The sequence below is a fragment of the Gilvimarinus gilvus genome (assembly GCF_030518155.1).
Classification (GTDB): domain Bacteria; phylum Pseudomonadota; class Gammaproteobacteria; order Pseudomonadales; family Cellvibrionaceae; genus Gilvimarinus; species Gilvimarinus gilvus.
The window spans coordinates 57,672-142,866 of the sequence record NZ_JAULRU010000514.1 but is presented as its reverse complement, the minus strand read 5'-3'; the positions used below and the strand labels follow the sequence as shown (position 1 = coordinate 142,866).

The 85,195-nt window shown below is 51.8% G+C and carries 76 protein-coding genes and 3 tRNA genes (1 of these 79 running past the window's edge); 43 read left to right on the top strand and 36 right to left on the bottom strand.

Going from position 1 to position 85,195, the window contains the following annotated elements; genetic code table 11:
* Positions 1-158 precede the first annotated feature (158 nt).
* Positions 159-2,621 carry a glycoside hydrolase family 3 protein gene (locus QWI17_RS09815; protein ID WP_302722326.1) on the bottom strand — a complete coding sequence of 821 codons (2,463 nt, stop codon included), beginning with the start codon at positions 2,619-2,621 and terminating at the stop codon, positions 159-161.
* 151 nt (positions 2,622-2,772) lie between these two features.
* Between QWI17_RS09815 and glk the strand changes: the two genes are divergently transcribed.
* The 5 genes from glk (at position 2,773) to QWI17_RS09790 (ending at position 6,402) form a co-directional block, all read left to right on the top strand.
* Positions 2,773-3,831, top strand: a complete 1,059-nt coding sequence (glk, locus tag QWI17_RS09810; protein ID WP_302722325.1) for a glucokinase — start codon at positions 2,773-2,775, stop codon at positions 3,829-3,831.
* 394 nt (positions 3,832-4,225) lie between these two features.
* Positions 4,226-5,035 carry a BLUF domain-containing protein gene (locus QWI17_RS09805; protein WP_302722324.1) on the top strand — a complete coding sequence of 270 codons (810 nt, stop codon included), beginning with the start codon at positions 4,226-4,228 and terminating at the stop codon, positions 5,033-5,035.
* Positions 5,032-5,607 (top strand): GTP-binding protein, encoded by a 576-nt coding sequence (locus QWI17_RS09800; protein ID WP_302722323.1) that lies wholly within the window; start codon positions 5,032-5,034, stop codon positions 5,605-5,607. Before QWI17_RS09805 ends, QWI17_RS09800 begins: the two co-directional genes overlap by 4 nt.
* Positions 5,597-6,010 (top strand): roadblock/LC7 domain-containing protein, encoded by a 414-nt coding sequence (locus tag QWI17_RS09795; RefSeq protein ID WP_302722322.1) that lies wholly within the window; start codon positions 5,597-5,599, stop codon positions 6,008-6,010. Before QWI17_RS09800 ends, QWI17_RS09795 begins: the two co-directional genes overlap by 11 nt.
* A 29-nt stretch (positions 6,011-6,039) precedes the next feature.
* A complete protein-coding gene (locus QWI17_RS09790) occupies positions 6,040-6,402 on the top strand; it encodes a hypothetical protein (RefSeq protein WP_302722321.1) in 363 nt (120 codons plus the stop codon).
* 188 nt (positions 6,403-6,590) lie between these two features.
* Here QWI17_RS09790 and QWI17_RS09785 read toward each other — a convergent pair whose 3' ends face one another.
* From QWI17_RS09785 to QWI17_RS09775, 3 genes are all read right to left on the bottom strand, one after another.
* Complete coding sequence (locus tag QWI17_RS09785) at positions 6,591-6,971, bottom strand: TonB-dependent receptor (RefSeq protein ID WP_302722320.1); 381 nt, start codon at positions 6,969-6,971, stop codon at positions 6,591-6,593.
* A gap of 46 nt (positions 6,972-7,017) precedes the next feature.
* Complete coding sequence (locus QWI17_RS09780) at positions 7,018-7,743, bottom strand: DNA/RNA non-specific endonuclease (RefSeq protein WP_302722319.1); 726 nt, start codon at positions 7,741-7,743, stop codon at positions 7,018-7,020.
* A gap of 126 nt (positions 7,744-7,869) precedes the next feature.
* Entirely contained in the window at positions 7,870-10,449 is a 2,580-nt protein-coding gene (locus tag QWI17_RS09775; RefSeq protein WP_368045338.1) for an efflux RND transporter permease subunit, read from the bottom strand.
* 665 nt (positions 10,450-11,114) lie between these two features.
* On the opposite strand from QWI17_RS09775, the gene QWI17_RS09770 reads away from it, so the two are divergent.
* A complete protein-coding gene (locus QWI17_RS09770) occupies positions 11,115-11,945 on the top strand; it encodes an FHA domain-containing protein (RefSeq protein ID WP_302722318.1) in 831 nt (276 codons plus the stop codon).
* Between the two features lie 81 nt (positions 11,946-12,026).
* Positions 12,027-12,557, top strand: coding sequence for an inorganic diphosphatase (gene ppa, locus QWI17_RS09765; RefSeq protein ID WP_302722317.1), 531 nt, complete (start codon positions 12,027-12,029; stop codon positions 12,555-12,557).
* A 41-nt stretch (positions 12,558-12,598) separates the two neighbouring features.
* Here ppa and QWI17_RS09760 read toward each other — a convergent pair whose 3' ends face one another.
* On the bottom strand, positions 12,599-13,324 hold the full coding sequence (locus tag QWI17_RS09760) for a hypothetical protein (protein ID WP_302722316.1): 726 nt from the start codon (positions 13,322-13,324) through the stop codon (positions 12,599-12,601).
* Between the two features lie 227 nt (positions 13,325-13,551).
* Between QWI17_RS09760 and QWI17_RS09755 the strand changes: the two genes are divergently transcribed.
* Positions 13,552-13,779 (top strand): hypothetical protein, encoded by a 228-nt coding sequence (locus QWI17_RS09755; protein WP_302722315.1) that lies wholly within the window; start codon positions 13,552-13,554, stop codon positions 13,777-13,779.
* Between the two features lie 37 nt (positions 13,780-13,816).
* On the opposite strand, the gene cysE is transcribed toward QWI17_RS09755, so the two are convergent.
* The 4 genes from cysE to QWI17_RS09735 are packed head-to-tail and all read right to left on the bottom strand — an operon-like array spanning position 13,817 to position 17,395.
* Positions 13,817-14,611 carry a serine O-acetyltransferase gene (gene cysE, locus QWI17_RS09750; RefSeq protein WP_370659596.1) on the bottom strand — a complete coding sequence of 265 codons (795 nt, stop codon included), beginning with the start codon at positions 14,609-14,611 and terminating at the stop codon, positions 13,817-13,819.
* Positions 14,612-14,660: 49 nt separating this feature from the next.
* Positions 14,661-15,344: an HAD family hydrolase gene (locus QWI17_RS09745; protein WP_302722314.1), complete on the bottom strand. Its 684-nt coding sequence runs from the start codon at positions 15,342-15,344 to the stop codon at positions 14,661-14,663.
* Positions 15,344-16,714 carry an MFS transporter gene (locus QWI17_RS09740; protein ID WP_302722313.1) on the bottom strand — a complete coding sequence of 457 codons (1,371 nt, stop codon included), beginning with the start codon at positions 16,712-16,714 and terminating at the stop codon, positions 15,344-15,346. Before QWI17_RS09740 ends, QWI17_RS09745 begins: the two co-directional genes overlap by 1 nt.
* The gene (locus QWI17_RS09735; RefSeq protein ID WP_302722312.1) at positions 16,715-17,395 is read right to left on the bottom strand and encodes a M15 family metallopeptidase; all 681 of its coding nucleotides are present in this window, start codon (positions 17,393-17,395) and stop codon (positions 16,715-16,717) included.
* Between the two features lie 165 nt (positions 17,396-17,560).
* Here QWI17_RS09735 and QWI17_RS09730 point away from each other — a divergent pair, with 165 nt between their 5' ends.
* The 5 genes from QWI17_RS09730 (at position 17,561) to QWI17_RS09710 (ending at position 21,385) form a co-directional block, all read left to right on the top strand.
* Positions 17,561-17,839: a TfoX/Sxy family protein gene (locus QWI17_RS09730; protein WP_302722311.1), complete on the top strand. Its 279-nt coding sequence runs from the start codon at positions 17,561-17,563 to the stop codon at positions 17,837-17,839.
* 75 nt (positions 17,840-17,914) lie between these two features.
* The gene (locus QWI17_RS09725; RefSeq protein WP_302722310.1) at positions 17,915-18,703 is read left to right on the top strand and encodes a Crp/Fnr family transcriptional regulator; all 789 of its coding nucleotides are present in this window, start codon (positions 17,915-17,917) and stop codon (positions 18,701-18,703) included.
* Between the two features lie 364 nt (positions 18,704-19,067).
* A complete protein-coding gene (htpX, locus tag QWI17_RS09720) occupies positions 19,068-19,961 on the top strand; it encodes a protease HtpX (protein ID WP_302722309.1) in 894 nt (297 codons plus the stop codon).
* A gap of 2 nt (positions 19,962-19,963) precedes the next feature.
* A complete protein-coding gene (locus tag QWI17_RS09715) occupies positions 19,964-21,034 on the top strand; it encodes a S1C family serine protease (RefSeq protein WP_370659597.1) in 1,071 nt (356 codons plus the stop codon).
* A 3-nt stretch (positions 21,035-21,037) separates the two neighbouring features.
* Positions 21,038-21,385: a Rieske (2Fe-2S) protein gene (locus tag QWI17_RS09710; protein WP_302722308.1), complete on the top strand. Its 348-nt coding sequence runs from the start codon at positions 21,038-21,040 to the stop codon at positions 21,383-21,385.
* A gap of 12 nt (positions 21,386-21,397) precedes the next feature.
* Here the strand turns inward: QWI17_RS09710 and sfsA are convergent, their stop codons facing one another.
* Positions 21,398-22,108 (bottom strand): DNA/RNA nuclease SfsA, encoded by a 711-nt coding sequence (gene sfsA / locus QWI17_RS09705; protein WP_302722307.1) that lies wholly within the window; start codon positions 22,106-22,108, stop codon positions 21,398-21,400.
* A 259-nt stretch (positions 22,109-22,367) separates the two neighbouring features.
* Here sfsA and dksA point away from each other — a divergent pair, with 259 nt between their 5' ends.
* From dksA to panB, 9 genes are all read left to right on the top strand, one after another.
* Positions 22,368-22,811 (top strand): RNA polymerase-binding protein DksA, encoded by a 444-nt coding sequence (gene dksA, locus QWI17_RS09700; RefSeq protein WP_215976458.1) that lies wholly within the window; start codon positions 22,368-22,370, stop codon positions 22,809-22,811.
* A 44-nt stretch (positions 22,812-22,855) separates the two neighbouring features.
* Positions 22,856-23,773, top strand: a complete 918-nt coding sequence (gene gluQRS, locus QWI17_RS09695; RefSeq protein WP_302722306.1) for a tRNA glutamyl-Q(34) synthetase GluQRS — start codon at positions 22,856-22,858, stop codon at positions 23,771-23,773.
* The gene (locus QWI17_RS09690) at positions 23,770-23,940 is read left to right on the top strand and encodes a hypothetical protein (RefSeq protein WP_302722305.1); all 171 of its coding nucleotides are present in this window, start codon (positions 23,770-23,772) and stop codon (positions 23,938-23,940) included. The genes gluQRS and QWI17_RS09690 overlap by 4 nt, the downstream gene beginning before the upstream one ends.
* Positions 23,937-26,978, top strand: a complete 3,042-nt coding sequence (locus tag QWI17_RS09685) for an ATP-binding protein (RefSeq protein WP_302722304.1) — start codon at positions 23,937-23,939, stop codon at positions 26,976-26,978. Before QWI17_RS09690 ends, QWI17_RS09685 begins: the two co-directional genes overlap by 4 nt.
* A 15-nt stretch (positions 26,979-26,993) precedes the next feature.
* The gene (locus tag QWI17_RS09680) at positions 26,994-28,397 is read left to right on the top strand and encodes a sigma-54-dependent transcriptional regulator (protein WP_302722303.1); all 1,404 of its coding nucleotides are present in this window, start codon (positions 26,994-26,996) and stop codon (positions 28,395-28,397) included.
* A 955-nt stretch (positions 28,398-29,352) separates the two neighbouring features.
* Positions 29,353-30,669: a polynucleotide adenylyltransferase PcnB gene (gene pcnB, locus QWI17_RS09675; protein WP_302722302.1), complete on the top strand. Its 1,317-nt coding sequence runs from the start codon at positions 29,353-29,355 to the stop codon at positions 30,667-30,669.
* Entirely contained in the window at positions 30,666-31,172 is a 507-nt protein-coding gene (folK, locus tag QWI17_RS09670; protein WP_302722301.1) for a 2-amino-4-hydroxy-6-hydroxymethyldihydropteridine diphosphokinase, read from the top strand. Before pcnB ends, folK begins: the two co-directional genes overlap by 4 nt.
* A 53-nt stretch (positions 31,173-31,225) precedes the next feature.
* Positions 31,226-31,909, top strand: a complete 684-nt coding sequence (locus QWI17_RS09665; RefSeq protein WP_302722300.1) for a deoxynucleoside kinase — start codon at positions 31,226-31,228, stop codon at positions 31,907-31,909.
* Between the two features lie 17 nt (positions 31,910-31,926).
* Positions 31,927-32,751, top strand: coding sequence for a 3-methyl-2-oxobutanoate hydroxymethyltransferase (panB, locus tag QWI17_RS09660; RefSeq protein ID WP_302722299.1), 825 nt, complete (start codon positions 31,927-31,929; stop codon positions 32,749-32,751).
* A 10-nt stretch (positions 32,752-32,761) separates the two neighbouring features.
* Here panB and QWI17_RS09655 read toward each other — a convergent pair whose 3' ends face one another.
* Positions 32,762-34,171: a tol-pal system YbgF family protein gene (locus QWI17_RS09655; RefSeq protein ID WP_302722298.1), complete on the bottom strand. Its 1,410-nt coding sequence runs from the start codon at positions 34,169-34,171 to the stop codon at positions 32,762-32,764.
* Between the two features lie 68 nt (positions 34,172-34,239).
* Positions 34,240-34,316: transfer RNA gene (locus QWI17_RS09650), tRNA-Pro, on the bottom strand.
* Positions 34,317-35,117: 801 nt separating this feature from the next.
* On the opposite strand from QWI17_RS09650, the gene QWI17_RS09645 reads away from it, so the two are divergent.
* Positions 35,118-39,206, top strand: coding sequence for a pectate lyase family protein (locus QWI17_RS09645; RefSeq protein WP_302722297.1), 4,089 nt, complete (start codon positions 35,118-35,120; stop codon positions 39,204-39,206).
* Between the two features lie 70 nt (positions 39,207-39,276).
* Here the strand turns inward: QWI17_RS09645 and QWI17_RS09640 are convergent, their stop codons facing one another.
* The gene (locus QWI17_RS09640; RefSeq protein WP_302722296.1) at positions 39,277-40,362 is read right to left on the bottom strand and encodes an endonuclease/exonuclease/phosphatase family protein; all 1,086 of its coding nucleotides are present in this window, start codon (positions 40,360-40,362) and stop codon (positions 39,277-39,279) included.
* 397 nt (positions 40,363-40,759) lie between these two features.
* Here QWI17_RS09640 and QWI17_RS09635 point away from each other — a divergent pair, with 397 nt between their 5' ends.
* Positions 40,760-43,903: a TonB-dependent receptor gene (locus tag QWI17_RS09635; protein WP_302722295.1), complete on the top strand. Its 3,144-nt coding sequence runs from the start codon at positions 40,760-40,762 to the stop codon at positions 43,901-43,903.
* 157 nt (positions 43,904-44,060) lie between these two features.
* Here the strand turns inward: QWI17_RS09635 and QWI17_RS09630 are convergent, their stop codons facing one another.
* The 14 genes from QWI17_RS09630 to mrcB all read right to left on the bottom strand — a co-directional run bounded on the left by QWI17_RS09630 (position 44,061) and on the right by mrcB (position 59,568).
* Complete coding sequence (locus QWI17_RS09630; RefSeq protein ID WP_302722294.1) at positions 44,061-44,348, bottom strand: hypothetical protein; 288 nt, start codon at positions 44,346-44,348, stop codon at positions 44,061-44,063.
* A gap of 138 nt (positions 44,349-44,486) precedes the next feature.
* A complete protein-coding gene (locus tag QWI17_RS09625) occupies positions 44,487-44,846 on the bottom strand; it encodes a hypothetical protein (protein ID WP_302722293.1) in 360 nt (119 codons plus the stop codon).
* Between the two features lie 442 nt (positions 44,847-45,288).
* A complete protein-coding gene (locus QWI17_RS09620) occupies positions 45,289-45,756 on the bottom strand; it encodes a GNAT family N-acetyltransferase (RefSeq protein WP_302722292.1) in 468 nt (155 codons plus the stop codon).
* Positions 45,757-45,890: 134 nt separating this feature from the next.
* Positions 45,891-46,262, bottom strand: a complete 372-nt coding sequence (locus tag QWI17_RS09615; protein WP_302722291.1) for a hypothetical protein — start codon at positions 46,260-46,262, stop codon at positions 45,891-45,893.
* A 449-nt stretch (positions 46,263-46,711) separates the two neighbouring features.
* Positions 46,712-47,737, bottom strand: a complete 1,026-nt coding sequence (locus tag QWI17_RS09610; RefSeq protein WP_302722290.1) for a S41 family peptidase — start codon at positions 47,735-47,737, stop codon at positions 46,712-46,714.
* 86 nt (positions 47,738-47,823) lie between these two features.
* Positions 47,824-48,294 (bottom strand): hypothetical protein, encoded by a 471-nt coding sequence (locus QWI17_RS09605; protein WP_302722289.1) that lies wholly within the window; start codon positions 48,292-48,294, stop codon positions 47,824-47,826.
* A 1,228-nt stretch (positions 48,295-49,522) separates the two neighbouring features.
* Entirely contained in the window at positions 49,523-49,963 is a 441-nt protein-coding gene (locus QWI17_RS09600) for a HEPN domain-containing protein (RefSeq protein WP_302722329.1), read from the bottom strand.
* 125 nt (positions 49,964-50,088) lie between these two features.
* Positions 50,089-50,403 carry a HigA family addiction module antitoxin gene (locus tag QWI17_RS09595; protein WP_302722288.1) on the bottom strand — a complete coding sequence of 105 codons (315 nt, stop codon included), beginning with the start codon at positions 50,401-50,403 and terminating at the stop codon, positions 50,089-50,091.
* Positions 50,404-50,418: 15 nt separating this feature from the next.
* Positions 50,419-50,559, bottom strand: a complete 141-nt coding sequence (locus tag QWI17_RS23645) for a type II toxin-antitoxin system RelE/ParE family toxin (RefSeq protein ID WP_368045337.1) — start codon at positions 50,557-50,559, stop codon at positions 50,419-50,421.
* A gap of 961 nt (positions 50,560-51,520) precedes the next feature.
* Positions 51,521-54,640 carry an efflux RND transporter permease subunit gene (locus tag QWI17_RS09590; RefSeq protein WP_302722287.1) on the bottom strand — a complete coding sequence of 1,040 codons (3,120 nt, stop codon included), beginning with the start codon at positions 54,638-54,640 and terminating at the stop codon, positions 51,521-51,523.
* Complete coding sequence (locus QWI17_RS09585; RefSeq protein WP_302722286.1) at positions 54,637-55,965, bottom strand: efflux RND transporter periplasmic adaptor subunit; 1,329 nt, start codon at positions 55,963-55,965, stop codon at positions 54,637-54,639. The genes QWI17_RS09590 and QWI17_RS09585 overlap by 4 nt, the downstream gene beginning before the upstream one ends.
* A gap of 88 nt (positions 55,966-56,053) precedes the next feature.
* Positions 56,054-56,431 (bottom strand): hypothetical protein, encoded by a 378-nt coding sequence (locus QWI17_RS09580; RefSeq protein WP_302722285.1) that lies wholly within the window; start codon positions 56,429-56,431, stop codon positions 56,054-56,056.
* Positions 56,432-56,618: 187 nt separating this feature from the next.
* Positions 56,619-57,155: a tetratricopeptide repeat protein gene (locus QWI17_RS09575; protein ID WP_302722284.1), complete on the bottom strand. Its 537-nt coding sequence runs from the start codon at positions 57,153-57,155 to the stop codon at positions 56,619-56,621.
* Positions 57,156-57,180: 25 nt separating this feature from the next.
* Positions 57,181-59,568 carry a penicillin-binding protein 1B gene (gene mrcB / locus QWI17_RS09570; protein WP_302722283.1) on the bottom strand — a complete coding sequence of 796 codons (2,388 nt, stop codon included), beginning with the start codon at positions 59,566-59,568 and terminating at the stop codon, positions 57,181-57,183.
* Between the two features lie 75 nt (positions 59,569-59,643).
* On the opposite strand from mrcB, the gene QWI17_RS09565 reads away from it, so the two are divergent.
* A complete protein-coding gene (locus QWI17_RS09565; RefSeq protein ID WP_302722282.1) occupies positions 59,644-60,648 on the top strand; it encodes an adenosine kinase in 1,005 nt (334 codons plus the stop codon).
* A gap of 115 nt (positions 60,649-60,763) precedes the next feature.
* Here QWI17_RS09565 and QWI17_RS09560 read toward each other — a convergent pair whose 3' ends face one another.
* The 6 genes from QWI17_RS09560 to hemA are packed head-to-tail and all read right to left on the bottom strand — an operon-like array spanning position 60,764 to position 67,211.
* Entirely contained in the window at positions 60,764-61,888 is a 1,125-nt protein-coding gene (locus QWI17_RS09560) for a M48 family metallopeptidase (protein ID WP_302722281.1), read from the bottom strand.
* An 11-nt stretch (positions 61,889-61,899) separates the two neighbouring features.
* Complete coding sequence (locus tag QWI17_RS09555) at positions 61,900-63,204, bottom strand: YjgN family protein (protein WP_302722280.1); 1,305 nt, start codon at positions 63,202-63,204, stop codon at positions 61,900-61,902.
* A gap of 55 nt (positions 63,205-63,259) precedes the next feature.
* On the bottom strand, positions 63,260-64,021 hold the full coding sequence (locus tag QWI17_RS09550) for a HesA/MoeB/ThiF family protein (RefSeq protein WP_302722279.1): 762 nt from the start codon (positions 64,019-64,021) through the stop codon (positions 63,260-63,262).
* Positions 64,018-64,851, bottom strand: coding sequence for a peptide chain release factor N(5)-glutamine methyltransferase (prmC, locus tag QWI17_RS09545; protein ID WP_302722278.1), 834 nt, complete (start codon positions 64,849-64,851; stop codon positions 64,018-64,020). Before prmC ends, QWI17_RS09550 begins: the two co-directional genes overlap by 4 nt.
* Before the next feature lie 3 nt (positions 64,852-64,854).
* The gene (prfA, locus tag QWI17_RS09540; protein WP_302722277.1) at positions 64,855-65,937 is read right to left on the bottom strand and encodes a peptide chain release factor 1; all 1,083 of its coding nucleotides are present in this window, start codon (positions 65,935-65,937) and stop codon (positions 64,855-64,857) included.
* Positions 65,934-67,211, bottom strand: coding sequence for a glutamyl-tRNA reductase (gene hemA / locus QWI17_RS09535; protein WP_302722276.1), 1,278 nt, complete (start codon positions 67,209-67,211; stop codon positions 65,934-65,936). The genes prfA and hemA overlap by 4 nt, the downstream gene beginning before the upstream one ends.
* Before the next feature lie 120 nt (positions 67,212-67,331).
* On the opposite strand from hemA, the gene QWI17_RS09530 reads away from it, so the two are divergent.
* From QWI17_RS09530 to ychF, 9 genes are all read left to right on the top strand, one after another.
* On the top strand, positions 67,332-69,086 hold the full coding sequence (locus QWI17_RS09530) for a tetratricopeptide repeat protein (protein WP_302722275.1): 1,755 nt from the start codon (positions 67,332-67,334) through the stop codon (positions 69,084-69,086).
* 3 nt (positions 69,087-69,089) lie between these two features.
* A complete protein-coding gene (gene lolB / locus QWI17_RS09525; RefSeq protein ID WP_302722274.1) occupies positions 69,090-69,740 on the top strand; it encodes a lipoprotein insertase outer membrane protein LolB in 651 nt (216 codons plus the stop codon).
* Positions 69,685-70,593: a 4-(cytidine 5'-diphospho)-2-C-methyl-D-erythritol kinase gene (ispE, locus tag QWI17_RS09520; RefSeq protein ID WP_302722273.1), complete on the top strand. Its 909-nt coding sequence runs from the start codon at positions 69,685-69,687 to the stop codon at positions 70,591-70,593. The genes lolB and ispE overlap by 56 nt, the downstream gene beginning before the upstream one ends.
* A 6-nt stretch (positions 70,594-70,599) precedes the next feature.
* Positions 70,600-70,674 (top strand) — tRNA-Gln (locus QWI17_RS09515).
* Between the two features lie 236 nt (positions 70,675-70,910).
* Positions 70,911-71,840 (top strand): ribose-phosphate pyrophosphokinase, encoded by a 930-nt coding sequence (locus QWI17_RS09510; protein WP_441294588.1) that lies wholly within the window; start codon positions 70,911-70,913, stop codon positions 71,838-71,840.
* 102 nt (positions 71,841-71,942) lie between these two features.
* Complete coding sequence (locus tag QWI17_RS09505) at positions 71,943-72,581, top strand: 50S ribosomal protein L25/general stress protein Ctc (protein WP_302722272.1); 639 nt, start codon at positions 71,943-71,945, stop codon at positions 72,579-72,581.
* Between the two features lie 33 nt (positions 72,582-72,614).
* Complete coding sequence (pth, locus tag QWI17_RS09500) at positions 72,615-73,196, top strand: aminoacyl-tRNA hydrolase (protein ID WP_302722271.1); 582 nt, start codon at positions 72,615-72,617, stop codon at positions 73,194-73,196.
* 254 nt (positions 73,197-73,450) lie between these two features.
* On the top strand, positions 73,451-74,416 hold the full coding sequence (locus tag QWI17_RS09495; protein ID WP_302722270.1) for a 2OG-Fe(II) oxygenase: 966 nt from the start codon (positions 73,451-73,453) through the stop codon (positions 74,414-74,416).
* 150 nt (positions 74,417-74,566) lie between these two features.
* On the top strand, positions 74,567-75,658 hold the full coding sequence (gene ychF / locus QWI17_RS09490; protein ID WP_302722269.1) for a redox-regulated ATPase YchF: 1,092 nt from the start codon (positions 74,567-74,569) through the stop codon (positions 75,656-75,658).
* Positions 75,659-75,760: 102 nt separating this feature from the next.
* Here ychF and QWI17_RS09485 read toward each other — a convergent pair whose 3' ends face one another.
* From QWI17_RS09485 to QWI17_RS09475, 3 genes are all read right to left on the bottom strand, one after another.
* Positions 75,761-76,036 carry a HigA family addiction module antitoxin gene (locus QWI17_RS09485; RefSeq protein ID WP_302722268.1) on the bottom strand — a complete coding sequence of 92 codons (276 nt, stop codon included), beginning with the start codon at positions 76,034-76,036 and terminating at the stop codon, positions 75,761-75,763.
* A 14-nt stretch (positions 76,037-76,050) separates the two neighbouring features.
* Positions 76,051-76,329, bottom strand: a complete 279-nt coding sequence (locus tag QWI17_RS09480; RefSeq protein ID WP_302722267.1) for a type II toxin-antitoxin system RelE/ParE family toxin — start codon at positions 76,327-76,329, stop codon at positions 76,051-76,053.
* Positions 76,330-76,732: 403 nt separating this feature from the next.
* Positions 76,733-78,883, bottom strand: a complete 2,151-nt coding sequence (locus tag QWI17_RS09475; RefSeq protein ID WP_302722266.1) for a transporter substrate-binding domain-containing protein — start codon at positions 78,881-78,883, stop codon at positions 76,733-76,735.
* 115 nt (positions 78,884-78,998) lie between these two features.
* Between QWI17_RS09475 and QWI17_RS09470 the strand changes: the two genes are divergently transcribed.
* The 9 genes from QWI17_RS09470 to QWI17_RS09430 form a co-directional block, all read left to right on the top strand.
* Positions 78,999-79,075, top strand: a tRNA-Met gene (locus tag QWI17_RS09470).
* Between the two features lie 79 nt (positions 79,076-79,154).
* The gene (locus tag QWI17_RS09465) at positions 79,155-80,018 is read left to right on the top strand and encodes a ParA family protein (protein ID WP_302722265.1); all 864 of its coding nucleotides are present in this window, start codon (positions 79,155-79,157) and stop codon (positions 80,016-80,018) included.
* Between the two features lie 2 nt (positions 80,019-80,020).
* Positions 80,021-80,419 carry a hypothetical protein gene (locus tag QWI17_RS09460; protein WP_302722264.1) on the top strand — a complete coding sequence of 133 codons (399 nt, stop codon included), beginning with the start codon at positions 80,021-80,023 and terminating at the stop codon, positions 80,417-80,419.
* A gap of 3 nt (positions 80,420-80,422) precedes the next feature.
* Positions 80,423-82,078 carry a ParB family protein gene (locus tag QWI17_RS09455; RefSeq protein ID WP_302722263.1) on the top strand — a complete coding sequence of 552 codons (1,656 nt, stop codon included), beginning with the start codon at positions 80,423-80,425 and terminating at the stop codon, positions 82,076-82,078.
* Between the two features lie 36 nt (positions 82,079-82,114).
* Positions 82,115-82,675, top strand: coding sequence for an STY4526/YPO1902 family pathogenicity island replication protein (locus QWI17_RS09450; protein ID WP_302722262.1), 561 nt, complete (start codon positions 82,115-82,117; stop codon positions 82,673-82,675).
* A complete protein-coding gene (locus tag QWI17_RS09445; RefSeq protein WP_302722261.1) occupies positions 82,675-84,021 on the top strand; it encodes an STY4528 family pathogenicity island replication protein in 1,347 nt (448 codons plus the stop codon). The genes QWI17_RS09450 and QWI17_RS09445 overlap by 1 nt, the downstream gene beginning before the upstream one ends.
* 108 nt (positions 84,022-84,129) lie before the next feature.
* Positions 84,130-84,429: a hypothetical protein gene (locus QWI17_RS09440; RefSeq protein ID WP_302722260.1), complete on the top strand. Its 300-nt coding sequence runs from the start codon at positions 84,130-84,132 to the stop codon at positions 84,427-84,429.
* 72 nt (positions 84,430-84,501) lie between these two features.
* A complete protein-coding gene (locus QWI17_RS09435; protein WP_302722259.1) occupies positions 84,502-84,738 on the top strand; it encodes a hypothetical protein in 237 nt (78 codons plus the stop codon).
* 36 nt (positions 84,739-84,774) lie between these two features.
* Positions 84,775-85,195, top strand: partial view of a PFL_4669 family integrating conjugative element protein gene (locus tag QWI17_RS09430; RefSeq protein ID WP_302722258.1) — the 5' end (the start) only. Its footprint extends 431 nt past the window's final position; the window shows 421 of its 852 coding nt (coding positions 1-421); its start codon is at positions 84,775-84,777; its stop codon lies beyond the right edge, outside the window.

The window sequence follows — 85,195 nt, the reverse complement described above, 5'->3', positions numbered from 1 at the left end:
GCCACTTTGACGGTGTGTGCCCACCCATCGAAAAGTGGCAACGACGAGTACGGGCCAGCCTGGAAGTGGTAAGCGAGGCTATGGTAGCCATTTCGGAAGGTTAATCAAGCCCACGGCGACTGCCGCAGGCTGATTAAAAGCACAATGTGAACAAAATGTTAAGACTTACTTACCTCAATGCCTTTACCCGCCAAGTACTTTTGCACTTGAACAAAAGAAAACCGCAAATCCAGGGTGCCTTCAGTTACCAGTGTAAAGGGCTCTAGAATTCGATAGAAAAACTCTTCTGGCGGCAGCACCAAACCAAAATCAGAACCTACGTCCGGAAACAAGTTTAAGGGTACAGTTACCCGCATCCAGTCTTTGCCCACCAGATCCTTGATCGTGTCGGTAATATTGAGATCCGAATTACTGTTGGGCCCGCAGCCCAAGCGTAGAACAACCTCTGCCGACGGCGCACTATCGACTTTGAGATCGAAAATCAACGCACCGTCGTTTTCCAGGTAGTCCAACATTACCTGCCGATCCCGGGTACTCAAGGCCACAAAACCCTCACCCAGGCCGTTCCACACGGCGCGACGAGCGTCCTCCTGCACTTCGCGATCCACCGCCGAAACCGTGATGCTGGTGGTCTCAACGACATTTCCAACCATGGTAGCGCGGTCGTTTTTGCAGCCCTCAACAATAATTTCGAATGGGTCGATGGGGCGGCGATTAAACACCGGCATTTCATCCATGGCCTCGAAGCTGGCGTCGAACTCTTCCGGCAAGTTATCATCCAGCGTATCCGGTTCGCCATAGGACAGGCCAAAGCCATAAGCAAACAGAGGGGCGTATTCTGCATCACCGCGGTTTAAAGGCCCCTGATCAGGACTACCTGGCCAAGAGAAGGTCAATTTACCTTTCATTGGGTGAGCCACCTCACCGCTCGCGCTGGTAAAAATCACATCGCCTACACCGGCACCTTCGGTACCTGGCGTCCAGATGACCACGAACGCGTCAGATGCATTCAATTCGCGGTTGACCCACAGTGGGCGACCGGTGAGGAACAGGGAGACCACTGGAATACCCTGCGCCTTGAGTTTTTTCAAAAGCTCCCAGTCACGCCCGGCGGACTCTTTGTACAGTAGATTTTGCACATCGCCCTGCATCTCGGCGTAGGGCGCCTCGCCCCACACTACAATGGCCACATCGGGCTTTTCCGTATACTCGCCGTCAGCGCTGTACTCAACCTGACCACCGCCGCTACCAACCACGTTTTGAATACCTTCGAGAATTGACGTAGAACCTGGAAAGTCTTTGCGCGTGGTACCTGTACCTTGCCAGGTTACCGACCAACCACCGGCCTGTTTTGACAGGTTATCCGCGCCCTCGCCTGCCACCAGTACGCGTTGATTGGGTTTAAGAGGTAATAGGTTATTTTTATTTTTAAGCATAACCAGTGATTCGCGCACCGCTTGACGCGCGACAGCGCGATGCTCAGGTGCGCCGATCAATTCGTCGCGGCCTGCCAGTGGGCGCTGGGAAGGTTTCTCCCGTTCAAATAAGCCCGCCCGCAATTTGACGCGCAATATCCGGCGCACGGCATCATTCGCCCGCTGCAGGGGAATAACACCTGAATTGATTTGCGCCACGGTATTATCGAACAATACCTTCCAGTCTGGATCTGGCACCATAAAAATGTCGAGGCCGGCATTAATTGCCTGCGGACAATCCAGTACGCTGGCTCCCTCAATAAAGCCATGGCCATTCCAGTCACCTACCACCAGGCCATCGAAGCCCATGGACTCTTTCAACACTGTGGTTAATAAGTGTTTGTGACCGTGTAATTTTTCGCCGTGCCAGCTGTTAAACGAAGCCATAACACTTTGCACACCGGCCTCAATCGCGCTGATGTAACCGGCACCGTGAATACGACACAAGTCTTCTTCGTTGTCCATGCAGTCGCCACGGTCAATACCATTAATGGTGCCGCCATCGCCAATAAAATGTTTAGCGGTGGCAATGACATGCTGCTCGTTTAAAAATTCGTCAGTATTACCGGCGCCTTGCAGGCCTTCAACCATTTTTCCGGCGTAAGCACGAACGATTTCAGGGTCTTCGGAATAAGATTCATAGGTACGCCCCCAACGGTCGTCGCGGGCGACTGCAACCGTGGGTGAGAAATCCCAATCAATCCCAATAGCCGCGATTTCGCGGGCAGTGACTTCGCCAATCTGACGGATAAGGTCCGGGTTGCCAGTAGCACCAAGTGCAATGTTATGGGGAAATAAGGTGGCGCCGACCACGTTACCAACACCGTGCACGGCATCAGTGCCCCACATCATGGGTACGTATACCTTGCCGTCAGAGCAGTCGGCAGCGGCCTCAAAAAATGTGTCCGCTAAAGCCACCCACTCGGCCGCCTTAGCGTAGCGGTCATTGTTGGGTACCGAGCCACCACCGTTCAGCACAGAGCCAATGTGGTATTGCTTGATATCTTGCGCCGTCACCTGTTTGATTTCAGGTTGTATCATCTGGCCCACTTTTTCTTCGACGCTCATTTGCGCCAGAATCTCATCTATGCGAGTTTCAATCTCGGCATCGGTACTTACCACACTTGTGACTTTAGGCCAGGCCACGCTTTCCTCCGGGGTCATTCGTCGTAGGGGTTTTCTGTTTACAAAGCTTGCATCTCGTACTCACAAGCATAGCGAATTGCAGGGCAAACTACACCATTATTGACAGCGCTGTCAATTCAAACTAGACTCCTCCGCGTTTTGTATCGATAACATGGTGGTTGCTGTGCACCGCTTGCAGGAAAGCGCTAAGCTACCGTCATCATCAGCCTATTTAGGAGAAGAGCCAAACATGAGCATTATTTTGGTTGCGGACATCGGCGGCACCAACGGTCGCTTTGGCCTGGTTAACGCGTGTACCCACGGCAAGGGCTACAACGCCGAGAAACAAATCAGTCTGGCCAGCGGTGACTACCCTACCCTGGCCGACATGATTCGTGATTACGTCAAACAAGCCGATGTGCCCATGCCCAAATTTGCATGTCTGGCCATTGCCGGCCCAATTCAAGACGGCCACGTCAAAGTGACCAATCTTAATTGGGAGTTCTCAATATCGAAACTGCGCGATGAACTCAACATGCAAGCTCTGGATGTCATCAACGATTATTCTGCACTTGCCTATGCGGCCCCTCATCTCCAGGCAAACGACAAAAAAACGCTCTACAGTAAAGATGCCAACCCCTACGCCCCAATTGGCGTGATGGGCCCGGGCACAGGTTTTGGCGCAGCCTTGCTCGCTCCAGTCAGTAACGGTTGGAAAATTATCCCAACCGAAGGCGGACACTGTAGCTTTGCTCCGACAACGGATACCGAAATTGCTATTTTGCAAGAAATGCGCAAACAGCATGACCACGTTTCCATCGAACATTTGCTGTCTGGCCAAGGTTTGGTGTCCATCTATCGCTCAATTGCGGTTATTGAAGGTGCGGAAGCTGAGGATTTATCTCCTGCGGATGTCAGCGCACGTGGCATGAAACACCAAGATCCTTTGTGTGAGCAGGCGCTGCAATCATTTTGCAACATTTTAGGCAGCGTAGCGGGTGATAAAGCATTGAGCTGGGGCGCCATGGGTGGGATTTATTTAGGCGGCGGCATCGTCCCCAAGATTGCCGACTATCTCCCCCAAACTGACTTTATCAAACGCTACCTAAACAAAGGTATTATGCGCGGCTATGTTGAAGACATACCGGTGCACATGGTTACTAACGACAAAGCGGCCTTAATTGGTTCCGCCGCCTGGCTTGTAGACACGACGCAAGCGCTGCAATCGTAAGACCCTAAAAAATGCGCCACAACACTTTTGTTGCTGGCGCCTTTTTTTTGCAATAATTTTTTTCTGCTCGTACGTTCCGGTCAATTTTCTGAAATAATAAATCTGACAATTAAGTCGTCAAACTACTCTTACTAAATTTTAGCGACAAAAATTAACCCCAACACCCCGCCAATTTATTTTCTTTGCTTTTCACTTCTTTAACTATTCTCCATAAAGCGCCAACAACCCGGCAATAAATTGCATTCGGTTTTCGATATCGAATTTTTAAGAATACATTAAACTAAAAATCACTTTGCATAAAAACCAAGTGCTTCCTAATCTCTAACTTAGTTCGTCTCGGCAGGCCTTCACAGAGCCGCAAGTGACGAGGTTTGACATTAGGGAGACGGTATTCTTGGACAAGCGAATTGCCTGCCTTTGCACGATAAAACCTTCGGACACAAACACAAGTCATTCCGAACAGGTATTCAGTATATTTGATTCGGCACGAATTCATAATAAGGAAAACGGAATTGTTGGCGCATTTTTGGTAGCTGACGATACCTTAATGCAGATCCTGGAAGGTGAATCGTCAGCCCTTGCCAATGTCCTATACCGTGTCAATCGCGACCCAAGAATTGCCGATGTCAGCGTCATCGTCAATATCAATATTGAAAAGCGCGCGTTCTCTCGATGGAGCCTAAAGTTACTCAGTGAACAGTGCGCGCCCCACGTAGAATATTTGCAGAAAGTTCATCAATTAATTCACGAAGACGCATCTTTTACTTCTAATCTAGACACCATTCGCTACCACAAAATATTCTTTCATACTGATAACACGCGCTCAACCGCCCCTCTGGAAAATACTGAGAAGTCAGGATTCGAAGGAACCCTACTGAGCATGACCAGTTGGCCTCGACCGACCCAGCTTAGGCTAACAGCCGAGCTGATGAAGGTGTGCCAACTGCTCATTGGCCATACAGTGGAATACCAACGACTGGTAACCCTGGCAATATTCAACTCCAGAGGTGAACTCGACTCATGTCTTGAAAAGCTGCAAGAAGTAAACGCAGTAAGTGTCATTAAGGCAAAAGAGCCCAACAACCTTCACTCAATTGAAACTCACCAAAAAAGAAAACAAACCAGTACAGGGGGCAGCCGTTTTAGCCAGGCACTAAAGCAATTCATCAGTGGCCAGGGAATAAAGGGGGGGCATCGTCAATGACTAAGATCTATCAAAAGCTTGCCATCGTCGGCGAAGTGGGCGCCGGCAAGACCCAATTTATTCGAACCATCAGTGAAATATCTCCCTTTGCAACAGAAGCGAAGTCCAGTGTAGACATAGGAAAGGAGTTTACAACGGTGGGCATCGATTACGGTCGCCTTACACTGAGCGAAGACATTGCCTTAGGTCTATATGGATTGCCGGGACAAAAACGCTTTCAGCTGCTATGGGATATGGTAAAAAAAGGGCTATGGGGGCTGTTGGTATTGGTTAAGTTCAATGATGAGCTCAATGTGAAGGCGCTGGATGATGTACTTGATCACTTCGACCCCACAAAAAACCAGATTCCATTGGTGATTGGTCTTACTCACAGCGATTTGGCGGACACGGCCGGCGATGTTGACTTATTTATTGACGTGGTTAACTACGCACTCGATCAAAACAATATACATGCTCCAATAGTTTCACTTGACCCGCGAGAGGTTGAGTCATCTCTGATGATCCTTCAGCTATTTGATGCGCTCGACCATTCAATGGGTATAGCAATGGAGGAACACCGAAGTGTCGTTTAACCAAGCGCTGTCCGTCCCCTTACAGAGTTTGTTTTCCAAATATGCACAGAACGATGCACTTGAGGTCATTTCTCTGGCTACGACAGATGGCTTTCCCGTGCAAACACTTACGACAATGACTCGTTCACTGGAGGAGGATAGCCTCAGCGCCGCCGCCAGCACATTACATTCAGTAAGCAATGCAGTGGCGCAGCAGATTCTGGGAAAAAACTTCAAAGTCGCCTTTATTGAAGCCGAACAGGGAAATGTTGCCTTTGTTGACCTGGATATAGATGAAAGCAACTACGTTTTGGTTATGTCCGCTAACGAATCTCTCAACATTGCCAGCCTGCGGCTATTAATTACACGTCTCGCCACAGAAATTGAACAGCTTTCACCGCAAACCGTTGTTGCCTCGGCATAGGCAACTTATAAAACACTCAGGAGATAACCATGAGCAATCTCAATGAAGTAAAAGTAGGCTTGATGGAAGTAGAAGGAGCACTCGGCTGCGCTATTGTCGATTACACCACCGGAATGTTATTGGCTTCTGAAGGTGCCGGTGTCGACCTTGAATTGGCCGCCGCCGGCAATAGCGAAGTGGTCAAGGCCAAAATGAAGACCATGAAAAGTTTAGGCATTGACGGTGGCATTGAGGATATATTGATCACCCTCGATACCCAGCTTCATATCATACGCCCCAGCACCTCCAACGAAGGCTTGTTTATTTATTTAGTATTGGACAAAGCTAAAGCGAATCTGGCCCTGGCGCGGCGCAAGACCGCAGACCTGGAAAAAAGCATGTTGCGCGTATAGTACCCTTCACTCGTTAGTTGAGACGGCCTCAACTAACGAGTGAACGTTTTACCACACGGCGAATAATCCATAAGAGCCAAATCAATCCAAATGTATACAGTATGATCTTCGACCGAGGGCCCAACCACAAAGCTAGCCTTATCATCCCCACGTGCTGTTTTATACCGCTTACTCAAATTAAGTGTGCCTTACTTATTCGCTTTAAACTCCTGAATTAATTGTATTTTCATCAAAACCATAGCGATAAAAACAACTATGGATGATACCCCGAGCACTGGCCCTAGCACTTTCTCTGCCGCCCACTGCTGGTACATTAAAAACAACCCCACTAAAAGTATCAGCGACCCCACGGCATGGCAATAATACTGTACTTTGGCTAATCTTAGCTGAATGTCTACGACCCACATTTTATAGCACCCGGCATAGATAAAGGAGACCACAAACCCGAGCAGCATAATATGAGCGTGGGTCACCAACTGAGTATGATTCTTCGAAGCAGCCATATATATCCCCAACACTAATCCTAACAAGCCATAACCAAAACTCATTATCAGATACTTTTTATCCATCGCCTTATCCTCTGAATATAGGGTTTAAGAAGCTCACGAATACGCCTCACCACAAAGATCTAACTCTGGCCTTTTCCCTGTCGATTTCAGACCCCTGCAAACTTCCCCAAAGCAAAATCCCTGCGCGCCTTTCAATATAGTCTGCGGGCACAAGGTAATCTTCTAACTCACCGTCAAGCTCGGTATTGGGCAGCTCAAACGCCCATAATTTTAGACTTCCGTTCATTTCTTCAGTCAAAATACACTTGTAGAAATGGCTTGGCACCGGAATGCTAACTCCGTTGCTATCGGACTCTCCAATCAACACAATGGGTTCGAAAAAATCAAAGATTGGGCCGGTAATAACGTAGGTTTCCAAAACACTGTCGCGAGCGTTTAAATCCCGTACCTTTGCCTCAAGCTTGCGCCAAATTTGCCGATTAAACGTAGGAGCCTGAGGGGACATATTGGAAAGGAGAAAGGTTTCACTATTTTGCAGATTTTCGTCAATTTGATTGGCGCTTGCCACCAGATGGCCACGATCGTAGCCCTGCCCTCGGTAATCGGACAGATCCGCTCTAAATCGCTCAGGAATCCGATAATCTGGTCTGAAATTGTTCAACCGCTCAACGGGCTCCAGATCTTTCTTGTCCGGGTCAACAATCTCGAGAGCCCACTTCGCCTGGCGAAAGTAGTAAGAGTAACCGACAACAAAATACCGGTTAAACAACACCTGATCGGCAGCCGGACAACCGTATCGAACTTCCCGGCGCATGGTATACACATCCAACATGGTCATCTCTCCCTATCAATCACGACGCTTAAAGCAAGAAAACCCTCCCAACACCAACGCGTTTCCCGTAACGACCAAACCGTACCTAAGACAAAGCAAACGGGGCGAGAACCTCGCCCGCTTTATTCAGTCAAATCGACCAAACGGCTTGGTCATAAGCACCAATTTAGGTAACAACGTCAATGAACCTAGAATGGCGGCGAACATAGCCAGCGCTGTCAACACACCAAAATAGATGGAAGGTATAAATTCTGACAAGGTTAAAATAAGAAAGCCGACGATAATAATAACGGCCGTGTAATACATAGCCCTGCCAATTGACGCATGCGAGTTATGCATTGCCTCCACATAGTTGTGTGTCTCTGCCAATTCCAGACGGAATCGGTACAAATAATGAATCGCATGATCCACACCCACGCCGACTGTTATTGCGGCTATGGTTATCGTCATCATATCCAACGGAATGCCGTATAGGCCCATCCCCCCCAACACAACGGATGCCGCTAACAGATTCGGCAATAGGGAAATAATAGCAATGGTGAGTGAGCGAAATAACACCAAAAACATCAACATGATACCGAGAAAAACTGCGCCTAAAGTAACAATCTGCGAGGTAAATAAACTTTGCAGCATATTGTTATACAGCACTAGCATACCGGTAAACTGCACCTGCTCTGACGCCAGCCCAACGTCATCGATAGCAAAGTTACGTATTTTCTCAACCAGTTCAGAGCGCTTAAGATCTGGACTGGTTTCTTTTACCCGCAACGTAATTCTCGTTTGACCATCGGAGTCGGACAAGTACGGAGCAACCAAAAAGTCACGAATATCATCGGACAACATATTGCGTACAACAGTGAGCTCAAAATTATTGAGAGCCCCACCATTAATGTCTTCCGTCACTTGGTATAAGGTGTACAGCGACTGAACCTTACCCACTTCGGGCAGAGATTCTAAATATTGGTGAATTTCTCCAATTGTTTGCAACCCCACAGGGTTAAACCAGGGGCTGTCCGACTGAGCGCCAGCGGGTTCCGAGCCCTCTGCGCCAAAAGGGTCTCCACCAAAAGGATCGTCGAAGGAATCACTTGCACTATTCGAGGCAGAGTTGTCCGCTGAGAAAGGTTCATCAAAGCCAAATTCGTCCTCTTCAGCTGGCACAGCCTCAGCAGCAGACGACGCCTGAGGTTGATTCTCCGGTGCATTAAGAACAATGTCGAGACTCACTGTGCCGCCGAGCTGACGATCGATCAAGCTCATACCCTGATAGATTTCAGTGTCTTTGTGGAAGTAATCAATAAACCGGTTTTCTACTTTGAGCTGAGTAATGCCGTAGCCACTTACCCCAGCCGCGACTAACGCGGCAATGACAACGGCAGTGCCGTGTTTTTCAGCAATCCTCGAAAAGCGCAGAGTGGTCGCTGCAGATTTGTCTCCTTTATCTTTTGGCTCACCTTTAGGTAAAACCATAAGTGAAGCAGGCAACAGTAGAAAAGCCAAAATCAGTGCGTACGACAACCCTATTGTCATCATCCAGCCAAAATCTATAACAGGGCGAATATCACTGACCACCAGCGAGACAAAAGCCACAATCGTGGTCAGCGCGGTATACAGGCAGGGTTTAATCATCTGGGAAGCCGTTGCCATCACCAACTGCTCTTGGCTCCATTCACTGTGGCGCGCATGTAACTCGCGGTAGCGCACCACCAAATGAATTGTAATCGCTAAGGTCATAATTAATAACAGTGCGACAAAGTTGGATGAAATAACCGTAAGGCGCCAATCTACCCAGCTTAGCAACCCCAGCACGGAAACAACCGACATAATGCAAACAGCCAAGGGCAGAATCACGAACCGCCACTGCCGGAAAATCAACGCTAACATCAGAATGATAAACACCACGATAGCGCCGCCAAACACCACCAAATCACTGCGAATAAAATCAATCATATCGGCAGTAATCATGCTGACACCACCGAGAAACACCTGCGCTTGCGACTGGTACCGGGTTAGTATCTGGCGAATGGTTTCTACGCGCTGATGATCCTGTGCCTGTACTTTGGTGCGATAGGCGAGAAACTCAGCGCTGATGGTTGCAAGTCGCTCAGTCTCTTCGCTACTAAGCCCTTCTTGCTGACGCTTCATGCGCAGGGCATCGCGCGCCCTAACCATTTCGATATATTGGTTATTTACAGCCAGGCTAAGCTGCAACGCTGTGGTTTGACCGTCACTGGATAGCAATGTGTCTCGATAAATCGGGCTATTGAGAAACTCGTCTCTGGCCTGTTCTTTATTCACACCAGGAGTCAACAAGGTGCGCGTCGATTTTTGTTGCTCCGCCAAAGATCGCATCGGGCTGTACAAAAGCGGGACCGACAATATGGAGTTGATACCACTTACCCCATCGACAGCCGCCAACTCATTTTGTAGCTTCTGTAAGGTTTCCAGTGAGGCATCAGAAAACATCGGTGCTTCGGGTGTGTAAGTCACCACCAGAAAATCGCCAGATTGGTAGCGCTGATTCACTTGCCGGAAGAAGTCCAGAGAATTGTCACTCTCAAGCGTCAACGAATCCGCCGAGGCGTCCAATTTAAAATTAGGCAGGCCAAGTGCGGCAACAGCGGTAAGGGCAACCAAACCCGCCAAGACCCATTTGGCGTGATTAGTAATAAGACGACGATAAATCGATTTAAGATGTTCGGACATAAGCTGAAACTGACTCCTTGAAGTTGCGCCTATTATGTAAGAAAGTACTGAAATTAGCGATCACTATGGCCAAGATCTCACTCTGGATTGTTTAAACCACGCGAGCGCTGCTAGCTTCTCAGGCTTTGCAAATTCGCCACTACTCTGGCGCCCCCAGCCCGCTTCTTCGCAGAACCATACCGCATCGGCACCGTTCTCAGCCGGCAGCAAGCAGATCTCGCCGACATCACCGGCACAGCCTCACAAGCACCCTGAGCTTTAATTGATTCCGTCTAGCGGAAATCGGCGCGGTTTCGTATCAGGCGCCGAGAGCATATTATGGGCTTATGGCAAACAAGCGAGCGACAACGACCTCGTCAGCCTTTGCGCCTCAATTGGCGAATTTTTAACCACACCAGAGCGAACGCAATGAGCGCGAACGCGCCTCCCTGTTCGGGTTAGGCGGCGCTTAACGCTCAGCGGCATACCTCACCGCAATGAAAGACCCGGCCGTTTCTCTGCGCCGGCATAGGCCGCAAGAACGGTAAATGGCACGAATCGCCTCTTTTTTAATCGAAGTAGAGACAGGCGACCAGCTTATTAATTCCATCGCTCAAACTGTGCGCAACTAAGAGTAAAAGTGTTACTATTGGTAAATATGCTTCACTCGGGACTGCTAGCGAATCATGCTGAAAATAAAACGTCAGGACAAGCCTCACCCCCCCGTTCTGATCGTTGAAAAGCTTTATAGTATCGGCACGGCGGCTGACAACAATCTTGTATTGAAAGAGCCGGACATTGATTCTGTGCACGCCCGTCTGGTCAACACGAACGGCCAAATCACCCTAAAAGACAATACGAGCAGCAGTGGCTGTTTTGTCAACGGTCAGCGTATTACGCAGAAGCTCCTGCAGCCGGGCGATTTTATTAAGATCGGCTGTGCAGAATTCGAAGTATTGCCTCTTACTCAAACCGACAGGCAGGCGCAAGCAGATGATTGCTGGCACCTGGTTGCCGACAGCAGCTGGCTAGCCGGGCAGTCGTTTATTATCGCCAAAGACAGTCGCTGTATTATTGGACGCTCGAGCGAATGCGATATCACCATTGCCGGCACACACCTCTCACGCCGTCATACTGAGGTATCCGTGGTGGGCAGTTCTCTGCGGGTGCGCGATCTCGGCTCGGCCAATGGCACCTTTGTCAACGAAAGGCCGGTAAAGGATGACCTTGCCCACAATGGTGACCAATTGCGGGTGGACGTTTACAGTTTTCGTATTGTGGGGCCAGATGACGGCGCCGACAAAACCCAAATACGCAACTCGCCCCTGCCCGAATTTACCAAAACGGTTGAACGCAAAACCACCAGCGCTGAGCCCAAGCGCTGGAAGACGCGCCCCACCTCGCCCGGCAATCGTATGGAGCCCACCTACCGGGAATCCCGTGGTATCCGCCTGTGGCCCTGGGTTGCCCTGTGCGCCGCTGCCCTATCTATACTTCTGTTTCTGCTGTTACGCTGAGCTGAGCCTTCGGCAAGGTTGTGATAGAATCGCGCCGGTTTAAACCTTTAACACTGTGTAAATCACCTTCGGAAGGCAATTATGAGCTTTGACAAAGTTCCCGCAGGCAAGAGTCTGCCAGACGACATGAACGTCATTATTGAAATCCCAATGAATGGCGAACCCATTAAATATGAAGTAGACAAGGACAGCGATGCCGTATTTGTGGATCGCATTCTGGGCACTTCTATGCACTACCCCTGCAACTACGGTTACGTGCCAAGCACCTTGTGCGGCGACGGCGATCCGGTAGACGTTTTGGTACTGTTACCACACGCGCTAATGCCCGGCTCAGTTATCCGCTGCCGCCCTGTAGGCGTATTGAAGATGACTGACGAATCCGGTGAAGATGCCAAGGTGCTGGCCGTACCCGTCGACAAAATCACCCCGCTCTACAGCAAGGTTAAGTCTGTCGATGATGTGCCGGAAATCACCCTCAAGTCTATCGAGCACTTTTTTGAGCACTACAAAGACCTCGAAGCGGGCAAGTGGGTTAAAATTGACGGCTGGGAAGGCGTTGAAGCGGCCCGTGAAGAAATTCAAGACTCGGTCGAACGCTACAACAAAGGCTAAGGGTATATCCCGTTTACAGTTGTGAGGAGGGTCGCCCGCATTCAGCGATCCTCCAGCTTTAGCTGACTCGTATCCGGGTTCACCGCAGGCTTATCCTCTTTAAGCTCCCCCATATCGCTGCCTACAGGCGCGAGTTCAACGGCCAACTCTTTCACCACTACAACATCGGGTTGCTCGGTCTCTTCTGGCCGGAGTAAGTCCTCCCCCACCTCAGACAAGCCCCATGATTCAGGCTCTATAGTGGGCAACGGTATAGTCTGGCGCTCATTTTCGCTCACCAAATCGGCGCCAACCTCTGCCAGGTCAAATTCTGGCGTCACCACAGCGGCTACCGGTTCGGGCGCCACCTCAGTTTGATCCAGCAAGTTACCCTCAACAGCGCGCAAAGTTAACGTCGATGTGTCGATCTCGACAGCATCCGCTTTTTGGCGCTCACTGCGCCTGAGTAAGTTTTCGCCCGCCGGCGCCAGACTCAATTGTCTTTTGCGCGGCACTGGCTCGGGCCTTGAGGCGGGGCTTTGGGTAGCCCCCGCGACTTTAACACTGACCTCGGCCCCGGCTTTTTGTAAAACGGCCTGATACTTGCGGGCTGTAGCCTCGTCGAGGTTGCGTTTGAGCGGCACAGGACGACCGGTAAATAAGGCCTCTATTTTGGCTGCATCGGCCTTAAAGAGTTGCTGCAAGCGCTGTTTGACGTCATTCAGCGAATGCCCGAGAACAATGTCGCCACGAAATATGATGTCGTACGTTGTTTTTTCTTGTTCCATTTCACATCCTCAGTGCCACACACAGCCCAATTACGACCGACACCTCCTATCGTAGCACGATCCCTGCCGCGGAAAACCCTGTGTCAGAGTGCGCAGGCTCTGGCTCATGCAAAAACAAACGGCGTGGCTTTACTTTATGTGAAAAATTGTTCTGGAAGGCGACTGGAGCCTACCAGATAAAGCGACCATAATTCACTAACCGCCAAAATGGACGTCGTGGGGTGAATATGAACAAAGCCGTAAGTCAGTTCGATAACATTACCGCTAAAGACTCTGTCAAACACAGGGTAGAGAGGGATATTGCGTCAATCAACCAGAAAATTATATCTCTGGAAAGTGAGCCCAGAAGTAACGACCAACTGTTAGCGGCCTATCGGCTTATGCTGAAAACCCGTACCGAGGTACTCAGGTGTCTCACCGACACCTACAACAAGGGCGGCTCTTACCGGCACTAATGTTAGAAATCGCCCACAGACGCGCCGTGCCGGGTCATCACTGGTCAAATTCGTGATTCATATCTTGCGCAGGGTTGTCGGAAGCCGGGCGGCCAACAATTTTGGCAGGCACCCCCACTGCCGTCGAGTGCGGAGGAACTGAGTTTAAAACAACACTGCCTGCGCCTATTTTCGCCCCTTCACCGATACTGATATCCCCGAGAATCTTGGCTCCCGCCGCTATTAACACGCCCTTACCAATTTTCGGATGGCGATTGCCCTTGGCATTACCGCTGCCGCCTAAGGTTACAGCGTGTAGCATAGAGACGTCGTCACCTACGACCGTCGTTTCTCCAATGACCACCCCCGTAGCATGGTCAATCATAATGCCACTGCCGATTACAGCGGCCGGATGTATGTCGACACCAAAAGCCTGAGAGATGCGATTTTGCAAATAAAGGGCTAAGCATTTACGCCCCTGCCCCCACAGCCAGTGTGCAACACGATAGGCGACTAACGACTGAAAGCCTTTAAAATACAACAAAGGCATCAGGTACTGATTACAGGCCGGATCACGTGCGCAATATGCTTCTATATCGCGACACAGCGAGACTTCAATCTGTTGGTCGCCGGCCATGGCTTCAAAAAATACTTCACGCAAAGAAATTGCGGGCAGCGCCTGGCTGTCGAGAAGGTTCGCAATGTGGTAACTCACCGTATCAACCAGTGTGGCATGATTGAGAATACTGGCGTGATAAAAACTGGCGAGGCTTGGCTCCACCTGAGCCAACTCTTGCGCTTCAGATCGGATTTGTTGCCAGATATCGGTCGGATTTAAGACAGGCCGCAGCACATTCATCTCCCTGGTGAAAGGCCACATTGTCAGGCCGGGTAACATGCTCTCATATTTGGTCGATGACTTCATCCATAGAGGTTATCATCGTCGCTCCCAGCTGCCGCATACTGCATGCTGTAGCACTGTGGGGATCGTGTGAATTATAACCCAACACACGTATGCCAGCCCGAACAGCAGCTTCCACCCCGGAGGGCGAGTCTTCCACCACCACACACTCCCGAACATCAACGCCCTTGGTGCGGGCGGCCAGCAAAAATAGATCTGGGGCTGGCTTGCCAACGGCAACATCGGTTGCGCTAAAACGGTTTTCCCGGGGGAAAAACTCTATCAGCTCTGCTTGTGTCAACGATAACTGCATTTTTTCGTGACGCCCGTTCGAGGCCACACAAAACGGAATCTGCTTTAACTTCAATGCGTCGAGCAACGGCTTTATTCCTGCAATTGGTTTCACCCCTGAGTCAAAAGCCAGCAACGTTTCTTGCTGAACACGGCACCAAAAATCTGCGGTGAAGGACTCCAGCCTGGCCTTTGACCAGCTCTTATAAGGTTCCATTTCCCGCAACAAATTTGACACTTGTTCAGCACAAACCGAGATTGATTTTCCGCAAAATAAAGCCAGCACGTCGGCGACGGACATTTCCACCCCCAACGGGGTGAGACAACCGCGCAGAACATTTGCACTCAAGGTTTCGGTGTCGACCAGCACACCGTCACAATCGAAAATTACCATCAGGAAGTAGGCCGTATTATTAATTCATTCACACGCAATTTTACCCGCTGAAAAAATACCGGTTCACGCCACAACAGCAACAACAGCACAGTCAAATGCAGAGCGACCGTGAGCATAAAAAAGTGAGGAATTGTAAAGTCTAGCTGCCCCAAAAATACAACCGCCGAGATAGATGAGGCAATCATAAACAACGCATTAAACACATTATTTGCCGCGATAATTTGGCCGCGACGCTCATTTCTGGCGTGGTGTTGCATAAGAGCCTGCAAAGGCACTGAATAAAGCCCCCCCGCTATCCCGAGCAGAAGAACATCCATAGCGACCCGCCAGAATTCCAACTTAGTGAGCAACTGCCCAAGAGTAAACAGTTGCTCAGTGGTATCGAGCTGATAGCGTGCGTAAAAGCTCTGCCCAGCCAGCGCGATGTCGAAACCCAACACGGCAATTAATATGCCCCCCAAAGGAACCAAGGCAGGCTCTAATTGCTTACGACTCAGTTTTTCACACAAGAGAGCGCCACCACAAACCCCGAACAGAAACGCTACCAGTAAAAAAGTGACACTGGATGCCTGCCCCATTAATACCGTACGGGCGAAGTTAGGCAGCTGAGTTAAATACACCGACCCCAAAAACCAATACCAGGAGAAACCCACAATACTCCAAAACACCGTTTTATTTTCACTGGCATACCCAACAGTTCGCTGCATCAAGCGCAGTGGATTGCGAACCACCGGGGATGCATCCGAGCTTGCTGGCGCTGCGGGAATATGCCGACTGAAGCGCCAGCCCGCCCAAGCCACCAACACTCCCCCAACCGCGACAACCAGTTGCCCGCCGGAAACTTGTAGAATCAGTGTGCCGCATATCAAACCCGCAAATACGGCCAGCGACGTGCCTGAATGCAATACACCGTTGGCTCCGGTCAGCTGCTTAGCCTCCACGTGCTGCGGCAAAATTGCATACTTTACCGGACTAAAACACGCTGACTGCACGCCCGTTGCAAAAATAACCAACAACAGCAATGCCGAGCTCCCCAGCCACATCGCGACCGCCCCCAAAAGCATCACCGCCACTTCGCCCAGTTTAATAACCCGCGCGACGCGCGCTTTATCAAGACTATCTACATACTGACCGGCTATGGGTGCAAACAACAAAAATGGAATAATCAATGCCGCTGCCACTAAATTATTCAGCACATCAACACTTAACCCCCAGCGCTCAATCGCACCGTAGGTAAACAGCATCATCAATGCACTTTTGTAGAAGTTGTCGTTAAAAGCGCCCCCAAATTGCGTCCAGAATAGCGGGTAAAATTTACGCTGTTTTAGCAACGCAAACTGGTTGGCATGCAGGGCCGGATCGGACGGCATTTACGAAGCTCCCACGGCGACAAAACGCCGATATATTTCATCGATATTATTTAATATTTCACTTTTGAGCAGTATGTCAGTTTGCGCCAACTGCTCACTCAAAAGCTCCTTCGTTAATGCTTTTGCAAACGGTTCGGCCAGTTCGCTACAACTTAAATGCCAAGGCTCTGGTGCTACACCATTTTTATCCTGCGTATAGGGCCGATAAAACCCACAGTTTTCCAGACATGCGGGCAATGCCCGTCCCAACACCCGAAAAACACCATGGCAGTCGTACTCGGAAGCGACCAACTGCAATCGGTACCCCTCGCTCACTGCCGCTTTGTCGTAGACATCAATGTCTGTCCCCCAGTGGTGCCGGGAGGCGCCAGGCAGTGCGCTAAAGCGCAAAATCGCCCACAGAGTTTCACGCTTAGATAACAGTCTAATGTCTATCACATTGCCCAGATCATCGAGTATTGCACGCTCACCGCTTGCTTTGGCATTAAATATTGCCAATTGACGCTCAAAGCTTCGAAAGCCACTGGCTACCGCCAATTTGCAACCAAATGGGCGTAAGCCTTCGTATAGGTCAGACAGGGGCTGCACGAGGTCGCGATGTACCTTTGCCGTAGCGCAAAACTCCACAAGGTGAGTGTCATCCAAGCCCAGCGCTTGGCGTTCGATTAGGGAATAGCACATGACAAAGGACCAGAAATTTATAAATTGCGCCAACTTTAACGCGAATGCAAATCGATAGCGAGCGGGCCACTTGCAGTTGAAACATAAGTATGTAATATAACCTGTAGCTATATATGCGAACAGCTGGCTATTGGAATTATAATGAAAAAAGGGAGCGCTGTAGTTATGGCAAATGAACAATGTGAGCTACTCAAATTAAAAAATCTGGGTATGGCTTCGGTCAACATTCTCCGGGCCGTTGGCATTTCCAGTTACCAAGACCTACAAGCAATGGGCGCCGTGAACGCCTACCTAAAAATTAAAGAACGCGATATCAGTGTCTCCAAAGTCATGCTCTATGCGTTGCAAGGGGCTTTAATGGATGTTCACTGGAATGACTTGTCCCCGGAATTGAAGCAGCAGCTCGTGACAGAATCAGAGAACCAAAGCACAGAAAACGCTTAATTTTAGTTGTCAGGCCAGGTGCATGACCTGCTATAGTAAAGTCGGCAAACAAGACAGAGGCATACAGTACAGGCTATGCAATTACCGGCGCATGAACTCGACGAATTGACCAACCTCGGTCAAAAAATTCACAGTATCACCCGTAGTCTAATGGATGATCTGCGCCCGGCCTCGACTTCGGTCTCCATACCCGCAGCAGACCGGCTTTTTGCCGACGCCAGCCCGGCGACGGTTTACTTGATCGAACAAGGCCAGGTCAATTGCGAGCTCAATGGCAAACGTGTGGTCATTTTTGAGCCGGGAGATCTTATTGGCCTGCAGCGCATGCTGAACCTCCCCGCCGGTCAGCTCTCATCGGCAGAAGCAATCACGGTTTTGCCCATTGAACGTGACGAGCTTATTCACCACGTCAACTCCACAGACAGCTTACAAAAACTCTGGAGCTATTATCTGGTCGCCCTCAGCGGTTGGTACCAACTCGCCTTAAGTCAGGAAATTCGCAAAGAGTTCCAGCCCAGTGCCGGATTTTTGCACTTCAGCGCCGGAGAAACCATTATTCGTCAGGGCGACGAGGCAGACTTGGTTTACACTCTGCTCGAAGGTAATGCCGAGGCCTACTGCGACGAGGTCAGAGTTGGACAAATTCATAACGACGAAATATTTGGCGCTCTGGCCGTATTTACCGGACAAAAACGTATCGCCAGCGTAGTCGCTACCAGCGACTGCACGGTACTTACCGTGCGCAAGGAAGAGTTTATTGAACTGGTTGAACACCAGCCCCACATCTGCATAGGCTTAATTGAAGAAATGGCGGATAAAATCAAGCAGTTGAACCACCAAATATCCAATCTTCAAGACGCTTAGATCGCCATCACTCTAAGCTTTATCGCCGGCAACCAATTTATTGCCCTAATAAGCAATCCAGCCTATTAGGGTTGACAACCTTAATGATAATGATTATCGTTACATAACTGTCAGCTTAGCACTGACAGTGATCGGCCAATATTCCTGCAAGTCTATTGTCTGATCTTCTCCTCTGATTTGCCGTTTTAGGTGGCAAATCAACGGGTACTGCTACAGTACCCAGGCTAATCACGGTTGCTTGGGCCGCCTGCGGGCGGCCACTTTTCTCCACCCCCAACGTCCCAGTCTAATTCTCACACTATTGAAAACCTCCAAATCGACGTCATATACCCCTTTGACTAACGGTTTTCGAGGAGTAATCACCGTGTTGCGAATTGGTTTGTTTTTGTTAACCAACATTGGCGTCTTGGTTGTCGCCAGTATCACCCTAAACCTACTTGGGGTTAACCATATTCTGGATGAGTCCGGAAGCGGGCTTAACCTTAAATCGTTGCTGATATTTTGCGCGGTATTTGGCTTTAGCGGCTCATTTATATCCCTATTCTTGTCTAAATTTATCGCTAAAAAAACCACAGGTACTCAGATCATTGATACCCCCAGAACAGCCGAGCAAAAGTGGCTACTGGACACTGTCGCCGAGCTGTCGCAAAAAGCCGGCATCGGTATGCCCGAAGTGGGTATTTTCCCCGCCCCGGAAGCCAATGCCTTTGCCACCGGCTGGAACCGTAACAAGTCACTGGTGGCGGTCAGCGCCGGCTTGTTACAGCGCTTCGATCGCGAAGAGGCCCGGGCTGTGCTGGCTCACGAAATTGGCCATGTGGCGAATGGCGATATGGTTACCTTGACACTGATACAGGGCGTCGTGAACACGTTCGTTATGTTCTTTGCCCGGATTATCGGACATACGGTTGACCGCGTCGTGTTTAAGACCGAGCGTGGGCTAGGTATTGGCTACTATGTCGTGACCTTTGTCGCTGAAATTGTTCTGGCGTTTTTGGCCTCCATGATCGTTATGGCCTTCTCGCGCTATCGCGAATACCGCGCCGACCAAGCCGGTGCCAACCTTGCCAGCCGGGCCGGTATGATTCGGGCGCTACAGCGCCTGCAGGCGGAAACGCAAGCCGGGGCACAAAGTTCTATGCCCTCAAGCATGAAGGCCTTTGGCATTTCCAGCGGCTTTTCGCAAAACATGGCGAAACTGTTCGCCAGCCACCCACCGCTGGAAGAGCGCATTCGAGCGCTGCAGCAGGGAGGGTAATCATGTCAGCTCTCATTCAAAGCCGTAGGCTCGGGTATGTACTGGCTTGGCTGATAGCGGTTTTCATTGCCAGCGCCGCCATGGCGGCGCCAGAATTTGCCACGGATGACGAGCGCAACACCATTGAAATTTTCGAATTTGCCAGCCCTTCTGTGGTGTACGTTAACCGCCTACAAGTAGTGCGAGATCGCCGTTCCTACGATTTGCTGTCCATCCCCCGCGGAGCGGGTACAGGCTTTGTCTGGAGTGAGGAAGGTTACATAGTTACCAACTACCATGTGGTGGAGGGAGCCCTGCAAGTTTCTATTACGTTACCCGATCAATCCAGCTGGCCGGCAAAGGTAGTGGGCCTGGCGGCCGATAAAGATCTCGCCGTGCTTAAAATTGACGCGCCCAAAGACAAATTGCGGGCACTGCCCGTGGGTGATTCCAACGAGTTGGTCGTAGGCCGCAAGGTACTTGCCATTGGCAACCCCTTTGGCCTCGACGCCACCTTAACCACCGGTATAGTCAGCGCCCTGGGGCGCGAGATTGAAGCCCCCAATCAACGCAAAATACGCAACGTTATTCAAACGGACGCCGCCATTAACCCCGGCAACTCAGGTGGCCCTCTGCTCAACTCTGAGGGTGAGCTGATTGGCGTTAACACCATGATCTACAGCCCCAGTGGCGCGTCTGCGGGTATTGGCTTTGCAATACCTGTCAATATCGTCAAAGAGATTGTGCCGCAGCTCATTGAATTTGGGCGCCTGGTGCGGCCAGTGTTTGGCGTTGAGTTTGCCCCGGCTTACTGGTCCCGCAAGGCGGGCGTCGAGGGTGTCGCCTTACTCCATGTAGCTCCGGGCTATCCTGCGGCGCTGGCCGGTTTGCGCGGTGCCAGGCGCGGTAGCTGGGGGCGGGTCGAATTAGGTGATATCGTTATTGCACTTGACGACACCCCCACGCGCAATCAGGATGAATTTCTTACCGTCTTAGAGGCGCGCCAACCAGGCGATGAAATCGTTGTTCACTTCGTCAGAGATGGGCGCCTGGAGCAGACATCGGTAACACTTGCCGAACCGCAGTTGGATTGATTTATGACAGAACTGATCGCGCTATGCGCGAGTGACGCGCTGGCAGAGGGCGCAAGCCGCGGATTTGCACCGCAAATAAATGGCGCCCCCTACCCTGTATTTGCCGTGCGCAAAGGGGGGCACGTATTTGCTTACCGCAACCTCTGCCCGCACGCGTTTATTCCCCTGGAGTGGGTGCCAGACCAGTTTTTGACCAGCGACAAAAGCCTGATTCAGTGCGCCAATCATGGCGCTTTATTTACCCTTGATACGGGCCAATGTATCGCTGGCCCCTGCAATGGCCAATCATTAATTGCAGTGGCCACAGTCGAGCGCGATGGCGCCCTCTACCTTGAGCCGCCGCGGCCTTAGTACCAGAAAAAGTCATTCGAGCTCTACCGGCACTTCGTGCGTCAACTCGATACGGCTTTGGGCTGGACACAATTCGGCGCTATAAGCTAACAGCTCAACACCCGCCGTCTGAGCTTCGCGCAACACGGCACCGTAAGTGGAATCAATATGATCCGCCGGCTTCACCCTATCGATGCCACTGTGCTGTACACAAAACAGTAAAACCGCGCGATGACCAAGCGCCTTAACGTGCATCAATTCCCGCAAGTGCTTTACGCCACGGGTACTGACTGCATCGGGAAAATAGCCACACCCCTGTTCTTTGAGGGTGACGTTTTTGACCTCAACATAGCAATCGCCGTGCGCACCGGTCAGGAGAAAATCGATCCGCGAATTCTCGTTGCCGTACTTTACTTCGCTGCGCAATTGCTCAAACCCAGCGAGCGGCTTAACGACACCCGCCACAAGCGCTTCGCGCACCAGATGATTGGCGCGATTGGTGTTGATACCGGCCAAATCGCCCTCCGGGGTGGTGGCTACCTCCCAGGTGTGCGGGTACTTGCGGGTTTTGCTGTCAGACTCGGAATACCAGCAAGCGCTGCCCTCGGCAATGCAGTTACGCATCGAGCCGGTATTGGGGCAGTGAATGGTTATTTGATTGCCATCGCTGGTTTCTACGTCGGCCAAAAATCGTTTGTAACGCTTTATTAAGCGCCCTTTGGCCCAAGGTTTCATATCTTGCATAGCCGTCTCAACCGGGAAATCAAATATTATACGCCAACCGGACCCGCTCCCGGGTTAAGCAACGGAGGCTAAAAATGTAAAAAAAACTGGCGCAGTTCCGATGAATCTGGTAGCTTCGCTGTCCTTCCGCGGTTGTCTCCCCAAATGGGGCCCAAATTAGGGGCGGAATGTTGGCGAAGTGTCGAGTGGCACAACAAGTAACCATTCACTGGTCGCGTATACAGCGCACCGGCTACAGGAGATCGAGAGGCGTTGCACTATGCCCAATAATTCAGCTCAAGCAGAAAGTTACACGCTGCGTACTTTTTCGCCTTACAAGGAGAAGAAAGGCGAAGAATATATGAATGAGAAGCAGCTGGAGCATTTCCAAAACCTGCTGCTGGCCTGGCGAAGAGAGTTGATGGAAGAAGTCGACCGCACCATGAGCCACATGAAAGACGAAGCCGCTAATTTCCCCGACCCGGCAGATCGTGCCAGTCAGGAAGAAGAGTTTAGTCTGGAACTTCGCACCCGCGATCGCGAGCGCAAGTTGATCAAGAAAATCGACTCGACCTTAGAGCTGATTGAAAACGAAGATTACGGATTCTGCGACGCTTGCGGCGTAGAGATCGGTATTCGTCGCCTCGAAGCTCGTCCTACAGCGACCTTGTGTGTTGACTGTAAAACACTGGACGAGATCAAAGAAAAGCAAATAGGCGGCTAATTTTAGCCCTCTAGCACCGGGCGCTGCGCGCCCGGGATTGCCCAGTGCCTGATCAAACCTCCCCATACACCGGACGCTTTGCCCCCTCACCGTCTGGGCCGCTACATTTCGGCTCGCTAGTCGCGGCTCTGGCCAGCTTCCTGGATGCACGCAAATCGGGCGGCCGCTGGTTAATTCGTATTGATGACATTGACCCTCCCCGAGAAATGCCCGGCGCGGGCGACCTTATTCTGCACACCCTTGAGCAGCACGGCCTCACCTGGGATGGCGACGTGCTATGGCAGAGCAGCCGCAGCGAAGCCTATCTGGCGCACCTCGAAGAGCTCACCCAACTGGGACTGATATACCCCTGCAGCTGCACCCGGCAACACATTAAAGCCATGGGCGGAATCTACAACGGTCAATGCCGCCAGGGTGCTGAGAATAAGGCAGAGCTTGCACTGCGACTAAAGCTTTATGACTTGCCTGGCTCACTGACAAGCCTGCCCCACCAGGTGCGCTTTATCGATAGCATCCAGGGCGAGCAAGTTCAGGATTTAGCACTAGAAGTTGGCGACGCCGTAGTGCGCCGCAAAGACGGTTTGTTTGGCTATCAGCTCGCCGTGGTTCTGGACGATTTGCACCAAGGGGTTACCCATATTGTGCGGGGAGCCGATCTACTGCCAGTCACCGCCCGTCAAATTCGCTTTTTTGAAATCTTGCACAAGTCCATACCGGCTTATTCTCACGTCCCTGTAGCCGCCATTAACGGACTAAAACTCAGCAAACAGAATCACGCGCCCGCCCTCAATAATGCCGATGCAACAATAAACATCTGGCGAGCACTGGTGTTTCTGAGGCAAAATCCCCCACAGGAGTTGCAAAGGACGTCGCTCACCACTTTGTTGACGTGGGCACAAACGCACTGGGATAAAGAGGTACTCAAGGGCGCAGGACAAATCTTGCCGCTAACACCATCATGAATAACCAACGACTGGTCATACTGCTGCTGCTGATCGCCTACATATTTTCGCCCACGCTATTTACGTGGATCGTCAATCCCGAGGGCGCCTGGTATCGCCCCTACATAATGTGGGTGATCGTGATCATTATTGCCTACGCCGTACAGGCCCGTAAAAAGCCCTCATGACTTTCGAACTGACGCACGTTGCCCTGCTGTGCCTGCTTTACCTTCTGGTTATCTTCGGCATAGCCACTCTCACTGAGCGCGACTGGATCCCCCGCAAGATAACCGAGCACCCCATTACCTACGTTATGTCGCTCGGTATTTTTGCCAGCGCCTGGGCATTTTACGGCGTCATCGACCTCGCCTTTCAGTTTGGCTACGGCGCGCTGGCCTATTATCTGGGCACTGGCGCTCTGTTTTTGTTTGCCCCGGTGCTGCTGGAGCCCATTACCGAATTGGCGCGACGCCACCAGGTTCACTCGCTAGCGGATTTATTGGTATTTCGCTATCACAGCCACGGTATCGGCGCGCTCACCACCCTGTGCATGCTATTGGGTATATTGCCATTAATGGCCCTGCAAATTCAGGCCATTGCCGACACCATGCATATTCTGACCGTGAGCCGGGACCCGGCGATTCCGGTTGTCGGTACGGGCCTCACCTTCAAAGACCTGATGGCACTAACCTACTGCGGTATTCTGGCGCTGTTCACGGTGCTATTTGGTTCCAATCGGGAGCGTCATCGCGGCCTGATAACCGCCATGGCATTTGAATCGCTGATTAAAGTCTTCTCGTTGATGGCCATTGGCCTGTTGGCTGTATACGGCGTCTTTGACGGCTTTGGCGGGCTGGAAAACTGGCTGGAACGCAACCCGGAAAATTTAGCGCTATTGCACTCACCCATTCGCGAAGGTGCCTCGCACACGCTATTGCTGGTGTTTGTCGCCACCGCTGTCACCATGCCGCATATTTTTCATATGGGCGTGGCTGAAAATCCTATCTTGCGCAACACCCGCACCGTGACCTGGGCCTTCCCCTTATTCTTACTGTTCCTGGCGCTGCCGATATTCCCTATTCTCTGGGCTGGGTTTGAATTATCGGTGCCGTTGCCGGCCCAGTATTTCACCATTGGCGTTCCCATATTGGCGGAATCTCCCGTTTTAACGATTATCGCCTTTATCGGTGGCCTATCCGCATCCACAGGCGCTGTGGTGGTAATCACCCTGGCGCTGTCCACGATGGTTATGAATCACTGGCTGTTGCCGTTTTTGCGGTTGCGCCGACGTCAGGACATCTACAGCCAGCTAGTTTGGCTACGGCGCGCCGTTATTACCTCACTGTTTGTGGGCGGCTACCTGTTTTACTGGATGCTGGACAACCGCCAGAGTTTATTTCATCTGGCGCTGGTGGCCTTTATTGAAACGCTGCAATTTTTGCCCGGTATTTTTGCCATAGTTTTTTGGATGCGAGGCAATCGTCGTGGTGTTATCGCGGGCTTAACCGCCGGCACCATTGTATGGGCCGTGGGCATGCTGGTGCCAATGTTGACCGGAATCGAAGACATTGCAGTTCCCTTCGGCGACGGCAGCCTCAGCGTTGGTATGAGCCACTGGAGTGAAATCACCCTAATTTCTCTCGGCCTCAATACCTTGATATTTGTCGGGGTGTCGATGTTAACCCGCCAGACCGAAGAAGAGGCCTACAGTGCCGAACTGTGCGCCGCCGACGAGTTATCCCACCCGGTACGCCAGGCACTGGATGTACACTCGGCCGGTGACTTTAAAAGCCGGCTGGCTAAACCACTGGGTAAGGTAACCGCCAGTCGCGAGGTAGATTTAGCACTGCGCCAGCTCGGCCTGTCCATTTCCGAGCGACGCCCGTACGCGCTGCGTCGCCTGCGCGACCAACTGGAGGCCAACTTGTCGGGCCTTATCGGTATTCACGTTGCCGGCGAGATTATGGACAACCACCTGCCCTATAAACTGGCCGAGGCGCGCGATACCGTCGATATTAACCTGATCGAAAACCGCTTATCCCAGTACCGCAGCCACTTAACGGGTATGGCCGCGGAGTTAAACAATTTGCGACTGTATCATCGCAAAACGCTGCAAGAGCTGCCTATGGCGGTGTGCTCGCTGGGCCGCGACAAAGAAATTCTGATGTGGAACCGGGCAATGGCTGTGCTCACAGGCATTACTTCAGATGACGTTATTGGCTCCCACCTTGACGATTTGGCGCAACCTTGGTGTGAGCTGTTGGGGAACTTTAGCCAGGGCGAGGACGCACACTTATATCGCCATGAAATTAATCTGGGGGGGCGCCCGCACTGGATCAGTCTGCACAAAGCCGCGATTGAAGGCCCCTCTTCCAGCCGCCGCGTGCCTCAGCCTGGCTATGCCAAGGTGGAAGATGACCAGGTAATATTGTTAGAGGACGTTACCGAAACCCAACTGCTTGAGCAGGAGCTGATTCACTCTGAGCGTCTGGCCTCAGTGGGGCGACTCGCCGCCGGTGTCGCGCATGAAATTGGCAACCCCATTACGGGCATTGCCTGTCTCTGCCAGAACCTTCGCTACGACACCGACAACCCCGAGGTGCTGGACACCGCGGATCAGATTCTGAGCCAAACGGACCGCGTCACCCGTATTGTACAGTCGCTGGTCAGCTATTCGCACAGCGGACAGAACAAGAAAAGTGCCTTTGAAGCCGTCATTCTCAGAGAGTGCGCGGCCGAGGCCATCTCCCTCCTGTCGCTGCAAAAAGACAAAAAATACGTTTACTATGACAATGAAATCGCGGTCAATGCCATTATCGCCGGCGACCAGCAGAAGATGATCCAGGTCTTTATCAACCTTTTGTCCAACGCCCGGGATGCCAGCGAGGTGGAAGGACGTGTTATCCTAGAAAGCTCTGAAGATGATGACAATATCACCATCACCGTTACGGACGACGGCGAAGGTATTGCCGAGGAGCATATTGACCAGATCCTCGAACCGTTTTTCACCACAAAAGACCCCGGAGAGGGTACCGGCCTTGGCTTGGCCTTGGTATACAGCATCGTCGATGATCACGGGGGCACACTGGATATTGTCAGCCCGGTAGATCGCGACAGAAATCGCGGGGCACAGATATTGATCAAGCTGCCCCGACATCTTAATTCTCTGCTAACCGGTACTCCCGTCGTATCGGAAGCGAGCTATGAAGGTGGCACAGAGCAATAGAGTCCGAGACGTACTATGAGCAAAATCCTGGTAGTAGAAGACGAAGCGATTATCCGTAACGCATTGCGCAAGCTGCTCGAACGCAACAAGTATGAGGTCAGCGAGGCGCCCTCGGTACGCGAGGCCACAGCCAAATTTACGATTACGGATTTTGACCTAATCATCAGCGATTTGCGCCTTCCCGGCGCTCCGGGTACCGACCTAATCAAGTTGGCGGGCGACGTGCCCGTACTGATCATGACCAGTTACGCCAGTCTGCGCTCGGCGGTCGACTCTATGCGCATGGGGGCGGTGGACTACATCGCCAAGCCCTTTGATCACGACGAGATGGTCAGCGCGGTTAAACGGGTGATCGGCAAGGCTCAGGCCAGCATCAAAGCCAATCAGCCCGGCAACACCGGCGACAACAAAGTCAGCGGTATGATTGGCTCCTCGGACGTCATGAAAAGCCTGTATTCGCGTATCGCCAAGGTCGCCCCTACTGACGCGACCGTACTGGTACACGGTGAAACCGGCACCGGCAAAGAGCTGGTTGCCCGCTCGCTGCACGAACAAAGTAAGCGCCAGAAGGAGTTGATGATTTCGGTCAACTGCGCCGCGATCCCCGAAACCCTGATTGAATCAGAGCTATTTGGTCACGAAAAAGGGGCTTTTACCGGCGCTGCGAGTACTCGCGAAGGGCTGGTCGCGGCCGCCGATGGTGGCACGCTATTTCTCGACGAAATTGGCGAGCTTCCTCTCGAAGCTCAAGCCCGCCTGCTCCGAGTACTGCAAGAGGGCGAAGTGCGTCCGCTGGGCTCGGTAGAGTCTCGCAAAGTAGATGTGCGTCTGGTTGCAGCAACTCACCGGGATTTGCGTGCGCTTGCCAAAGAGGGGCTATTTCGGGAAGATTTATACTTTAGGATCAACGTCGTACAGCTAGAGCTGCCCCCGCTTCGCGAGCGCGGCCGCGACATCCTAAAGCTCGCCGAAGCCCTGCTGATTCGCTACTGCCATCAATTTAACAAATCGAGCCTGAAACTCTCACCTGAAGCCATTCAGGCCATAACCACTTACACCTGGCCCGGCAATGTGCGTGAACTCGAAAATGCCATGCAGCGCGCCGTTATCTTGTGTGAAGACGAGCGAGAGATCGGCCACGAACTGCTCGACATAGACCTTGACCTCGTCCACCTTGACGAGCATGACGAAGGTGATGATCCCTATGCTGCAGGTATTAAGCGCCTGTCTACTGCGCCCAGACATCAGGACCCTAGCGAAGACCTGTCACTGGAAGAGTATTTCCAACGCTTCGTATTGGAACATCAAGACACTATGAGTGAGACTGAACTGGCGAAAAAGCTGGGCGTAAGTCGAAAATGCCTGTGGGAGAGGCGCCAACGATTTGGTATTCCGCGTCAGAAGTCCACCGCGAAATAAGCTTCTCTTACCTTCAGGGCGGGCTCTATCTGGAGCCTGCCTTATACTCGCAAGCCCAATAATCGGCGGCCAATGGCACTTCACTTACGCTACAACCGCGTAACCTCCAGCGTTACGCTGTACGCCTTATTGGCACAAAATACCTTCCCCTACAACACACCTTGGTAACGCCCACCACTAATGCAGGCGCACTATTGTGCCAAAGCGTTACCACACCACACACAAAACCCGATGGGTGATTTGTTACCCCAACACCAGAAACGTAACAACAAAGGGAAAATGGTGTAACCGTTCGAAATAACCAAAGTGAATAAGGGCAACACTCAAAAAGTTATGTCATTGATTTTATTGATAAAATCAACATTGGCACAGCAAGTGCTTTATTGGGCGTGCATAACAACAACAAACAATAAAAAAGCTTACTTAATAACAACAACAAATAATAAGAAAAGTTCAACAATTTAATAACAACAATAAACAATTAGAAAAGTAATTAAGAACATAATAACAACAACAAACAATAAGAAACGGAAACACAACAAAAACAACAAATAATAAGAAACTGAACATTAGTAAAAATAACGAAAAATAATAAGAACAAAGATAATAAGAAGACAAGCTTTAGACTGACTAGGCACCTAGGGATCGCAATTGATCGGAATGGGCAGGGATGCAGGATTTGTAAAAATCCATTAGCTGTTCAAATTTGGAACAGTGCACACAGCCGAGATCCTCGGCCACAAAAAAGAAGTGCCGCCCATTCTCACGGGAAAGCCAAGGCTTTCCCGTTTTGCTGTCTGGCCCATACGTATTTGTGATACTCAACCGAACTTCCGCCTGCCGGCAGGCCATGCTAGAATCCTGACTCAGTGGCAGCGTATCCGGCAATTTCTGCGCCTGGGGCACATAGCCAATAACAACTAATTTTTTCTACTCTACTAATACAGAACCCTACATGTTAAAACGGCTGTTCAAACTGATTTCCAACCGCAACGATTCGGACCACCAACAGCCACTCATCATCCCTCGCGATCAACATAATGTATCGCGTAAGCTGATCAGTCAGGCCGCCGTACGGGTAATGAAACAGCTGAATCAACATGGCTACGAGGCCTACCTGGTAGGCGGCGGCGTACGCGACCTGCTGCTTGGAGGCCACCCTAAAGACTTTGACGTGGCGACCAATGCCAAACCCGAACAAGTAAAAAGCCTATTCCGCAGCGCCCGCATTATTGGCCGGCGCTTTAAGATCGTTCACGTGCGTTTTGGCCGCGAGATTATTGAGGTAACCACGTTCCGGGGCCATCACGAAACGGCTCGCAGCGAGCACGGCATGGTATTGCGTGACAACGTCTTTGGCACAGTGCATTCAGACGCTGTGCGCCGCGACTTTACCGTCAATGCCCTGTACTACTCACTCGATGGCTTTGCCGTGCATGATTACACCGGCGGCATCAAAGACTTAGAAAAACGCACCCTACGCATGATTGGCGATCCGACGACTCGGTATCAGGAAGACCCTGTACGCATGCTGCGGGCGGTTCGGTTTGCCGCCAAATTAGGCTTTACGCTGGAAAAAGGCACCGAAGCACCGATTCGCTCTACGGCCCCCCTATTGGCCAACATACCGCCGGCACGACTTTTTGAGGAAGTACTTAAGTTGTTTCTCAATGGCTCGGCCACGGCGAGCTTTTCTCTACTGCGTGAATACAAGTTACTGGGTCAGTTATTCCCCGGCATAGACGCCTTAATTGAGCAGGGCAATGAACAGGCCTTAGCCATGGCCGAGTATTGCATGAGCAACACCGACAAACGCATCCGCTCTGGCAAATCTATTACCCCGGCGTTTATTTTTGCCGCGCTGTTGTGGCCGCCACAGCAGGCCATAATGAGAGAAACTCAGGGCTTACCCAAAGGTCAGGCGTTTGCTCAGGCGGCTTCCGATGCCGTTAGCCAGCAATTGGCAAGAACCTCCATTCCCAAACGATTTTTAATCCCCATGCGGGAAATTTGGGATTTGCAGCATCGACTCACACTGAGGTCCGGCAACCGCGCCTTTAAGATGTTGGAGCATCCCAGGTTCCGGGCCGCCTACGACTTCTTATTGCTACGAGAGGACTCTGGTGAATCCCTCGGCGGTTTGGGCGCCTGGTGGACACAATTTCAGGTGGCCGATGAGCAAGAGCGCCAAAGTATGATGGCATCTGTCAAAGGGGGCACCAAAAAGCGCGGCTCGAAAGGCAACTACCGCAAGAAACGGGACCCGGAGTGAGCGATCCGGTTTATACCTACCTAGGGCTCGGCAGTAACCTACAGGAACCGCTAGCGCAACTTAACCGCGCTCTTGAAGAACTCAGCCGCATCCCGGGCTCGCGCCTCGTTAACGTATCGCCATTTTATCGCAGCAAGCCAGTTGGACCGCAGGATCAACCCGACTTCATCAACGCCGCGGCCTGCATGGAGACCAACCTCGAAGCCCACGCACTGCTCGATCAACTGCAAGCGATTGAGCAGCTGCACGGACGCCAGCGCAAACAGCACTGGGGGCCCCGTACGCTTGATCTGGACATACTGTTGTACGGCAATCAAACCATAGACACTCAGCGCTTGCAGGTGCCTCACCCCTACCTTACCGAGCGAAACTTTGTACTGGTGCCTTTGGCAAACATAGCACCGGGCCTCACACTGCCTGGCGGCCAATCACTAGATAGGTTGGTGACTCAGCGCGATATCGATGACTTAGTCGCACTCGACCCGCTCGGGCAATCAGACTAGTAGTGAACACTAAGTATCGCTAGAATGTGATCCCGGCTAAATAGGAGATCAATGTGTCGGATATTTTCGAAAAGCTATCGCTGGATTTAACCGGTGTCGATTTACCCGGCTATATTGCTATTGAAGGGCCCATTGGGGTTGGCAAAACCACTTTGAGCCAAAACCTCGCCAAATTATTCAATTACGATTTACTCCTCGAGGCACCCCAAGAAAACCCATTCCTTGAGCGCTTTTACCAAGAACCCAAATCGGTAGCGCTTCAGACGCAGCTTTTTTTCCTGTTTCAGCGTGCCGGCCAGATACAACAACTGCGCCAGGATGATATGTTCAGCCCCACCCGTATTGCTGACTTTATGATTGAAAAAGACCAGCTGTTTGCGCAAGTGACGCTGGACGATGATGAACTGAGCATCTACCAGCAAGTGTACGACAAGTTAACTCTCGACGCGCCGCGGCCTGACTTGGTGATCTACCTGCAAGCACCTTTAGACGTTTTACAAACGCGTGTGCGGCAACGCGGCGTGCGCTTTGAGCAAAGCATTAGCAATGAGTATCTGGAAATTCTCAACAACGCCTATACTGAATTCTTCCACTACTATGATCAGGCGCCTTTACTCATTGTTAACGCTCAGGATTTGAATTTAGCCGACAATCGCGATCACTTTCGCCAACTTGTTGAGTATATTGTTACCATTAAAAATGGCCGACATTACTACAACCCTATCCCTGCGCTATAAACCTAGGAAAATACACCATGCCTTATGTTCAAGCAGACAATACCGGGGGTCTGGAAAAGAAAGTGACCCTGCAAACACTGCACAAAATGCGCGGGCAGGAAAAATTCGTAATGGTCTCGCTATACGACGCGCCGATGGCGGCTATGGCACAAAAATGCTCCGTAGAAGCCGTTTTGATCGGCGACTCACTGGGAATGACCGTACTCGGGTACGACAGTGTTATTCCGGTTACGATGGAGCAGATGATTTACCATGTTGAAGCGGTAGCTCGCGGCAACAATAAATCACTGATTATTGGCGACCTGCCCTTTATGACCTATGCCACCCCGCAGCAGGCACTGGAAAATGCCGCTCGCATCATGCGCTCTGGCGCCCACATGGTAAAAATTGAAGGTGGAGCCTGGCTCGCCGAAACCATTCAAATGCTCACTGACCGCGGTATTCCCGTATGCGCGCATATTGGTTTAACCCCGCAATCGGTGCATAAATTTGGCGGCTTCCGGGTACAGGGACGGCAAACTGACCGGGCTCAAACCCTACTAGAAGATACCAAAATATTGAATGAAGCCGGAGCCGATTTGCTGTTAGTGGAATGCGTACCGTCAGCCCTCGGTACGGAGATCACCAAAGCCTCAGAGATACCTGTTATTGGCATTGGCGCCGGTGATCAAACCGACGCTCAGGTTTTAGTGATTAACGATATTTTAGGCTTAACGCCACAACCACCCAAGTTTTCCAAGAATTTTTTACAAGAAGCAGGCGATATTCCCAGCGCACTTAAGCTGTACCGCGACCATGTCAAAGCCGGAACATTTCCCGCGCAAGAACATCAGTTCACATAGCAAAAGCACATTAAAGGCTTCTGACCAGCTTGGCTAAGGCTTTCGCCTCTGGCGCCGACGGGTACGTCTTCATTGTATACGCCGCAACCGCCTTAGCTTTGGCTGGCTCGTTTAATGGCCCCGCTAGTGCCTGAGCGACCAGCTTATACACTCCAGCCACCTCATTGCAGGTCGGCACTCGCTTATGCAAATTTGCAGTGACTTGCACCAACAATTTGTATTCTTTCTTTTTACTCAATAGCTGAGCAAGCGCCAGGGCAGTCGTTGCATTGCGCAGGCGATAACCGAGGTAGTGAGCGTGCACGTCTTGTACCAGCTTCAAGGCATCCGATGTTTTTCGGGCTTTAAACAGCAAACCTAACAGGTAGTCGGTATGCTTCGCCAGGGCGTCGTGATCATCCAGCCGCATCAGCAACGATTGATACCTTTTGTGTACCTCAATGTCATCGCGAAAGACATCAAGTAAATCGCGCATTGGCTCTCGCAACCGATTGTCATCGCCCTTGCGCTCGAAAACCGTTATTGCCCCCAACAAACGAGCTTTTCGAAACTCATCCCCTTCTAGCTTTGGCGCATTGGATTCGTAAGAACTATCCAACACATCGCGATACTGGAACAGAACATAGCCCAGCAAGGCATGCAGCACTAACGTAAAATAAATTCCTATGGCGGTCAAAGCCGGCAACAACCATTGGTCACTTACCCTTAATTCTACCCAGTAACTCAATGCACCCGACGCCACCCCCAGCAACGCCGTCATAATCCACATTGCCATATAAGGGCCAAAACCTATTTCGAACATCATGCCGAATAGGCGTAGCGGATTAACCGCTTTGAATAGATTTTTATCTGTTGCCAATACCATCATACTGGCCGGTAACGCTAGCGTAACAAACGCTGCCGCCGCCCACCCGATCCATATCGTCATCTGCGGTGGCGCCCAAACAATAGCAGCGTAAACCACGGCTACGATTTCGACCGCAAAAAGAACATAAATACCCAACATCTGAAAAAACAGAAAATGCGGGTCTGGCTTAGCGAGCTCAATAAGGCTTGGCGCCCACTGTCCCCCATCTGCGCGCCTCAGCACAACAGCAAGCCAATATTTAATGGACAGGATCGAGAATATGACACTATAAATATACCCTGGAATGCCGCCGCCGACAGCGTACACACCACCCGCACCTATCAACAGCAGCAATAGCGCGTTGTAATGCAGTGGATACACCAAAAAGTAGGGCACCACCTGCCAAAAGGGTAGCTGCTCGCTGGGGTCGGCTAAATCTCTTAGCGGGGAATGGCAAAAGAGACAAATAGGGCCTTGTTTACCCCATTGCGAATTGTAACCATCGGGAATGCATTGCTCGCTGTAGTTGGTGTCGCAATTATCACAACGCCATGCGGCCTTGGCACCTTTCACATAATCACACTTGTTTCGCGCCATAGCTCTTTTTGTCGAATCCTTTGAGTAAATTGTTATTAGACTGTTGGTCGGAGCGAGAGGATTCGAACCTCCGACCCCCTCGTCCCGAACGAGGTGCGCTACCAGGCTGCGCCACGCTCCGCTTGCGTTTTAAGGCCGCAATTTACCTTGACCAAGGCCACCTTAAAAAGAGCTGGGGGAATTATAGCGTAGAGGAAAAAACAGTGTAAATGACAAGCACCAAACGGCGACAGATAAAAAAACCGACGCCTTGGGGGAAGCGTCGGTAAAGAAGACCATTCTAGGAGTAACTTAAAGGAAAGATCCTGTTGACCCACTGGGTCTACCGGAGGAGAAACAGGGTTAATGTGCAACCTCCAGTAACTTAAGTATTGACCAGATGGGCCAAACTTCCACCAATTCCGCGCCTGTTATTAAACCGAATAGAGATAGCGGACCTCCTGAGCAGATGATATAGCTATAAGTTTGCATTCAACCCACTATTGGTAATGCCAATCATCATACAAACCTGAAACCGGTTACCAAAACTAGGGTAATTATCTTTTGCCACACAGGTGGAACGACGACTTATTCCCAGTTTAAGCCGGAACACGCACGCAGAAATCACATAAATAGCCACAAAATAGGATAATTGTCACATAAAGCCACGAAACTGGCTTTACAAATATATCCATCAGGCCTAACCTGTCTTACCAATAAGGCCATACCAATAATAAGCCTTAGCCTGAACATAGATGTTCGGCCCAGAACCACACGCAACGAAGGTTAGTCATTTCGCCGACGATACAGCGGATTGTAAAAGGATGTATCGGCGCGCCTATCACCTTCACTGGATCCGTAGGAATTGCGATTGGTCGGCATACTTCATGCCAGCTGGTAACTGATTGCGACATTCAAATAAAACCAACAATGGTAATGTCCAATGAAATTAACAACATCAAAGGTTCTGTGGCCCAGCGCTATCGCTATGGCCATGTGGGCAAGCGCTCCGGCGTTTGCGGTTGACGGTTTTGCGACCGGTAACGGCGGCACTACCGGTGGCGCAGGCGGCAACGTTGTGTATGCAACCAGCGGTACTGAAATTCACGCCGCACTGTGCAACCGGGCGTCCAGCGATACCCCTATTATTATTCATGTTGAAGGCACCATTAACCACGGCAACACCAGCAAAGTCTCTGGCGATAGCTGTAACACCGCCGATGACAAAATTGAGCTTAAAGAAGTGAGTAATATTTCACTGATCGGTGTAGGCAGTGGCGCACTGTTCGATGAACTGGGTATTCACCTGCGCAGCGCATCTAACGTTATTTTGCAGAACTTGCACGTGCGCAATGTGAAGAAATCAGGCTCACCCACCTCTAACGGCGGCGACGCCATCGGCATGGAAAGCGACGTTTACAATGTGTGGGCAGACCACTTAACACTCGAAGCCCAGGGCGGCGAAAGCGCCGGCTACGATGCCTTGTTCGATATGAAAGCGGACACCAAGTACGTCACTCTGTCTTACAGTATTCTTCGCAATTCTGGCCGCGGTGGCCTGGTGGGCTCCAGCGACGGCGACACCAACAATGGTCCTGTAACGTTCCACCATAACCTTTACGAAAACATAGACTCTCGCACACCATTGCTGCGCGGAGCCACGGCGCACGCCTACAACAACTACTACGTAGGTTTACAAAAATCGGGAATGAACCCTCGTATCGGGGGAGAAATTAAGGCCGAACATAACTACTTCCAAGACTCCAAAAACCCACTGGGAACCTTCTACACCAACGATATCGGTTACTGGGAAGTCAATGGCAACATATGGGACAACATAACCTGGACCGCAGAAGGCGATGACAATCATCCCGCCGGCCCCAATCCGGTATCAACCACGTCCATCAACATTCCCTACTCTTACACTCTGGATGACGCATCCTGTGTACCGCAGATCATTCTCGAAACGGCTGGCGCAAACACCGGCCTTGCTCAATCAAACGGCAGCTGTGAAGTTTCAAGCAGTTCAAGTTCATCTAGCAGCGTGCCCTCTTCGAGCAGTTCGAGCTCGTCGGAAGCGTCCAGTTCCTCCAGCGACTCGTCCGAACCGGGTGAGCTGGGCAGCAACCTCGCCATCGGCGCCGGGTCCGACGGCTCAAGTAAAGGTTCCGGCAGCTATGGCAGCGTTCGCGATGGTGATTTAGGCACCTACTGGCAACCCTCGGGCACCAGTGGCGAGCGTATTGCAATTAAATGGAGTAGCGACACCACGTTTAACACCGTTATTATTCGCGAGCTCAACAATGCCACCAACTCCTGGCAGCTGGAAGACCACAACACCGGCGACATTCTCGCCTCTGGCAGTGGTTTAGGCAGTGAGGCCGTCATTACCTTTGCCGACACCACGACGGATAAAGTTAACCTCTACATAGACGGCGCCAGCAGTGCTCCGCAAATTGCCGAGTTCGAAGTTTACAACGCCAGCGGTGTGATCAGCAGCTCGTCATCGAGCGAGGCATCCAGCAGTTCGTCGTCTAGCGAGCAAAGCTCTTCCGATGACACTGTCGGCCTGGACTACTTCTACCCTCTTGATGAGGAAGAAACAGGTTTTTGCGGGGTAGACGGCACCATCGACAATGAGCATGCAGGCTTTGGTGGCGTGGGCTATGCCAATACCGAAAACCAAACCGGTACCGGCGTTACCTGGTCTGTTGGCGCCCAAACGGCCGGGCAATACGACATCTGGTGGCGTTATGCCAACGGCAGCAGTAATCGACCTGCCGCTGTTCTGGTCAATGGCAACTCGCAAGCGTCGCTTGACATGAGTGGCACCGGTGGCTGGGCTGACTATGCTGAAACTGGTTTGATATCCGTCTACTTAGAGACCGGATACAATGAGATACGCCTGGAAGCAACCGCAAGCTCCGGCCTAGCTAATATCGACAACATGGTGGTGCGCAACACACTTCAGCCTGCTAACTGTGACGGCAGCTACGACGCGTCTAGTTCGTCGAGCTCCGAAGCAAGCTCCAGCAGCTCCTCCGAACAGTCGAGTTCAGCCAGCAGTGAGCCCTTGGTTCTCGGTGGCAACATAGCCTTGGATAGCGGCGCCGATGGCAGCAGTAAAGGTGGTGGCACCAGCTATGGAAGCGTGCAAGATGGCGACTCCAGCTCTTACTGGCAACCGGCGTCAGACAGCGACGAGCGGATTTCGGTAAAAGGTTTATCCGGTAGTTTTAACACCGTTATTATTCGCGAGTTAAACAATGCCGTTACCTCGTGGTCACTGGTCGAGCACGATTCAGGCACCACACTGGCAAGCGGCAGCACTCTGGGCGCCGAGGCTATTATCGGTGGTTTTACCAGCGACGCGGATAAACTCAACCTAGTGATCCACAGCGCCAGTAGCGCGCCGCAAATCGCCGAGTTCGAAGTGTACAACGCTACCGGTTCTGCCAGCAGCTCAAGTGCGGACTCATCGAACTCGTCATCTACCAGCTCCAGTACGTCCAGCGCCAGCAGCTCGACAGACACCGGCTCAAGCAGTTCTGCGCAAAACAGCAGTTCCAGCAGTACGTCGAGCAGCAACTCCAGCAGCTCATCGTCGCTGGATTACTCAGGTCCAATCAGCGATGACTGTGTGGATTTGGTGAATGATCCGTACGTTAACTGGCGCGATACCTCACTGCAATCCGATCAGGAAATTGTCGCGTGCTTATCGCAAACACTGGGACAACCAGTTGGCTATGGTGAAAACGCCCGCGGCGGTTATGACCCCGCCGGCAACAGCAAGCTGACGATTATTACCAAGAATAGCTCGACCTCTGTTGAACAACAGCTGCTCGATGCGGTAACCGGTGATGATCACAACTGGATTGTATTCGACAAGTTCGACTTCGCGAATGAGACGGAAATCTCAATGCACCGCAATCACTGCTCAAACCCAGATGTATTGAGTGCTATTGATGGCAGTGAGGCTCAGTGTATCGATTATCGTCAATGGTGTGCGGACAAAGGCATTTCATCCAATAGTTGCGCGGTAGAGTTTTATAATGACCGCCTAAACGATAAAGACTTGCCGATTCGCAATACCAAAATAGGTTCTAACAAAACCTTGGACGGGCGCATGTCGAACGGCTACTTCCGCTTTAATGGTTTTGCCATTGGTAGCGACAGCTCCGGTCAACCTGTGCAAACCGCCGAGAGTGTGATCCTGACTCACCTAGATTTCCGCGGCGCGGGCCACACCGAAGACCACGGCCTGGACCCGGACATGATTCGCAACACTGGTGCGTCACACGACATCTGGATTCACAAAAACACCTTCGACACCACCGGTGACGCGGCGTTTGATGTGAAAGTCGGGGCTTACGACATCACCATCTCGTTCAACAAGTTGATTAACGTCAAGCGCGCCGCGCTGCATGGTTCCAGTGACAGCCGTGAAATTAATTCGCAGATCACGACCACCATGCACCACAATGCGTTTATCACCACCGACGATCAGTACGACAACCTGGGCAACACGCTGCGTCGTATTCCGCTGATTCGTCGTGGTACGTCGCACATGTTCGAAAACTTCTTTATGAACTATCGCAAAGACATTCTAAGCGTTCGTGTCGGCGCCACCGTTCTGTGGGAAGACAACATGGTGTTGATGAACCGTATACATCAAGAAAAAGATGATGTGTATCGCGCATTGGAAGAGCGCGGCGAAGAACTGGCGCGTGATGTCGACGGCGGCAGCTTCCGCTCCGAGAACACGTTGGTTTGGTTCTCAGATGCACAGTGCAATCTGGACCCATCACTTTGGTACGAGATTACAGACGCATCAGGCAGCGTGAGCGACTTGTCGCAAAACTATTCGCAAGCGTCTCGCGACGCAATCTCAGAAAACTATTTGGGATCTGGTCAGGAACTTGCGGATTATGTGACCGCTACAGCGGGCAAGAGTGGTAAAAGACCATTCAACTCACCGTTAGGTTACGAGCCCTACTACGTACTTGGGCAGGGCAAGGTTCCCTGCCAATAAGTCACAAATCTTCGAACGAGGCTTAGCCGGCTCTCGAGCCGGCTTTTTTATGCGCGTAAAAAAGTGCGGCTCAAAGCGAAATATCCACCCATACCAAACGATGGTCTGAGCTCGCCCGCCGGCTTTTCACCAACTCATGCTGGGCGTCATCAAGCGCTGGCCAAAACACACCGCTGCCAACAATCGACAAATCACTGGAGGGCAATACGTAATCCGCTCGCATTCCCCAGGCTGCAGTATGATACTCGCTACCTTGTTGATCCGGTCGCGCCTGCTCGCCTCCGACACTGGTCGGTGCCGGATCTTGAATTTTTGGGTGACTCAGCAGTTGCTGCATAATCACTCGATGACCATCGCCTTCGGTTGCCGATGCATTGAGGTCACCCGCAATCACGAAAGATTGCCCTTCGGTCAAACTGCCCCGCTCCCCCACATCGTCATAAAGATAATCAGCTTGCCCCGATATGTAATCGAACCATAGGCGAATTTCGTCGTGGTTGCGGCGCCCATTGCGATCCTCAGCACCATCAAATACCGGAGGCGTCGGGTGGCTCGCCAGAAGATGAATTTCCCTGTCGCCAATTAGCACTGGCACATCCCAGTGAGACTTTGATGAGAGACGCATTTCCTGCCATTGCGCCGCCGAATAAAAAGGCTTGCCATTAATCTTCGGTGCTAAAGCAGCAGGCATATCCTTCCACTTGAATTTCGCAAAGGTGCGAACCCGGTCGAGCGCAATCGGGTATCGACTCAGTATCAACATTCCATAGTGGCCGGGAAAGAAGCCAAATCCATAGGTGTCGGCAGGCCTACTAATGTTCCCGTCGCCATTTAAATCCATTGGGAAAAGCTCGCCGGTATTCACCGGGGCGCTATAACGATAGGGGAACTCAATCGGATTGAGACCGGCATTAAGATAGTGTTGCTGGAACAATTCAATTGTTTGTTCAGGGTTAGCCGTGCGATCAAACTCATTCAACAGCAGGATATCCGGCCGAACTTGCTGAATGATGGCCGCGATATTTGCAATCTGTGCACTATCACTTTGCAGCTGCTGATCCAATACAGCAGCGTTTAACTGAGCGGAATCAGACTGGTAATTTCTCGCCTCCATGCTGACATTGAAAGTTGCAATCCTCACGCTAAGGTTTTCCATAGGGCTTTCCTGTTGATTTTGACAACCAGCCAATACAATGAAAATGCTCGCCAACCCAACCCTCAACTTGCGAATTAAGGGCATTTGGCCTACCACTGCTAAATTACCTACCATCACGGATTAAAACCTCTACCCATATTTCGTTGAATCAAACAAGCATAGTCATCATTAATGACATGTAAATGAATCAAGTTTGTCATATTTATGTCAAGCGAATGTCATTTTTTGGTCACCGAAAGTTCGCATTCATGGGTTAGTGTTTTCCAGCCAACACGCAAACAATTCTAATAAATTCCGTAATAACAAAATCAACTCTGGTGCTATTAGCCCCGGCGGGATGACTTTTTGCGTGAGTTTGGCCAACGACCATGGAGCAACCAAACGAGATCTTACTGCCATGAAAAAAACGTTTTTAAAGAATGCATTACCAGTCGCCATTGCCGCCACTATGGGTCTTGCTGTTCCCACCATGGCGCAGCAAACCAGCTCAGCCATTCAGGGGCTGGTAACCGATTCATCAGGAAACCCTCTCAATGATGCTACCGTGACTGTTGTACACGAGCCATCAAACAGCCAAAGCAATGTCACTTTAGGTGAATCTGGACGCTTTAATGTCAGAGGTTTACGGGTAGGTGGTCCCTACTCAGTGACCGTAGAATCTGCCAACGGTACCCGCACAGTCCAGGATCTATACCTGACGTTGGGCGATGCTTATCAACTGCAAGTCGTTGTTGGCGCCGCCACCGAGGAAATGATCGTCGTTGGCAACCTGCAAGAACAGAACTACGCGGCAGTGGGTCCAAACTCAACCTTCAGCCTCGAAGATCTCACATCCGCACCCGCCATAAACCGCGATCTTAAAGACTTAGTTCGTATTGACCCACGTATTTACGTGGACGAAGCGTTTGTTGATTCTATCCAGTGTGCCGGTGCCAACCCCCGCTATAACAGTTTAACCGTAGACGGCGTTCGCATGAACGACAACTTCGGCTTAAACAGCAACGGGTATCCCACCGAACGCATGCCATTTTCCTATGATGCCATTGAGCAAGTTGCGGTGGAGCTGGCGCCTTTTGATGTTCAGTATGGTGGTTTCAGCGCCTGTAATATCAACGCCGTCACCAAGTCGGGGGAGAACGAATTCCACGGTGGCATTTTCTATGACTACACCGATGATTCATTAGGGGGCGATTCACTTGAGGGCGACCCCATTGATATAGCCCCTTTCGACGAACAGCGCTACGGCTTCAACCTAAGCGGTCCTATCATTAAAGACAAGTTGTTCTTCTTCGCAGCCTACGAGAAACTTGAAGGCGTGGACACCTTTGATCGAGGCACAGCGGATGCCAATGTGGCCACCCCGGTAGAGGGCGTATCCGCCGCGCAGCTGGCAGAAATTGAACGTATCGCTAACGACGTCTATAACTACGACCCAGGCACTTTGCCCTCGAGTTTACCGGTTGAAGATGAAAAGCTACTAATCAAGTTGGATTGGAACATTACAGACTCGCAACGGGCCTCGTTTACCTACAACTACAATGACGGTTTTTCCATTGCGCAATCTGATGGCGACTCCAATGAGCTGGAATTTTCCAATCACTACTATGAGCGTGGCGCCGAGCTGAACTCGTACGTAGCACAACTGTTCTCGGATTGGAGCGATAACTTCTCAACTGAAGTAAAGATTGGCTATCAGGAATTAGACAATCGTCAACTGTCACTGGGTGGCACCGAATTTGGTGAAGTTCAAATCACCACCTACAACGACCATGACAACGATGGCAGCGATTCCCGAGCCACAGTCTACATGGGCTCTGACGATTCTCGCCACGCCAACAAACTGACCTATGAGAACCTCAACCTCAAGATTGCCGGTAGCTACCGCCTGGATCATCAAACTTGGACACTTGGCTACGAGCGCGAATCTTTCGATATCTTCAACATGTTTATTCAAGAAGCCGAAGGTGAGTACCGGTTCGATTCGATTGAAGACTTTGCCGCCGGCACGCCCAGCCGCATTACCTACGAGAATGCCGCGGGCAGTAACATGAAAGCCGACGCGGCCGCCGAGTTTGCGTATGCTATCAACACGCTGTACTTGCAAGATGAAATATTCTTAGACAGTGGTAATCTGCGTATCGTCGCTGGTTTACGCTACGACTGGTACGAAAGCGACGACGTTCCTACGCAAAACCTCGACATTCTGGAAAGCTACTTTATTGACACCCGCCAAAACCTGGATGAAGCGGACCTCCTTCAACCTCGCCTGGGCTTTAACTGGAATATCAGCGAAGCCTTTGAAATACACGGTGGTGTCGGGCTTTACTCAGGTGGTAACCCCAACGTTTGGATATCTAATAGCTACTCCAATGATGGCGTCACCCAAATCGAAGTTCAGGATCGCAGTGGCGACTCCGTACTCGACATGGACTTCTCCGGTGAAGGCCGCCCCATCTACGACATTCCCCAAAATCTGTACGATGCCGTAGCCAATAATGAAGGCAGCAACGGCGGTGTTAACCTCCTCGACCCAAATTTCGAGATTCCATCGGTTTGGAAACTGGCATTTGGTACCAGTTACGAATTTGGCGGTGATCTGGTACTGTCCGCAGACATTTTATTTAGCCAATACGAAGATGCGGCAATTGTCTCAGATATATCGCGTGTGCAAACAGGCTCTTCTTTTGACGGACGTCCTATTTACGGCAGTATTGATGGCCGCAGCCAGGACTTTATGCTGACCAATGTTAAAGGCGACTCAGGTGAAGCGATTACGCTATCCATGGGGGTCAGTAAATACTGGGACTTCGGACTAGAAACCGCATTCGGTTACGCTTACACCGACTCAGAAGACGTTAACCCCATGACCAGCTCAGTGGCGTTTTCTAACTACGTTAACTTGGCCACAGCCGATCCGGAAAACCCTGGCACGGCAACGTCGAATTACAACATTCCGCACCGTTTCACCACTAAGATTGCGTTTGATCACGACTTTTTCGGTGACTACGCCACGCGCATTACACTGTTTGGTTCGGCTAACGAGGGTCGCCCCTACAGCTACACCATGGACGATGGTTTCGTATTCGGCGACTCTACAGGATTCATTGAAAGGCACCTACTCTACGTCCCAACCGACGTAAACGACCCGAACGTGGTCTATGGTGAAAACTTTGACGTCGATGCATTCTACAACCTTGTTGACGATGAGGGGCTAACCCGTGGTCAGGTCATGGAGCGCAACGAAATCTACAGTGACTGGTGGATTAAGTTTGACCTTAAAGTAGAGCAAGAGCTGCCCGGAATTATGGATGGCCACCGCTCATCGATCTTTATGGTGATTGAGAACTTCGGCAACATGCTCAACGACGACTGGGGCGTACAATACGAAACCAGCTTCCCGCGTGCACAAACCGCCGTTGATTTCAGCATGGACGACCAAGGCCGCTACGTTTACGAGGAGTTCCGCGACCCAGCCGGACCCACCCGTGTAGGTCGCTCAAGCCTTTGGGAGCTTCGTATTGGGATTAAGTACGACTTCTAAAGACGGGAAACGGTAGACACGGAAAACGGTTTACGGGGGACGGAGAACGGGGTTGATTCCGTTCTCCGCTTTTCTTTTCGCGAAGCAATTTCGGTTAATGAATCAATGGGTACGAATCTCCGGTTTTACTGTGCAATGGCCATCTTTAACGATGCCCCTATTGATCAAAAATATGTCTAACCTTGCATATTGATAAACATATTCCCGAAACTATCGCAAACTGCCCCAAAAGCATTAACGCGACTTTTGCCACCAAGTCGATCTCTTCGGTGAATAGTGGCTGCCATAGGTACAGAAGTGTTAGTCGCCCTGGGAACACCAGCAATTCATAGCCCGGCATGGGCCCACCCCAAACATCCCAAAGGTTCCAATGCATCAGCGTGGCAATAAAACCGACGCCCCCTGCAATCAGCCCGAATATTAACGAATTTTTAAAACAGCCCACAATGCTCGCCTTGTCAAGTAACAGGGATTCTAAAGTCAGCTTCCTACAAGGCTAAAAGCCTCGATAATAAACTAAAACGTCTTAGGGCTTCCGCAGGAGCACCCGCTCGAAACAGGCTTATTAGATGCGCCCTGCACCTCAACCACCATATGACTCAATCCGCTTGACTCGATTACACTTCGTCGATGTAAATTCGATGATATGGCAAAATCGCTGTTCACCCCTGCCGTGTTCGGAAAAGCCATTCACAGCACCAATTTTTCCGTGGGATATTACGTGATCGATGGTCAATGCAACCGGCTTATCCAAGCTATTAAGAGTAGCCAGAATTTTCTCCGCCGCGTTCGTAATACTGCTTGTATAACTCCATACAGCTTCAGAATCGAGGATAGAAGAAACATACTCAGCGTCACGCATTTCTAGCGCGATACCTATGTCTTCCACCATCTTGTTCTTGGGTGAATTACCACAATCCGCACTTCGATTTAATCTTGTCATCTGCGTTGCTCCCTAGCGCTCGGACAGAATAGGAAAACCGCCGGTTCTTGTTTCGTTGATACTCCATGCGGTGCAATTTTCATTGCCCGCGAGACCTGACAATTCGATACAAATTGACCCCCAATAGTCCCCATAAATAGCTATGCAGTAATGCTAATAAAATATTGAAAATCACATTGTCTCCCAACACAGGGGCAATTAAGCGGAGAGGCCAGTCAATTACCATACTTACTCGGTCCATAGGACAGTACTGCTCATAGTAATTCTCTAGGCAATACACAGCGACAAGAAGCATCGTTATAAAATGAAGAAACGCCACTATAACTATCCACTTCGAGCGATAAACGATCACTTTGAACAGCTCACCCTTCGACCAAAATCAGGGGCAGCCAAACAGTTGTCCGGTCGAGCGAGCCGTTTGGGCATACCATGGATTTTTCTGTTAAAGCTTTTTTCCCGCCCAACGAACTCGTGTGCACAAACCATGGGCTTCATAAAACTGGCGTGCTTTCTCATTGAACTCCCAAATTTCAACGAACACGTCGGTTGCATTGCGCTGCTTGCACTCACTCTCTAGCTCAGCAAGTAACTTGGAGCCAATACCTTCTCTCCTGTGGCTTGCAGCAACAAACAACTCGTCGATTGACCCCATGGACCTACTTTTCGTTATTGGCGAAAGCAGCTCTTTTACGTGACCAGCAATAAAGCCAATCGGCTCACCTGCTTTTTCAGCGACGTATGCAAAGCAAGAATCTTCAGTGATGTATCTAGTTAAGCTTTTGCTAGCATCAACTTCTTCTGGTGGCTTAAACTCACTAGGAACTGCTTCATGGTGCATCTTGTTCAGTTCAAACAGCGCATTATTCATAAAGTCGAGATCACGTTGTTCAGCTTTTCTGACTGTATACACTCAATCTCCTAAGCTCCTACGTCACCATATGCGGTAAATTTGGAGTTGACTGTGTTGTGCAAGCGTAGCGAATATGCACAAAACGAGCAACAGAATATTTGTCCAGCCCGCTTTCAGACGAGCATGATGGCTTGCTAAGTGGGATTACAGGAAGGCAGCTCTCTTGGAATAGGACTTATACGCCTGGTCCGGCCGCCTTTAGCACAAACGAGGAAAAAGTTGCCATTAAGAGCAGAGCTGGTACTTTGATCCGTAACCAGCCTGACCTCACCAGCGGGACTCATTAACACAGTAGATATACCCTCAGTCGAGCTAGCCACTTCTAGCGAATACCCACCATCAAGCTCCACCGTCTCCATAAACTCTGCATTGATAGCTACACTGTACGTTTTTGTCGAGGCGAGCTCTTCACCATCGTATGCGACCAAATAAGTGATACTTTGATCGGTTGAAAAAGCGGAAAAGCTAGTAAGTAACGCCACTACGGATATGAGATATTTATACATAAAAAAGCTCCTTTTTAAAATTTGATATTATCCCTATGAAGAATGAACCTCTGCTGAACAGGGCGCTTAACGCCGTTATAACCTTGCTTACACCCGGTATGGGCATCAACTAATGAGGTGACAGTCCTCGGTAGGAATATCACCATCGACAACAAAGTAGTAATTAAACGATAACTACTAGCGCATAGCAAGGTCCAGCCCGCGAGGGTAGGTCTGAAGGAAGCCGGACGCAAAGCTGCGAGCTGATGAGCAAGAACATCCATGAGGCTTGGGCTGGAGGCAAGTTGGCAGGATCGGCCCCACGAAGCGCTTTGGGTCTAAGACAACGAAGCAACGTGATCTAACGGCCACCGTAAATGACGAGTAAAAATGTGGGTGGCCTTTTTCTACTTGCTAGAAGCGATAGCGGTCAGCAGGGGGGCTGCTGACCTCCACCGTATTTGGTGTAATTAGTTGTTTTTCTGCTGTTCGCTTATCAGTGTGAGGGTCTTGCCCAGGCTTTCTTGAGCTGTGACTGAATAATGTGGCAGGACACCTTTAAGTTCCCAGTCTGACTTTGTGATGGGGTTGTAGGGTCTAACCATAGAAAATCGGCCGTCGAACATATCGTTAATTCGTTCCGAGCCAACCAGATAAGCAATACCGAAGGTTTTTTCTCCGACCACCGTTGCTCGTTTTAAATGCTTGAGAGTATAGGTAAATACCTCTGCGGCACTGGCAGTACCACTGCTCGTGAGTATGTAGAGTGGGGTATCTTTTTTTAACACGGGTCTGCCTTCCGTTTTTGACGACTTCGCCTGATACGTCTCGGTACCGTGCTTGTCGATAATGCTCCAAAGGTGGATATCTTCTTCTACAAAAAAGCTTACAATGTAGCGCACTAGTTCGGGCGAGCCGCCTATACATTCTCTGAGGTCAATAATAATGGCGTCTGAGCGCTCCAGGAAAGTGAAGGCGGCGTCTACGACCGGTCTTGCTTCTTCATCACTATAAAACTTATTTAGTTTGATATAGCCAACATTCCCCTTCAAAATTTCAAGGCGTTCTAGCGCAAAATTATTTTTTAAATAGTCTTCTTCATGCGTGCCGATATGGGTGGGTGTTTTACTTGTATCTTCTACGAGGTTTACGCTTAGGTGGCGATCTGTGGTGAGAATTTTCAATTCCTGCGTGAAGGTTTCAGCGAATTCCTTCCTCGTTTTTATGCCTTTGTATTTTCCTTTTTCCAAATTCATGAGCATGGTATCGCTGACCTGCTTTGCTTTGTCGGGAAAAACATACACCTGTTGAAATGTTTTGAGCGTTTGCGTTAACGATTGACGCACTTGCGTTTCGCTCATAGGTAGCTTGGCTACGTCCTGTTGTGGTGTTTTGGCGAACGCATTAGGTATGGTGAATATAAAGCAAAAGATGATAAATAGCGGTATTAATACTACCGTATTAATAGGAAATATTTTCTGTTGTCTGTTTAACATGGTGTTACCTTTTTCTATTCAATATAAAACTTGCACGTAGGGCCAATAAAGGACGTGCAATGTAATTATCTATAACGAAACGGCAACTAAACGATGTCTGGGATACAGCTTTTGTAGAGTAGGTTACTATCTTTCCAACCAGAAATGCGGTGTTTTTTGCTATTAGAATTTTTCTGAAACCAGGGAAGCTGGCATGCTGTGGAATCTACCGGGGACGGTGACTCTAAGAGTTCCAGAAAACTTAGTAATTTCAGTGGTTTATCGAGGTTTATTGAGCTGTTGGTATGTTTGAGTTGTGATGAGTGGCTATAACCCGCTGCTTGGTCAGCACTGATTTTTCCGCCAAGATCGCCGAGCCGTAAGTACTCAGTATCTTGCTGTACTGAAACTTGAGAGAAATCTTGTATTTGTTCGCCAGTATTTATGCTTGCAGCAGGTGAAAATATCTGCGTGCAAATAATGACGGAAAACAACAGTGAGGTACAGGCGTTAAGACCTGCCGAGATAAACTCTCGTACAGCGATTGTTTGGCTGATGTGGTTGAATATAGGCTGCATACTGTACAGTATATACTTTAAAGAGGTGTTTACGAAAGCGATTCTATTCGTGAGCGAACAAACGGAAATTTAGAGGACGCTTACCCAGAAACCTTTTTTTGTCGGCTGCAAAATTGCAGGACAGGCACTCAACCATTATTCTCAGTGCATACCATCAACACATAGTCTAAAGCCCGATGGGAATGGAAAGCCTGAAGTCGGACGTCTGATGTCTGATGTCTGACGTAAAAAAAGCCTTGCTACGAAGCGCCATGCGCCTCTCCCGCCGTATCCAGCCGAATTCAAGCAAATTTTGTGGGTTAATTGCAAATGGACGTGCAATTAAGGAAAAGCACTGGGACAAGGTGAATGCCTAGCAGAGGAAGAGAGAGCAGCCTGGGCTGACGCGATCTTTTCCGACCCTCAAAATTAGCTCGAATTTGGGAACCCGAATAGCTACATGGATGTCGTGTATTAGTGCAACGCAGGAGCAGTTGCCGAGGGCCAGTTGCGGGGCGCGCCTTGACGTGAATGGATTCACTAAGACCCACTACACTCGCTTTGCTCGCGGGGCCAGCTTTCTCGCGAGCGCATGGAGAAGGTGAATATTGCGGAGCAATAGAGAAGCCAGCCTGGGCTGCGCGCAGGAGCGACGGGTTCCTTTTCGTCGCGTCACGAAAAGGGACTCGCCCGCCCCGGGCGAAATCCGGGCAAAAATAAAAATAGTCTGATGTCTGGTGGAGGCCCGCAGGGCCGAAACGAACTGCCTCGCTTTGTTAAATGTTTTACCAGGACGACCAGTGGTACTTATACAGAAGCTTACCATCAGCGTCGAAGCAAAATGAAAATTTACTTGGTAGTTTTAGAAGACTTTGGTACCAAGCCTCTTTAACACAGCCAGAAATTAACTGATTTTTTGATTTCCTGAAACTCCTTTCCGGCCCTTCCGTACCATCTGTTAGGTAATCTGGCTTGCCCGCAACCTGGATTAATTCATTATAGGAACTTCCCAGAATCAATGATTCCATGGCCTGTGCCGGATCGCCTTTTCTGCCCACCTGCACGTAGCTGAATATACATCCAAGAATCAGACTCAGGCTAACTATCAGAAACCATTTTTTCTTGATTATGAGCATGACATTTAACTCTGAACGAAGCGGCGCGTCTCAAGCGTCCGCCGTCCGTGGTTAGTTAGAACTACTTGGCTATTTTCACGCGTTCAGTCGCATTCACCAAACCTTTCAAAAACCTAATGGCTTTCTAAGTCATCTCGCTTCACAATATGTGCTGAATAGGGGCTAGTGATAGCTTTATGTGCGGCATCTCCTCGCTTCGAAATCAGCTCATTTAGAGCCTTCTTCGCTTGATGAGGCTGATAATTATCCCACTTCCAATGCTCAGTGATATCAATGTCGAAATAGGTTTTGAAGAGATTTTTGGTACGATCATGATTTGGGCTGAAGAAACGCTTGAGTTCTTCTTCGACTTTTTTCAATACAAAATTCGATATCTGACTTCCCTTTACGGAGCACAGCCAAACATCAATTTCTTCACGAAACCGATCTTTGACATAAGTTTCCCAAGCGGCCAACGCAATGACCATACCAGCCCGCTTTAAAGCCTCTGATCCATTGGTAGGATCCTGTTTATCTGAATCAAATCGCGCTAATAATTTTTCTGCATCTCTTATCGAGTATTCAAATAGCTTCCCGGCTTCAGACCACTTCGTTTACTCCTGTGAAATTCTAACGCCCGCCATAAGCAGCCGGGGGAAACGAGGTCCGGTGACCGCAGGGAGCGAATTTTATGGCTTGGTTACGCTGCATCTAGTGGTTTAATTCTGGCGACATCATCTTTGGCCGACTGAGATGCTTCCCATAAATCGAGCGCTCTCTGCGCATTCAACCAAAACTCAGGTGAGTTACCAAACAGGCGACCCAGCCGCAGTGCCATCTCCGGACTGAGTGAGCGACGTTCACGCAGCAATTCATTCACTGACTGGCGAGAAACCCCAAGCAATTCAGCAAGCTTCGCGACGCTCAGACCGTAATCCGGGATAAAGTCTTCCCTTAGCATCTCGCCAGGATGAGTTGGTTTACGCTGAATGCCAGTAGTATTGGAAATAGTCATAGTTGTTACCTCACTTCAATGGTAATCACAAACTTCAACGTCGTATGCGTCACCATTCTCAAAACGGAAGCAGATGCGCCACTGCGCATTAATCGAAATAGCATGCTGGCCCTGCCTGTCGCCCGAAAGGGGATGGAGCCTATTGCCAGGGGGCACCCTCTATCATCCAAACTCTCAGCCAAATGCACATATTCGAGCTTCCGAGCGGCTCTTTGCGCCACATCAGGCGGGAACTTCTTGGCTCGTCCTTTGGAGTAAAGCTCCTGGGTACGCTTATCGGCGAAAGTCTTAATCATGGGCCAAATGTATCGTGTCACGTGACATATGTCAAGACGCTGATTCAATGCCCGCGTAGCGTCGTGCTCTGGGGAAAAACAGAGCGCAGCGGCAGAGAGAGTGCCCTGAGGCAGGGCCTGTGGATACAACTCTACAAATTCAATCGGAGCGAGGGGTGAGATCTAGCGCTTATGAAGCATTGCTTTGTGCGTAATCGAACGACAGTACGCTCTGCGTACTAGCCGGGCACTTAGCGTCGAAGGGCCAGTTGCGGGGCGCGCCTTGACGTGAATGGATTCACTAAGACCCACTGCACTCGCTTTGCTCGCGGGGCCAGCTTTCTCGCGAGCGCATGGAGAAGGTGAATATTGCGGAGCAATAGAGAGGCCAGCCTGGGCTGCGCGCAGGAGCGACGGGTTCCTTTTCGTCGCGTCACGAAAAGGGACTCGCCCCGCCCGGGCGAAATCCGGGCAAAAATAAAAATAGCCTGATGTCTGATGGGAATGGAAAGTCTGATGTCTGAGGTCCGAGGTCGGACGTAAAACAAAGCTTTGCTACGAAGTACTCACCGCCCCATTACAGCTGAGCCGAACGCAAGTCTATTTGAGAGGGTAAGCAAACAGGAGGTTTGCGCAAGCATCTTCTCGCCATGGACAAGGTGAATGACGAGCAGCGGCAGAGAGGGTGCCCTGGGGCAAGGCGAGTAGATGCGGCCCTCTCAAATAGGCTGGAGAGAGGGAACCCCGCAGGGGCCAGTTGTGGGGCACGTTTTTGGTTACTTTTTGCAGTAAAAAGTAACTCGACCCGGCGAAATCCGGGCAAAAATAAAAATAGCTTGATGTCAGACATCAAGCGTCCGACGCCGCCACAACAAATAAACCGCTGGCAACACCAGCAACGTCAACAATAAAGTACTTATTGTCCCCCCAATCATCGGTGCGGCTATGCGCTGCATAATTTGTGCGCCTGAGCCGGTGCTGACCAAGATGGGCAGAAGGCCCGCAAATAGGGTGGCCGCTGTCATCACAATGGGCCGCAAGCGGCGCAGAGCGCCCTCCCGCACCGCTTCCATTACCTGTTGCGGCGTTAACGACCCGGATTTTTGGCAAGCATCGCGGTATGACAAGTCCAGATACACCAGCATCAACACTCCAATTTCAACGGCCACGCCTGCGAGCGCTATAAAGCCCATGGCAACGGCAACCGACCAGTTAAATCCGAGCAGGCTCATCAGCGCAATTCCGCCAATTAATGAGAACGGCAAGGTCACCAAAATAATCAGTACCGGAGTAAACTGCCGGAAATTTAAGTAGAGCAACAAAACAATGACCGCTAAGGTAATCGGCACGACCAGCGTTAAACGCTCGGCCGCACGCTGCATATATTCGAACTGCCCGCCCCAATTTAGCGAGTAGCCCGGGGGCAGCTCCAGCTGTTGCTCAACGTGCGCTTGTGCCCGCGCAACGAACCCACCAATGTCTGAGGTGTTCGTATCGACAAAGACCCAGCCATTTAAACGCGCGTTTTCACTTTTGATCATCGGCGGGCCATCTTCCACGGCTACATCCGCGATATCCTCCAGTGCCAGGGTGACACCGGTAGGCGTTACGATGGGCAGGCCCGCGATCTGCTCGGGCGAGTCACGGTAGCTTTGCGGAAAGCGCATACTGACCGGGTAACGGGCTTCGCCCTGCACCGTTTGCGTAATCATTTCACCACCGATGGCAGCGCGCACTACCGCCTGCACATCGGCGATATTCAAACCATAGCGAGCGGCTTGGTCACGCTGAATATCAATGTTGATATAGCGGCCACCGGCAACCCGTTCCGCATAAGCCGATGCGGTTCCCTCAACGTCTTGCAGCAAAGACTCCAGCTCGGTTCCCAGGCGATTGATTACGCTTAAATCAGGCCCCGCTATTTTGATCCCTACCGGAGTTTTAATACCGGTGGAGAGCATATCAATCCGCGTTTTGATGGGCATAACCCAGGCATTGGTTAAACCCGGAAAATTAATCCGCTGATTAAGCTCGCGCTTGATCTGTTTCATATCCACACCCGCCCGCCACTGGTCCTGCGGTTTAAACTGAATGACCGTTTCAATCATAGTCAGCGGTGCCGGGTCTGTGGCGGTATCGGCCCGGCCGATTTTGCCAAACACCGTAGCCACTTCAGGAATGGTTTTAATCAGCTTGTCGGTTTGCTGCAGTATTTGCCGCGCCTCGCCAATGGACAAGCCCGCGTAGGTGGTAGGCATATACATTAAATCGCCTTCATCCAGCGGGGGCATAAACTCACTGCCTAACTTGGTGGCCGGATACAAACCCACGGCCATTATGATCACTGTGGCAAGCAGGGTAAGTTTGGGAAAGCGCAGCACCAAGCTAAGCAGCGGCCGGTAGCTGGCGATTAACAAACGGTTAATCGGGTTGCGCCGCTCGGGCACAATTTTACCGCGCACAAAATAACCTAAGAGTACCGGCACCAACGTAATAGCCAACCCCGCCGCACAGGCCATGGCGTAGGTTTTAGTGTAAGCCAATGGGCTAAAGAGTTTGCCTTCCTGCGCGCCCAAAGCAAATACCGGCAAGAAACTCGCGGTAATGATCAACAGCGAGAAGAACAGCGCCGGCCCTACCTCCACGGCGGAGTTTGCCACCAAACGCCAGCGCGCCTCCCCGGTGAGTTTTTCACCCGAGTGCTCTTCAAGGTGGCGGTGCAGATTTTCAATCATCACCACGGCGCCATCGACCATGGCACCGATGGCAATGGCAACACCACCGAGTGACATGATATTGGCATTGATACCCTGCCCTTTCATAATGATAAAGCTGGCGAGAATGCCCAGCGGCAAACTTACCAACACCACCAAGGCCGAGCGCAAGTGAAACAAAAACAGGGCGCACACCAATACTACCACCAGAAACTCTTCACCCAGCTTCTGATAAAGGTTCTTTACCGCCGCATAAATCAGCCGCGAGCGATCGTAGGTAGTAACGATTTCTACGCCCTCCGGCAAGCTGGCCTCAAGGTCACTGATTTTATCTTTAACCCGCGCTATAACACCGGCGGCATTCTCGCCACTGCGCATGACAACGATACCGCCGACTACTTCACCCTCGCCATTGAGTTCCGCTATACCACGACGCATAGTCGGCACCAACTTAATATCGGCAATATCATCTAAGCTAAGCGCTGTCCCATCATCACTGACACCCAGCGGTACCGCTTGCAAGTCCGCGAGCGTTTCGATGTAACCGGTTGTGCGAACCATATATTCTGCTTCAGCCATTTCAACCACTGAGGCGCCCGCCTCAGCGTTGGCTCGACGAATGGCCGTAACCACCTGTGCCAAAGGTACGCCGTAAGCGCGCAAACGATTTGGGTCTACCTCCACTTGATACTGTCTGTCCATGCCGCCAATAGTAGCCACTTCAGACACGCCAGCAACAGCCTGTAATTCGTATTTTAAAAACCAGTTTTGTAAGCGGGTTAACGCCTCCAGGTCATGCTTACCGGTGCGATCCACCAGGGCGTAGTTGAACACCCAGCCTACACCTGTGGCGTCAGGCCCTAACTCGGTTCGCGCGGTCTCCGGCAATTGCCCACTGACTTGATTGAGATACTCCAACACCCGCGAGCGGGCCCAGTACAAATCGGTGCCCTCCTCAAACAAGACATAAACGAAAGAGTCACCAAAAAAAGAAAAACCGCGCACAGTTTTCGCACCGGGCACAGCCAACATGGCGGAGGTCAACGGGTAGGTCACCTGATCCTGTACGACTTGCGGCGCCTGACCGGGGTAACGGGTTTTGACAATCACCTGCACATCGGACAAATCTGGAATCGCATCCACCGGCGTTTTTTGCAGTGAATACACGCCGACCATCAGCAGGACCACACTCGCCAACAAAATAAGCGGCCGATTGTTTACCGACCAAAATATTATTCGGCCAATCACAGCTCGCCTCCATTATCTTCTTTATGTTGCGAGTGATTCATCTGGCTGTGGTCCATCGCCGCGTGATCTATTTCAGAGCGATTCATTTGCGAATGATTCATTGTCTTATCAGCCGGCTGCGAAAGACGCTCTAGTTCAATATGAATGCTGGATTCGGAATCAATCAAAAACTGGGCGTTGGTTACCACTGTATCGCCATTGCCTAACCCTGCAATGACTTCGGTGTAGCCGTTGGCGCTAATACCTGTGGCGACCACTGTGGAGCGAAACACACCGGGCGCCACTTCGCGCACAACTCTATCTCCGCGCCCCGTTCGTATAACGGCGTTTTCCGGCACACTTAAATGAACGTCTTGACGGTCCGTGTCGATAAACACTTCGGCCAACATATTCGGTCGCAAGCTTAAATCTGTATTGGTCACCACTATTCGAGCTCGCGTCGTGCGATTGGCTGGGTTAATAACGGGGTATACATAATCAATGGTCCCTTGCCAGCTTCGCCCGGGGTACGCTCTCGATCGAATCTCCACGTTAAGCCCTCCGGACAAAAGCCCCGCTTGGCGCTCAAACACTTCGGCAATCACCCACACATTACTCAATGGTCCAATTGACAGCGTATTTTGCTCTAAGGAAACATAACTACCGTTGGCCACATTAAGCTCCGCAACGACTCCGGAGCTTTGCGCGTAATAAGCAATTGCCGATTTTATTTGGCGCGTTTTGGCAAGATCTGCTATTTCCGAAGCCGGTACCCCTTGCGCAACGAGCTTAGCTTTGGAAGCCCGGATTAAACCGTTATTGCCACTGGACAGAGCTTGTAGGAATTCCTGCTGAGTATTGCGAATATCCGGCGAATAGAAGTCAAACAGTTTCTGCCCTGGCGCGACTGGATCACCCACGGCATTGACCGATAGGTTGGAAATCCAACCCGTCGCACGCAAGTGAAAATGTGCCAGTGTTTGCTTATTAAAACTGACAAAACCTGCCGCTTTAATTTGGGGGTTAAGGGCGCGGGCGCGAGCTTGTGCGGTGGTCACCCCCAATTGCTGCACCACCGAAGGTGATATTTGAACATCGGCTTCATCGGCAGCAACATCGTCCGCGTAAACCGGCACCAAATCCATACCCATCGGCGACTGACCGGGAGCGTCCCGGCGAAAAGTCGCATCCATGGGCGCAACCCAATACAGTGGTTCAGCCGACGCACGAGTCGGTGCTGTCGATGGATTCTCTTTTGAAGCGTCCAGCTGCGCGGCGAAAAAGTAACCACCACACAACCCAATAACGCTCGCGATGAACGCTACCGAAAAGTATTTCCCAAACATAATACCTGCTCACAGTTTGTAAATTTTTGACCCAAATAGGGTTTCTGCCAAATCGATGCCCTTAAACGCAAGGCGCACCTATCCTGTGTCAGATTAAATTGGGGGGACGATAAAGGCTGGAGGGGCGAGCAATAACCGCTTGAGCGGTTACTAACTCAAAACCGCGGCGATTTACATGAGGAAAAATGAATACTTCTAAAGTTAATATCGGGGCCGAGCTGCACATACCAGGGCAACAACAAACACCGGCACACTGTTCGGAATCTGTTTGCGTTGCGATTGCTGGCGACGAGTCCGGGCTGAGCCCGCCGTGACAATTGGCCATAGCGTGCTCGGCCTTAGCATTCGTGGCCATAGCATTTTCGGCGATGGCTGCTTGCGACTTACTGACCACGGGCATAGCAAAGGCTGAACTGAACAGCCCCTGCAGAATAAAAATTGTAATGAATAACCCGCGTGCCAACATTTGTTTGATTCAACGTTATGTGTTTATTGGAAAACTTCGAGGCTTCACCGTTCACCGTTCACCGTTCACCGTTCACCGTTCACCGTTCACCGTTCACCGTTCACCGTTCACCGTTCACCGTTCACCGTTCACCGTTGCAAGTATAACCCTCAGAGCGTCTTTTTGAAAAAAGGTTCACACCACCTCGTTATCCATCGACTTTCGCCAACAGACGCTCTAACTGCCAGGTAAGCGTGCGGTCGTCACTGCTATAGCGCAACCCCTGACGGGCAAATTGTGCCGCCTGTTGTGGATTGCCAAGGCGATGGTAGTTTTGAGCCAGCAACAAATAGACCTCGCCACTGCGTCGGTCAATACGCAAAGCCCTTTCTGCGGTTGCCACAGAGCGCTGGTAATCGCCGCGCTGATACTCATCACTTGAACGCTCCAACAGTGCGTCAACCGCAGACGGACGGCCGCGCTCCTGGGGCAGGACAAAGGGCTCCTCTGCTTTTGTCACTGGCGGAACCGGCCCTGCAGTAACGGGCTGATTCGCTGAGCCGCCTGCGTCATCTATCGCCGGATTATCTACCTGGGTATCCAAAACTTGACCACGCGAAGCGTCACTGACGGGCGCCGGAGCGTGCGTAGCGCACCCTGTCACCAGAAACGCAGATATCACCCATAAAAACGTAGTTTGCCTACTTAAACACTTCATTAAATCTACCAATACCGTCAAACGCATGACTGTCTGCACGTAAAATCAAACATTAATTCCAGAATCTATGCCACCAGCTTCGCTCTTGTTGCTTTTGCTGTAAGCGACAGGGTTCCGCTGCACTGGGAGTGTAGCGGGTCACCATGGGCAACCACAAAGCCCCTTCGCAGCCCTCAGCGCTAAGCAAACCGGTGCGGGCATCAATCCAGTCAAAGGACACCGATTCGGGTGGCGTTAAGTTTACCCCACGAGTCGGTAACTGACTCATTAAATCGGCCCACACCTTAAGAGCGCCACCACTGCCGGTCAGTGGCATGGGGCTATTATCGTCCCGCCCAACCCAGCTTACCGCGAGATGTTGCCCGCTAAAACCTGCAAACCAGCTATCGCGCTGATCGTTGGTGGTGCCCGTTTTACCGGCCAGTGGTAAATCCGCCGGAAAACGATGATACACAGCGCGACCGGTACCCTCGCGCAGCACGGCTTGCAAAGCGTACTGAATTTGAAAGGCGGCCGCTTCGCTAAAACGCTGTTCAATGGTTAGCGGGTAGCGCTTTAAAGGTTCCCCGGTTGCGGTGAGCACATCGCGAATAGCCCGCAAGGGCGTATAGGTGCCTTCGGCCGCGAGCGTATGATAAATACCGGCCACTTCAATCGGTGACATGTCTACGGCGCCCAAGGTCATGGCCGGCACCGCAGGAATATGCCCGCTAAAGCCCGCTCGTTCCAAACTGTAAGCCACCTGTTGCAAGCCCAGCTGCATACCGAGCCGCGCGGTCGCTTGATTGTAAGAGCGCACCAAGGCCTCCAGCAAAGGCACCTCGCCATGGCTTTGCCGCGAATAGTTCTGTGGCTGCCATAACTGCCCGTCGTCGCTGGTGACCGTTACCGGATCATCTGAAATCAGAGTGCCTAAGTGATAACGAGCGGGCTGCTCCAGTGCCGACAAATACACCAGTGGCTTCATCAGCGAGCCAATTTGCCGATGCGCATCCAGAGCGCGGTTGAAACCCGCGTAGCGCGGATTTTTATCGCCCACAACGGCCAGGACTTCGCCCGCACCCACCGAGGTAACCACCATGGCCGCTTGCAAATTTTCGGTGTTGTAGGCCTGCTCCAGATTGGCCAAACGCTTGGCTACGGCATCCTCGGCCTGGCGTTGTACCATCGGTGAGAGAGTCGTGAAAATACGCAGGCCTTCACTCTGCAGATCTTCGGTTTTATAGTCCCGGGCGAGCTGACGTTTTACCAGGTCCACAAAGGCCGGGTAGGTGGTCTGGGAACGACTACCAGATTTGACCACTCCCAATGGCGCCGCCTGTGCCCGGTTGAGCTCAGCGCTACTGATCAAACCCTCGCGATGCATAACGCCCAGAACCAGATTGCGGCGTTTTTTTGCCCGCTCCGGGTTGCGCCAGGGGTTGTAATAGGACGCACCTTTAACCAGCCCAACCAACAGGGCCACTTTCGGGGTATCGAGCTCCGATACCGGCACCTGAAAGTAATGTTGCGCGGCAAGACCAAAGCCGTGAATGGCCCTGGCACCGCTCTGGCCTAAAAACACTTCATTGATGTAGGTTTCAAGAATTTCGGCTTTGCTGTAATGCAGCTCCAGCAATACCGACATAGCCGCTTCCTGGGCCTTGCGGGCCAGGCTGCGTTCGTGGCTTAAATAGAAATTTTTCACCAGCTGTTGGGTCAGCGTACTGCCGCCCTGCACCACCTGACCGGAGCGAAAATTAACCCAGGCCGCGCGGGCGATCGCGGTTGGTGAAACGCCCCAATGCCTCAGAAAGTTCTTGTCTTCGACAGCGAGCAGAGTTTCGCCCAGTAGCGGCGGTAAATCCTTCAACTGCACTAACAGACGATCTTCTTTTTGCGTAGGGTATATACCACCGATTTGTTCGGGCTCCAGCCGGGCCAGAGGTAGCGCGCTGCCATCGCTCAGTAACCGCGCCACCCCGACGGGGCCAAGCACCACTTCGAACTTCTGCGGTCGGTCGCGCCCATCCCAAAAGTCAAACCCACGGGTGTACACCTGATAGCGAGTGTATTCGCCGGCCCCATGGCGGCTAGATTGGCCGGGTTTACTGACAGCGTCGACCCAGCGATAGCCGAGCGCATTGAGCTCGCGCTCAAGCAGATTCGGCGTAATTGGCAGGCCTTCGTATAGCTCCAGAGGCCGCGCATACACACGAGCGGGCAGCGCCCATTTTTTCCCGTCGAACTTATCGCGCACCACATGATCGAGATACAACACCCACAATCCAACGGCCACAAACGCTATACAGAAGCTGTAGAGAATCAGAAGCTTGAACAGTGAGCGGCTGTGTTTACTGCGGCTGGTGTTCTTATTGCGGCTGCGCTTGGTTGGGCGGGTACGGCGTTTGGTCATAGGGGTCAGAATACCAGCTTTGATTAGGGCGCGGTTATTTTGCATAATGTGCGCCCAATTACAAGGAACCTGTGAGCGAGATTCCAACCCACTCGCACCGTTCCGTTCACGAGGCAATCTATGGCACAGCAATACGACATTTACGGCATTGGCGCGGCATTGGTCGACACCGAGATAACCGTCACCGATGAAGACTTAACAGCCATGGGCGTGGATAAAGGCGTAATGACCTTGGTCGATGAGGAGCGTCAACATCAGTTGATTGACTATCTGAAGGATCATTTGGTGGCGTCACAGCGCGCCAGCGGCGGTTCAGGTGCCAACACTATTATTGCCGCCGGTTACTTCGGCTGTCACAACTTCTACTCCTGTAAAGTCGCCAATGACGACAACGGCGAGTTTTATCTCAACGATATCGAAGACGCTAAAGTATGCTATCCCAAGCATGTGGGTAGCGATGAGGGTATAACCGGCAAGTGTCTGGTGATGATTACCCCAGACGCCGAGCGAACCATGAACACTTACCTCGGTATCAGTGCCACTGTCTCCACGGCTGAGTTGGACGAGAGCGCTATCGCCGCCTCTAAGTGGGCTTATATCGAAGGCTATTTGGTCAGCTCCGACACTGGCCGCGCGGCGGCCATTAAGTTGCGAGAACTGGCGCAGAGCCGCGATACCAAAGTCGCCCTGAGCCTGTCAGACCCTGCCATGGTGCAATTTTTCAAAGATGGATTAGCCGAAATGCTCGGCGATGGCGTTGACCTACTGTTCTGCAATCGCGATGAAGCGCTGGGTTTCACCCAAACCGAAAACATTGAAGCGGCCATTGCGGCCCTAAAGCCTATTGCCAAAACCTTCGCTATTACAATGGGCGCGGCCGGTTCATTGGTGTTTGACGGGGAAAACCTGATGGAAATTCCTACCGCTAAGGCCACCGCGATAGACACTAACGGTGCCGGCGATATGTACGCAGGCGCATTCCTCTATGCGCTAAGCCAAGGCGAAACAATGGAGCGCGCCGGCAGGTTTGCCAATCTGGCCGCGACTAAAGTCGTCACCCAGTACGGACCTCGCCTAAAAGCGGCGCAACACGACGAGCTGAAAACATCCTTTTTCGGTCAGTAATGCGCTTGAACCTCTGAGCCAGCCCCCGGAGCCCTTGGTTTGCAGAGAATTGGGGGCCGGGGCTCGCCCCTGACGGGCGAAGCGCAGAGTGCCCGGGATACTGGCTCAGAGACGCCTACTGTTGAGCACGGAACGCTTCAAGGCGCTCTTCCAGATCGGGATGCGTGGATAAATACCCCAACCACATACTGGCGCTATCATCGGAATGATCGCTCGCCAAGGCCTCACACACCTCCAACCTTTCGTCGTCGTTCAAAGATTCCAGGTCGTACTCTTTGGAGTCTTCGATCAGGCGTGTGCAGGCAGCAGTTTCTCCAAGCCTGTGCATAAGGTCAATGAATCGTGTGCGATCTATATTGGAGCGATCCAGGTAGGCGGCGGAGAACTCGTCGGCCTCAGTCTCATGGCTGCGAGAATAAGAAAAGGTCGTCAGCGCCACTGGTAAACCGATCATCAAATCACTTAACGCCGTACCGTCACCGACTAGTGTCACATAAACAAACCCCAGTATTGTATTGGCAATGGCTGCGCGCATACTGTGGCGCAAGGCAACGTGGCCAATTTCATGGGCGAGCACAGCCACGAGCTCATCGTCAGAGTGCGCCAGCTCAACCATTTCGTCGGTAAAAATCATGGTGCCATTGGGCAAGGCAAAAGCATTGGCCCCAATTTCACCACCATGGCGAAAAATGACGGTTAAAGGTAACTGCGGATACTCGGCTAACACTGGTGCAAAATGTTTATGCAACTCGGCTTTGCGCACATCGCTAAGTTCACTGGGGGCAAAATGTATTCTATCCAGAATGGCCAGGGTTTCTTCGGCAACCGTGTCCAGCGAGTCTTGCGGCAACTTATACGCAATGGCTTTAGAGGCAGCGGGAACCCCCCAAATCGCGCCACCCCACATGAGCGCAGCCACAATGACCGCAGACGCCACAACCAGCCCCATGTGCGACTCCAGTGCGTGCAGAAGGCCTTTGCGTCCGCCCTGCCACTGCTTTTGTATCGCATCGACTTGCTCATTGTCACGGGTTTCAAACGAAGCGCCACTGTCAAACTTGATAAAGCGTGCGGTATTGCCCAAACGCGACGAAATTGCGGCGACAGCAGCCAGCTCTTGCGCCAACACACGCCCATCAGACTGCGCCGTGACACGCAGCTGGCCATCATCCGAGACACTGAGCAGGGCCTCGGTCGGCTGTGCACTCGAGCCGCTATACCACTTACCGTGAATAGACACCACTGACTCCGTTAAAAGCCGATTTCAATATCGAACAGATCACCCACAGATTCCGCCAAAGCGTTAACCGCCTCCTTCTCATGCTCAACCATGGTATCGAAATTACCGACAAACACCGCCTGCGTGAAGCGAGCTTTATACCGGGCCGTGCGCACCTTGGCCCAGGGAATAAACAATCCCAAAGTCAGCACCGTTAACAGGGAATTGACCGCGACGAGAATTAAATACTCTTTGGCATCCCAATTGGCACTGAGCGCGTGATTGCCAAGCGTTATCGCATTGTAGTTAATATTTGCCAATGCGGTAACGATGTAAGCGAAACCATACAAGTAAATTACCAGGGCAATGAGCGGGCCGATAAAAGGGATTAGCAATGTAATAGCGGCTCCCACATAGATCGCAATCGCCAGCAAAATGGCGACATAATATTGGCCCGCTGTGGCACTAAACTCGAATTGTTGTGTGCCATAGCCATGATTGGCATAAATAAACTTTTTTTGCTGAAATATCGCATAGGGAATCAATATACCGATGGTCAGCATGCCCAGAATCGGCCAGAGGATAAACGCCAGCGCCGCATCGCCCAAGCGACCGTTAAACGTGAAGCGTACATTGCGATAACTAGAGTAGCGAGCGTTGAACCGCATAGACTTACAAATAACCCAGGGCACCGCCACCATAAACAATAAGCCCGTTATTAAACCAACCACAATGGAGATTTGCCCGCTAACGGTGTAAAAAACCAAAAACACAAAAGCGATAGCACGACCAATTAAAATTTTAATTGGGTCCGCACTGTATTCAAAGCTGGCGTCATCCAAATACGTATTGCCATAAAAATACTGTTTGTTGCGCACTTTGGCCCAGGCCGAATAAATACCCAATGTCACAATGGATAGCAAAATATTGACGATCCAGATCTTAAAATACTCAAAGCCATCACCGGTAAATTCGAACGCGACCTCGCGCGCTTCGCCATCGTCCTGTGCATCGTGCGCATTAGTTTGCGGTGGGGGCGGCGTACCTTCCGCGTCGGTTTCAATCGCACTGGCTGCCGTTTCAGGCGGCGCAACCGGCTCTGGCACTTCCTCTACTATTTCACAGGCGACACCGACCTCAGATAATCGCTCCACGTATTTATTGGCCTGATCCTGGCTTAGGCCCGTTTTTAATACCCGGCGCCGTTCCGAGAAGATTTTTTCAACTTTATCAGGGGGAAGTTTGAAAAGCTTGGCGAAGCCCGCCTGCGCCTGCACGTCGATCACGCCGGCGCGAGCGCCAAGCAACACAATTTTGTAGGTTGGTTGTTCTTGCATGTTTATCCCTGCTTAATTTTAATTTTTGTTATTTGTCCTTTTGTGCGCAATCCATCTAACTCGCGCTGTCGCCACAAACCGGACACTGTGGATCTTTGGGTAGCCGCATTTCGCGCCAGCTACTGCTTAGTGCATCATAAAACTGGACGCGCCCCACCAAGGGCTGCCCTATACCTGTCAGTAACTTTACCGCTTCCAGCGCCTGAACGGAACCGATTGTGCCCACCAGTGGTGCCAAAACACCACTGGCTGAACAACTGAGGCTTTCATCCGGCTGTGGCTGATATAAACAGCGATAGCATGGTGCCTCGGGTTGGCGTGAATCAAAAACACTGACCTGCCCCTCCAGCCGAATCGCCGCGCCCGACACCAGTGGGGTAAGCGCTGTAACGCAGCATTCATTGAGCTGAAAGCGAGTACTGAAATTATCCGAGCAATCCACGACGACATCAGCGCTATCGACCAGCTGCTGTAGTTTCGCCGCTGACGGCCGCTCACCGATTAATTCTAACTGCACGTCTGGATTGAGCCTATGCACACTTGCCGCGGCGGACTCAACTTTAGGCTGACCAATAGCTGCACAGGAATGCGCAATTTGCCGCTGCAAATTGGAAAGTTCGACATCATCGTCATCCACCAAAATCAGCCGGCCAACCCCGGCACTGGCTAAATACAGCGCGACCGGCGAGCCTAGCCCACCCACCCCCAATACCAGTGCGGTGGCATTGAGCAATCTCTCCTGCCCTACCACATCCATCTGCGGCAGCATAATCTGGCGGGAATAGCGCAACAGTTGTGAATCGGTTAATTCTTTCACAACGCTTTTTGCCCCATGGTCATTCGTTCAATGCCAGCCAAATCATTTACACTGCGCACATCCAAATACCCTAAACATTGCATTAATTCACGTACCGCGGCGGCTTGTTGCCATCCGTGCTCAAACATTAAGAACCCACCCGGCTGTAAATAAGCCAGCGCCTGCTCGCTGATTCGGCGAATATCCGCCAACCCTTGTTCGCTGGCCACCAACGCCGATTTTGGCTCAAAGCGTACATCGCCCTGCGCCAGATGTTCGTCAGTTGCGTCAATGTATGGCGGGTTACTGACAATCAATCCGAACTGGCTCGCATTAGGCACGCAGTCAAACCAGTCGCTTTGATAAACGTTGATGTTCAGCTTTAGGTGCGCCGCATTCTCGCGCGCAAGCGCAACGCTTTCAGCAATACGATCCACCGCACTGATCTGCCAGTCGGGACGCTCAGCGGCAAGTGCCAGGGCAATAGCGCCCGTGCCTGTACCCAAATCAAGCACGTGCGCGGTTCTACCTAAAGGTAGCAGCAGCGCCTGCTCCACCAGCAGCTCGGTTTCAGGTCGTGGGATCAAGGTGTAACGATGAGTTTTTAGCGGCAAAGACCAAAACTCTTGCACTTGAGTTATATAGGCAACCGGCTCACCCTCAGCGCGACGGGCAATCAGCTTATCAAACAATTCTGCGTCGCGCCCCGAGAGCTCACGCTCAGGCCAGGTGTATAAATACGCGCGGTTTTTATCGAGCACGTCACTTAGCAGTACTTCGGCATCCAGGCGCGCGCTGTCACTGTCTCGCAGTGTTTGCACGGCCTGTTTGAGCGCTTGATCGATACGCACGAATTAATCTGCCAAAGCCGCCAATTGATCGGCTTGATACTCTTGCGTCAAGGGCCCAATGACTTCATTGAGTGCACCCTGCATTACTTCATCGAGCTTATACAAAGTCAAATTAATGCGATGATCGGTCACACGCCCTTGCGGGTAGTTGTAAGTGCGAATACGCTCAGAGCGGTCACCGCTGCCCACCAGTGAGCGCCGCTCTTCGGCAATGCTGGCGGCGGCGGACTCTTCCTGCGAGCTTTTTAGTTTAGCGGCCAAGAGCGACATAGCCCGAGCCCGGTTCTTATGCTGCGAGCGCTCGTCCTGACACTCCACGACAACACCAGATGGGATGTGCGTAATGCGAATAGCCGAGTCGGTTTTGTTAACGTGCTGACCACCGGCCCCCGAGGCGCGAAAAGTATCGACACGAATATCATTCTTGTTGATATTCACCTCTTCCAGCTCATCCGCCTCGGGCATTACTGCAACGGTACACGCCGATGTGTGGATGCGCCCCTGCGACTCAGTCTCGGGGACACGCTGCACACGGTGAGCGCCCGATTCAAACTTAAGCTGAGAATACACATTGGTGCCACTGATACGGGTAATCAGTTCTTTATAGCCGCCGTGTTCACCGGCATTTTCACTGAGCACTTCAATATTCCAGCCGCGCTGCTCACAGTAGCGTGAATACATACGAAACAAATCGCCGGAGAAGATGGCGGCTTCATCGCCTCCCGTGCCCGCGCGAATTTCCAGAAACACGTTTTTATCATCGTTGGGATCTTTCGGTAGCAATAGCTTCTGTAGTTCTACCTCCAACGCCTCTTTTTCGGCCTCACCACTGTCGATTTCTTCGCGGGCCATTTCAACCATTTCGGCATCGCCTTCGTCGAGCATAGAGCGCGCTTCTTCAACATCCTCGAGCACAGTACGATAGCGCTGATAAGTCGCCATAACCGGCTCAAGCTCAGCGTATTCCTTTGACAACTCACGAAACTTGTCCTGATTGGTAATAACGTCGCCATCGGACAAAAGTGCACTGACTTCTTCGTTGCGCTCACTAAGCTTGTCGAGTTTTTCTAAAATAGAAGCTTTCATTCGTTCTCGCTGCGTTCAATATCGTCTTGGGTGATGGCAAACAGATCGTGCGCCAATCGCAGCGTGTCGTATTCGCCTTTAGCACTGGCTTCGCGCAATGCGGTAGTCGGTGCGTGTAACAATTTATTGGTTAAGTTGCGAGCCAATTGGTTTAATACCTTTTCCGGTTCCGCTCCGCCTTGCAGCTGATTCAGCGCTTTTAGTAGCTCTTGTTCTCGCAACTGTTCGGCCTTAGCGCGGTAAGCCCGAATGGTGTCTACCGCATCCAGCGCACGCTGTTCACGGCGGAAGTTTTCCACCCCGCCTTCAATAATATTTAAGGCGCGGTCTGCCGCTTCCTGCCGGCTTTTAAGGTTTTGGTCAATGACCACTTGCAAGTCATCAACGGTATAGAGATAAACATCGGCCAGATCACCCACCTCGGCCTCAATATCGCGCGGCACCGCAATATCCAGCATAAACATGGGCTTGTGTTTGCGCACTTTTAGCGCTGACTCCACCGCGCCCTTACCCAGTAGTGGCAGCTGACTCGCCGTGGAGGAAATCACAATATCGGCCCGGTGCAAATGCTCCGGTATCTCCGACAACAAAATCGCTTCGCCGCGATGGCGGCCGGCCAAAGCCTGGGCCCGATCCAGCGTGCGGTTAGCGACAACAATGTGCTGAATGCCCTGCTCGCTCAAATGCTGCGCCACCAGCTCAATTGTCTCGCCAGCACCCACCAATAACGCTGTATCCTGCTTGAGATCAGAAAAGATCTGCTGCGCCAACGTCACGGCGGTATAGGCAACGGATACCGGATTCTCACCAATACCGGTTTGACTGCGCACCTGTTTGGCCACGGCAAACACTTGCTGAAAAGCCGCATGCAGACTAGCGCCGACGGTTCCGGCCTCGCGCGCCATGGCGTACGCAGACTTCATCTGCCCCAGAATTTGCGGTTCGCCTAACACCAGAGAATCGAGACCGCCGGCGACTTTCATCATGTGTCGCAAAGCGTCGTCGCCGCGTAAAAGGTAGTGACAATCCACTAATTCAGCTTCCGAAACATCGGAATGAGCCACCAGCCAACTCAGTACCTGCTCGGCTTGCTGCTCTGACTCCAGGTATATTTCGGTGCGGTTACAGGTTGATAATATGGCCGCCTCGCTGGCACCGGTTTGACCGCGGGCCCCCTGCAGGGCGGCATTCATGGCGTCGGGGGCAAAGGCTACCCGCTCTCGAATTGCGAGAGGAGCGGTTGTATGATTGATCCCAAAAGCCAATAATGTCATGCAAGAGTGTACTAGTACCGTTAATAGGGGCGTCATTGTCCAGCTAGGCAAGGCCGCTGACAAGTGGCATTTTACTATGACTGACATTCCCCCGCAGGGTACCTGATTTAGGATCGCCAAATGAAAGCAGTTTTAAAGGTCGGTGCGGCCTTAGTCGCCATTGCACTGACCGGTTGTGTACAGCAGGCCATTATTGAACCTCCTGTCGAAGAACCTGTGGTTAAAGCGGAGCCTGTCGAGCCGCCAGAGCTGCCGCCTCGCCCGTTTACCAGCGACACTTTCTACGCGCTATTGAGTGCCGAGATAGCCGGCAGCCGCGGCCGCTTCGATGTCGCCCTGGCCAATTACGCCCAGCAAGCGGAGCAAACCCGAGACCCGAAAGTCGCAGAGCGCGCCTTTCGCATTGCCCGTTATTTAGGCGATAAAGAGACGGCCCAGCGCACGGCAGCCATTTGGGCCGAAGCCGCACCCGACAATCAGGATGCACAGGCCTCCGCCATCTTGGCGCTCATAGAGGCCGACCGATTAATGGAGGCCTTTAACATTACCAAGCGGGGCACCACCCGCGATAGCGGCAGTTTGTATCAAAGCATTGCTGCCAACGCCCAGCAGGTAACCGATACCCAACGCGAACAACTGCTCGAGCAATACCAGTTGTTGCTCACCGAGGAACCCACAAATATTTCGCTGCTCATCGGCACAGGACTATTATTGCAACAGCAACAGCGCCCCGAACAAGCGTTGGCGCTGGCAAATCAGGCGCTGGCGCTGGAGCCAAACAACACTCATGCGCTGGTATTGGCCTCGGGACTGATGCACCAACAAAAACGCAACGCAGAGGCCTTAGCGCTCATCGAAGGCAAGCTGGCCAGTGATCCCGACAACACCCGGCTGCGCCTGCAGTACGCGCGCCTGCTCACCTTCACCGACCTAGAAACCGCCCAGAGCGAGTTTCAGCAGTTGGTCGATACCAACCCGCAAGATGCCGATATGCTGCATGCACTGGCGCTGGTCGCCGAGCAACGTGGTGACTTACTCACCGCCGAGCGCAGCTATTACGCGCTTCTTGAGTTGGGCAAAGACAGCAATGCGGCGCACTTCTTCCTCGGTAAGTTAGCCGAAAGTCGCGACCAGCCCGATGAAGCGCTTAAACAGTATTCGCGGGTCAGACTCGGCGACGAGTTTGCCGCCGCCAACGCGCAAATACTGGCAATCTACCTGGCTCAGGGTCAAGCCGCGAGCGCAGCCAACCACTACCAACGCATGTTGAACTATGTTCCGGACGAACAGCGCGACCAACTCACTCTGATTTACCAGCAACGACTTATAGAGGCTGAGCGGCCCGACGAAGCACTGAAGGTGTTAAACGAGCCCTTGACCGCGGAGCCGCAAAACAGCGACCTACTCTACTCGCGCGCTATGTTGCATGAGCAACTTGGCAATCACGAGCTGGCAGAACAAGACTTGCGCACCATTGTTGAATACGATCCGAACAACGCTACCGCGCTCAATGCACTGGGCTATATTCTGACCGAAAATACCGAGCGTTACAGCGAGGCCTACGAGCTTATAAAACAAGCCCTGGAGCTGCAGCCTGACGACCCCGCAACAATCGACAGTCTGGGCTGGGTGCACTATCGTTTGGGCAATCTGGAAATTGCCATCCGCTATTTGCGCAAGGCCATTCATATTTACCCGGACCATGAAATAGCGGCGCACTTAGGCGAAGCCCTGTGGGTCAACAGTCAACGTGATGAGGCCAAAAGCATTTGGAGTCAGGGGCTCGAACTGCACCCTGAAAGCCCTTATATTTTGGAAACTCTGGAGCGTCTCGATGTACCGCGTGACGCGCTGGCAGAGCCGGACCCGCAATAATTCATGACAATCAGTAAAGCCCACCGCTATATATCGCCCGGCATTAATTGGCGCCTGGTCAGTTTTGCGCTCGCACTGCTGGCGCTCACTCACTGCGCCCAGGTCCCACCTAAGCTTTTAGACGTCGACTACAGCGAGCAGCTGCCGCGCCTGCAACAACTGGATAACTGGCAACTAGAGGGCAAGCTCGGTATACGTCTGCCCGATGATAACGGCTCGGCGCGGCTTAGCTGGCGCCAACATGGGTCGGAGTTTCATCTGAGCCTGGCCGGACCACTGGGCACGGGCCGGGTGGTCATAGAGGGCAGCGAGCAGCAAGTCACACTCACCCAAAGCGGTGAACCGCCCCTTATCGCACGCGATGCCGAAACCCTATTGTATCAAGCCACCGGTTGGCAACTGCCGGTTGGATTACTCAGTTACTGGGTGCGTGGTGTTCCCGCGCCCGACCATGCCGTCGACCAGCAAAGTTATACCGCCGCAGGAGCACTTGAGCAGTTTCAACAAGCGGGCTGGACACTGCAGATCAAGCGCCATCAATGGGTCGACGGCCTGCTCTTGCCGGGTTACGTTCGCGCCGAGCGCCCAGTAAATACCGATGACGGCATCCGTGTTGTCCTCGCGATTCATCAGTGGGAGTTGGATCGTGACTGACCCTCTGGTGTTGCTCGCACCCGCCAAACTGAACTTATTTTTGCATATCACAGGGCGTCGCAATGACGGCTACCACCAATTGCAAACGATCTTTCAGTTACTCGATTACGGCGACACGCTAACTTTCCGAGCGCGCGCAGACGGTCAGCTAAATTTATCCAGCAATCTAACGGGTGTGAACTACAGCGATAACCTTATTGTTCGTGCCGCCCGCGCACTGCAGGCAGCCGCCCAGGCAAGCGGTAATAGCCGTCGACTCGGTGCCGATATTCAGCTCGACAAGGTACTGCCGATGGGCGGCGGCATTGGCGGTGGCAGCAGCGACGCGGCAACGACCTTGGTCGCCCTCAACCAACTGTGGCAGCTTAATATAGACAAACCCTCGCTCATGAGCCTTGGACTTAGCCTCGGCGCCGATGTACCGGTGTTTATCAACGCATGTTCGGCCTGGGCCGAAGGCGTCGGAGAGCAATTAACCGCGCTGGATTTGCCGCCAAAGTGGTTTACCGTTGTCCAACCTGACTGTCATGTAAGCACTGCAACAGTTTTTTCACATAAAGATTTGACAAGAGACACACGCCCCATTAAAGTAGCGGCCTTCTCGCAGGGGGGTACACGAAATGACTGTGAACCTCTGGTCAGAAAGCTTTATCCAGAAGTTGATAACGCACTGATTTGGTTGAAGAAATTTAACGACAATGCGAGAATGACAGGAACAGGGGCCTGTGTGTTTGCTCCGTTCAACAGTGAAGGCGAAGCCCGCGCCGTGTTAGCGCAGGCACCGGACAACTTACCCGGATTTGTCGCCAAGGGCGTTTCCCGCTCCGCACTGTTTGAACATCTTCCTGAATGATACTACTGGGGTGTAGCCAAGCGGTAAGGCAGCGGGTTTTGATCCCGTCATGCGAAGGTTCGAATCCTTCCACCCCAGCCATTTTCCTCGGTACCCCGACGGCTAGCTTGCCACGCTAGAGCTTGAGGACTTAAACCTCTGCGTTGAGGGCCCTCCTCCCAAAGAGGATTTTCCCTTCGCGAATTCGCTCTGGCCCCAGCGCCGGGTTATCATACGCAGCACTGTGCGAACGCGCAGTGCTGTTGTTTTATCTGCGTTTGGCGGATAAAAACGAAAGAACATGAACAAACAGAAGGGTACCTGACGTGACGGACTTGATGGTCTTTACCGGCAATGCCAACCCAGAGCTCGCACAAAAAGTTGTCGATCATCTGGGCATGACGCTGGGCGACGTTTCCGTCTCCCAATTCAGTGACGGCGAGGTCGCGGTAGAGCTAAACGTTAACGTTCGAGGTCGTGACGTCTTCGTTGTGCAGCCCACTTGCGCTCCGACCAACGACAACCTGATTGAGTTGATCGTTATGGTCGACGCCTTAAGGCGCGCATCGGCCGGCCGTATTACCGCGGTGGTGCCCTACTTCGGTTACGCGCGGCAAGACCGCCGGGTGCGTTCGGCCCGGGTGCCTATTACCGCGAAGGTCGTTGCAGACATGATGGTAGGCGCCGGCATTGACCGCTTGCTTACGGTCGATCTGCACGCAGAGCAGATTCAGGGCTTCTTCGATGTACCCGTGGACAACGTCTACGGCTCACCAGTATTGCTGGAGGACATCGAGTCGCAACAGTTTGAAGATCTGGTGGTGGTATCGCCGGACATCGGCGGTGTGGTTCGCGCCCGCGCCGTGGCCAAACAACTGGGTGTTGATCTGGCCATCATCGATAAACGTCGCCCCACCGCCAATGTGGCCGAAGTGATGAATATTATCGGTGAAATCGAAGACCGCACCTGCTTGCTGGTGGACGACATGGTCGATACCGCCGGCACCTTGTGTAACGCCGCGGCGGCACTTAAAGCGCAAGGCGCTAAAAAAGTGGTGGCCTACGCTACCCACCCGGTGCTGTCGGGCAAGGCGATCGAGAATTTAAACAACTCAGTATTGGATGAACTGGTCATTACCGACTCCATCCCCCTGAGCGAAGCGGCGTCAAACTGCGAACGTGTTCGTGTGTTGACCCTGTCAAGAATGTTAGCTGAAGCGGTGCGCCGTTTGAGCAACGAAGAATCTCTGAGTGCGATGTTCCGCTAGGCGGAGGCTCAGGATAAACCTGCAACATAGGGTTGCAGTGTTAACTATCCCATATAGTGTTCTGGTCGCGGACCTGTATGGTTTACACAGAGGAATTTCACAATGAGTGAAGATTTTGTATTGAATGCAACAAGCCGTGAGGACACAGGGAAAGGTGCGAGCCGCCGCCTGCGTCGTCTGGCTGGCGAAGTACCTGCCATTGTTTACGGCGGCAACAAAAAGCCTGTAAACATCAGCCTGGTTCAAAAAGACCTGCTGAAGCAACTGGAAAACGAAGCGTTTTACTCACACATCATCTCTTTGAAGATTGGTGAGAAATCTGAAGACGTTATCCTGAAAGACTTGCAGCGTCACCCAGCCAAGCCACAAATCATTCACGCAGACTTTATGCGTGTATTGAAAACTAAGAAACTGAACACCAGCGTACCGCTGCACTTCTTAAACGAAGAAGCCTGTAAAGGCGTTAAAATGCAAGGCGGTAAGATTGTTCACAACATGGTACAGCTGGAAGTTAGCTGTCTGCCAGCCGACTTGCCTGAGTTCATCGAAGTAGATTTACTCGACGTTGAACTGGGTCAAGTGGTGCACATCTCTGATCTGAAACTGCCTAAAGGTGTCTCCTCTGTTGAGTTGGCTCTCGGTTCCGATCACGACCAGCCCGTTGTGACTGTGAACAAGCCTAAAGGCGTTAGCGAAGACTCTGAGTCTGAAGCAGAAGAAGGCGAAGGCGACAGCGAATAAGCTGTTCGTTCCCAAGCTTACAGGCGCGGCGTTATGGATACACCGGTTCAGCTTATCGTTGGCCTCGGCAACCCCGGAGCAGAATACGATAGAACCCGCCATAACGCCGGCGCCGATCTGGTGTCTGAACTGGCTCGCCAGGCGGGCACCAGCCTCTCCCCCGACAAGAAATTCTTTGGCGAAACCGCGCGCATACTGCTCGGCAACCGTCAGGTTCATCTGCTCAACCCCACCACCTTTATGAATCGCAGCGGTCAGGCTGTAGCTGCCCTGGCACAGTTTTATAAAATCGAACCCGAAGCCATACTGCTCGCTCACGATGAGCTCGATCTTGAGCCCGGCGTCGCTCGTTTAAAAATTGGCGGCGGTCACGGTGGACACAATGGGCTGCGCGATACCATCGCACGACTAGGCAACAACAAAAACTTCGCGCGCCTGCGCATTGGCATTGGCCACCCGGGCCACGCCTCAAAAGTAACCGGCCACGTACTCAAACGCGCCGGCCGCGACGAACAACAACTGATTGATGAAGCCATCGACAAAGCCATAAGCGCCCTGCCACTAGCCGTTAAAGGCGAGTGGAACCAGGCCATGCACCAGCTGCATACGAAATAGAGTTGGATGTCGGATGTCGGATGTCGGATGTCGGATGTCGGATGTCGGATGTCGGATGTCGGATGTCGGATGGTATGAAAAGCATTTAAAACCATAGAGTCAACACGCTTATCTGCATTCTTCGGCACAATACTTCCGAGTGTTGCTTTTTACATCAGACGTCAGACCTCCGACATCAGACTTTCCCCCCTTCCCCCAACCTGTCCCACTCTTTATACTGCGCTATTCAGACTGCACACCGGGAGAAAACAATAATGGCGGCAGCACTTAAGGACTTTTTGAGTTCATCGACCCTCGACACTACGCCATCACTGGCGGCAAAATTTGAGTCAGCCGCGCCTTTCTCGCACCTCGTTGTAGACAACTTTTTTGACCCAGACTTTTGTCAGTCGCTACTGGATGAGTTTCCCGTGTTCGATGACGAAAAGGCACGCAACGAGAACGGCACCATTGGCCGTAAGGCGGTGTACACCGAGCTGCGCGATATTGGCAACCAGTATCAAAAACTGGATGAAATGATCCGCTCCGAGGCATTTTTGCAGTGGGTGAGCCAGGCCACAGGCATTCCCGACTTAATTTACGACCCCGACTACTTTGGTGGTGGCACCCATGAAAACTGCCACGGGCAAGACCTGGACCCGCACGTCGACTTTAATCGCCACCCCGTTACCAATTACCACCGCCGGCTAAACTTGATTGTCTACCTCAACAAAGAGTGGCAAGACGATTGGGGCGGGCTGATAGAGTTTCACCAAGACCCGCGCAAGCCTCCTGAGGAAAACAAGATCACAAAAGTAGCGCCGCTGTTTAATCGCTGCGTGATTTTTGCCACCCACGACCACTCCTGGCATGGCTTTGAGCGCATCAATTTACCCGATGGCGACCAAGACTCGCACTCGCGTAAATCCATCGCCCTGTATTTCTACAGCAAAACCCGCCCGGCCCACGAATACAAAGGCCGCCACTCCACCATCTACGTGGAGCGCCCACTGCCCGAGCACATCCAGCCCGGCCAGGTGTTAAGTGATGAAGACTATCAACGCATTCAGGTACTCTTGGCGCGGCGCGATCAACATCTGCAGCGCCTGTACCGCGACAACCACCGCCTGCAAGACATGCTCGACAAGCTCACCAACCACAAGGCATTCTGGCTGGCTCGTAAAACGCTGAATTTTGCCTCAAAAGTAAAGCGGACGGTGTTGGGGAGTGAGAAGGTCTGAGGTCTGAGGTCTGAGGTCTGAGGTCTGAGGTCTGAGGTCATCATTGAGCATCGGACGTCAGACATCCAACGTCTAGCGATTTTCCGCTTTACCCCTCTATTCATGTATAATTCCGCGCTTTGTTAAACCCTCAAATCAAGAGACAGTTTCATGGGCTTTAATTGCGGTATTGTCGGTCTTCCCAACGTGGGTAAATCCACCCTGTTTAACGCGCTGACCAAAGCGGGCATTGGCGCCGAGAACTTCCCGTTCTGTACCATTGAGCCCAATGCCGGTGTGGTCGCCGTACCCGATCCGCGCCAGGACAAGATTGCCGCGATTGTAAAGCCGGAAAAGGTGATTGCCACCACCATGGAATTTGTCGACATTGCGGGTCTGGTTGCCGGCGCCTCGAAAGGTGAAGGCTTGGGCAACAAGTTTCTGGCCAATATCCGCGAAACCGACGCCATCGCTCATGTTGTGCGCTGCTTTGAAGACGAAAACGTGATTCACGTAGACGGCACCATCAACCCCGCCTCGGACATTGACGTAATCAATACTGAACTGGCACTGGCCGATTTAGAAACCGTGGAAAAAGCCATTCAACGTTTTGCAAAAGCCGCCAAAGGCCAAGACAAGCACGCCATGGCGATGAAAGCATTGCTGGAAAAGGTTCAGCCGCACCTGGACGAAGCCAAGCCACTGCGCTCCTATGACCTCACCGATGATGAACGCGCGCAATTGCGTGAGCTGAGCCTGATGACTTTAAAGCCGACCATGTACATTGCCAATGTCGCCGAAGATGGTTTTGAGGACAATCCGCACCTGGACCAGGTTCGCGAAATCGCCGCCTCAGAAAATGCGGTGGTTGTGCCTATTTGCAACAAAATTGAAGCCGAAATCAGCGAACTGGACGACGACGAAAAAGCCGAATTTTTAGAGGCCTTGGGCATGGAAGAGCCCGGCCTGAACCGCGTTATTCGCGGCGGCTACGATCTGCTAGGGCTACACACTTACTTTACCGCCGGCGTTAAAGAAGTCCGCGCCTGGACCATCCCCGTCGGCGCCACCGCACCGCAAGCGGCCGGTAAAATTCACACCGACTTTGAAAAAGGCTTTATCCGCGCTGAAGTGGTTGGCTATAACGACTTTGTCGAACTCGGCGGCGAGCAAGGCGCCAAAGACGCCGGAAAATGGCGCCTGGAAGGTAAAGAGTACATTGTGAAAGACGGGGATATTGTGCACTTTAGGTTTAATGTTTAGGTGATAAAAAGTCGGACGTCTGACGATTTCTTCTGCTAGGAAGAGGGGGACGCAGGCGGACACGGGACGCCTCAACCGAGGCAAGCGGGGTTTATCACTCGATTAAGCGGCGCCCTTACTATGGCGAAGTTGGTACAAATCGTAGTTAGCCTGCATGGAAAGCCAGAACTCGGCCCCGCCGGCACCCACCTGTTCCAGCGCCAGTGCCATTTCCGGCGAGACAGACGCGCTGCCATTGATTACCCGGTTCAGCGTATTGCGGTGGCAGCCGAGTCGGTCGGCGACAATCGCGATGCTGTCGATTTTGCGACCATCTTCGTCCTCGATCAGTCGTTGCCGGATAATACGCCCGGGGTGCGAAGGGTTATGCATGGCCATGGTGGCGCCTCCCGTCAGTGGTAATCATCGTAATCCAGCAGGTGGATATTGCCGTCGTGAAACTCAAAAAATAACCGCCAGTTACCCGATACGTTGATAGCGTGCTGGCCTTTAAGCTTGCCGCTTAACGGGTGCAAGCCCCAGTTGCCAGTGGCAATATCATCAAGGCTGGTGGCAACATCCAGCACGGTTAGGCGGTCGCGAAGCCGGTCAGCATGATCGGCGCGGATACCTTTCGTGCTTCCCTTGTCAAAAAACGCCTTCAAGCCCTTGTGCTTAATGCTTTTGATCATCCCTAATCAGCCCACCTTTTTACGGCAACTTTAATCGATTGTAACGCGTCTCGCGACACGGCTCAATGCCGCTTTACCTCGTCTCCCTCGCACCCAAAACGATAAGTGGTAACGACTGATAAGCGTTTAGCAACAACGTATCAAACTGAACTTATCCCCTGCCAAACCCTTTGCGGGGTTAAACACACTCAATCCTTCGCTATTTTTTGCACCACAGTAATGTTATCTCTCTTTTTGGCATCGGACATTAGACCTCCGAGATTTCCCCCAGCTTTTCAAACCCCGCCACCAGAGGCGCGCCATTTAATTCCCGGCCTAACAATGCCCAGTTACGACACAGCGTTCCGTCGATGACTGCCTTTTTTATCTGACATCAGACCTCCGACGTCAGACCTTTTTTATCCTACTCCGCCGACAAATAGCCCCGATAGCGATCGCGAATATTGCGCACGTATTGCACCGGCTCTTCACCGCGTACGTAGCCAAACCGGGCCTTGCTGTAGTATTCCTTTTTCGATAACAGCAGCATGGCGCGCTCGACATTGTAAAACCAAACGTCGGGGTTCCAACCTTGCTGGCGCGCCAGGCGGCGGGCGTCTTGTACGTGGCCAAAGCCCGCGTTGTAGGCGGCCAGGGCAAACCACAAACGCTCTTCCAGCGGCAAATACTCTTCGAACCGATCTCGCGTCCAGTCCAAATAGGCGATACCGGCTTCAATGCCGGAGCGCTCATCGAATGGCATGGCGAATCCCAATTCTTCCGCTGTGCGCGGCATAACTTGCAGCAACCCGGTGGCACCGGCGTGCGACTTCGCCTCTGGGTAAAAGCGGCTCTCCTGGTACATTTGCGCCACAATCAACCGCCAGTCAAACTGATACCCCTCACCAAGCGGCTTCACAATATCATCGTAGGGCGACAGGCTATCGGCAAAGGTCAGGCGCTGGCCTTGATATTTGCCAATACGCGACTCGTTTTTGAAGTACTTGTTATACACCACATTGAAAAACAGGCCCCGGTATTTCGCATTCAAAAACGCGTTGAGTTCGGCCAGCAATTGCGGATTGGATTGTCGAACCGCCCAGGCGTGCTCTTTTTCTTCAAAGCGGTGACCCGGCGCAAGGTTGGTGGCAAAACGTTTTTCAATATCCACCAAATGGCTGTCGGCAATGGTCGCATCAAAGGTGCCGTCGGCGACCGCCATCAGCAACTCGGTGGTGGAGGCATCCTGCTTCACCAATTCGAACTCGACCCCCTGGGCTCTAAGCGCCTGTGCACGCTCCCAATACGAGGTTTGCGGGTCAATCACCAGAGTTCTGCCTGCCAGGGCATCCACAGTCGGCAATGGCGGCTGCTCGGCTCGCGTGACCAACTGCTCCGCCACCTTGTTGTAGTACCGGGTAAAAGCGACGCGCTCGGCCCGCTCAGGGGTAACTGTCATGGCCGCCGCAATCACATCGCCCCGGCCGGCATTAAGCCAATCAATGGGGTCTACCCCGGGTGGCGCCACCTCCACCTCAAGGCGCAAGCCCTGCTCCTTGGCAAACTCCCTCAGCAATTCGTATTCGAACCCCATCAATTCGCCCCGCCACATAAAGTAACTGGCGGGGTTGTTGCGGGTAATCATGCGTAAAGTGCGGCGCTCTTTAATCGCCGGCAAGTCGTCTTTGTGATACTGAATACTGGAAAAGTGAATGGTATGACTGGTCAGATAACGGTTGAGCTCCACCAATAGCTTGCTCGACTGCGGTCGCACCGCCCAGGCCACCGCGCGGGTTTGCGATACCGCTACACCCTGCGCAAAATCGTCGCGGTACTGGCTTAGGGTTTCAGCCAGGGTGTCATCAAGCACGGTCGCATCAAATTCACCACTTACCACCTTATCTACAACCACATCGGGGTTACCCGACAGGGCCAGCGGCACCACATCAAACGTAAGCCCCTCGTTTTCGGCCTGAAGGCGTTTTAAACTCCCCACATAGGACGAGCCCTTAGGTACCACCACACGCTTGCCAGCTAAATCCTGCACGGCCTCCAGTGGCCCGGCACTGGCAGGGGTAATTAACCGTTCGGTAGCATTCGACAGGGGCAACGAAAAGGCCACCCTCTCATCGCGCTCTTTGGTCTGAGTCAAATGGTCAACAATTAAGTCACCCTCGCCCGCCAATAGCGCCGGCATCAGCTCCTGCATAGATTCTTTGATAATCCATACTGGCTTTAGCCCCAGCGCCTGCACAAAGTCCTCGGCGAGCTCACGGTACCCCTCAGAAGGCATACCCGAACGCGGCAAACCCTGATATTCCCGAAGTGGCGCCAACAGCCGAACCACACCGCGCTGACGCAGTGCATCGAGATCACCCTGCTCGACGAAATTGACAAAGCCCGGCTTCTTTTCAGCCTTCTCAGCCGGCGCTACGGAGGCGACCGAACTGCTCGCCTGCGCCTCGGCCGCTGGCGGTTTATCACCCTGACCACAAGCAGCCAACAGCACAATAAACAGCCAGCAAAAAACCGCCAACCCCCCTTGACCTAACCTGATTTCAATACGCTTATCCATAAACATCAATATACCACGGCACCAAGAGTTACCGCCCCATTCTAAACCCAAGATTAATTGTAATTAAACCTTGACTTTACCCTGCCCGATAGAGAAAATACGCGCCCTCAGATATGGCTAGGTAGCTCAGCTGGTTAGAGCACAGCACTCATAATGCTGGGGTCGGCGGTTCAAGTCCGCCCCTAGCTACCATTTTCTAAGTGGTAGTAAGCCCACTTCTTTGGACCATGAGTTCTTAATCGTTGCGTTAAATCAACGGTTGGAGGGCTCTATGGCCAAAGTCTATTCTTTAGTTTCCACCAAAGGTGGAGTCGGTAAAACTTCTATCTCAGTGAACCTAGCTGCAATCTTTGCAGACTTAGGGCAACGCACACTTCTTATTGATACTGACTTCGCTCAAAACTTGAGCAAGTATTTCAATATCCCCTTCCCGGCCGACTCTGGCCTGACTCAATTGATTACCACGACAGACCCCGAGGGCTGTATCAGCCACACCGGATTTACGAACTTAGATATCATCGTCAACGATGACTCCAAGGGCGACAAAGGCGGTCCGATCCTGCCCTTTCTTCGCGAGTCCAGCAGTCATGTCTTGTATTTCCACATGGCCCTCCAGAAGCTGGCGACCGAGTACGATTACATCATTGTCGATACTCAGGGGGCCATTGGTCTGCTTCAGGAGGCCGTAATTCTGGCCTCGGACGAGGTAATCAGCCCTGTTGTGCCCAATTATCTGGACTCGACCGAGTTTGTGACAGGCACAGTCAATATGCTGCGCTCCTTTCTCCCGGCGCCAGGCATGAAAACCACCATTGCCGGCCGACCCCTCCCTACCTGTAACGCACTGATCAACCGTATGGGGCGAACCAACGACTCACGTGAGATGGCTGAATGGCTTAGCAGGGAGTTCGATGAAGTTGGCGATGGCATGGTCCGAGTGCTTAAGACCATCGTTCCCGATATTGCTGCCTACAACAAAGCTGCAGGACGCTCTGAACCGGCGCATCGCTTTGAACCGAAGCGCCGGGGAAAGACCCCGAGCGCGCAGGAAACCATGTTGGAGCTCGCTTACGAGCTACAGCCTAAATTGACTGGCCGTAAGCCCCACGATGTCTTATCGGCAGTGGAGGCCTAGTCATGATCTATCGAGCCGTAGTGGAAAGTTTCGATCCATCAGGCCAGTTCGACCAAAGTGGCTATGTCTTTTTGGTCGCTAGCAGCAAGGATGAGGCACAAGAGCGTCTGGCAGCGGCCTGCACGCTCTGGTGTGATGGGCGCGAGCATGATGCTTACAACTTGAATTCCGAACACGAGCTGATGCGAGATTGTATCGAATCTGCCTTTGAGGATTCCCACCTGGTTGGGGCTGGCTGTCGAGGCCAAAAGATTACCTTTGCCTACCCTGGACGCAGTGACAGTGAGCAGCTGGGTATCTTTTTGCCACCGTATCACCAGCAGAGGCTGGAGGCGGCTTTTAAGAAAGCTCAAGCCTACGACCGAGACTGGACTGAAAACACTGAGAATGGAGAGGGTTAAGTCATGGCCTCTAAGAACAAACCTGTAGATTTGTCTGAGCGGCTGACACGACAGTCGCGCACTGTCGAGGCAATACGCAAAGACCCCGCGATTCCAACGGAAATCACGGTCACCTTGGATGAGCTGGTACCCAGTGAATTCAATCCGCGTCAGTCGGTGAACCCAAAGTTCGATGATATTAAGGCCTCGATCAAGGCCCGAGGCCTCGATCATCGTTTTAATGTCACTCGTAAAAGTGTTGATGATCCGTATCAAATTGCCGACGGCGGTAATACACGTCTTCAAGCTCTGCAGGAGCTTTGGGAAGAGACCGGCGACGAAAAATTCTTTCGGCACCAGGTCACTTTCAAGCCGTGGGTGGATGATGAGGAGTCGTTAGCCGGACACTTGGTAGAGAACGATTTGCGCGGGGATATGAAGCTCATCGAGCGTGCCTTAGCCGCAAAGCGTTGGATTGGCTTGATTGAGGAGAAGGAAGGCAAAATATCCATGCGCAAAGCGGCCGATCGGATGAAGGCTAAAGGCTGGGGTATAGATTCCGGAAACCTTTCCGTATTGATGTACGCCGTGGACTCCTTGGTCGAGCACCTGCCAGATTTACTTTGGGCGGGAGCTGGTGTTTCGATTGTTAAGAAAATTCGAAGCTATGAAAAAGCGTTCAAAGCGTACTGGGATTCACTAATTGAAAACGGTGAAGAGCCAAAAGAGGATTGGGATTCGCTTTGGCAAAACACTTTAAATGAGTTCGATGACGTCGCATTTGATTTTGATGGTTTCTTTCAGTTGATGAGCATCAAATTTTCGGACGCGGTAGACGAGCCATTCAGTGCGGTAAGTTCGGAAATATTTAACATTATGAAAGGTGGCAAGCCTTCAGGTGTTAAATCACCTCAACCCAACCATCCGAACGCTCAGCCAGAACCTTCGACTCAACCAGCTACAGCTGCACCTGAGGCCAGCAATTCGACACCGTCACAGCGCCCCATCCAGGAGCCTAGCAGCGCGCCTGGCGCTTTGACGCAACAAGTTGCAACACCAAATGAGGCACAAGCGCCAGCTGTAACTGCCGCCAGGACACCGCCAGGTACTACACAAGATGACACTCCCGCCGAGAGCGATCAACTTTCAAATGCGGGGCAAGCAGGAAACTTCCAGCCGAAGACGCTGGACGATCTTCTACAAGAATCGTATCTCGCCAGTTGTATGGTCGCTGAGGTTCACGACATCGATCACCTCTTAATGCCTACCTACGGTGAATACGACACCGCACCTGGTATCGGGTGGCATATCGCGGCTGATCTGTTTGGTGGCTTCGAGACGATGTTATCCGAGCTAAGGCCTATTCAGAAATTGTGGGCTTACGGGCTCATGATTCCGTTCATCGGTATTGCGCATGATTGTGCCGAGAAAGGTCAGAACGACGTGGTTGAAGCAATCAATGCCATGTTGCCTTTTCCGTTTATGCGGCTATTCGAGATTGTGGGCGTTCAGCAAGCCTATATACACACCAATATGCTGAGAACCCTGCCGGATTACGAGGGCGCATCCGCCCAGCATAAAAAGAGCCAGCAAGGGTTACTCGCTTTTGACAAAACGTTAGCAGCCATTAGGCAACATTGTGCCGACGACTACACGAGTCTGTTTTTGGAATCGAAGTAAACAACGATGCGCACGATCACGCAAGGAGGTATCGCTGTGGGGCGAGACAACAAAACCATCAATTCAAAGCAGCTGGCTTCTCTGAATAGAGAGGCACTGTATACCGCGGCTACAGCCGCTCAAACCTCTAACTTCGCCCTCTTGAAAAAGATGGGCGTTGAGGAGACCTGCTACGACTTATTGCGATCTGTCACGCTACGAGCGTTGGATCGTATGACCGACTTCCCAGCACCTCTCGTAGATGTGTCGTTTAACGGGAAGGCGCTCAGTAATTTTTTAAATCACCAAGAACTAGAGCACTCCGAAGAGACCGACACTGACCGAGCGATTCGATTGGGAATAAGACAACCTATGCTGAACGCGCTGACGGGGATCAGTCGAAGAGACTATGACCAGCGTAAGCAAGCTCTGGGGCTACCACCCCAGGAGCGAGGCCGAATCGAGTCACTGACAGAAGCTGAAGAGCTGGATGCTCTTCGCCAATGGGAACAGTTAAAAAACTCCAACCTATCTGAATTACGCAAGTTGTGCTCTCTTTCAGAGTCGACAGGCATAGGAATCGACAGGTTGTGGAACACGATCATGGAGGGCATTTGATGTCCGACCTGTCCCCCATCATTAAGCAGATTTCTTTTGCCGAGCAAAGCCTGCTTCAGCAACGACGAATTGACAGCGGTGGCGCCAACTCCACCGGCAGCTCCGGTACCAGCATGGGCGTCATCTTTACCGGTAACTTTCATCATAGTGTGCCCAATCACTTAATCTTTGATGGTCAGCTGAGGCCGGCGGATAAACTTCTATGGCAGGTTCTGAGGGCATTTATCTCAAACCCACAGATGCCTGGCTATGTTCCCTCTCGCGAGGAGTTAAGTGCAGCCATGGTGTGTTCAGCACCTACCGTAGCGAACTCTCGGGCAACATTGCGTATCAATCGCTGGATGACCTTCTGCCGCACGGTCCGCGATGAGCTTCAGCGGTTTGTGGGCGATGTGTATTTGCTTCATGAGGAGCCGTTGAGTTTGGCAGACACGCTGGAACTGGATTCTGGGTATGTACAGTTCCTAGAAGCCCAGGTAAGTGGCGCTAGTGCGGGTAAAGCCAATCGCAACCTAGCCAGCCAGGTTCTTGCTCAAATAAGTGCGCTGGAGTCGACCCCAAGAAGCCCCACTCAATTGGAGTCCATGGAAGACAGACTGAGAGAAGCCGTTTTTGGGAAACGTACTTTGATCACGACGAGTGAAGAATTCGATAGCCATGTTAAAAATTTTAACACGGCTCTGACTGACGCTGAGGATGAGAAAATCGCTTTAAACGAAGTAATGCGGGCTTCAGAGGAGCCTTTGGAAAGCCATGATAAGAATTTTAACGCGGGTCAAAATAGCCATGTTAAAAATCTTAACACGGCTTTTGATAAAAATTTGGCCGATAAAGAAAATTCTTTACACGGCTCCGAAAAAAATATTTTTTATCCCCGCAGTATTGGTAGTAGTAGTATTAATATTAATAAATATATTACTACGCGCGCACGTAAGGGAATTCACCCATCCACTGAGCCAGCACGACGGCACGACGCAGACCTGGATAAACCCTTGGCTGAGTGCCTGACCGCCTCCCATCTCGGCTGGCTGGTCGCCGACACCACGCAACCCATGCTGTTCCTCTGGGAAGTCTATCGAACCAACATCCCGGTCATTGGTCGCGTATTGCTGGGTCTTGGCGAGGAGGCCCGACGTGATGTCATGTGTCAGCTCTTCGGTCGCATGATCTTCAACGTCAAACATCCCGGCACTGAGCCCATCCGCAACATCGTTAGCTTCACGAAAGCCTTGGTAGACCGCCGTCGAGACAACGTCATGATGCTGGATGAATGGGGGCAGATGGTGAAGGAAGCCATTGAAGATGGTGAGCCGCATTTCTTGATTGGCCATGGGGATTTGCCATGAGAATGCCTGCGACAAGTGTTGCACCCTACAACACTCCGAAGCTGAATCCGATGAAAATCCAAAGTGCTGTAGGGTACAGCACTCTGAAAGTTCGATTGGAGGTGGTCAATGGCTAGGATCGAATTTGTTTGGTATGGCGGCGTAGGCGAAGGCCACATTCCCATTCCAGGGCTGACTTCTGAAATCTACGGCGGTGAAAACCAACCTCCCGTTAAGGTTGTCGTCGTACAAGTGTCTCGATTAGATCGCAGGCGCCATCGCTATTTTCTTTACACCAGCGACTCACGCATGAAAGCCTGCAAAGAACGATGCAATCATTCCCTATGGCCCGACGGTCAACATGGTCCCGATGCGTGCGTGAAGTGCAACATACGAATTCCTGAAAAATCCAAAGAAACTGGAAGCTGAAGATTCCACGTGAAACACATAGTTCGCTTGGGGCAAGTGGATTAGAAAAACCCATACGGTTGGAGATTGAGAATGGAACAATTAAACCCGAGAACACTGCGAGACATCGCCGTAGACCTATCGTCGATGGCATCGACCGCTGACGGTGAATACATCGAAGCATACATTCGCGGTGGAGCAATATCGCTGATGCTTTTAGCCACGAGTCTGGAACAGGGTCAACTGGAGATATCCGAAATTGAAGGTCACTTTGTGGAAATGATCAGTGACCGAGAAATGCAAAAGAAAATGCGCGGGTCTCGTTGGTGAGACTGGTACAAGTTTACAACCTTAGGGGGATCAATCATGGAACATGAGACAAACGAAACGATTCTGGATTTGGAAGAGAAAGCGGAGCTGCGTGCTGAGGCTAAACGGAATCTGAACCGGTCGCACCCAGACGGTGCCGACAGCATTGTCAAACCTGCGTCAGTTCAGGGGCGACCTGGAAGGCTTGAGACTGGCGGTGGCAAGATCACATTAGAGACACGGCAAGCACACGCCCTGTTCTATGGCCGTCGTGGTGATAAAGACAAGAACATTTATCCAATCGTTGGCCTGGTACGGTTCGCCAAGAATGTGGCGGAGATATGGCATGCCAGTGAGAATGATGATCCCTATGCGGATCAGGCATTGTTGGAAATTGAAACAAAGTTTGAGGATGCGACTGCTTTTATTCGGGCACAGAAGAAACACATTGAGGAAATGCTGGAGACTGAACTTCAAG

What these genes read in the sequence shown, in the direction of transcription:
- QWI17_RS09585 (WP_302722286.1), bottom strand. Translation starts at nt 55,965, where the DNA reads ATGTTTGGGAAATACTTTTCGGTAGCGTTCATCGCGAGCGTTATTGGG.
- QWI17_RS09790 (WP_302722321.1), top strand. Translation starts at nt 6,040, where the DNA reads ATGAGCAATCTCAATGAAGTAAAAGTAGGCTTGATGGAAGTAGAAGGA.
- QWI17_RS09635 (WP_302722295.1), top strand. Translation starts at nt 40,760, where the DNA reads ATGAAAAAAACGTTTTTAAAGAATGCATTACCAGTCGCCATTGCCGCC.
- QWI17_RS09680 (WP_302722303.1), top strand. Translation starts at nt 26,994, where the DNA reads ATGAGCAAAATCCTGGTAGTAGAAGACGAAGCGATTATCCGTAACGCA.
- QWI17_RS09785 (WP_302722320.1), bottom strand. Translation starts at nt 6,971, where the DNA reads ATGGATAAAAAGTATCTGATAATGAGTTTTGGTTATGGCTTGTTAGGA.
- QWI17_RS09605 (WP_302722289.1), bottom strand. Translation starts at nt 48,294, where the DNA reads ATGCAGCCTATATTCAACCACATCAGCCAAACAATCGCTGTACGAGAG.
- QWI17_RS09755 (WP_302722315.1), top strand. Translation starts at nt 13,552, where the DNA reads ATGAACAAAGCCGTAAGTCAGTTCGATAACATTACCGCTAAAGACTCT.
- QWI17_RS09510 (WP_441294588.1), top strand. Translation starts at nt 70,911, where the DNA reads ATGGTCTTTACCGGCAATGCCAACCCAGAGCTCGCACAAAAAGTTGTC.
- pth (WP_302722271.1), top strand. Translation starts at nt 72,615, where the DNA reads ATGGATACACCGGTTCAGCTTATCGTTGGCCTCGGCAACCCCGGAGCA.
- QWI17_RS09530 (WP_302722275.1), top strand. Translation starts at nt 67,332, where the DNA reads ATGAAAGCAGTTTTAAAGGTCGGTGCGGCCTTAGTCGCCATTGCACTG.
- hemA (WP_302722276.1), bottom strand. Translation starts at nt 67,211, where the DNA reads ATGACATTATTGGCTTTTGGGATCAATCATACAACCGCTCCTCTCGCA.
- QWI17_RS09770 (WP_302722318.1), top strand. Translation starts at nt 11,115, where the DNA reads ATGCTGAAAATAAAACGTCAGGACAAGCCTCACCCCCCCGTTCTGATC.
- QWI17_RS09780 (WP_302722319.1), bottom strand. Translation starts at nt 7,743, where the DNA reads ATGTTGGATGTGTATACCATGCGCCGGGAAGTTCGATACGGTTGTCCG.
- QWI17_RS09685 (WP_302722304.1), top strand. Translation starts at nt 23,937, where the DNA reads ATGACTTTCGAACTGACGCACGTTGCCCTGCTGTGCCTGCTTTACCTT.
- QWI17_RS09715 (WP_370659597.1), top strand. Translation starts at nt 19,964, where the DNA reads ATGTCAGCTCTCATTCAAAGCCGTAGGCTCGGGTATGTACTGGCTTGG.
- panB (WP_302722299.1), top strand. Translation starts at nt 31,927, where the DNA reads ATGCCTTATGTTCAAGCAGACAATACCGGGGGTCTGGAAAAGAAAGTG.
- QWI17_RS09640 (WP_302722296.1), bottom strand. Translation starts at nt 40,362, where the DNA reads ATGGAAAACCTTAGCGTGAGGATTGCAACTTTCAATGTCAGCATGGAG.
- QWI17_RS09580 (WP_302722285.1), bottom strand. Translation starts at nt 56,431, where the DNA reads ATGTTGGCACGCGGGTTATTCATTACAATTTTTATTCTGCAGGGGCTG.
- pcnB (WP_302722302.1), top strand. Translation starts at nt 29,353, where the DNA reads ATGTTAAAACGGCTGTTCAAACTGATTTCCAACCGCAACGATTCGGAC.
- QWI17_RS09555 (WP_302722280.1), bottom strand. Translation starts at nt 63,204, where the DNA reads ATGCAAGAACAACCAACCTACAAAATTGTGTTGCTTGGCGCTCGCGCC.
- ispE (WP_302722273.1), top strand. Translation starts at nt 69,685, where the DNA reads ATGACGGCATCCGTGTTGTCCTCGCGATTCATCAGTGGGAGTTGGATC.
- ppa (WP_302722317.1), top strand. Translation starts at nt 12,027, where the DNA reads ATGAGCTTTGACAAAGTTCCCGCAGGCAAGAGTCTGCCAGACGACATG.
- QWI17_RS09740 (WP_302722313.1), bottom strand. Translation starts at nt 16,714, where the DNA reads ATGCCGTCCGATCCGGCCCTGCATGCCAACCAGTTTGCGTTGCTAAAA.
- QWI17_RS09460 (WP_302722264.1), top strand. Translation starts at nt 80,021, where the DNA reads ATGATCTATCGAGCCGTAGTGGAAAGTTTCGATCCATCAGGCCAGTTC.
- QWI17_RS09475 (WP_302722266.1), bottom strand. Translation starts at nt 78,883, where the DNA reads ATGGATAAGCGTATTGAAATCAGGTTAGGTCAAGGGGGGTTGGCGGTT.
- QWI17_RS09645 (WP_302722297.1), top strand. Translation starts at nt 35,118, where the DNA reads ATGAAATTAACAACATCAAAGGTTCTGTGGCCCAGCGCTATCGCTATG.
- QWI17_RS09485 (WP_302722268.1), bottom strand. Translation starts at nt 76,036, where the DNA reads ATGGCCATGCATAACCCTTCGCACCCCGGGCGTATTATCCGGCAACGA.
- ychF (WP_302722269.1), top strand. Translation starts at nt 74,567, where the DNA reads ATGGGCTTTAATTGCGGTATTGTCGGTCTTCCCAACGTGGGTAAATCC.
- QWI17_RS09495 (WP_302722270.1), top strand. Translation starts at nt 73,451, where the DNA reads ATGGCGGCAGCACTTAAGGACTTTTTGAGTTCATCGACCCTCGACACT.
- QWI17_RS09575 (WP_302722284.1), bottom strand. Translation starts at nt 57,155, where the DNA reads ATGCGTTTGACGGTATTGGTAGATTTAATGAAGTGTTTAAGTAGGCAA.
- QWI17_RS09445 (WP_302722261.1), top strand. Translation starts at nt 82,675, where the DNA reads ATGTCCGACCTGTCCCCCATCATTAAGCAGATTTCTTTTGCCGAGCAA.
- QWI17_RS09625 (WP_302722293.1), bottom strand. Translation starts at nt 44,846, where the DNA reads ATGACAAGATTAAATCGAAGTGCGGATTGTGGTAATTCACCCAAGAAC.
- dksA (WP_215976458.1), top strand. Translation starts at nt 22,368, where the DNA reads ATGCCCAATAATTCAGCTCAAGCAGAAAGTTACACGCTGCGTACTTTT.
- QWI17_RS09455 (WP_302722263.1), top strand. Translation starts at nt 80,423, where the DNA reads ATGGCCTCTAAGAACAAACCTGTAGATTTGTCTGAGCGGCTGACACGA.
- glk (WP_302722325.1), top strand. Translation starts at nt 2,773, where the DNA reads ATGGTGGTTGCTGTGCACCGCTTGCAGGAAAGCGCTAAGCTACCGTCA.
- mrcB (WP_302722283.1), bottom strand. Translation starts at nt 59,568, where the DNA reads ATGCAAAATAACCGCGCCCTAATCAAAGCTGGTATTCTGACCCCTATG.
- QWI17_RS09565 (WP_302722282.1), top strand. Translation starts at nt 59,644, where the DNA reads ATGGCACAGCAATACGACATTTACGGCATTGGCGCGGCATTGGTCGAC.
- QWI17_RS09440 (WP_302722260.1), top strand. Translation starts at nt 84,130, where the DNA reads ATGGCTAGGATCGAATTTGTTTGGTATGGCGGCGTAGGCGAAGGCCAC.
- QWI17_RS09775 (WP_368045338.1), bottom strand. Translation starts at nt 10,449, where the DNA reads ATGTCCGAACATCTTAAATCGATTTATCGTCGTCTTATTACTAATCAC.
- QWI17_RS09595 (WP_302722288.1), bottom strand. Translation starts at nt 50,403, where the DNA reads ATGACTATTTCCAATACTACTGGCATTCAGCGTAAACCAACTCATCCT.
- QWI17_RS09725 (WP_302722310.1), top strand. Translation starts at nt 17,915, where the DNA reads ATGCAATTACCGGCGCATGAACTCGACGAATTGACCAACCTCGGTCAA.
- sfsA (WP_302722307.1), bottom strand. Translation starts at nt 22,108, where the DNA reads ATGCAAGATATGAAACCTTGGGCCAAAGGGCGCTTAATAAAGCGTTAC.
- QWI17_RS09730 (WP_302722311.1), top strand. Translation starts at nt 17,561, where the DNA reads ATGGCAAATGAACAATGTGAGCTACTCAAATTAAAAAATCTGGGTATG.
- QWI17_RS09505 (WP_302722272.1), top strand. Translation starts at nt 71,943, where the DNA reads ATGAGTGAAGATTTTGTATTGAATGCAACAAGCCGTGAGGACACAGGG.
- QWI17_RS09480 (WP_302722267.1), bottom strand. Translation starts at nt 76,329, where the DNA reads ATGATCAAAAGCATTAAGCACAAGGGCTTGAAGGCGTTTTTTGACAAG.
- prfA (WP_302722277.1), bottom strand. Translation starts at nt 65,937, where the DNA reads ATGAAAGCTTCTATTTTAGAAAAACTCGACAAGCTTAGTGAGCGCAAC.
- QWI17_RS09800 (WP_302722323.1), top strand. Translation starts at nt 5,032, where the DNA reads ATGACTAAGATCTATCAAAAGCTTGCCATCGTCGGCGAAGTGGGCGCC.
- QWI17_RS09735 (WP_302722312.1), bottom strand. Translation starts at nt 17,395, where the DNA reads ATGTGCTATTCCCTAATCGAACGCCAAGCGCTGGGCTTGGATGACACT.
- QWI17_RS09615 (WP_302722291.1), bottom strand. Translation starts at nt 46,262, where the DNA reads ATGTATAAATATCTCATATCCGTAGTGGCGTTACTTACTAGCTTTTCC.
- QWI17_RS09690 (WP_302722305.1), top strand. Translation starts at nt 23,770, where the DNA reads ATGAATAACCAACGACTGGTCATACTGCTGCTGCTGATCGCCTACATA.
- QWI17_RS09465 (WP_302722265.1), top strand. Translation starts at nt 79,155, where the DNA reads ATGGCCAAAGTCTATTCTTTAGTTTCCACCAAAGGTGGAGTCGGTAAA.
- QWI17_RS09710 (WP_302722308.1), top strand. Translation starts at nt 21,038, where the DNA reads ATGACAGAACTGATCGCGCTATGCGCGAGTGACGCGCTGGCAGAGGGC.
- QWI17_RS09760 (WP_302722316.1), bottom strand. Translation starts at nt 13,324, where the DNA reads ATGGAACAAGAAAAAACAACGTACGACATCATATTTCGTGGCGACATT.
- QWI17_RS09745 (WP_302722314.1), bottom strand. Translation starts at nt 15,344, where the DNA reads ATGGTAATTTTCGATTGTGACGGTGTGCTGGTCGACACCGAAACCTTG.
- QWI17_RS09610 (WP_302722290.1), bottom strand. Translation starts at nt 47,737, where the DNA reads ATGTTAAACAGACAACAGAAAATATTTCCTATTAATACGGTAGTATTA.
- QWI17_RS09435 (WP_302722259.1), top strand. Translation starts at nt 84,502, where the DNA reads ATGGAACAATTAAACCCGAGAACACTGCGAGACATCGCCGTAGACCTA.
- lolB (WP_302722274.1), top strand. Translation starts at nt 69,090, where the DNA reads ATGACAATCAGTAAAGCCCACCGCTATATATCGCCCGGCATTAATTGG.